101 protein-coding genes, 1 tRNA gene, 4 pseudogenes and 2 riboswitches (2 of these 108 cut by a window edge) are annotated in these 115,343 nt (G+C 39.2%); of the genes and pseudogenes, 35 read left to right on the forward strand and 71 right to left on the reverse strand.

The window, feature by feature from the left end; all coding sequences use genetic code 11:
- From SJY45_RS09105 to mraZ, 8 genes and pseudogenes are all read right to left on the reverse strand, one after another.
- Positions 1–298 carry the 5' end (the start) of an FtsW/RodA/SpoVE family cell cycle protein gene (locus tag SJY45_RS09105; RefSeq protein WP_400074206.1) on the reverse strand. Its footprint begins 902 nt before the window's first position, so the window shows 298 of its 1,200 coding nt (coding positions 1–298); the start codon lies at positions 296–298; its stop codon lies beyond the left edge, outside the window.
- Between the two features lie 12 nt (positions 299–310).
- Entirely contained in the window at positions 311–1,645 is a 1,335-nt protein-coding gene (gene murD / locus SJY45_RS09110) for a UDP-N-acetylmuramoyl-L-alanine--D-glutamate ligase (RefSeq protein WP_400074208.1), read from the reverse strand.
- A gap of 1 nt (position 1,646) precedes the next feature.
- Entirely contained in the window at positions 1,647–2,867 is a 1,221-nt protein-coding gene (mraY, locus tag SJY45_RS09115) for a phospho-N-acetylmuramoyl-pentapeptide-transferase (RefSeq protein WP_215441245.1), read from the reverse strand.
- 37 nt (positions 2,868–2,904) lie between these two features.
- On the reverse strand, positions 2,905–4,368 hold the full coding sequence (locus SJY45_RS09120; RefSeq protein WP_400074210.1) for a UDP-N-acetylmuramoyl-L-alanyl-D-glutamate--2,6-diaminopimelate ligase: 1,464 nt from the start codon (positions 4,366–4,368) through the stop codon (positions 2,905–2,907).
- Entirely contained in the window at positions 4,365–6,371 is a 2,007-nt protein-coding gene (locus SJY45_RS09125; RefSeq protein WP_400074212.1) for a penicillin-binding protein, read from the reverse strand. The genes SJY45_RS09120 and SJY45_RS09125 overlap by 4 nt, the downstream gene beginning before the upstream one ends.
- Positions 6,371–6,697, reverse strand: coding sequence for an FtsL-like putative cell division protein (locus SJY45_RS09130; RefSeq protein ID WP_215441242.1), 327 nt, complete (start codon positions 6,695–6,697; stop codon positions 6,371–6,373). Before SJY45_RS09130 ends, SJY45_RS09125 begins: the two co-directional genes overlap by 1 nt.
- A 17-nt stretch (positions 6,698–6,714) precedes the next feature.
- Complete coding sequence (rsmH, locus tag SJY45_RS09135) at positions 6,715–7,629, reverse strand: 16S rRNA (cytosine(1402)-N(4))-methyltransferase RsmH (RefSeq protein WP_400074213.1); 915 nt, start codon at positions 7,627–7,629, stop codon at positions 6,715–6,717.
- A pseudogene (mraZ, locus tag SJY45_RS09140) lies at positions 7,619–8,093 on the reverse strand (division/cell wall cluster transcriptional repressor MraZ). Before mraZ ends, rsmH begins: the two are co-directional and overlap by 11 nt.
- 255 nt (positions 8,094–8,348) lie before the next feature.
- On the opposite strand from mraZ, the gene SJY45_RS09145 reads away from it, so the two are divergent.
- Together SJY45_RS09145 and yihA are read left to right on the forward strand one after the other, a co-directional pair.
- Complete coding sequence (locus tag SJY45_RS09145) at positions 8,349–9,113, forward strand: alpha/beta fold hydrolase (protein WP_215441239.1); 765 nt, start codon at positions 8,349–8,351, stop codon at positions 9,111–9,113.
- Positions 9,114–9,146: 33 nt separating this feature from the next.
- Entirely contained in the window at positions 9,147–9,764 is a 618-nt protein-coding gene (gene yihA, locus SJY45_RS09150; RefSeq protein WP_215911810.1) for a ribosome biogenesis GTP-binding protein YihA/YsxC, read from the forward strand.
- Here yihA and SJY45_RS09155 read toward each other — a convergent pair.
- Positions 9,761–10,141, reverse strand: coding sequence for a GTPase (locus SJY45_RS09155; RefSeq protein WP_400074215.1), 381 nt, complete (start codon positions 10,139–10,141; stop codon positions 9,761–9,763). The two genes, yihA and SJY45_RS09155, sit on opposite strands and share 4 nt — an antisense overlap.
- 49 nt (positions 10,142–10,190) lie before the next feature.
- Here SJY45_RS09155 and bla point away from each other — a divergent pair, with 49 nt between their 5' ends.
- From bla to SJY45_RS09170, 3 genes are read left to right on the forward strand one after another with little or no spacing between them, the layout of a single operon-like run.
- Positions 10,191–10,931, forward strand: coding sequence for a subclass B1 metallo-beta-lactamase (gene bla / locus SJY45_RS09160; protein WP_400074327.1), 741 nt, complete (start codon positions 10,191–10,193; stop codon positions 10,929–10,931).
- Positions 10,932–10,956: 25 nt separating this feature from the next.
- Complete coding sequence (locus SJY45_RS09165) at positions 10,957–12,582, forward strand: alkaline phosphatase D family protein (protein WP_400074217.1); 1,626 nt, start codon at positions 10,957–10,959, stop codon at positions 12,580–12,582.
- A gap of 4 nt (positions 12,583–12,586) precedes the next feature.
- Entirely contained in the window at positions 12,587–13,300 is a 714-nt protein-coding gene (locus SJY45_RS09170) for a pirin family protein (RefSeq protein WP_400074219.1), read from the forward strand.
- 5 nt (positions 13,301–13,305) lie between these two features.
- Here SJY45_RS09170 and gldC read toward each other — a convergent pair whose 3' ends face one another.
- Together gldC and gldB are read right to left on the reverse strand one after the other, a co-directional pair.
- On the reverse strand, positions 13,306–13,641 hold the full coding sequence (gene gldC / locus SJY45_RS09175) for a gliding motility protein GldC (protein ID WP_215441230.1): 336 nt from the start codon (positions 13,639–13,641) through the stop codon (positions 13,306–13,308).
- Between the two features lies 1 nt (position 13,642).
- Positions 13,643–14,599 carry a gliding motility lipoprotein GldB gene (gene gldB, locus SJY45_RS09180; RefSeq protein ID WP_400074221.1) on the reverse strand — a complete coding sequence of 319 codons (957 nt, stop codon included), beginning with the start codon at positions 14,597–14,599 and terminating at the stop codon, positions 13,643–13,645.
- 98 nt (positions 14,600–14,697) lie between these two features.
- On the opposite strand from gldB, the gene nadE reads away from it, so the two are divergent.
- Positions 14,698–15,486 (forward strand): NAD(+) synthase, encoded by a 789-nt coding sequence (nadE, locus tag SJY45_RS09185; protein ID WP_400074223.1) that lies wholly within the window; start codon positions 14,698–14,700, stop codon positions 15,484–15,486.
- Positions 15,487–15,655: 169 nt separating this feature from the next.
- A complete protein-coding gene (locus SJY45_RS09190) occupies positions 15,656–16,285 on the forward strand; it encodes a response regulator transcription factor (protein ID WP_215441227.1) in 630 nt (209 codons plus the stop codon).
- 86 nt (positions 16,286–16,371) lie between these two features.
- Here the strand turns inward: SJY45_RS09190 and dnaG are convergent, their stop codons facing one another.
- Positions 16,372–18,351: a DNA primase gene (gene dnaG, locus SJY45_RS09195; protein WP_400074329.1), complete on the reverse strand. Its 1,980-nt coding sequence runs from the start codon at positions 18,349–18,351 to the stop codon at positions 16,372–16,374.
- A 67-nt stretch (positions 18,352–18,418) separates the two neighbouring features.
- Positions 18,419–19,690, reverse strand: a complete 1,272-nt coding sequence (locus SJY45_RS09200; RefSeq protein ID WP_400074226.1) for a PQQ-dependent sugar dehydrogenase — start codon at positions 19,688–19,690, stop codon at positions 18,419–18,421.
- 224 nt (positions 19,691–19,914) lie between these two features.
- Here SJY45_RS09200 and SJY45_RS09205 point away from each other — a divergent pair, with 224 nt between their 5' ends.
- Both SJY45_RS09205 and SJY45_RS09210 read left to right on the forward strand, forming a co-directional pair.
- Positions 19,915–20,340: a hypothetical protein gene (locus tag SJY45_RS09205; protein ID WP_289063357.1), complete on the forward strand. Its 426-nt coding sequence runs from the start codon at positions 19,915–19,917 to the stop codon at positions 20,338–20,340.
- Positions 20,341–20,396: 56 nt separating this feature from the next.
- Entirely contained in the window at positions 20,397–21,005 is a 609-nt protein-coding gene (locus SJY45_RS09210) for an SIMPL domain-containing protein (RefSeq protein WP_400074228.1), read from the forward strand.
- Between the two features lie 62 nt (positions 21,006–21,067).
- On the opposite strand, the gene SJY45_RS09215 is transcribed toward SJY45_RS09210, so the two are convergent.
- The 9 genes and pseudogenes from SJY45_RS09215 to rsgA all read right to left on the reverse strand — a co-directional run bounded on the left by SJY45_RS09215 (position 21,068) and on the right by rsgA (position 31,719).
- Positions 21,068–22,045 (reverse strand): polyprenyl synthetase family protein, encoded by a 978-nt coding sequence (locus SJY45_RS09215; protein ID WP_400074230.1) that lies wholly within the window; start codon positions 22,043–22,045, stop codon positions 21,068–21,070.
- A gap of 178 nt (positions 22,046–22,223) precedes the next feature.
- Positions 22,224–23,265, reverse strand: a pseudogene (rlmN, locus tag SJY45_RS09220) (23S rRNA (adenine(2503)-C(2))-methyltransferase RlmN).
- An 85-nt stretch (positions 23,266–23,350) separates the two neighbouring features.
- On the reverse strand, positions 23,351–24,400 hold the full coding sequence (queA, locus tag SJY45_RS09225) for a tRNA preQ1(34) S-adenosylmethionine ribosyltransferase-isomerase QueA (protein WP_215441218.1): 1,050 nt from the start codon (positions 24,398–24,400) through the stop codon (positions 23,351–23,353).
- Positions 24,401–24,571: 171 nt separating this feature from the next.
- Positions 24,572–25,802: pseudogene (locus tag SJY45_RS09230) on the reverse strand (3-phosphoshikimate 1-carboxyvinyltransferase).
- A 103-nt stretch (positions 25,803–25,905) separates the two neighbouring features.
- A complete protein-coding gene (locus SJY45_RS09235; RefSeq protein ID WP_215441214.1) occupies positions 25,906–26,232 on the reverse strand; it encodes a nucleotide pyrophosphohydrolase in 327 nt (108 codons plus the stop codon).
- Entirely contained in the window at positions 26,198–28,258 is a 2,061-nt protein-coding gene (locus SJY45_RS09240; RefSeq protein ID WP_215441212.1) for a DUF3857 domain-containing protein, read from the reverse strand. The genes SJY45_RS09235 and SJY45_RS09240 overlap by 35 nt, the downstream gene beginning before the upstream one ends.
- Positions 28,259–28,287: 29 nt before the next feature.
- Positions 28,288–30,198 carry a DUF3857 domain-containing protein gene (locus SJY45_RS09245; protein WP_400074233.1) on the reverse strand — a complete coding sequence of 637 codons (1,911 nt, stop codon included), beginning with the start codon at positions 30,196–30,198 and terminating at the stop codon, positions 28,288–28,290.
- A gap of 79 nt (positions 30,199–30,277) precedes the next feature.
- Positions 30,278–30,730, reverse strand: a complete 453-nt coding sequence (gene dtd / locus SJY45_RS09250) for a D-aminoacyl-tRNA deacylase (protein ID WP_400074235.1) — start codon at positions 30,728–30,730, stop codon at positions 30,278–30,280.
- Between the two features lie 35 nt (positions 30,731–30,765).
- Positions 30,766–31,719 carry a ribosome small subunit-dependent GTPase A gene (gene rsgA, locus SJY45_RS09255; protein WP_215441206.1) on the reverse strand — a complete coding sequence of 318 codons (954 nt, stop codon included), beginning with the start codon at positions 31,717–31,719 and terminating at the stop codon, positions 30,766–30,768.
- Between the two features lie 175 nt (positions 31,720–31,894).
- Here rsgA and SJY45_RS09260 point away from each other — a divergent pair, with 175 nt between their 5' ends.
- Positions 31,895–32,338: a hypothetical protein gene (locus SJY45_RS09260; RefSeq protein WP_400074332.1), complete on the forward strand. Its 444-nt coding sequence runs from the start codon at positions 31,895–31,897 to the stop codon at positions 32,336–32,338.
- 60 nt (positions 32,339–32,398) lie between these two features.
- Here the strand turns inward: SJY45_RS09260 and SJY45_RS09265 are convergent, their stop codons facing one another.
- Genes SJY45_RS09265 through SJY45_RS09280 form a run of 4 tightly spaced genes read right to left on the reverse strand, consistent with a single transcriptional unit; the run spans position 32,399 to position 36,334 of the window.
- Positions 32,399–33,481, reverse strand: coding sequence for a bifunctional 3-deoxy-7-phosphoheptulonate synthase/chorismate mutase type II (locus SJY45_RS09265; RefSeq protein ID WP_215441204.1), 1,083 nt, complete (start codon positions 33,479–33,481; stop codon positions 32,399–32,401).
- Positions 33,481–34,341 (reverse strand): prephenate dehydrogenase, encoded by an 861-nt coding sequence (locus SJY45_RS09270; RefSeq protein ID WP_289041608.1) that lies wholly within the window; start codon positions 34,339–34,341, stop codon positions 33,481–33,483. The genes SJY45_RS09265 and SJY45_RS09270 overlap by 1 nt, the downstream gene beginning before the upstream one ends.
- A 23-nt stretch (positions 34,342–34,364) precedes the next feature.
- Complete coding sequence (locus SJY45_RS09275) at positions 34,365–35,510, reverse strand: pyridoxal phosphate-dependent aminotransferase (protein ID WP_215911824.1); 1,146 nt, start codon at positions 35,508–35,510, stop codon at positions 34,365–34,367.
- Positions 35,507–36,334 (reverse strand): prephenate dehydratase, encoded by an 828-nt coding sequence (locus SJY45_RS09280; protein WP_215441198.1) that lies wholly within the window; start codon positions 36,332–36,334, stop codon positions 35,507–35,509. Before SJY45_RS09280 ends, SJY45_RS09275 begins: the two co-directional genes overlap by 4 nt.
- A gap of 432 nt (positions 36,335–36,766) precedes the next feature.
- Between SJY45_RS09280 and gldA the strand changes: the two genes are divergently transcribed.
- Positions 36,767–37,663, forward strand: a complete 897-nt coding sequence (gene gldA / locus SJY45_RS09285) for a gliding motility-associated ABC transporter ATP-binding subunit GldA (protein WP_400074237.1) — start codon at positions 36,767–36,769, stop codon at positions 37,661–37,663.
- Between the two features lie 59 nt (positions 37,664–37,722).
- On the opposite strand, the gene SJY45_RS09290 is transcribed toward gldA, so the two are convergent.
- From SJY45_RS09290 to SJY45_RS09365, 16 genes are all read right to left on the reverse strand, one after another.
- Positions 37,723–38,190, reverse strand: a complete 468-nt coding sequence (locus SJY45_RS09290) for a hypothetical protein (RefSeq protein WP_400074238.1) — start codon at positions 38,188–38,190, stop codon at positions 37,723–37,725.
- A 111-nt stretch (positions 38,191–38,301) separates the two neighbouring features.
- Entirely contained in the window at positions 38,302–39,573 is a 1,272-nt protein-coding gene (locus tag SJY45_RS09295; protein WP_400074240.1) for a serine hydrolase domain-containing protein, read from the reverse strand.
- Between the two features lie 86 nt (positions 39,574–39,659).
- On the reverse strand, positions 39,660–40,478 hold the full coding sequence (locus SJY45_RS09300) for a head GIN domain-containing protein (RefSeq protein WP_400074242.1): 819 nt from the start codon (positions 40,476–40,478) through the stop codon (positions 39,660–39,662).
- A 13-nt stretch (positions 40,479–40,491) separates the two neighbouring features.
- On the reverse strand, positions 40,492–41,556 hold the full coding sequence (locus SJY45_RS09305; protein ID WP_400074243.1) for an acyloxyacyl hydrolase: 1,065 nt from the start codon (positions 41,554–41,556) through the stop codon (positions 40,492–40,494).
- Positions 41,557–41,658: 102 nt separating this feature from the next.
- The gene (metF, locus tag SJY45_RS09310; protein ID WP_215441186.1) at positions 41,659–42,612 is read right to left on the reverse strand and encodes a methylenetetrahydrofolate reductase [NAD(P)H]; all 954 of its coding nucleotides are present in this window, start codon (positions 42,610–42,612) and stop codon (positions 41,659–41,661) included.
- A 142-nt stretch (positions 42,613–42,754) separates the two neighbouring features.
- Positions 42,755–43,006, reverse strand: a complete 252-nt coding sequence (locus tag SJY45_RS09315; protein ID WP_400074245.1) for a hypothetical protein — start codon at positions 43,004–43,006, stop codon at positions 42,755–42,757.
- A complete protein-coding gene (gene metH / locus SJY45_RS09320) occupies positions 42,999–45,734 on the reverse strand; it encodes a methionine synthase (protein WP_400074247.1) in 2,736 nt (911 codons plus the stop codon). The genes SJY45_RS09315 and metH overlap by 8 nt, the downstream gene beginning before the upstream one ends.
- A gap of 44 nt (positions 45,735–45,778) precedes the next feature.
- A complete protein-coding gene (locus SJY45_RS09325; RefSeq protein WP_215441182.1) occupies positions 45,779–46,777 on the reverse strand; it encodes a homocysteine S-methyltransferase family protein in 999 nt (332 codons plus the stop codon).
- 132 nt (positions 46,778–46,909) lie between these two features.
- A riboswitch (SAM riboswitch) is annotated at positions 46,910–47,017 on the reverse strand.
- A 155-nt stretch (positions 47,018–47,172) separates the two neighbouring features.
- A complete protein-coding gene (locus SJY45_RS09330) occupies positions 47,173–48,234 on the reverse strand; it encodes an NAD(P)/FAD-dependent oxidoreductase (protein WP_400074249.1) in 1,062 nt (353 codons plus the stop codon).
- Between the two features lie 5 nt (positions 48,235–48,239).
- The gene (cobA, locus tag SJY45_RS09335) at positions 48,240–49,034 is read right to left on the reverse strand and encodes a uroporphyrinogen-III C-methyltransferase (protein WP_400074251.1); all 795 of its coding nucleotides are present in this window, start codon (positions 49,032–49,034) and stop codon (positions 48,240–48,242) included.
- Positions 49,035–49,036: 2 nt separating this feature from the next.
- Positions 49,037–51,127, reverse strand: a complete 2,091-nt coding sequence (locus SJY45_RS09340; RefSeq protein WP_215911833.1) for a HEPN domain-containing protein — start codon at positions 51,125–51,127, stop codon at positions 49,037–49,039.
- A gap of 120 nt (positions 51,128–51,247) precedes the next feature.
- Entirely contained in the window at positions 51,248–52,495 is a 1,248-nt protein-coding gene (locus tag SJY45_RS09345) for a sulfate adenylyltransferase subunit 1 (RefSeq protein ID WP_155597687.1), read from the reverse strand.
- Positions 52,496–52,552: 57 nt separating this feature from the next.
- Entirely contained in the window at positions 52,553–53,455 is a 903-nt protein-coding gene (gene cysD / locus SJY45_RS09350) for a sulfate adenylyltransferase subunit CysD (RefSeq protein WP_400074253.1), read from the reverse strand.
- Positions 53,456–53,527: 72 nt separating this feature from the next.
- Complete coding sequence (locus SJY45_RS09355; RefSeq protein WP_400074255.1) at positions 53,528–54,151, reverse strand: phosphoadenosine phosphosulfate reductase family protein; 624 nt, start codon at positions 54,149–54,151, stop codon at positions 53,528–53,530.
- Between the two features lie 7 nt (positions 54,152–54,158).
- Entirely contained in the window at positions 54,159–54,422 is a 264-nt protein-coding gene (locus SJY45_RS09360; protein WP_400074257.1) for a DUF2061 domain-containing protein, read from the reverse strand.
- Between the two features lie 179 nt (positions 54,423–54,601).
- Positions 54,602–55,012: an Rrf2 family transcriptional regulator gene (locus SJY45_RS09365; protein WP_215441173.1), complete on the reverse strand. Its 411-nt coding sequence runs from the start codon at positions 55,010–55,012 to the stop codon at positions 54,602–54,604.
- Between the two features lie 279 nt (positions 55,013–55,291).
- On the opposite strand from SJY45_RS09365, the gene SJY45_RS09370 reads away from it, so the two are divergent.
- The 7 genes from SJY45_RS09370 to SJY45_RS09400 all read left to right on the forward strand — a co-directional run bounded on the left by SJY45_RS09370 (position 55,292) and on the right by SJY45_RS09400 (position 62,431).
- Positions 55,292–55,708, forward strand: a complete 417-nt coding sequence (locus SJY45_RS09370) for a hypothetical protein (RefSeq protein WP_400074259.1) — start codon at positions 55,292–55,294, stop codon at positions 55,706–55,708.
- A 190-nt stretch (positions 55,709–55,898) separates the two neighbouring features.
- On the forward strand, positions 55,899–56,555 hold the full coding sequence (locus tag SJY45_RS09375) for a hypothetical protein (RefSeq protein WP_400074261.1): 657 nt from the start codon (positions 55,899–55,901) through the stop codon (positions 56,553–56,555).
- A gap of 135 nt (positions 56,556–56,690) precedes the next feature.
- Positions 56,691–57,272 carry a Crp/Fnr family transcriptional regulator gene (locus SJY45_RS09380; RefSeq protein WP_400074263.1) on the forward strand — a complete coding sequence of 194 codons (582 nt, stop codon included), beginning with the start codon at positions 56,691–56,693 and terminating at the stop codon, positions 57,270–57,272.
- An 86-nt stretch (positions 57,273–57,358) separates the two neighbouring features.
- The gene (locus tag SJY45_RS09385) at positions 57,359–58,249 is read left to right on the forward strand and encodes an MBL fold metallo-hydrolase (protein WP_400074265.1); all 891 of its coding nucleotides are present in this window, start codon (positions 57,359–57,361) and stop codon (positions 58,247–58,249) included.
- 68 nt (positions 58,250–58,317) lie between these two features.
- Positions 58,318–58,710 carry a nuclear transport factor 2 family protein gene (locus SJY45_RS09390; RefSeq protein ID WP_400074267.1) on the forward strand — a complete coding sequence of 131 codons (393 nt, stop codon included), beginning with the start codon at positions 58,318–58,320 and terminating at the stop codon, positions 58,708–58,710.
- Positions 58,711–58,979: 269 nt separating this feature from the next.
- Positions 58,980–61,721: a T9SS type A sorting domain-containing protein gene (locus SJY45_RS09395; protein ID WP_400074269.1), complete on the forward strand. Its 2,742-nt coding sequence runs from the start codon at positions 58,980–58,982 to the stop codon at positions 61,719–61,721.
- On the forward strand, positions 61,718–62,431 hold the full coding sequence (locus tag SJY45_RS09400; RefSeq protein WP_400074271.1) for a fibronectin type III domain-containing protein: 714 nt from the start codon (positions 61,718–61,720) through the stop codon (positions 62,429–62,431). The genes SJY45_RS09395 and SJY45_RS09400 overlap by 4 nt, the downstream gene beginning before the upstream one ends.
- Positions 62,432–62,504: 73 nt before the next feature.
- Here SJY45_RS09400 and SJY45_RS09405 read toward each other — a convergent pair.
- The 6 genes and pseudogenes from SJY45_RS09405 to SJY45_RS09430 all read right to left on the reverse strand — a co-directional run bounded on the left by SJY45_RS09405 (position 62,505) and on the right by SJY45_RS09430 (position 73,905).
- Positions 62,505–63,675, reverse strand: a pseudogene (locus SJY45_RS09405) (trans-sulfuration enzyme family protein).
- 37 nt (positions 63,676–63,712) lie between these two features.
- Positions 63,713–67,099: a bifunctional aspartate kinase/homoserine dehydrogenase I gene (thrA, locus tag SJY45_RS09410; RefSeq protein WP_400074273.1), complete on the reverse strand. Its 3,387-nt coding sequence runs from the start codon at positions 67,097–67,099 to the stop codon at positions 63,713–63,715.
- 74 nt (positions 67,100–67,173) lie between these two features.
- Positions 67,174–68,448 (reverse strand): O-acetylhomoserine aminocarboxypropyltransferase/cysteine synthase family protein, encoded by a 1,275-nt coding sequence (locus SJY45_RS09415; protein ID WP_400074275.1) that lies wholly within the window; start codon positions 68,446–68,448, stop codon positions 67,174–67,176.
- Between the two features lie 125 nt (positions 68,449–68,573).
- Positions 68,574–68,685, reverse strand: a riboswitch (SAM riboswitch).
- 76 nt (positions 68,686–68,761) lie between these two features.
- Entirely contained in the window at positions 68,762–70,018 is a 1,257-nt protein-coding gene (gene metK, locus SJY45_RS09420; protein ID WP_215911844.1) for a methionine adenosyltransferase, read from the reverse strand.
- Between the two features lie 299 nt (positions 70,019–70,317).
- Positions 70,318–72,996, reverse strand: coding sequence for a carboxypeptidase regulatory-like domain-containing protein (locus SJY45_RS09425; protein ID WP_400070288.1), 2,679 nt, complete (start codon positions 72,994–72,996; stop codon positions 70,318–70,320).
- A 51-nt stretch (positions 72,997–73,047) separates the two neighbouring features.
- Positions 73,048–73,905 carry a GLPGLI family protein gene (locus tag SJY45_RS09430; protein ID WP_400070290.1) on the reverse strand — a complete coding sequence of 286 codons (858 nt, stop codon included), beginning with the start codon at positions 73,903–73,905 and terminating at the stop codon, positions 73,048–73,050.
- Between the two features lie 199 nt (positions 73,906–74,104).
- On the opposite strand from SJY45_RS09430, the gene SJY45_RS09435 reads away from it, so the two are divergent.
- Positions 74,105–74,719 carry a deoxynucleoside kinase gene (locus tag SJY45_RS09435; protein ID WP_215441155.1) on the forward strand — a complete coding sequence of 205 codons (615 nt, stop codon included), beginning with the start codon at positions 74,105–74,107 and terminating at the stop codon, positions 74,717–74,719.
- On the opposite strand, the gene SJY45_RS09440 is transcribed toward SJY45_RS09435, so the two are convergent.
- Positions 74,716–75,732: an App1 family protein gene (locus SJY45_RS09440; protein WP_400070292.1), complete on the reverse strand. Its 1,017-nt coding sequence runs from the start codon at positions 75,730–75,732 to the stop codon at positions 74,716–74,718. The two genes, SJY45_RS09435 and SJY45_RS09440, sit on opposite strands and share 4 nt — an antisense overlap.
- A gap of 189 nt (positions 75,733–75,921) precedes the next feature.
- On the opposite strand from SJY45_RS09440, the gene SJY45_RS09445 reads away from it, so the two are divergent.
- Positions 75,922–76,626, forward strand: coding sequence for an energy transducer TonB (locus SJY45_RS09445; RefSeq protein ID WP_400070294.1), 705 nt, complete (start codon positions 75,922–75,924; stop codon positions 76,624–76,626).
- A gap of 49 nt (positions 76,627–76,675) precedes the next feature.
- Here the strand turns inward: SJY45_RS09445 and SJY45_RS09450 are convergent, their stop codons facing one another.
- From SJY45_RS09450 to SJY45_RS09465, 4 genes are all read right to left on the reverse strand, one after another.
- On the reverse strand, positions 76,676–79,051 hold the full coding sequence (locus SJY45_RS09450; RefSeq protein ID WP_400070296.1) for a sodium-translocating pyrophosphatase: 2,376 nt from the start codon (positions 79,049–79,051) through the stop codon (positions 76,676–76,678).
- A gap of 108 nt (positions 79,052–79,159) precedes the next feature.
- On the reverse strand, positions 79,160–79,687 hold the full coding sequence (locus tag SJY45_RS09455; protein WP_215441147.1) for an inorganic diphosphatase: 528 nt from the start codon (positions 79,685–79,687) through the stop codon (positions 79,160–79,162).
- Between the two features lie 207 nt (positions 79,688–79,894).
- Positions 79,895–82,396 carry a DUF5686 family protein gene (locus SJY45_RS09460; protein ID WP_289041553.1) on the reverse strand — a complete coding sequence of 834 codons (2,502 nt, stop codon included), beginning with the start codon at positions 82,394–82,396 and terminating at the stop codon, positions 79,895–79,897.
- A gap of 220 nt (positions 82,397–82,616) precedes the next feature.
- A complete protein-coding gene (locus SJY45_RS09465; RefSeq protein WP_400070299.1) occupies positions 82,617–83,594 on the reverse strand; it encodes a pyruvate dehydrogenase complex E1 component subunit beta in 978 nt (325 codons plus the stop codon).
- A 174-nt stretch (positions 83,595–83,768) separates the two neighbouring features.
- On the opposite strand from SJY45_RS09465, the gene SJY45_RS09470 reads away from it, so the two are divergent.
- The 8 genes from SJY45_RS09470 to SJY45_RS09505 all read left to right on the forward strand — a co-directional run bounded on the left by SJY45_RS09470 (position 83,769) and on the right by SJY45_RS09505 (position 91,286).
- Positions 83,769–84,509: an electron transfer flavoprotein subunit beta/FixA family protein gene (locus SJY45_RS09470; protein WP_289041552.1), complete on the forward strand. Its 741-nt coding sequence runs from the start codon at positions 83,769–83,771 to the stop codon at positions 84,507–84,509.
- Positions 84,510–84,599: 90 nt separating this feature from the next.
- Positions 84,600–85,568 carry an electron transfer flavoprotein subunit alpha/FixB family protein gene (locus SJY45_RS09475; protein ID WP_400070302.1) on the forward strand — a complete coding sequence of 323 codons (969 nt, stop codon included), beginning with the start codon at positions 84,600–84,602 and terminating at the stop codon, positions 85,566–85,568.
- Positions 85,569–85,653: 85 nt separating this feature from the next.
- Positions 85,654–86,283: a bifunctional nuclease family protein gene (locus SJY45_RS09480; RefSeq protein ID WP_215441137.1), complete on the forward strand. Its 630-nt coding sequence runs from the start codon at positions 85,654–85,656 to the stop codon at positions 86,281–86,283.
- 18 nt (positions 86,284–86,301) lie between these two features.
- Positions 86,302–87,750 carry a NupC/NupG family nucleoside CNT transporter gene (locus SJY45_RS09485; protein WP_400070304.1) on the forward strand — a complete coding sequence of 483 codons (1,449 nt, stop codon included), beginning with the start codon at positions 86,302–86,304 and terminating at the stop codon, positions 87,748–87,750.
- A gap of 106 nt (positions 87,751–87,856) precedes the next feature.
- The gene (locus SJY45_RS09490) at positions 87,857–88,681 is read left to right on the forward strand and encodes a thymidylate synthase (RefSeq protein ID WP_400070306.1); all 825 of its coding nucleotides are present in this window, start codon (positions 87,857–87,859) and stop codon (positions 88,679–88,681) included.
- Between the two features lie 74 nt (positions 88,682–88,755).
- Positions 88,756–89,916, forward strand: a complete 1,161-nt coding sequence (egtB, locus tag SJY45_RS09495) for an ergothioneine biosynthesis protein EgtB (RefSeq protein ID WP_400074334.1) — start codon at positions 88,756–88,758, stop codon at positions 89,914–89,916.
- 51 nt (positions 89,917–89,967) lie between these two features.
- Entirely contained in the window at positions 89,968–90,939 is a 972-nt protein-coding gene (egtD, locus tag SJY45_RS09500; protein WP_400070308.1) for an L-histidine N(alpha)-methyltransferase, read from the forward strand.
- 65 nt (positions 90,940–91,004) lie between these two features.
- Entirely contained in the window at positions 91,005–91,286 is a 282-nt protein-coding gene (locus tag SJY45_RS09505) for a DUF427 domain-containing protein (protein ID WP_400070310.1), read from the forward strand.
- Between the two features lie 114 nt (positions 91,287–91,400).
- Here SJY45_RS09505 and SJY45_RS09510 read toward each other — a convergent pair whose 3' ends face one another.
- Both SJY45_RS09510 and SJY45_RS09515 read right to left on the reverse strand, forming a co-directional pair.
- Entirely contained in the window at positions 91,401–91,700 is a 300-nt protein-coding gene (locus SJY45_RS09510; protein WP_215441129.1) for an isoamylase early set domain-containing protein, read from the reverse strand.
- A 169-nt stretch (positions 91,701–91,869) separates the two neighbouring features.
- Positions 91,870–92,958, reverse strand: coding sequence for an aminotransferase class V-fold PLP-dependent enzyme (locus SJY45_RS09515; RefSeq protein WP_400070312.1), 1,089 nt, complete (start codon positions 92,956–92,958; stop codon positions 91,870–91,872).
- Positions 92,959–93,016: 58 nt separating this feature from the next.
- Between SJY45_RS09515 and SJY45_RS09520 the strand changes: the two genes are divergently transcribed.
- Positions 93,017–93,406: a 2TM domain-containing protein gene (locus SJY45_RS09520; protein ID WP_215441127.1), complete on the forward strand. Its 390-nt coding sequence runs from the start codon at positions 93,017–93,019 to the stop codon at positions 93,404–93,406.
- Positions 93,403–93,900 (forward strand): dihydrofolate reductase, encoded by a 498-nt coding sequence (locus SJY45_RS09525; protein ID WP_400070314.1) that lies wholly within the window; start codon positions 93,403–93,405, stop codon positions 93,898–93,900. Before SJY45_RS09520 ends, SJY45_RS09525 begins: the two co-directional genes overlap by 4 nt.
- On the opposite strand, the gene murI is transcribed toward SJY45_RS09525, so the two are convergent.
- Positions 93,889–94,677, reverse strand: a complete 789-nt coding sequence (gene murI, locus SJY45_RS09530; RefSeq protein WP_400070316.1) for a glutamate racemase — start codon at positions 94,675–94,677, stop codon at positions 93,889–93,891. The genes SJY45_RS09525 and murI overlap by 12 nt on opposite strands.
- 11 nt (positions 94,678–94,688) lie before the next feature.
- Complete coding sequence (gene pafA / locus SJY45_RS09535; RefSeq protein WP_400070318.1) at positions 94,689–96,350, reverse strand: alkaline phosphatase PafA; 1,662 nt, start codon at positions 96,348–96,350, stop codon at positions 94,689–94,691.
- 112 nt (positions 96,351–96,462) lie between these two features.
- On the opposite strand from pafA, the gene SJY45_RS09540 reads away from it, so the two are divergent.
- Positions 96,463–97,203, forward strand: coding sequence for an ABC transporter permease (locus tag SJY45_RS09540; RefSeq protein WP_215441120.1), 741 nt, complete (start codon positions 96,463–96,465; stop codon positions 97,201–97,203).
- Complete coding sequence (locus tag SJY45_RS09545; RefSeq protein WP_400070321.1) at positions 97,200–97,967, forward strand: ABC transporter ATP-binding protein; 768 nt, start codon at positions 97,200–97,202, stop codon at positions 97,965–97,967. The genes SJY45_RS09540 and SJY45_RS09545 overlap by 4 nt, the downstream gene beginning before the upstream one ends.
- Positions 97,968–97,977: 10 nt before the next feature.
- Here SJY45_RS09545 and SJY45_RS09550 read toward each other — a convergent pair whose 3' ends face one another.
- The 9 genes from SJY45_RS09550 to porV all read right to left on the reverse strand — a co-directional run bounded on the left by SJY45_RS09550 (position 97,978) and on the right by porV (position 107,688).
- The gene (locus SJY45_RS09550; protein ID WP_215441118.1) at positions 97,978–99,459 is read right to left on the reverse strand and encodes a DUF389 domain-containing protein; all 1,482 of its coding nucleotides are present in this window, start codon (positions 99,457–99,459) and stop codon (positions 97,978–97,980) included.
- Between the two features lie 9 nt (positions 99,460–99,468).
- Positions 99,469–100,551 (reverse strand): mannose-1-phosphate guanylyltransferase, encoded by a 1,083-nt coding sequence (locus SJY45_RS09555; RefSeq protein WP_400070323.1) that lies wholly within the window; start codon positions 100,549–100,551, stop codon positions 99,469–99,471.
- Positions 100,552–100,637: 86 nt separating this feature from the next.
- Entirely contained in the window at positions 100,638–101,240 is a 603-nt protein-coding gene (locus SJY45_RS09560) for a SprT-like domain-containing protein (RefSeq protein WP_215911893.1), read from the reverse strand.
- A 114-nt stretch (positions 101,241–101,354) separates the two neighbouring features.
- Positions 101,355–102,035, reverse strand: coding sequence for an SDR family NAD(P)-dependent oxidoreductase (locus tag SJY45_RS09565; RefSeq protein WP_400070324.1), 681 nt, complete (start codon positions 102,033–102,035; stop codon positions 101,355–101,357).
- Positions 102,035–103,084: a M28 family metallopeptidase gene (locus tag SJY45_RS09570; RefSeq protein WP_400070326.1), complete on the reverse strand. Its 1,050-nt coding sequence runs from the start codon at positions 103,082–103,084 to the stop codon at positions 102,035–102,037. The genes SJY45_RS09565 and SJY45_RS09570 overlap by 1 nt, the downstream gene beginning before the upstream one ends.
- A gap of 89 nt (positions 103,085–103,173) precedes the next feature.
- Positions 103,174–104,811: a pyruvate dehydrogenase complex dihydrolipoamide acetyltransferase gene (locus SJY45_RS09575; RefSeq protein WP_215441113.1), complete on the reverse strand. Its 1,638-nt coding sequence runs from the start codon at positions 104,809–104,811 to the stop codon at positions 103,174–103,176.
- Between the two features lie 10 nt (positions 104,812–104,821).
- Positions 104,822–105,817 (reverse strand): pyruvate dehydrogenase (acetyl-transferring) E1 component subunit alpha, encoded by a 996-nt coding sequence (gene pdhA / locus SJY45_RS09580; RefSeq protein ID WP_215911868.1) that lies wholly within the window; start codon positions 105,815–105,817, stop codon positions 104,822–104,824.
- 157 nt (positions 105,818–105,974) lie between these two features.
- Positions 105,975–106,457: a cytidine deaminase gene (gene cdd / locus SJY45_RS09585; RefSeq protein WP_215441110.1), complete on the reverse strand. Its 483-nt coding sequence runs from the start codon at positions 106,455–106,457 to the stop codon at positions 105,975–105,977.
- Positions 106,458–106,536: 79 nt separating this feature from the next.
- Positions 106,537–107,688: a type IX secretion system outer membrane channel protein PorV gene (gene porV, locus SJY45_RS09590; protein ID WP_400070329.1), complete on the reverse strand. Its 1,152-nt coding sequence runs from the start codon at positions 107,686–107,688 to the stop codon at positions 106,537–106,539.
- 466 nt (positions 107,689–108,154) lie between these two features.
- On the opposite strand from porV, the gene gldJ reads away from it, so the two are divergent.
- Together gldJ and murF are read left to right on the forward strand one after the other, a co-directional pair.
- Positions 108,155–109,822, forward strand: a complete 1,668-nt coding sequence (gene gldJ / locus SJY45_RS09595) for a gliding motility lipoprotein GldJ (protein ID WP_400070331.1) — start codon at positions 108,155–108,157, stop codon at positions 109,820–109,822.
- 68 nt (positions 109,823–109,890) lie between these two features.
- Complete coding sequence (gene murF / locus SJY45_RS09600) at positions 109,891–111,171, forward strand: UDP-N-acetylmuramoyl-tripeptide--D-alanyl-D-alanine ligase (RefSeq protein WP_400070333.1); 1,281 nt, start codon at positions 109,891–109,893, stop codon at positions 111,169–111,171.
- 60 nt (positions 111,172–111,231) lie between these two features.
- On the opposite strand, the gene SJY45_RS09605 is transcribed toward murF, so the two are convergent.
- From SJY45_RS09605 to SJY45_RS09625, 5 genes are all read right to left on the reverse strand, one after another.
- Positions 111,232–112,056, reverse strand: a complete 825-nt coding sequence (locus tag SJY45_RS09605) for a mechanosensitive ion channel family protein (RefSeq protein WP_215441106.1) — start codon at positions 112,054–112,056, stop codon at positions 111,232–111,234.
- 18 nt (positions 112,057–112,074) lie between these two features.
- Positions 112,075–112,266, reverse strand: a complete 192-nt coding sequence (locus SJY45_RS09610) for a hypothetical protein (RefSeq protein WP_215441105.1) — start codon at positions 112,264–112,266, stop codon at positions 112,075–112,077.
- Positions 112,266–112,811, reverse strand: coding sequence for an RNA polymerase sigma factor (locus tag SJY45_RS09615; RefSeq protein ID WP_215441333.1), 546 nt, complete (start codon positions 112,809–112,811; stop codon positions 112,266–112,268). Before SJY45_RS09615 ends, SJY45_RS09610 begins: the two co-directional genes overlap by 1 nt.
- A gap of 296 nt (positions 112,812–113,107) precedes the next feature.
- The gene (locus SJY45_RS09620; RefSeq protein WP_215441104.1) at positions 113,108–113,263 is read right to left on the reverse strand and encodes a hypothetical protein; all 156 of its coding nucleotides are present in this window, start codon (positions 113,261–113,263) and stop codon (positions 113,108–113,110) included.
- Between the two features lie 523 nt (positions 113,264–113,786).
- A tRNA-Val gene (locus SJY45_RS09625) sits at positions 113,787–113,861 on the reverse strand.
- Between the two features lie 412 nt (positions 113,862–114,273).
- Here SJY45_RS09625 and SJY45_RS09630 point away from each other — a divergent pair.
- On the forward strand, positions 114,274–115,343 hold the 5' portion of the coding sequence (locus SJY45_RS09630) for a c-type cytochrome domain-containing protein (RefSeq protein WP_400070336.1). 301 nt of this gene lie beyond the right edge of the window; 1,070 of the gene's 1,371 nt are visible here — the first part of the coding sequence; its start codon is at positions 114,274–114,276; its stop codon lies off the right edge, out of view.

Here is a 115,343-nt window from a genome sequence, read left to right on the forward strand (position 1 = left end):
CTATAGTAGTTCCTTGAGCCAAAGTAAACACCAACAAAACCAATACAATAGGCATGGCAATAAGAGAAAGTCCCTTAAAAAAATGCGAAGGAATACGATGTACCCCATATATAATACCAAAGCCCAATGACAACAACAATGCATGTTTTACCAAATACCCAAAAGTGGTTCCGTTCCCCACAACATACACCAGGTTACTACTGGCACTGTACACCGGTAAAAACGAAAACAAGCCCAAGAGGGCCGCAATGGCCCAAATAGCTTTATCTCCTTTGATATTTTTAAAAAATTCGTTCACTCTATATACTTTTTACAATGCTTTTACAGCTGCTTTAAACTGGTCGCCACGATCTTCATAGTTCTGAAACAAATCAAAACTGGCACATGCGGGAGACAACAACACCGTATCGCCACGTTCGGCAATCTTATAAGCTACTTTGACAGCTTCTTCCATTGCAAAGGTCTCGACCATCAAATCCACCACGTTACCAAAAGCATCTTTGATTTTTTCGTTGTCAAGTCCTAAACAAACTATGGCCTTAACTTTTTCACGCACTAACGGCATCAATTCTTTATAATCATTGCCTTTGTCCTGTCCTCCAACAATCCAAACAATAGGTGTTTTAACGCTATCCAATGCGTAAAATACAGAGTTTACGTTGGTTGCCTTAGAATCGTTTATATACTGTACGTGATGTATTTTCAATACGTTTTCAAGGCGATGTGGCGCTCCCTGAAAATTAGCGATACTCTCACGGATCGATGCTTTTCTTATCCCTACTAATTTTGCAGCAGTCATTGCCGCCATGCTGTTCTTTAAGTTGTGTTTTCCTTCTAGTGCTAATGTCTCTTTTGTCATTTCCAATGTCTCGTTAGTTGAGTTCAATATTATGTTGTTGTTCTTTAAGTAAGCTCCTTCTTCCAATTCTCGCATAATGGAAAAAGGGAGCAATTTTGATTTAATGGGGTGCTTTTCAAGCCACGCGACAATCACCGGATCATCTGCGTCATATATAAAAAAGTCGTCTTCGGTCTGGTTCTCCGCTATGCGGAATTTTGAAGCGACATAATTTTCAAATTTGTAATCATACCGGTCCAAATGGTCCGGAGTAATATTTGTTAGAATGGCGATATGCGGTTTAAAATCTACAATACCATCCAACTGAAAACTGCTGATTTCCAAAACATAGAAATCAAAATTGTTCTCCGCTACCATTTTGGCATAACTATCACCAATATTCCCCGCCATTCCTACATTTGCACCTCCTTCTTTTAAAAGGTGATTTGCCAACATAGTTGTGGTGGTCTTACCATTGCTTCCGGTAATTCCTATTAAAGTAGCATCTGTATATTTTGATGCAAACTCGATTTCCGAAATAACCGGAATACCCTTTTCCTGCAAGGCCTGAACCAATGGTACCGTATCAGGTATACCCGGACTCTTCATTATTAAATCCGCATTTAGGATTTTTGCCTCGGTGTGCTTTTCAGCTTCCCAATCAATATCAAAATGTTCAAGAACGTTTCTATATTTTTCTTTAATTTTTCCTCTGTCGGACACAAAAACCTCGTATCCCTTTTTCTTTCCCAAAATGGCCGTGCCTACTCCACTTTCGCCTCCACCTAAAATCACCAACCTTTTCATCTTATCTTACTTTCAAGGTAACGATGGTAATAATGGCCAATAGGATACCTACAATCCAAAAACGGGTTACAATCTTACTCTCATGATACCCTTTTACCTGATAATGATGATGAATGGGCGACATAAGAAAAACACGTTTTCCCTCTCCAAATTTCTTTTTGGTATACTTGAAGTAACCCACCTGTATCATAACCGATAAAGACTCGGCAAAGAAGATTCCGCATAAAATGGGAATCAATAATTCCTTTCTAATGATAATGGCGATTACCGCAATGATCCCTCCAATTGTTAAACTACCGGTATCTCCCATAAACACCTGTGCAGGAAAGGCATTGTACCAAAGAAACCCTACCAAAGCCCCTACAAAAGCAGTTATAAAAACTACCAATTCCCCTGAATTGGGTATAAACATGATATCTAAATAATTGGAAAATATGACGTTACCGGATACCCACGCAAATATGCCGAGCGTAAATACAATAATTGCCGATGTACCTGCTGCTAGCCCATCTATACCATCCGTAAGGTTAGCTCCATTGGAAACCGCAGTTACAATAAGTATTACGATAGGAATGAATATCAACCACGCATAATCCCTAGCACTTTCTCCGGCCCAACCAATAAAATCACTATAATCCAGTTCATTGTTCTTGAAAAAAGGAACCGTAGTGCGTACGGATTGAATTTCCTTCCCCATAACGTCACGCACCTGAAGCTCCTCCGTAATCATAGTGCTAGAGTCTTCTCTCATGGTTACTCCAGGGTGAAAATATAGGGTAGCTCCAACACCAAGTCCTAAAACTACCTGACCCAAAACCTTAAACCTGCCTTTAAGCCCTTCTTTGTCCTTTTTGAACACTTTAATGTAATCATCCGTAAAACCGATGAAACCCATCCAAAGTGTCGTGACAATCAACAAGATGATGTAAATATTATCCAACTTAGCGAACAGAAGAACCGGTATTAAAGTAGACATGATAATGATGAGTCCGCCCATGGTAGGGGTTCCCGCCTTTTGTTTCTGTCCTTCAAGACCAAGGTCTCTTACACTTTCGCCTATTTGTTTCTTTTGAAGAAAAAGAATAACACGCTTACCATATACCGTAGCGATTATCAATGAAAATAGAATAGCCATAGCTGCTCTAAAGGTGGTGAACTGAAACAAGCTCGCCCCCGGCAACTGGTATTGTTTTTCTAAATATTCGAATAGGTAGTATAGCATCTTTTAAGCTTCTAGTCTTTTTCTTATTTGGTCCTTGTTATTTATCCAAACTTTTGAGAACGTCTTTGACCATTTCAAAATCGTCAAAGTGAATACGCTTTCCGTTGGTTTCCTGATAGGTCTCATGACCTTTACCCGCAATGAGGATAATATCTTCGGCATTGGCCAATTGGCACGCCGTTTTTATAGCCTGTTCCCTATTTTCTATGGATAGGATTTTCTTTACGTTCTGTGGCTCCACTCCTTCTTCCATAGCTTCAATTATGGAGGACGGCGACTCACTTCTAGGATTATCCGAAGTAAAGATGGCCTTGTTGCTCATTGCCGAAGCAATATGACCCATTACCGGACGCTTAGATCTGTCTCTATCGCCACCACACCCCACAACGGTGATGACGTTTTCATTTCCAGTTCTCAAAGTGCTGATTGTTTCCAACACATTTTTTAGCGCATCCGGCGTATGGGCATAATCCACTATGGCAGTAATCTTTTTACTAGATATAAAATATTGAAAGCGGCCGTCTACATTGTCCAATTCACTCAGCAACCTTAAGGTTTCCAGAGTTTCCATACCCAACAAATCCGCGGTAGTGAAAATGGCCAACATATTATAGGCATTAAAATGACCTATTAACCTAGACCACAGTTCATGCTCGTTTATTTTTAACAGTGTACCGTTAAATTGACTCTCCAATACTTGCGCACGATAATCCGCATACGTTCTTAGCGCGTAGGTATATTTTTTTGCTTTCGTATTCTGAAGCATGACAGCCCCATTCTTATCGTCTATATTGGAAATGGCAAAAGCACTTTTTGGTAATTGATCAAACAGTATCTTTTTGGTATCCCTATACTCTGCAAATGTCTTATGGTAATCTAAATGGTCATGGGAAAGGTTCGTGAAAATAGCCCCTTCAAAGACCAACCCTTGTGTTCTTTTTTGGTGAATTCCGTGCGAACTGACTTCCATAAAACAAAACTCCACACCAGCCTCGTTCATAAGGTACAGGTGCTCATTGATTGTCAATGCATCCGGAGTGGTATGGCTTGTTGCATAAACCTCATCATCTACCATAATTTTGATAGTTGACAAAAGCCCCACTTTGTAGCCCGCTTTTTTAAACAATTGATACAGTAAGCTAGAAATAGTGGTCTTACCATTGGTACCCGTTACCCCTACTAATTTTAAATTCTTTGAAGGATTACCATAAAAATTAGAAGCCATCATTGCCAAGGCAGTATTGCCGTCCTTTACCTCTACATAGGTAACCCCATCTATAGTTTGCTGCGGTAGCGTCTCGCACACAATAGCTTTTGCACCAAGATCTATAGCCTTAGCTATATATAAATGACCATCTGTTACCGTGCCTTTTATAGCCACAAAAACATCATCCATCTTAACTTTTCTAGAGTCAAAACAGATAGCGTTCACCAAAACATCGGTAGAACCGATTACGTTGGTGAGGCTTGCGCCGAACAATATGTCTTTTAGCAACTTCACGATAATTCTAGTGTAATTTTTTTGATATCCTTAATATCCGCTCCTTGTGAAACGGACTGTCTTTTTACTTTGCCATTGCCCCTTACCTCTACTTCAATCCCTAAATTTTCAAGAATGGAAATAGCATCCATACCGCTCATACCCTTAACATTAGGCACTTGCTTATAGCTCTTTTGGGCCTCCGCATAATATTTCTGGTACGATTTATCCAATCGTTGGTCTTTCATCTTTTCCATATCTACCTCATCTACCAACGGCGATGTAGCGTACACCTTCTGAGCAACAGATTTAAATACCGGTCCGGAAACATCCGCCCCATAATACCCCACACTCTTGTCCGGTTCATGAATAACCACTATACAGGAGTATTTTGGGTTTTCCGCCGGAAAGTAACCTGCAAACGAGGATATGTATTTTAATTTGTCCGGATCCTTGGACACATAGTTTTTCTGTGCCGTTCCCGTTTTCCCTGCCATTGAAAAATTAGGTGAATACAGACCGTGACCCGTTCCATATTTTTTCTCCACTACATTCTTTAACAACTGCTGAACTTTAGCCGCCGTTTCTTTAGAACAAACCGAAGGATTAATCACCTCTTTATCAAATTTCTGAATGGTAAGATCCCACTCACGCACTTCTTTTATCAACCTAGGCTTTACCATTTCACCATCATTGGCGATAGCGTTATAAAATGTCAACACTTGTAAAGGCGTCATTGAAACCTCATACCCATGGGACATCCAAGCCAACGAAATACCGGACCAACCTTTATCCCCAGGAAATCTAATAACCGGCTCTCCTTCACCCTTTATAGGCAAATCAAGCTTTTTGTTGAGATTCATACTCATAAGACGATTGACGTATTTTTCCGGATCGTTCTTGTAATTGTTATGAATCATTTTTGCAAAAGCCGTGTTGGAAGAAACCTCAAAAGCATGGCCTGCAGAAATCTTACCGTAACCGCCCCACTTGGAATCCTTTACAATTCTATCATAGATTTTCCAGCGTCCTTTTTCCGTATCCATTACGGTATTGGTATCAATTACCTTATCTTCTAGCGCTGCCACAAGCGACATTAACTTAAAAGTAGATCCGGGCTCACTAGACTCCCCAATAGCATAATTTAAGCGCTCATAATACTTACCGGACTCCGTTCTACCCAAATTTGAGATAGCCTTCACCTCTCCGGTTTCCGTTTCCATTACAATAACACAACCATGGTCCGCTTTGTAATGCTCCAGCTGCCCCAGCAAAGCATGGTGGGCGATATCTTGAATATTAATATCGATGGTAGACACCAAATCATACCCATCTTTAGGCTCTACGATATTCTCCCACCCTATTGGCTTCCACTGGCCTTTGGCAATCTTTTGTTTTAGTCTTTTTCCTTCAACACCTCTCAAATATTCCCCATAGGCCCTTTCCAGCCCCACACCGGAATAGTACCCATCCTCATCTACATTCTCGTACCCAACGCTACGCTCGGCAATCTTACCTAACGGATGCTCCCTAACCGTTTTCTGCTCAATGATCAACCCTCCTTTGTACGGACCTTTATTGAACAAGGGAAAATCCTTAACCGTTATATATTCTGAATAATCCAGGTTTCTAGCGATAAGTGCATACCTATTTTTATTCACTTTAGCCTTGCGCAATAATTTTTGATAATGCGATGAAGGCTTACCCAGCATTTTTGAAAGCGAATTGGACAATGGCACAATATTCTTTCTAAAATCCTCATCGCTTACGGTAACCGCATCAAAACGAATAGTGTAACGCGATACTGAAGTAGCCAACAAACTACCATCATCCGAGTACAGGTTACCTCTATTAGGCGCAATAGTGAACATTTTCTCCGTACGCTCCATAGCCAAAGCCTTATACTTCTCTCCTTGCACGAACTGAATGTTCACCAATTTGAAAAGTACTGCTACAGCAAACAGGAACATGAACGCCGTTACAACGTACAACCGGGTCAATATGCTTTTTTCGGTTACAGCCACTATTCTTCCTCTTTGTTTGATATTACCCTAATCTGTTTGGGCGGCACCTGTGAAGGAAACAACCCTTTCTCCGCAACGATCTGCATTACGGTAGATTCCAACTTTAATTGCTGAACATCCGATCGCGCATCTACAAATTCATTACGAAGCTCTTTCACCTCTTCGTTCAAAGCGGCAATTTGATGTACTTTTTTATCCGCACTATGCGAGCTACCGATCATTACCGTAGCCAGAAAAGAAGTGAAAATGATGAACAACCAGTTCTTAGGCGCGTCATCACTCACCAAAAACCTACCTTTAAGTATGTTCAACAATCCTTTTTTCATGTTTTTCTTCTCTCTTTTCAATTTTTAAGATTCACTTTTTCTATGCGCTCCGCAATTCTCAATTTGGCACTTCGCGCACGATTATTCTGTGCTATTTCCTCTTTGGACGGAACAATTAACGGCCCCACTTTTTTAAATGGAACATCTATATTTCCATAAAAATCTTTTGGCGCCTCACCCTGAAACTGCCCTTCTCTAATGAACCGTTTTACCAAACGATCCTCCAATGAGTGATAGCTTATTATACTCAACCTACCTCCTACATCTAGCAACTCCGGAGTTTGCAACAAAAATTCCTCTATTACAGCAATCTCCTGGTTGACTTCAATACGAATGGCCTGATAAATTTGGGCCAATATTTTATGCTCTTTTGCATTGGGCAGAAATGAGCGCAACACCTCTTTCAACCTGTCTGTTGTCTTTATAGGCTCTTCTTCTCGCTTTGCCAAAATGGTCTTTGCCATGGCATTCGCATTTCTTAAATCGCCATACTGAAAAAGAACTTTTCTTAAATCGTCATAATCATACGTATTGACCACATCATAAGCGGACAAAAGATTCCTTTTGCTCATGCGCATATCCAAATCCGCTTCAAAACGGGTAGAAAATCCGCGTTCAGCTTTATCAAACTGATGTGATGAAACACCAAAATCGGCTAAAATTCCATCTACCTTTCTAATGCCATAGAACTTAAGAAACTGCCTTATGAACCTAAAGTTCTCATTGATCAATGTAAACCTTGGGTCCCCTAGCGTATTTGCAAGCGCATCTTCATCTTGATCAAAGGCAAACAACTTACCCTCGCTTCCCAATTGCTTCAATATGTGCTTGGAATGCCCTCCGCCACCAAAAGTGACATCAACATACACGCCGTCTTCCTTTATATTGAGACCGTTTACGGACTCTTCCAATAAAACAGGGTTATGATACATAGCTTTCGTCATCTCCGTCATCCCCCATCACCTCTTCTGCCAGTTCGGCAAAATCCTCTGCAGTTTCTTCCAATACTTTCTCATAACTATCCTTGTCCCAAATTTCAATAATGTTGATTGCCGAACTCAAAACCACCTCTTTAGAGATATTGGCAATCTCCACAAGGTTCTTAGGAATTAGCATTCTACCTGTAGCATCGATCTCTATGACCTTTACCCCAGCCGAAAAACGACGGATAAAATCGTTGTTCTTTTTCTTGAAACGGTTTTTCTTGTTCATCTTCTCCATAAGAAGATTCCACTCTTCCATAGGATATAATTCCAAACAAGGCTGAAAAACAGATCTTTTGATGACAAAACTTTGATTTAAAATAGGAGACATTCTGATTTTTTAGGGCAACTGGTATCATTACCCTACCTTTGGCATCGGCCTTACAATCGTATGTCCCAATGAAATTTATCACTTAAAAAAGCTGTTTTACAATACTATAACTCAAAACTACAAATTTTATTACCACATTTTACCACTAATTACCACTTTGTTAATAACTAGTGGCTTTTGGGCATAAATTATGGTCAATTTAGTGCCCTGAAAAAAGAGCGAATTTTAGTCGTAATCAAAAAATAATGGGCAATTCTCGCTTTATTGGCCTATACTTGTATAATAGTCATTGTAGGATTATGTCTATCTTTGACGAACAGACCAAGAAGTATCTTGAATGGAAGAAAATTTAATTAAGGAAGGAAAATTCCGGTATATAGAGATAGGCGAAGGTACACCTATCATTATTTTACACGGTCTTATGGGAGGGCTTAGCAACTTTCAAGGTGTTACTGAATACTTTCCGAAAAAGGGTTATAAAGTACTTATTCCAGAATTACCTATCTACGATATGCCCATGCTTAAGACGAACGTCAAGCAATTTGCTAAATTCCTAGCCAAATTCATTGAGTTCAAAGAGCTTAAAGATGTTATATTATTAGGAAACTCTCTAGGAGGGCACATAGGTCTACTCCACACCAAGCTGTACCCTAAACTGGTAAAAGCCCTCGTAATTACAGGCAGTTCCGGTTTATATGAAAGTGCTATGGGAGACGGCTATCCAAGACGTGGCGATTATGAATTTATAAAGAAAAAGGCCCAAGACGTTTTTTATGATCCCGCCATTGCCACCAAAGAAATTGTAGACGAGGTATTTGCAACTGTAAACGACCGAAAAAAAATTATAAAAACATTGGCTATTGCCAAAAGTGCCATACGCCATAACATGGCCAATGACCTCCCCAAAATGAATACACCAACCTGTATCATTTGGGGCGAGAACGATGGGGTAACCCCACCGGACGTGGCCGATCTTTTTCATGAATTGCTACCTGATTCCGACCTTTATTGGATCGAAAAGTGTGGTCATGCCCCAATGATGGAGCATCCTGATAAATTTAACGAAGTTCTGGACAACTGGTTGACCCAACGTAAATTTTAGCAACCACACTACCCAATTAAATAGTTTCCGAAGGTGAATATTAAAACGGCTAATTTTATAATCAGTAATACTGATGTGGCAAGATGCCCAAAAGAACCCCTACCCGAATATGCTTTTATAGGCCGATCTAATGTGGGGAAGTCTTCTTTGATAAATAGCCTTACCGAAAGAAAAAGTCTTGCAAAGACCTCTGGCCGCCCCGGAAAAACCCAATTGATCAATCATTTTAAAATCAACGAAAATTGGTTTCTTGTAGATTTGCCGGGTTATGGGTACGCCCGTGTTTCAAAAAAGAGCAAAAAGACATTTCAGAAATATATAACCGATTACTTTCTTAAACGAGAGCAACTGGTCTGTGCTTTTGTTTTAGTCGATATTCGTCATGAACCGCAAAAAATTGACATGGAATTCATGGAATGGCTTGGCGAAAACGGCATTCCGTTCTGTATTATATTCACCAAGGCCGATAAACTGAAGCCTAACGCCATTGAGAAAAATGTAAACAGTTACGTTACCGAATTACTGAACGGTGTTTGGGAAGAAGCCCCAAAGTACTTCATAACCTCATCTTCTAAAGGATATGGCCGTGATGATGTTCTGGACTTTATAGAAAACATAAACATAGATTTTTTCAAAGACAAAAAAATCTAGGCTTCCATCCTCTTTGTAATTAAATCTACGAGCGACTCCGCATTTTCAATCGTATTCATCTCTTCAGTACCCACAAATACTTCCAAATCATTGTTTGTCCGGGCCAGAATAATCGGAAACGTAAACTTGGTACCAAACTTAGAGGCATACTGTTTTTTGTATTCGTCCCTGTGCAGAAACTCCATTTCCATACTTGTAGACTCTCTAAAACCCTTCCAAACTTTGTTCTCCGTAAAAACTCCGAACGTTATGTCGCACAGGTTACAATCATACGTACTAGGGCTTAAGATTTTATGAGCACTATCCAATAGAGAGTTTTTTAAACCTGAATCTGCATTATATATAAAAACGAGTTTTTGAATATCTGAATCTTTCATTAGTGCAAGGTAAAACTATATATTTATGAAACTTAAAGAACAAAACCTCATGAACTACAAATCACCACTTATAATTTTGCTCTTTTCTGTTCTGCAACTAAGTTGTAAGTCCCAAAACGGAAATATAACTTACAGCAGCGAAACCCTAAAAATAATTCCTATTTCCCAAAATAGCTACATTCATGTTTCATATCTACAAACAGAAGATTATGGCAAAGTAGCTTGTAACGGATTAGTTTACATGAACGCCGGTGAGGCCGTAGTTTTTGACACACCAATAGACACGGAGACTTCTAACGAACTTATTAATTGGATCACAAAAACGAAGGAACATAAAATTAAAGCAGTGGTCGTAAATCATTTTCACGATGATTGTCTTGGGGGAGTTGACGCCTTTCATCAATTGGACATCCCATCCTATGCCAACAATAAAACCATTGAACTAGCAAAGAAAGAAGGAAATCCGCTGCCACAAATAGGTTTTGACCAAGTAAACGAAATCATCCTAGGAAATAAAAAAGTAATTAACCGGCATTTTGGGGAAGCCCACACCAGAGACAATATCGTTAGCTACATTCCAAGTGAACACCTCCTTTTTGGTGGATGCCCCGTTAAATCCTTGAACGCCACAAAAGGATATCTGGGCGATGCCAATACCGATGAATGGAGCGGCACTATCTCTAAAATCAAAACAGCATATCCAGACCTAAAAATAGTCATTCCAGGGCATGGAGACCATGGTGGCACGGAGCTGCTGGACTATACCATATCACTATTCAAAACCAAATAACAACCTTTACAGAACCTTAACGAATATGAAAAAGAGTCTTTTAATCCTGTTTTTAACCTGGTTCTTCACCAATCCTATAGCGGCACAAGAGCTAAAACCTCCTGTAATTGCACCTTTTGACAATGTAGACCAACTATCTACAAACGATTGGTGGAACCGCGATGAAAACCCCATAATCAATCTAAAGGTAAATCGCGATAGTGTAGTTGCTTTTGGCATCTATACCGTTTCCCAACAAACATTGAAACTTAGCGCACAGCTCTACCCTCTTTACCCCGACGAAACACGGGTGGTACGATTGGAAATTAAAGAGAATGGTTCTTGGAAAGAGCTTCAGAAACAAAACGTAAACGATTTAGGGTGGTCCGCTCTTTTTCGTATTGAGAACTGGGACGACACTAAAGACATAAAATATCGCATACGGCATGGTAACAAAGCCACTTATGAGGGATTGATTCGCAAAGACCCAAAAGAGAAAGACGAAATTGTTCTTGCTGCCCTTTCCTGCAACTCTAATCAAGACCGGGGCATGAGAGAAAACTATGTCCGTAACATTAATCATCAAAATCCGGATCTGATATTTTTTGCCGGAGACCAATCCTATGACCATACCGAACATACGGCGGCTTGGTTAAAATTCGGTTTTCAGTTCAAGGAAATTTTCCGCAACCGCCCCGCAATCAGTATTCCGGACGACCATGATATTGGCCAAGGAAATCTTTGGGGAGAAAACGGAAAAATATCACTCGTAAAAGGGTCTAATGATGGCGGCTACACCTACCACCATGAATATGTGAAAATGGTAGAGCGTTGCCAAACGGCACATTTACCAGACCCTTATGACCCTACTCCCATTCAACAAGGAATTGGTGTTTACTATACCAATTTACCTCTTGGCGGTATAGATTTTGCCATTCTAGAAGACCGAAAATTCAAGTCGGGACCTAATGGAAAAATACCCCAGCAAGGCCCACGACCGGACCATATTAGAAATCCCGACTATAACCCGGCATCTATAGATTTGCCCGAACTTAAATTGTTGGGCGACCGTCAGCTTACATTTTTGGACAACTGGGGAAAAACAAATACAGAGTCACTTAAAGTAGTTTTATCACAAACAGGTTTCTGCGGTGGCGCACATATTCACGGTTCTTTGGATAACAGGCTTCATGCCGATTTGGACAGTAACGGATGGCCGCAGACAGGGAGAAACAAAGCCCTACAACTTATAAAAAACGCCAATGCGGTTCACATTGCCGGAGACCAGCATTTGGCAACCGTAATCAAGCAAGGCATCCATGAATTTGGAGACGGGCCATGGTCCTTTATCGTTCCTGCTATCGTAAACGACTACTATAGTCGTTGGTGGTGGCCAGAAGATGAGAAAGCTGGAAAAAACCCTAATACCAATACATCACTTCCGTGGACGGGCGACTATCTAGACGGATTTAACAATAAAATTAGCATGATGGCCTATGTAAACCCGGAAAGCAATTCCAAAGGAGGTGGTTATGGCCTGGTTCGGTTTAACAAAAAAGATAAAACAACCACATTTGAATGCTGGCCCAGATATGTAGATGTAACGCAGCCAGATGCCCAACAGTTTGAAGGATGGCCCTTCACAATTCCTATGGAATACCCAAAAAATTAAAGACATGAAAAGTACACTTCACAAAGCCAATACCCGAGGCCATGCCAATCATGGCTGGCTCAATAGCTATCACACTTTTAGCTTTGCCAATTACCACAATCCAGACCGTATGAACTTTGGGGTCTTACGTGTCTTAAACGACGATGAAGTTGCTGCGGGAATGGGTTTTGGAACCCACGGCCATAGCAATATGGAAATCATCTCTATTCCACTTGAAGGCGACCTTGAGCACAAAGACGATATGGGAAATACCACCATTATTCGCCAAGGAGACATACAGGCTATGAGCGCAGGTTCCGGAATACAACATAGCGAAAAGAACAAAAGCCGAGAGAACAAGGTAAAGTTTCTACAAATCTGGATACTTCCAAATAAGGTTAATGTTACACCACGTTACGATCAGATAACCCTAGCTTCGGGCAGTTTAAGCAATCGCTTGCAGCAAATTGTATCTCCCAACCCCGATGATGACGGTATTTGGATTCATCAAAACGCTTGGTTTCATCTAGGAGAGTTTCACAAAGGAAAAACCCACACCTATACATTGAAAAACACGAACAACGGTGTTTATGTTTTTCTACTTGAAGGTAAATGTACCGCAAACGGTATCGCATTGGAAAAAAGAGATGGACTGGGAATTGAAGCCACCGAGACAATTGACTTTACCTATAGCGAAAATTCAAAAATCCTTTTAATGGAAGTTCCTATGGCCAATTAGAATTTTTATTTTTTCAACTCTAATTTTTCAGCAAAATATTCACAGAAATCCTTCATGGTAGCCGTCATTTTTTCATCTTGGGTAGCCTTCATGAAAGTATCGGACAATGAAACTAGGGTCTGGTGAAAGAATATTTTCATCTCGTCTACAGGCATATCTTTGGTCCAAAGGTCTATTTTGAGCGACTCTTGGTTTTTGCTGTCCCAAACGGACAATAGCATTGCCTTGGCCTTTTCATTGTTTATTCCACCGTCTTGAGCGGACCATGTAAGTTCTTCGGGTACGCGGTTTTCATCTAAACCTACCTTTAATGTTATTTCTGAAGTATGAAGATTTGCCATGTTATTTTTTAGGTTTGTAATTAGATTTTTTAAATATTTCATCTGCCGGTAAGCTCAACATCTGTTGTAACGTTACCTCATTCTTATCCATAAAGGCACGCACGATCTGCCAACCAATATAGCGACCAATACGCCCTGGAGACTCATTATCCAACTCCAACCCAAACTTGGAAAACGGAGCCGGGTCCAAAAAACGTCTCGCCAAGGTATTATCTGTACTGTATAGATATTCACTCTCAATAAAATTCCTCCAAATGGGTTGCTCATTGGCTTCCGACCAAGTCCACTGCTCTTCTGAGAAATTTATCTTTTGAGCGTCCGTGGCCAAAGGAAGCAACCTATCCTTTAAATAAAGTTCCTTGCCATAGTAGATAAGTTGCGCAAGAAAACTACGTTCCTGTGGCTTGGGCACCACCTTTTTTGCAAAAGCACTGGCAACGTCCACAGCTAAATACTTCCTATCCAAATCTGCGCTTATATACCTTTGGATATCCCGGTAAAACCTATGTTCTGGCCCCAAATAATTATCTAGACCAATGAGCAGCAAGGTGTCCGTTAAGATAATTCTGTTACTGTAATCCACATCCGAAGTTACGGTCACTACTTTAGGTGCCTCAAACTTTGGAAAATAGTATTTGATATGCTTAAAGAGGAGTTCTAAAGATTGTTCTTCTTCTGAAAAATCCGAAAATGTCTTTTGCACTTCGGACAACAGCTCCATCTGTATGGTATCTTTCATTTTGGCCACCCAGACACTATCCGGATATTGTGCGGGAAACAGATATGGGTATTGTTTTTTTAAAACGGGAAGATCTTCTGGTGTTGTTTCCGCAAACTGCGTATCAAACCTATTAACCTGCAAATCAACTTTTATTTTCTGTACATCTTCAGAGACCTTTAACCCCTCATTACACCCAAAAAAGGCGAATAAAATCATAAAAATGGCAAAAACTGGCATTTGTTTGCAAAGTAATTTCCGATACATTTCAATATTTAACCGCAAGACGTTATTTTTAAGCTCACAAAGTTAGTCGATCTAGACATAATGAACATCCTATGCAGACAGAAAAGGTAGTAGATTATATAGTAAACTGGTTAAAGGAATATGCGGTAAATGCAAACATGAAAGGTTTTGTTATTGGAATATCAGGCGGAATAGACTCTGCAGTGACCTCCACGCTCTGCGCCAAAACCGGTCTTGAACTCATGTGTTTGGAAATGCCTATACACCAAGCTGAAAACCAAGTAACCCGAGCATCACGCCATATAGACTGGCTGCAAGCTAATTTTAACAAGGTAAAAAGGCAACCGGTAAACCTCACCCCTGTATTTGACAGTCTTGTATCATCTCTTCCAAAAGTAGATAATGAAGAAGAACGTTTTATGTCTTTGGCCAATACAAGAGCCAGATTACGTATGACCACCCTTTACTACTTTGCGGCACTGGAAGGCTATTTGGTTGCAGGCACAGGAAACAAGGTAGAGGATTTTGGTGTAGGATTTTACACCAAATATGGTGATGGAGGTGTAGATTTGAGCCCTATTGCAGACCTTTTGAAGACTGAAGTATACGAAATAGCCAAACACCTGAATATCAATACAGATATCCAAAATGCAGCCCCAACAGATGGACTTTGGGGAGATGACAGAACCGATGAAGACCAGATAGGAGCAAGCTACCCTGAGCTAGAATGGGCTATGAAAATGCAAGATGAAGGAAAAAAAGTGAGCGATTTTACTGGCAGAGAGAAGGAAGTATTCTTAATATACACGAAATTTAATTCAGCTAACCAACACAAGATGAATCCGATACCCGTTTGCGAAATTCCTGACGCTCTATTTTAGCGATATATCCGTAAATAAGGTAATCTAATCGAATAAATTCATAAAAGAGGCTAATTTTATGAAAAAAACACCAATTTTGTTTAAGTAATTAGATTTTTAAACCTTACATTGCATGTCAGTATTTTAGACGGGCGGAAGAACGTTTATAATCTAGGTTAAAACTATCAACATGATTAAAGTATTAATTGCAGACAACCATCCCATTATTAGAATGGGTGTGACTAATGTTCTTGAATCTGCTAATGGATTTGAAATAGTGGGTGCGGTATCCACTACTTCTGAGCTCTTCGATAAGTTGGAGAAATCAAATCCTGATGTAGTAATGCTGGAGATGGACATTCCGGAAATTAACGGGATTGCCACGCTGCGAAAAATCAAAAAAGAACACCCGAGTGTAAAGGTATTAATGTATAGCGGTCAATCTGAAGACGTTTATGCACTAAGTACTATTCGCGCAGGTGCCTTTGGATATCTTTCAAAAGCCTCAGACATAGACTACATCATAACAGCAGTTAAAAAAGTAAGCGAAGGCAACATGTTCATTACAAATGAACTTGCACAACGTTTAGCATTTGATGAAGGTACCCAAAAACCCAGAAGGTTCTTTAGAAAACTTTCTACCCGTGAGGTTGAAGTACTTAAATTATTGGCTAGCGGCAAGCGTAACAAAGATGTAGCCATCGGTTTGAACTTAAACGAAAAAACAGTGAGTACCTACAAGGCTCGTTTAATGAAAAAGTTAAACGTAGACAACATGGTAGATCTTTTGCAACAAGCTAAAGCATTGGAACTTTATTAAGAAGTTAACATTCGTAACGTGTACAGACCCTGATGATTTCGTTAGGGTTTTTTTATGCCCTAAAATCAAACTTTCGCCACGTATTCTTAAGAGAATACTCTATTCAACTTTTTATTGAGCAATTTGTTCAGTTGAAGATAATTCATGATTTCTTCAAGCGTTTCCCTGTGATCTTGTTGACTTTCCTTAGTATGGTCTTGCAAGGCCGTCATACGTTTTTTTATTAAAAAACACCGCAAGGTCAGGATAGTCTCGCTTACTAATTGGGCCACGCCTACCTTCTTTTCCTTTGGATAAATATCTTTCCTTTCCCAACTGTGCAATGTATACTTTTCCTCTTCCATTAAAATAGAAGACACTTCAGAAACCAACTGTTGCTCTAGTCCGCTTAAAAATGTACTTATCGTAAAATCGGAATCTTGGTTCAAGGCCTCAATAAGTTTATAGTAAATCTGCCGGAATTGTTCATTTGCCAATTCAATCTCATCATCCTGTAGATCCAAGAAAATCTTTTCATACACCTTAGCTTCAACCGACTCAGGCTCCAGTATCAGGTCTCCAGATTCATTTTCTTTTAGCACTAAATCCTCAAACTCTTCTTTTTCATTCCCATACAGCAGCAACAGTTCAATAATTTTGCGTTCCAGTAAATACTGCACATCTACTTTCTCCTGTGGAGCCTCGTTCTTGACTACATCAAAAGCTTTTCGTTCCGGTTTTTGATTTTTAGAATCTGCTGAAGCTCCCTTTTTGCCCATTTGTGCCAACGTACTAAAGAGTACGCCCTCGGAAACCTTCATGATATTAGCACATTCTTGAATGTAAATTTCCCGCTTTATAGCGTCCGGTATTTTGGAAATACTCTGAATAATATCCCTGACCGTATCCGCCCGCTTTATAGGGTCATTGGCCGCTTCTTGAGCCAAAAGTCCCGCTTTAAATTGTATAAAATCCTGAGATTTTTCTTCTAAATACTGTTGAACATCCTCAAGGGCATTGTTTTTAGAAAAACTGTCCGGGTCTTCTCCTTCAGGAAACGTGCAGACCTTTACGTTCATGCCCTGCTCCAAAATTAAATCAATACCACGTAAAGAAGCCCTAAGGCCCGCTGCGTCACCATCAAAAAGTACCGTTATATTTTTTGTAAGCCTGTTGATTAGACGTATTTGCTCTGGAGTAAGTGCCGTTCCACTTGACGATACCACATTATGAATACCACGTTGGTAAAACTGGATAACATCCGTATAACCTTCAACCAAATAGCAATTGTCCTCTTTGGCAATAGCCTGTTTAGCATGATAAATACCATATAACACTTTGCTCTTATGATAAATATCGCTCTCTGGGGAGTTTAGATATTTTGCCGCCTTTTTATCATTACCTAAAATTCTACCTCCAAAACCTAAGACCCTACCGCTCATGGAATGTATAGGAAACATTACCCTTCCTTTAAAGCGATCAAAAGTTTTTGGGCTGTTAGGGTTTTGCGCATCCTGTTTTACAATGGTCAGTCCCGTTTGCTCCAAGTACTTTAATTTATACCCTTCATCAAATGCAGCTTTTGTAAAACCGTCCCATTGATCCAAACAATAGCCTAGATTGAATTTTTTTATAGTCTCCTCGGTAAATCCCCTTTCCTTAAAATAACTAAGACCAATGGCTTTACCTAATTCCGTATCCCACAACATATGAGAAAAATGCTTTTGCGCAAATTCCGAGACCAGGTACATGCTTTCGCGTTCATTGGCTTCTTGCTTTTGCTCATCCGTACGCTCTGTCTCTTCTACTTCAATATTGTATTTTTTGGCAAGGTATTTAATGGCCTCTGGATAGGTAAAATGTTCGTGTTCCATTAAAAACGCCACTACATTACCCCCTTTTCCACTACTAAAATCTTTCCATATCTGTTTTACCGGAGACACCATAAAACTTGGTGTTCGCTCATCTGAAAACGGACTAAGCCCCTTAAAGTTAGAGCCCGATTTTTTTAATTGTACAAAGTCTCCTATAACCTCTTCTAAACGGGCAGTTTCGTAAACTTTATCTATTGTGGTTTTTGAAATCAAATCAGTAGAAAAATAAAAATAGTGTCTAAAGATAGACACTATTTTTCATATAATATTTAGCATTAATCTAATTCGCTTTAACTCTCCATATGATTCCGCTATCGTCATCATTCACTAATAAAGAACCATCTGTTGCAACCGTTACACAAACAGGCCTTCCATGCACTTCTCCAGCCTCTTCATCAGCAATAAAACCAGTTAGAAAATCTTCCGGTTGTTGTGGCTTGCCTTCTTCGAAAGGCACAAACAAAACTTTGTACCCAGAAAAGATAGCTCTGTTCCAAGAGCCGTGCTGCCCTACAAAAGCACCATTTTTATACTTCTCCGGAAACTGATCAGCCGTGTAAAAAGTGAATCCTAGAGAAGCGGTGTGACTACCAACGGGAACATCCGGAATAATTGCCTTACCCACCATTTCTTCATGTGGATCATCTTGCCAACGTGGATCCTTGATCTGACCATAATAACTATATGGCCAACCATACCATCCTCCTTTTTGGACACTGGTCACATAATCCGGAACCAAATTATCCCCAATTTTATCCCTTTCATTTACTGCTGTCCATAGTTCACCGGTTACAGGGTTCCAATCCATACCTACCGGATTCCTTAATCCGCTAGCGTATGTAATTTCTCCAGAACCATCTAGATTCACCTCTAAGATAGTTGCACGGCGTTCTTCTTTTTCCATACCTTGTTCCCCTACATTACTTGCCGATCCAACAGAAATGTAAATCTTATTACCTTCTTTATTGGTTATGATGTTACGCGTCCAGTGGTTGTTATACCCACTGGCGGATAATTCTACGATTTTCTCTCCTTCACCTTCCAGTTTAGTCTGTCCCGCCTTATACGGATATCTGAAAAGTCCGCCTGTATTAGCTATATAGAAATAATCACCTATTACTAACATTCCAAAATTCTGATTCAATCCCTCTTTAAAAACATAGCGACCATCAACTACACCGTCTTGATCCTTATCTCTCAACAACGTAATCTGATTAGCGCTGTTCTTGGTATTGGATTCCGCAACGAATATATCGTTATTAGGTGCTATATACGTCCATCTGGGATGCTTTAAACTATCTGCAAATTTGGTGACGTAAAAACCTTCCGGTGCTTTTGGTTTGACATTTTCAGGCCAACCGATAACCTTGCTTTCCTTGGTGACCGATTCAGTTGAAAAGGGCGCTACCAACTCCAGCGGACCGATAGCTGTCTGCACCGTAGTGATTCCGCTTTCTGCCAAGTCCTTTTTTTCTTCCTTCGAAATTTTAGCTGTCTCTTTACAAGATAGGAACGTCCCACAACCTATTAGTAGTAAAAGTATTTTTCTCATATTGTAAGTTTTACCTGAAAATAAAATTTACAATTCAGAAAACTGAACACTATCAACCCTAGTAATTGCTCAATCGATAGCTATTGAATTTAAAGCTCCACATCTCGCTTATCCCTGTTTTCAGGGATGGTATTTTCACTACTACAAGTGAAACTTCGCAACTCATATAGCCGCAACTTTGTCCTATAGATTTTTAACCCTATTACAAACCTAAAAACAAAATTATGATCTGGGGAATTGCATTAGTATTATTAAGTATTGTAGCCGTACCATCTTTATTGCTATCAAAAAAACCGAATGCGGGAGAACTTTTAGAAAAAATTGAGCCTTACCAAGGATGGATCGGAATTATATTCTGTTTCTGGGGTGTTTGGGGCCTTATCACAGCCGTTCTTAATTTAGGGTGGTTAAGCACCTCCCCTATTTGGTGGGCCACGTTTTTAGCCGGCAATCTGGTATCTGCCGCTTTAGGCTTTATGTTGGGATCAGGCCTAATAAACAAATTGCTCTTGTCCAACAGCCAGGCCGCACGTGTACGAGCCGAAGAATTACGTGCCAAAATTGCCCCGAAACAAGGAAAATTGGGTATTCTGGGCATAGTTGTTGGCAGCTGGATGATCGTTGCTTCATTTTTATACTCGGCAGTATAAGTTTCCACCTATAAAAGTCGTTAATCACTTAACAGAAAAAATCTAAAAATAATATCATGAAAAAATTAATAACAGGTATTACACTACTAGCTTGTACAGTTATGACTTTCGCACAGAGCACTTTTCAAAACAACATTAATGTAAATGGCTCACATGAGTACAGTATAACACCTGAATACTCAAGTAAAATGATTGTTAGCCTTAACAACGTATACTATGATGCTCAGACCGTGAGTCTTGATGAAGTTAAGACCGGATATATGGAGAAACTTAAAAAGGCCAATATAGATACATCTCAGCTTGTAGAAGCTCCTCTTTATTATGCGCTTCTAGGATATGAGAAGGAAGGTACCGTATATGAATTTAAAACTAAATCTTTAGAGGAAATGCAGAAGTTCCTTAGTGTGAAAGCTATTGGTGTTACGCGTTCGGACACCAACTTAGAAGCCGAACTTAGTGAAGCTCAAATGGCCGAATATGCCAAATTAGCTTTTGATGACGCTAAGATCAAAGCCACTGCCATTGCTAAAAAAATTGGCAGGAAAATTGGAAAAGCTATTTACATTAACGACACGAACGTAAAAAAAATAGCCGAATCTATGTACTATGGAAATGCTGAGCAGAAAAGAAACTATTACTTATCCGTTTCCTTTGAGTTATTATAAAATAACTCGTTCTTAAAAACAGTCCTTCGTAAAGCAGTCAAGAAAGGCTCTTTTACGGAGGATTATTTTTTTCGGTCTACCACGTAGTTTACCATTAACTCAAGAGAATACCTATAGGCAGATTCCGGATATGTGGCCAGTATTTTTAGTGCCTCTTCTTTGAAATAAAGCATTTTTTGAACAGCGTAGTCCAAGCCTCCATTATTCCGAACAAAAGCAATTACCTCTTTTACGCGCTTTTTGTCCTTATTATGGTTTTTTACCGAATTAATAAGCCATTTTTTATCCGCTTTTGAGCAGGTATTTAGCGTATGAATCAGTGGCAAGGTCATTTTTTGTTCTTTAATGTCAATTCCGGTAGGCTTTCCTATTTTATCCTCTCCATAATCAAAAAGGTCATCTTTAATTTGAAAAGCCATGCCACACAGCTCCCCAAACCTTCTAAAAGTCTCCACACTTGGGGATTCCGGCTGAACAGAACATGCTCCCAAACTACAGCAGGCCGCTATTAAAGTTGCCGTTTTTTGCCTGATGATGTTATAATAGACGTCTTCTGTAATATCCAGTCTACGTGCCTTTTCAATTTGCAGCAATTCGCCTTCGCTCATCTCACGTACGGCAACGGATATGATTTTCAGAAGGTCAAAATCTTCGTTGTCAATTGATAATAACAGCCCCTTAGACAATAGATAATCACCAACTAGCACTGCAATCTTATTTTTCCATAGGGCATTTATGGAGAAAAAACCCCTACGCTTGTTACTTTCATCCACCACATCATCATGTACCAATGTAGCGGTATGAATTAACTCTATAACGGAAGCGCCACGGTAGGTCCGTTCGTTTACCTCTCCGTTGTTTAGCATTTTGGCCGTAAGAAATACGAACATAGGCCGCATTTGTTTTCCCTTACGATTTACGATGTAGTAAGTAATACGATTAAGTAACGCCACTTTTGAGGACATTGCCTCACGAAACTTTTCCTCGAAAAGTTCCATTTCGTGATTTACCGGCTCCTTTATCTGCGATACTATTTTCAAAAACCTGTGTTTTGTTCGCTACTTGCTTTAGCGTATAAATTTAGGAAAAAACAAGCGAGTACCCTGTATGCTTCAACCACTATTCGTAAAAAGTACAAAAGATAATTCTTTTAGGGAATTTTACGGAAGAAAACACCTATAACACAAGACCAATAAAAAAGCAAATATCTTGTGCGTCCTATTGTTTATTGGCCAACTGACCACATGCCGCATCAATATCCTTGCCCCTAGATCTTCTAACCGTAACCACAATGCCATTACGTTCCAAAGTTGCCACATACATTTCTATTGCGCTATTGGCCGCTTGTTGAAACTCACCATCATCTATGGGGTTATACTCTATAAGGTTAACTTTGGAAGGCGCAAATTTACAGAAGTTCACCAAAGCATCTACATCCTTCTGGGTATCGTTAATACCCTGCCAAACCACATACTCATAAGTAATTCTGCTCTTTGTTTTTGCATACCAATATTCCAACGCCTCCCTAAGGTCTTCTAAAGTAAAGGTTGCGTTAAAAGGCATTATTGACGTACGTATTTCATCTACTGCCGAATGCAGGGAAACGGCAAGTTTAAACTTTACCTCATCATCGGCCATTTTACGTATCATCTTGGGCACACCAGAATGTAGAAACCGTAATGCGCTTGGGAGACATACCCAAACCTTCCGGTGATGTAATCTTATCAATAGCTTTTAGCACATTGTTATAGTTCATAAGCGGCTCGCCCATGCCCATAAAAACAATATTGCTCAAAGGTTTATCAAAATACAACCGACTTTCATTATCTATAGCCACTACCTGATCATATATTTCATCAGGGTTTAGATTACGCATACGTTTTAAGCGAGAAGTAGCACAGAACCTACAATCCAAGCTACAACCCACCTGACTGGAAACACATGCCGTAGTTCGTGTTTTAGTTGGAATCAGAACCGATTCTACCACTAGATCATCATGCAAACGAACGGCATTTTTTATAGTGCCATCACTACTGCGCTGCATTTGATCTACCTTAATGTGATTGATCACAAAATTAGCCTCTAGCATATCTCTGGTTTCTTTTGAGATATTGGTCATTCCCTCAAAAGAATGTGCTGCCTTTTGCCATAGCCATTCATACACTTGGTTACCTCTAAAAGCCTTATCTCCATTAGTAACAAAGAAGTCTCGTAACTGCTCCTTGGTAAGTGCCCGTATGTCCTTTTTTTGTGTCTTCACGTTCTAAAAACTAAAAAGCCCTTCTATACTTTCAATAAAATATAAAGAAGGGCTTTAAATTTATGTTTTTACCTTTTGGGTAAAACTAGATTATTAGCATTGCATCACCATACGAATAGAACTTGTACTGCTCTAAAATGGCTTCTTTGTACGCTTTTTTCATTAAATCATGTCCAATAAAGGCAGATACCATCATCAACAACGTAGATTTTGGCAAGTGAAAATTCGTTACCATACAGTTAGCTATACTGAAATCGTACGGAGGGAAGATAAACTTGTTGGTCCATCCATCAAAAGTATTTAAAGTATGCTCGGAAGAAACAGCACTTTCAAGGCCACGCATTACCGTTGTACCAACAGCGCAAATACGTTTTTTGTTCTTCTTGGCATTGTTCACTACCTCAGTAGCCCTTTCGTCAATTACCAGCTCTTCACTATCCATTTTGTGTTTGGACAAATCCTCAACCTCAACCGGGTTAAAAGTTCCCAAACCTACGTGAAGGGTAACTTCGGCAAAGTCAACACCTTTAATTTCCAATCTCTTCAACAAGTGCTTTGAGAAATGAAGACCTGCAGTTGGCGCAGCCACAGCTCCTTCATGCTTGGCATAGATGGTCTGGTAACGCTCTTCATCTTCCGGCTCTACATCTCTTTTAATGTATTTAGGCAAAGGAGTTTGACCCAAATCACGAAGTTTTCTTCTAAAGTCTATATACGAACCATCGTAAAGAAAACGTAACGTTCTACCTCTTGAAGTAGTGTTATCAATAACTTCCGCTACTAATGTTTCATCTTCTCCAAAGTACAATTTGTTACCAATACGTATTTTACGTGCTGGATCAACCAAAACATCCCAAAGGCGTTGTTCTTCGTTTAGCTCACGTAATAAGAATACTTCAATTCTTGCACCTGTTTTTTCTTTGTTACCGTATAAACGGGCAGGAAAAACTTTAGTATTGTTCAAAACCATTACATCGCCTTCATCAAAATAATTGATAAGGTCTTTGAACATTTTATGTTCTATTTTTCCGGTCTCACGGTGAATGACCATTAATTTAGACTCATCCCTATTTTCAGCAGGATACTCGGCCAATAGATTATCTGGTAATTCAAAATTGAAGTGCGATAGTTTCATCTATGAAATTTTGTTAAAAGTTTTGCGGTTGCAAATATACGATGTGCAGATAGGGGTTGTCAAGTAAAACGCTGATTATATTGGTTCTTACCCATTTATCATCAGCCTTTAACATGGAAATTTACAGCACAAACAGCAAAACAAACTCGTAAAATATTGATTAATAGACTTCTAAATACCTTTAGACACAAAACCCAATTTCTCAAGGTCATTCCAAAAATCAGGGTAGGATTTAGAAACTACACCAGCATCGTTTATATACAAAGGTACTTTTAGTGCTAAAGGAGCAAATGCCATGGCCATTCTGTGATCATTATAGGTATCAATTGCAACCTCTGTATTGAATGCTTCGGACAAACCTAGAGTTAATTCTTTATCGGTAACCGCTATGTTCGCCCCTAATTTAGAAAGCTCCGTATGCAATGCTTCCAAACGATCGGTTTCTTTGATTTTAAGGGTATGTAGTCCTGTTAGACGACATTCCATTTTCAGACCAAAACAAGTAACGGCAATGGTCTGTGCTATATCTGGAGCATTACTCAAATCAAATTGAACTTTCTTCTCAGCAGGATTTTCAGCCTTACGTAGCACTACATTGTTTCCTTCAAAATGGGTTTCCACACCAAACTCAGTATACAATTCTTGAAGTACACTATCTCCCTGCAAGCTATTATTCTTATATGCCGATAAGGAAATTTCGCTTCCCACATCAGAAAGGGCAACAATACTGTAGTAGTAGGATGCAGAACTCCAGTCCGACTCCACGACCAAGTTTACATTCTCTACACTAGCCTTTGGCGCAACTTTTATGGTATTGCCCTCAAAAGAATTTCCTACCCCAATCTGTGACAACAGGGCCAATGTCATTTTTATATAAGGAACCGAAGTTATCTTTCCTACCAGTTCCAATTCCAAACCATTTTTTAGGCTTGGAGCTATCAATAACAAAGAAGAAATGTATTGACTACTAATATTTGCAGGAAGGCTCACTTTACTTTCAACTAGTTTTTTCCCTTTTATTTGTATTGGCGGATATCCTTCGTTTTTCACATATTTTATTTCCGCACCTAAACTCTGGAGCGCCTCCACCAAAACCTTTACCGGCCTTTCGGTCATACGTTGTGATCCCGTTAGGGTTACTTCTTTTCCTTCTTGAGAAGCAAAATACCCCGTTAAAAAGCGCATTGCCGTACCGGCATGGTGAATATCCACTACTCCATTCTCAATTTTAAGTCCTTTTTGCATCACCTCCGCATCATTCTGAATTGGAAAGGTTTTCAATACTAAGGTTCGGGTATAAAGCTTGTAGCAACAATGACCGATTAGACTCACTCTTTGAGCCCGTAATCTGGATGCTATTTTTTAATAAGGTATTGGACGGCGCGGATAGGTGTAGTTTCAAAAGTAATTCTCTTTATAAGGTTCTTAAACGGAACAGGTTTGTTTTTAAACCATTCCGCAGCCCCACCTGTTATGGAGCACAATTTAAGTTGCCAAAGATAATACTATTTGAGCTTTTCATTGTTGTGATGACGGTCATGATCTCGTTTTGTTTTTAAATCGAGTTTTTTGTCAAAAGCCGTCTGTAGATCTACACCGGTCTGGTTGGCCAAACAAAGGGTTACAAAAAGCACATCTGCCAGTTCTTCTCCCAGGTCTTTGTTCTTATCTGATTCTTTTTCACTTTGCTCACCGTACCTGCGGGCTATAATACGAGCTACTTCACCAACCTCTTCCGTAAGCTGTGCCATGTTAGTAAGCTCATTAAAATAACGCACCCCGTGCTCCTTAATCCATTTATCTACCCTTTCCTGTGCTTTCTGTAGTTCCATTGGAAGTAATTTTTGATAAAACTACTTTTTCTGTTTGTTTTTCAACTAAGTTTTTGAAGAATTCTTTTAAATAGGAATAGTGTTCCGCCCCTATTATCGGTTGGTTCAATTTTAAGTCGGCCACAAGCTGCAATTTCTGCCCGCTACCCATAATCTTGTACTGAAATGTACCTATACCATCAATGAGGCCAATGGCCATATCTTCAGGCTTGGAGATAACTTCATAATTCTCCGGAATAGAAATGCTCACCAAATATTTACTTCGCTTAGGAAATGTAAAATCTACGGGATATTTTCTCTCATCCAGTTTAAAAGGGTTCTCGGCCTCTACCAGATGAAACAAAGGTGAAAAATAAATTTTATCGCCAATTACATCTGCCTGCCTGTCCAGAACAAACTCATAGCTCTCTTGAACAGGCTTGTTTATATTCATTTTATTCTTGATTTCATAGTTTGAAATCTCCATACCACTGTTACGGTTCTCCAACTTTTCCAAATAATCTTCTTCATTACTATTTGCATATTTATTTCTGAACAAATAAGCATTGTAATAACGATTGGTCTGTCTTAATTTTCCACTAAGGCTTCCATTATCGTTGAGCTTAACGCTCATTTGTATATTATCTTCAGAAAGTTGTTTAGGAAAAAGATTTATGGAAACCGAAGACCCGTCTTTTTCTATTTTCTTACCAAACCAATTTAATGTCCTTGTTGGTAAAAGGTTTGGCCTAGTGTATTTGTTAGTAGCATCTAGCAACACCATTTCACCATCTATCTCTACCGAAGCAATTACATAATTAAAACCTTCCCTAGTTGGAAACATTGGCACACCATGACTCCTGGTACTTACTAACACTGGACTAGCATCTAGACCTGCCTCCTGAAGCATAGCCGTAAGTATAAGGTTGATATCCCCAACATTGCCCGTTCTCTCTTTATAAGCCGTTTTTACACCTTTGTCTACATGATAACCGTATATATTGTTCCAATTCATGTGGTTTTGAACGTGAAAAAATATACCGGCCAATAACTCAATCGGAGAGGAAGCTTTACTTTTTATAGCTTCAAGGTCGTCCTTAAAATACCTGTTGGCTTTTAATTGCACTCCAAACCCTTCGCTCTCGTATATTTTTTTGATTACAGCTTCCCATGTAGTTGCATAATTTTCCATCATCTGATGTGGAAACTGAATATACTGCAATTCATAATCTACAGAACTTCTGTAATTGTCCATATCGTTTACGAACGGCTCTTCTTTTAACGCTGGCACATTGGTCATAATGTAGTCAGTAGTATTAATCTTAAAATCAATATTTTGATTTGAATATTTTGTAGATGTCACATCAAACCCACCACCAGTAGTTCTATTTTTACTTGTTAAATTTATATTTCCTGATTTTGCCGTGTACTTGGGTGTTACGGTCAAATACCCTTTCATACTTGTCTTAAAATTGAAATACTCCGGAGTAGCAATGGTTATTTCTTGTTTTTTTATGGGAATATCATATTGCAATACTATTTCGTCTATAGAATAGTAAAAGGGGGAAATGATTTTATACTGAAATTCTATAACAGAACCTTCCTTTATATTCGGAAGAGTAAATTTTTCTTCATTCCTATACTTGTTCAATTCAGTAGTAAATACAGCAGATTTTTCCATTTTACTCTTTTCAATCTTACCGTTAACTAAACTGTAAGTACATGCCTTTAGCCCAGAAATAGACTCCACATTACTATCACTCTTATACAACATTTGTGAAATAGTAGCATAGTCAAATCCCGCTTTATTATATATTTTTATACGTTCAAAAACATCGGTAATAATAGTAAAACCAGCTCCCTGAGCATAATTGAACCTAACATTCTTACTTCTATATAAAACCGTAGCTGCTGCTGAGGAATCACTGGGGTTAAAGGTTTCTCTTAATTCTGCCTCGGAAACTTTTCCGAATTTATAACTCTGGGCATTTGCCGTAAATACTATGGTCAAAAGAACCATTAGCAAGGTTGTTCTAATTTGCATCATGTTATTGGTTTTATGTAAAAAGTGGCTGTTTATTTCTTTAGAAGTACAATCTGTGCATTGTCCGTGCTGGCAACTTCTTTTCTAAAGTCGCGATACGCATTATATTTTTCTTTGGGATAAAATCCCTTTTTCAGGAAAAAACTTCGTTTGTAGCTCACGGTATTCTCCGCTTCGTTATAATCAAAATCTACAGTGTATACGCCAAATTCATTGTCGATTTTCTTAGCGCTAGGCAGCGCCTCTACCATGTATCCTTCAGGAAGCGTGATAACCGAATTATCCTCATCTAGGTACCCACGTTGAATTTCAAATGGCAGCTTTCTATTGCGGTAACGGTCCGGGACAACATTACGGTTATTAAAGGCATTGGCCGTAAACAAAATTCTATTTCCACTTAAAGAAGCATAGTTAGATGCGCTCAAAGAAACATTTTCATTAAAGACAACTTCTTTTTTATTATTATCAAAGTTATAGTTGGCAACGGTTAGGTTGTTTATGGAACTCCATCTGCTTTTAATCTTTTTTACAATTTCTTCTTCGGTTTCTTCCTCTAACCTAAAATGACTATTGTATCTACTTCCTTTGGTCATGAGATTCGTTTCTCCAACAATGCTGCCATTAGGTTTTAGCTCATATGATGATGTAATAGATTGATAATTGTTCTCATTAAGGTAGGCTGTTGTAGTAACAATTTCACCACCTTCTGGTTTTACGATCATTACTTTTCTATCGTCCGTAAAACTGCCAACATAACCAAATGGAAGAATCTGGGATGTGCAGTCTACCCAATAGTACCTATCATTATACGGTATGGCAAGAATGACATGATTGCCCTGCGCCAAATCAGCAAAATCATCTTCAAAATCTACCTTATCACCTCCAGCTTGGACCACTGCATAATAAGAGGTAACCCCTACTTCTTTTAACAATGCTTTGGTATAGTTTGAAAGCCCCTTGCAATCTCCATACTTTACGCGGTCTACCTCAACAGCCGCTATAGGCTGAAGGCCCCCTATTCCTATTTGCACACTAATGTATCTGGTATTGTCCTGAACGTATTTATAGATGATTTTCGCCTTTTCCAAATCATCTTGAACGCCATCCACCAATGACTTGACCTTTGCAACAGTTTGCGGACTTAATTCATCTCTGCCGGACAACAATTTTTTATCTACCCAAGCACCTAGATCTTTCCAGCTATCTACAGAAGCATCAAATCCTTTATAATGAAAATTCTTTATCCGGGTCATTAACCTGGGACAGATTTTCTTAAAAGAGGGACTCATGCTTTCCCGTTTTATAGCTTTTATACTATTTGCAGTATAGGTAATTGAGTTGTTTGTTTCCTCTATATCAAAATCAATATTTACTAAGTTTTTCTCTATGATAGTTGGCTTCAAATTCGCATTTGCATAGGTTATGCTATAGCGACTTTTTTCTACACTTACCAAAAAGCCATTCAAGAAAAACCATGATGGAATCGTGCCCGTATCCGGTGTCTCGTATTCACTTTCAAAAACAAGGGTATACGGGTAATTAACAGGGGTATAATCATAATATAAATGGCGATAATCATTATATAAAGAAAACCCGTCAGCAGCGTTAACATCCTTAAAATCCTTCTTTTTAATTTTCTCTATCTCATTGCCCATGGCGTCATAGACACGAACCTGAATATCCTTTATTTTTTTATCACTGTCATACCCCATACCGGTTCTTGCATGGCGGTCTCCAAGACGATTTAACACAGTAATTACCTGCTTAGTTTTAACCGTCATCTTTTGCTGTGAAAGAAGCTCAATCTCAACTTGATCTAAACGGACTACTGCATTTGCATTCTCCGTAAGTTCTTTTTTTAATAAGAGGGCATTGTAATTTAATTCTTGAGCTGTAGAAATAATGCTCGTAAAAAATAAAAATGTTATTAGAGAAAGTCGCATTGCCTGTGATTGTCGTGAGAATTCAGAACAAAACACATATTTTTCTTACAAATTGAAGAAAAAATTCGATGAAGAGAACCTATTCCTTGCTCTTCGTATCTATGGCAATAGTAACCGGGCCATCGTTTAGCAAATCCACTTTCATATCGGCACCAAAAATACCGGTACCAACCTTTTTACCTAGATCCAGTTCAATTTGCGCAATGAACTTCTCATAAAGAGGAATGGCCACATCCGGTTTTGAAGCTCTTATATATGACGGCCTATTACCCTTTTTTGTAGCGGCATGCAAGGTAAACTGGCTGACAACAATAGCATCGCCATTTACTTCCTTTAGCGATTCGTTCATAACACCATTGGCATCATTAAAAATTCTAAGGTTGACAATTTTTCGGGACAGCCATTCAATATCCTCTTGTCCATCGGCATCTTCAATGCCCAACAAGATTAAAAGTCCATTCTGTATTTCTGAAATTTTTTTTCCCTCTACCGTTACACTGGCCCTAGAAACTCTCTGAATAATAGCTCGCATTGCTCTTAATATAATATTTGATATTCCTAATGACGCTATTTTTTTACGTCATGGATATCTACTCTGTAATTCTCTTCTTCTCCCGTTACCATTTGCACATAGCTACGATAACGGCTCCATGCTACCTCTTCTGCCTCTAGCGCCTCTTTTACGGCACATTTGGGTTCGTCTAGATGAAGACAATTGTTGAATTTACACTCCCCTTTCAATTCAAAGAATTCAGGAAAGTAATCCCCAATTTCCTCTTTTTCCATATCTACAATCCCAAAGCCCTTAATGCCCGGAGTATCTATGATGCGAGCACCAAAATCCAAATCAAACATTTCCGCAAAAGTAGTGGTATGTTGGCCCTGAAGATGCTGACCCGAGATTTCCGTAGTTTTTAAATCCAGCTTTGGCTCCAATGCGTTTACCAAGGTTGACTTGCCTGCACCGGAATGACCTGCGAACATGCTGGTCTTACCCACCATCATTTCTTTTACCTTATCCACATTTTTACCGGACTTTGCCGAAATTCCAATACACGTATACCCTACATTCCTATAAAGTTCCGCCAGGTATTTAATCTCTGCCAATTCTTCAATAGAATAACTATCTACCTTATTAAAAAGTAAAATAGCAGGAATATCATAGGCTTCTGCTGTTGCCAGAAAACGATCAATAAAAATGGTATAGGTAGTAGGATTGTTTAAGGTGACCAATAAGAAAACCTGATCTAAATTGGCCGCTATAATATGGGTTTGTTTTGAAAGGTTTACAGATTTCCGAATAATGTAATTCTTACGATCTTCAATACCGTGAATGGTACCTACGGTATCATCCCCTAGCTTTTCTATTTTGAACGCTACTTGGTCCCCAACCGCAATAGGGTTCGTACTTTTTATACCCTGAATTCTAAATTTACCTTTAATACGGCATTCGTAAAACTCACCTTCTGGTGTTTTTACGGTATACCAACTTCCGGTAGATTTATATACAGTTCCCTTCATTATTCTCAATTTCATTACAAAGAAACAACTTTACTTCATACTATCCGTGTAAAACAGGCTGTCTTAAAGGATATTGCCGCAAAAAATTACTTGACCCATTCCTAATTTACTTCTCTTTAATGCAACCTTTTATGAGTTCCTGTTGTCCTTATTAGCATAACTTAAAATTTATATGATGAAAAAAATAGTAGTAATAGCCCTTATTTTGATTGCCACAACTTTTAACGTAAACGCGCAGGAGATAAAAATAATTACCAGTGTTGAATCCATTGTTCCTAGTGGATTGGGCAGGTCGAGAATTATTGATGCGCAAGAGGATAAGGATTTTGAGGAATTTACTTCTGAGCAGACCGAAGATGACAATACCCGTAACAAATCTAAAAGAGGTAATATTAGAGTAAAGAATTTTGAAGAAACCAAGCTCCTTAACTTTTATAATATTGCCGGTATCCGTTTTCAGAATATAGCTGCCAACGATGCCGTTATCTCATCAAAACTTACGGATATGTTAAAAGAAGGCTGGGAACTTATTTTCGTGACCAGTGGTGTAGAGGCCGATGCCGGCGATAGCGATTCTCAAGGAATTTTCATTACACGATATGTTTTCAAAAGAGATTAAAAACAAAAAACGGCTTGTTTTTCAACAAGCCGTTTTTTTATACATGCAATATAATCTGCACTATCCGTTTACAATCTTCTCTTGATGATTGATAGACTCTTGGTGAATGGCCTTGAACATTTTAAGAACGAATTCTTCGCTTAAACCACGAGCTTCACCCTCTAAGATCATAGCTCCTAAGATTTGGTTCCAACGGTTAGACTGTAATACCGCTACGTTCTTCTCTTTCTTAAGTTCTCCAATACCATCAGAAACTTTCATACGCTTGCCCATAGTATCTATCAACTGATTGTCAAGAATATCTATCTGCGCTCTTAAGTTGCTTAATTTAGCATTGTATTCCGCTTCACTATCCGATTCTTTTCTGATTTTCAAATCTTTCATGATCTGTACCAATTTAGCTGGCGTTACTTGCTGTGCAGCATCACTCCATGCATTGTCTGGATCAAAATGTGTTTCAATCATTAAACCATCAAAATTTAGATCAAGTGCGGTTTGAGATACATCAAAAATCATATCTCGCTTACCTGTAATGTGAGATGGATCGCTGATCAATGGCAAATCTGGAAACTTGTTCTGGAACTCAATAGCCAATTGCCACTCAGGAATGTTTCTATATTTTGTTTTTTCATAGGTAGAGAAACCTCTATGGATAGCTCCCAATTTTCTGATTCCAGCGGTATGCAAACGCTCAATACCACCTAACCACAAGGCCAAATCCGGGTTTACCGGGTTTTTAACCAATACAATCTTATCCGTACCTTCCAAGGCATCTGCCAATTCTTGCATGATAAAAGGACTAACCGTTGAACGTGCTCCGATCCACAATAGATCTACATCATGTTCAAGTGCCAATTCTACGTGTGCACGATTGGCTACCTCTGTGGCTGTTTTCAATCCTGTTTCCGCCTTAACTTTTTGTAACCACTTTAAACCAAGTGCGCCAACACCTTCAAAGTTTCCTGGTCGTGTTCTTGGTTTCCAGATACCCGCGCGGTAGTAATTTACATCGGTATCTTTTAACTCGTGAGCAATACGCAACACTTGTTCTTCGGTTTCAGCACTACATGGCCCTGCTATTACTAGTGGATGGTCTAAACCCATATCATCCAACCATGTTCTCATTTCTTTTGAATTCTCCATTACTTCTTGTTTAGTGGTATTCCGTTTAAAATTTCCTTTATTTTATTAGTGTCGTTCATTTCGTTAAAAATTCCCGTGTAATCTCCTTTTTCCAGAAGTTGTTTAAACTCCTGAAGGTTCTGTATATATTCGGTCAAAGTTTCGACCACATTCTCTTTGTTCTGTTCAAAAATGGGCGTCCACATGGCCGGAGAACTCTTTGCCAGCCTTACGGTACTTTCAAAACCACTCCCCGCCATGTCAAAAATATCACGTTCATTTTTCTCTTTATCGATTACCGTCTTTCCCAACATAAAAGCGCTGATATGTGACAAATGCGACACGTAAGCAATGTGTTTGTCATGCGCCTCTGGATTCATATACCGAATCCGCATTCCTATTTGTTGAAAAAGTTCTAAAGCCCTTTCCTGAAGCTTAAATGCCGTTTTTTCAACTTCACAGATAATGTTGGTCTTTCCTGCATACAAATTTTCTATTGCTGCAGACGGGCCCGAAAACTCAGTACCTGCAATGGGGTGTGCCGCCAAATAGTTTCTTCGCTTTGGATGCGCATCCAATGTTTTACAAATTAAACTTTTGGTTGATCCGCCATCAAAAACCACACAATCATCATTAACTGCATCCAATATCTTTGGAAGCTCCGTAACCATTACTCCTACCGGAATAGTCACAATCACCATATCCGCAATTGCCAAGTCTGCATAACTAGAGGCTACATCTATAAAGCCCAAACTTAAGGCCTCGCTCAAATGCGATTCGTTGGTATCTATTCCGTAAATTTTACATTCTGGACGTAGACGTTTAATATCCTTTGCAAAGGAACCTCCTATTAACCCAACACCTACTATAAAAACATTCATTTTATAAACTCTAATTTGTCCGTTTAAAACCGACTAATTGCTTCTTTAATTTTATCTTCCGTAACACATAAAGAGAAACGTATATACCCTTCACCATTGCTTCCGAAAATAGTTCCAGGTGTTATAAAAAGATTTTTATCATACAACACCTCGTCTATAAATTCTTCTGCAGACTTGCTTCCTTCCGGTAATTTTGCCCAAAGGAACATGCCCACGGCCTTTGTATCATACGTGCAGTTCAACTTATCCGCTAATTGATACATTAATGCCCTTCTTGAAGTGTATACTTCATTCAATTTATCAAACCACTCTTGCCCACTTTTTAGGGCTTCAATGGCGCCTTTTTGAATTCCGTAGAACATACCGGAATCCATATTACTTTTCACTTTTAGTACCGCATTAATATGCTCTGCACTTCCCAAGACCATGCCTACGCGCCAACCGGCCATATTAAAAGTCTTGCTCAACGAATTCAGTTCCAAAGCAACATCCTTGGCTCCGTCTATAGCCAAAATACTAGAAGGCGAATCGTTAAGGACAAAGCTATACGGATTATCGTTTACCAAAAGAATATCATTCTTTTTGGCAAAAGCTACCAGCTTCTCAAACTGTGCCTTTGTGGCCGTTGCACCTGTTGGCATATGAGGATAACTCGTCCACATAATTTTTACCTTGCTCAAATCATGCTCCTGTAATTCCTCCAAATCAGGAAACCATCCGCCTTCGGCCGTTAGATTGTAATATTTTGCCTCTGCTCCTACCAATTTTGTAACCGATGTATAGGTTGGATACCCAGGGTTGGGAATCAATGCAATGTCACCTTCATTTAAAAAGGCCATACTTATGTGCATAATACCTTCTTTTGACCCCATTAAAGGCAAAATTTCAGTAGCTGCATCTGCTGTAACACCAAATTTTAAGCTATAAAAATCGGCTACTGCCTCACGCAATTCCGGCAAACCTTGGTAGCTCTGGTACTGATGCGCACCACCGTCCAAAACGGCCTCTTGAATGCTTTTTATTATAGCTTCCGAAGGTGCCAAATCCGGACTACCAATACCCATATTGATAATTGGTCTTCCTTCGGCCATCAAACCACGAACCTCCCTTAGCTTCTTTGAGAAGTAATATTCCTCAACTGTATGTAAACGATTGGCCGTACGTATCATATTCTCGCATTTTTATATTCACCCAACACCTTAAAGTCTTCCGACATGATGTTCAACAGTGATTTTGCCTTATCAAAATTGTTATAATCGTTAAAAGTTACATCCACAAAAAAGGCATATTTCCATGGTGTCTCTATTATGGGCAATGATTGTATTTTTGTTAGATTCAACCTGCAATCACTCATAACATTAAGCACAGCCGCAAGACTTCCGCGTTTGTGGTCCGTTACAAAACGTACCGAGGCCTTATTGATTTCGCCTTTTGGAAGCTCTTTATTTTTTGTCTTTACAATAATAAAACGGGTTGCATTGTTTTGTATAGTCTGTATGTTGTCTGCTACGATGTCCAAATCGTATAAACCGGCAGCTACCTCTGGAGCAATTGCCGCAATATGCTTTAACTGCTGGTCTTGAATACGCTTTGCCGTTTCCGCCGTATCTACATCTTCCACCATTTTTATATGCGGATGATCACCAAAAAATTCCTTGCATTGCAGTAAAGCCATGGGATGTGACCTTACCTCTTCTATATCCGAAATTTTTTGCCCTTTCAGCACCATCAAATTATGGCTGATGTTTAAATAATGCTCCCCAACAATATGCAGGTTTTTGTGGTACACAAGTGCATAATTGGGTATGATCGAACCCGCAATAGAGTTCTCAATTGCCATTACCCCAACATCGGCTTTTTTTTGCAGTAACTGATCTACCAAGAAATCAAATGACATACATTCTACCAAATCCACATTATCATCAAAATACTCCCGAGACACCTGATGGTGGTTGGATCCCTTGATTCCTTGAATAGCTACTTTTAGCTTCATAATTGACTTTTCTTCCTTGTGCTGACACACTTTATCCTGAAATTTCCAATAGGTATTGAACAAAAAAAGTCCCGTTTATAACGGGACTCTAATTTGTTTATATCATGCAATATCTTACAACAGTCCCATACCTCTCTTAAAAAAGAAGTAAAAATAAAAACCGTTAAAAAAGAATTGCTTTGTCATAACACACTTAAACTTGGGCTAAAGTAATAATTTTATTTAAAAATAAAACCGATAGCGCTCATTTTTTTCGATTTTATATTTATCTCGCAGTCAGACATTGATGTTTTTTTGAATTCTACAGTTTAGATATTGTTATAAAGAAAATACAATATTACTTTATTGCTTATTTTTGAAGTAACAATATCGTTTCACATAACAGCCTACGGTATTAAGCAACATTCTAATTATTACATACTACACCCCACCATGTCTATAAGCGTTAGTAATATCACCAAAAACTTTGGAAGTCAAAAAGCATTGAACAATGTTAGTTTTGAGTTGAAAAAAGGAGAGATAGTTGGTTTTTTAGGTCCTAACGGTGCCGGAAAATCAACCATGATGAAGATATTGACTACCTATTACACCTCCGATGAAGGTGAGGCAAAAGTTAATTCCTACGATATTAAAGACGATAAAAAAAGTGTTCAGCAAAGTATTGGTTACCTACCGGAACACAACCCTTTATATTTGGACATGTACGTTAAAGAATACCTTGCCTTTAATGCCGATGTGTACAAAACGGGCAAGTCTAGAATAGCCCAAGTCATAGAACAAACCGGACTTACACCGGAAGCCCACAAAAAAATAGGCCAACTTTCCAAAGGATACCGCCAACGTGTGGGACTGGCCGCTGCCCTCTTGCACGACCCCGAAGTACTTATTTTGGACGAGCCCACTACGGGACTTGACCCAAACCAATTACTGGAGATACGGAAACTCATTAAAGAAATTGGAAAAGAAAAAACCATATTGCTCTCTACCCATATCATGAAGGAGGTTGAGGCCGTCTGTGACCGAGTGCTCGTAATTAACAAAGGGGTTCTTGTAGCCGATAAAAAACTGAGCGAACTACGTGATGCAGAGGAACAAATTATTGAAGTAGAGTTTGATTATAGGGTTGAAGAGGCTTTCCTGAACAAATTACCCAATGTAACACACGTAAAGAATACAGGCGGTTTTGTTTATGAAATTACTTTTAATACCTCAAAAGATATGCGCCCGGCCGTTTTTGACTTTGCCCATGACAATGAACTTAAAACACTACAATTAAGCCGTAAAAACAAAAACCTGGAGAGTTTGTTTACTGAGCTCACTTCTTCCTGAAAACAAAAAAATCCGGAAATCAATAATTGACCTCCGGATTTTTTTTTGGTGAGACTTTTTTAAAATTTCAGAGCTAGCCCAACTCCGTTTTCATTAACAGCGGGCACCATCCTGAACGAAGTTCCATTACCTACACTTTCATTGTAGTTCAAAATTGCTTCCTTTTTGTTTTTCATGGAATGATGAAAGAAAATTGACCCTATTATTCCCGTTCCCGCAAAGGCTATTGCAGGCCCCGTAACAGGTTTATGGTCGTTCTCATTGACCAAAAACCAAATAGCAGTTCCAAAGTTAGCTGCTCCGGCAATCATTCCCCCTACCATTTGTTTTTTCGATTTTCCCCAGTTTAACTGAGCAACTTGACTCTCCGACATAATCTTATCAATCTCTTTCCAAGTCAGCTTGTTTTTATCTTGATAAAATTCTGGGCCCCACATGCCCGAAAAAGAAGTGATTTCCTGAGCGGTCATCGTCAGAGTTAAAAGGCCCAACCCAAAGGTTAAAACCATTAATTTTAAATTTTTCATAGCTTTTTTTTTATAAAGCTAGGGCATTAAAGTCTAGATAACAACAATCTAACACTCAGAAAACGGGATGTATTAATTTTTTATGCGTTTGAATTAAAATCGAAAAAAATACTATGAAACTACATTATTGGAAGTAATCAACTTATCTATAATCGCATCCAACTCAGGTTGAATTTTAGGGTCTGTACAATTGGTTAAGATGGAAAACACCATTTGCTCTTCCGGATACACAAAGAAGTTGGAATAACCGCCTACGCCATTGCCAACATGCCCATAAAAAGGTCTTCCTTTAGCATCTTCGCTTACTTGCCAACCCAGACCGTAATAGGTTGAACCATTGTTGACCGTTTGCACTGTAAGAAATTCGGCTTCAAGATTAGGAGTCAATACTTCTTCATCCAGATAGGCTTGACCAAACCTGGCAATATCCTCAGCAGTTGATAGAAAACCACCGCCAGCCAGTTTATAAAAGTTGTCTACCGGAATGGCCTCCCTAAATCCTAATCTGTTTTTGGAATAGAATTTTACCACATCGTTTGATCTTGACTGAGTTCGTGGGGATATTTCTTTGCCCTCTTCCAAATCTGACTGAGCAACAGGAATTGGTTCCTCGGGTTCTTCAAACCCAAACTGTATTTGACCTGACTCCTCTATAAGCTCCGGAGCAGGTTCATCTTTACCCGGCAGAGCTGTACCCAATTCAGTGTTGGATTCGTTTTTATTTAGCTGAGTCAAATCTAAATCAGGCCAAAACGTATGGTTCATTTCTAAGGGCTGCAATACTTTCTGTGCTACGTATTCCTCAAAAGGTATCCCACTGGCTTCCTGCATTGCCAAAGAAATCAACACCCAATCAAAACTGTTATAGAGGTAATCCGTTCCCGGTTCAAAAAGGAGTTCATCATCTTTAAAAATCTCAATACTTTCCTTAATGGAATAAGGTTGATTCAATCCATATTCAATACCGCGATATCCTCTAATACCGGCCGTATGACCAGCCAATTGCCTAATGGTAAAGTCATATTTTTTCTTTGGATAATAGGGCACATAAGTGTAAAAAGAAGCGTCTAAATCAATAGTTCCTTCTGCAACCAAATGAGCCAAAGCAGTTGCAGCAATAGGCTTGGAGACACTTGCTATCCGAAATACCGAAGACTGCGGATTTACTAGAGTTTCCTTTTCCATATCGGCAAAACCATATCCTTTTTGAAAAATACGCTCCCCATCTTTTAAGACGGTAATTGCCAGCCCAGGAACTTTATTTTCTTTGACCAAACTTTGGAGTAGCATATCGGCCGTAACCAGATTATTCAAAGATGGTGCATCTCCTAGAATACGCTTTTTGGCGAATACATTTTTAATATATTTTAGAATGGGATTCATATCAGAATGTTGGTCAGTGCAAAGTTACAGATTGCATCTGTGACCGTACCAATTTCACCAACAGAACTTTTAACTCAAATGCAGGATTACTCAAAAACCAATCGGCCTTTATACAACTCTTCCACATCAACCTCTGCGGGTTGATTAGCACTAAAGACATCGCCCACCCCACGGATTACTCCTTTGATGGACAATTGTGGGTTTACGAACATATCATTGGAGCCCCTGTGATTTATAGTTACGTTTTGCGCAACTAAGCCCGAAGCTTCAATACGGGAATCTCCGGCGGCAATGGTTAAGTTCAAATCGTTAGTAGAACCTTTCAATTTAAAGTAGGCAATACCGTTCACCACCACACTTAAGGTCTGCACATCCAATTCCAGGTCAAAATCTCCATCTGTGGTTTGAGCTTCCGGATCCGCAAAACTTTCGGACAAAAGAGTTAATCGCGGGTAGGCCAGTACACCATCACTAGAGACGGTCCAGCCCGTACTGCTTCGTATTTCGGTAATATTGGGTGCGGTTACATAAATTTTGGTAACCCCGTAATCCCTAAAATAATTACAATCATTGGTGTCTCGCAAAAGTAAACGCCCTTCTACGACTTCTGCGGTAACCTCATTTCTTAGCACACTACCGGTTTCAATTTCTACTTTATGGGTATTACCCTGCTTTAAAACCAAGGTTACATTTTCATATACCGTGATTTTAGTAAAATCGGACACCGTTACTTCTTCGCGAACGATATCACCTGTACTCTGAAAACAATCCGATGCATTTTCTCCATTGCACGACACCAATACTACCAAACAAAAAAGAATTCCAAAAAAATAAGACATCGGCAAAACCCCACTATTGTCTAAACATGTGATTTTGGTTCCCTTATTTTTTAATTCTTTTACCATACTCCGTGTTTCTTTATAAACGAACGCCAATACCAAACTCTACTGCTTCCGCCGCCGCACCGTGAGATTTAAGGCTTACGACTCCAAAAACCTTCTCGCCAAAATAGCGCTTTAAACTAAACCTATTATAGACCTTTCCCTCAAAATCAAAAGGATAATACACGTAGTAGCCTAACTGGGTTCCTATAGATAGTTTATTGATAAAGAGTTCATGCCCCACAAAAACACCTACCCGTTTAAAATCAGTATCTGCAGCAATATTGTTTTCAGGAAATGCTATGGATTGGTATCTTATCAGTTCTTTTAAAAAGTTACTAAAAAACACATCTGTCCCTAATTGTAGAGCACTTTTACGACCTAAACGCTTATCTGCATAACCGGAAAAAATATAAAACGGAAATTGGCCATGACCAATATTATCACTCTCGTTCACTCCCGTTCTAAATATTAAATTATACCGGATAGGCTCCGTAACTTTTTCCTTTTCACGACGGATATATTCGGTTTCCTCACCTTCTAGCGTATACGTCAACCCCACATTAAAGGCAAAGGTATTGGTAGAGGTATTAGGAGCCTTAACGTTGGCATTGGAATAATGCATGATAGAAAACCCCGCCTTAAAACCTAAACCTTTGTACAAGTTTTCCTTGTGATAATTAAGCATAAGATAGTTAGAACTCAGTATTCTGGTTCCATAGGCATTGTTCCTAAAATTGGTTTCCCGGTCATAAGGGTTGGTCATATAGGCCAAACCTTGAGCCACACGAAATTGAAGGTTACGTTTTAAGAAGTAAAAATTAAAATGGGCATATAGGCCATAAGCCTCTCCTAGTGTAGAACTGTTCGTATTTTGGTAGATAAAAGAACCTCCCAAATCCGGATAATTGTAGCCCTGCTGCCAATCTTCCAGGCCGTAAGTTTTTCGGTTATAAGCCAAAATAACTCCTGCAGGATGGTTCGTAATCAAATGCGAAATATCCGGATTGTGCAAAATAATGGAACCATAAAATTGGTTCGCATCAAATGTGTAGCTGTGTACTCTGCGGGTCTCTTGAGAAAAACAAGTCCCTACACACATTAGAAAAAATAAAAACACCCTTGGGTTCATGGAGCGCAAAACTAATACTATTCGTTATTTTAAACCCAAGGTTGGACTTATTTTCTTACAAAAATCAGTTCTCTAAAAAAGCTGCTCGGCAATGGCCTTAATATTATCGGACTTACCCATTGAGTAATAATGCAATACGGGAACCCCCGCCGCCTTTAACTCCTTAGATTGCTGAATGGCCCATTCCACACCTACCTTACGCACCTCTTTGTTGGACTTACAATCATCTACCGCATCAATTAAATCCTGTGGTAAATCTATCCTAAAAACCTGCGGTAACAATTGCAAATGTCTCTTTACGGCAATGGGCTTAATACCCGGAATAATAGGAATGTTTATACCCATTTTCTTGGCCTCATCAACAAACTCAAAATATTTCTGATTGTCAAAAAACATCTGGGTCACTACATAATCCGCTCCGGCATCAACTTTTTCCTTCAGTCTTTTTAAATCGGATTTTAAAGAAGGGGCTTCCAAGTGTTTTTCAGGATACCCTGCAACACCAATGCAGAAATCGGCACAATTATCCGTATCCACCGTATCATGCAAGTAGTTTCCACAATTTAACTCGTGCACTTGCTTTACCAAATCTACGGCATACGTATGCCCTCCCTTGGTTGGCTGAAAATACTTCTCATCCTTCATGGCATCGCCACGCAGCGCCATTATATTATCAATGCCCAAATAATGGCAATCTACCAACAGGTACTCCGTCTCTTCACGGGTAAAACCTCCACAAAGCACATGCGGCACCGTATCTACATCATACTTATGTTTAATGGATGCACAAATACCCACCGTACCTGGGCGCATACGCGTCAACTTTTTATCCAACAGCCCGTCACGATCAATATACACGTACTCCTCACGCGAAGTGGTCACATCAATAAACGGAGGTTTAAACTCCATTAAAGGGTCTATATTATCATAAAGTTCTTGAATCTGGTGCCCTTTTACCGGTGGTATAATTTCAAAGGAAAATAGAGTTTTACCCTTTGCATTTGTAATGTGGTCCGTTATTTTCATGTATGCTGCCCCTAAAAAGGGAATTTTAATGTTTATTCTATATTTTGGCGTTCGGGCGGGCTATTCGCTAAATTTTTTAAGACCTATCGGCCTTAAAAAGATACCGCTGCTATCCCTAACGCATTGGTTTTACTTTTAAAAATTACAACTCCGTAAGCATTTGCTTTACCTCCGCATAGCTTTCCAGATATTCCCAATAAATCCATCTGCCATCTAAGTAATCCGTAAGGATATACTTTTCACTAACGGATTTGATGCGGTCTACGGCAACAAGCTTTTTAGAAAAGCCATCTACCACAACCCTTTCCTCAATCTCCTTGTTATTTTGATCGTACCCATGGCTGATCATAAAACTGCCCAAACTTACCTCAACATATTTTTTCATATCAATCATCCGAAATATTAGGTGCCAGCCACTTTGTTGCTTTCTCCAACGGAAATCCCTTTCGCTCCGCAAAGTCTTCCACTTGGTCCTCTTTTATTTTACCCAATCCAAAATACCGGGCTTCTTCGTTAGCAAAATAATACCCGGAAACAGATGATGCCGGCCACATGGCTAAACTATCCGTAAGCTTAACACCAATACGTTCTTCCACCTTTAACATATCCCAAAGGGTAAGTTTTTCCAAGTGATCGGGACAGGCAGGGTAACCCGGTGCCGGCCTTATTCCCTTGTATTTCTCGTCTATCAACTCGTCATTCTCCAAGTGTTCGTTAGCGGCATAACCCCAATGATTTGTTCGTATCTCCAAATGCAGATACTCCGCAAAAGCTTCTGCAAGACGGTCGCTCAGGGCCTTTACCAAAATGGAATTATAATCATCTAAATTCTCGCGGTACTTATCCGCCAGTTCATCGGTTCCAAAACCTGTGGTCACACAAAAGCAACCTACATAATCCTGCTTACCCGTTTCCTTTGGCGCAATAAAATCTGCCAAAGCATAATCCGGAACACCTTCACGACGTTTTAGCTGTTGTCTCAGGGTCCTAAAAATATATTTTTCGGTGTTAGCACCATCCTCTACATCAACCTCAATATCATCATGGTTCCCTAGCGTATTGGCCGGAAAAAGTCCAAAAACACCTTTCCCTGTCAACTTTTTATTCTTTAGGATATCCTTCAACATTTTCTGGGCATCGGCAAAGAGTTCCGTAGCCTGTACACCTACCACCTCATCCGTTAAAATATCCGGATATTTGCCGTGTAGCTCCCAGCTTCTAAAGAATGGAGTCCAATCTATAAAAGGCACCAATTTCTCCAAGTCTACATCTTCAATGACCTGAATACCCAATTGATTTGGTTTAACAATAGTAGTAGCATCCCAATCAATCTTAAACCGGTTTTCCCGGGCGGCCCCTATTGTTTTATACTCTTTCTTCTTGGTACGGCTCAAGAATTTTTCCCTAAAGACGTCATAATCCTCTTTAATGGACTTCTTATAACTAGCCGATGTTTCCTTTTGCAACAGGTCGCCTACTACGGTAACCGCTCGCGAGGCATCGTTTACATGCACTACGGCCTCACTGTATTGTGGGTCTATTTTTACTGCAGTATGGGCTTTACTGGTAGTTGCACCTCCTATGAGCAAGGGCACTTTAAAATTCTTGCGCTCCATCTCTTTTGCCAAATGAACCATCTCGTCCAAAGACGGTGTAATAAGTCCGCTTAGACCAATAACATCTACGTTGTGCGCAATGGCCTCCCCTATAATTTTTTCTGGCGGAACCATAACCCCTAAGTCTACAATTTCATAATTGTTACAGGCCAGTACAACGCTTACGATATTTTTACCAATATCATGAACATCTCCTTTTACGGTAGCCATCAATATTTTACCATTACCCTTATCGTCACCAACTTGAGGATTCTTTAATTTTTCCTCTTCAATATAGGGTAACAAATAGGCTACGGCCTTCTTCATTACACGGGCAGATTTTACCACCTGTGGCAAGAACATTTTACCGCTTCCAAAAAGGTCGCCCACCACGTTCATTCCGATCATAAGATTGCCTTCAATTACCTCTATGGGCTTATCGGCGGCAAGACGTGCTTCTTCTACATCCTCAACTATATATTGATCAACACCTTTTACCAAGGCTCTTGTAATTCTATTCTGCAAAGGTTCTTCACGCCAAGACAGGTCTACCGTGCTCTCTTTAGCCTTACCTACTACAGATTCGGCAAAATCCAGAAGACGCTCTGTGGCATCGTCCCTACGGTTAAGTATAACATCCTCTACGTGCTCCAGTAAATCCTTGGGAATATCATCGTAAATTTCCAACATTGTAGGGTTTACGATTCCCATATTCATACCCGCTTTTATGGCGTGGTACAAGAATACCGAGTGCATGGCCTCACGCACGGGATTATTGCCCCGAAACGAAAAAGAAACATTACTTACCCCACCACTAACATTGGCGTACGGCAAGTTTTCACGAACCCATTTAGTAGCCCTAATAAAATCTATGGCATTAAGTTTATGCTCATCCATACCTGTGGCTACAGGAAATATATTTAAGTCAAAAATGATATCCTCTGGAGGAAAACCTACTTGGTCTACCAGAATATCATAGGACCGTTTGGAAATCTCAATACGCCTCTCATAATTATCCGCTTGGCCTACTTCATCAAAAGCCATAACGATTACGGCAGCCCCGTACCGTTTTACCAATTTGGCATGATTGATAAATTCTTTTTCGCCTTCTTTTAAGCTGATAGAATTCACCACACATTTACCCTGCACTACCTGAAGACCTGCCTCAATAATATCCCATTTAGAACTATCGATCATAATGGGTACTCTAGCAATATCCGGTTCAGCAATAACAAGGTTCAAGTACTTTACCATAGCTTCCTTACCATCGATCAAACCATCATCCATATTAATATCGATGATTTGGGCCCCACCTTCTACTTGATCCCGGGCCACATCCAAAGCCTCTTCAAACTTTCGCTCTTTAATTAGACGCAAAAATCGTTTGGACCCCGCCACATTGGTACGCTCGCCCACATTTACGAAATTACTTTCGGGGGTGATGACCAGTGGCTCCAAACCTGATAGTTTAAGGAATCTGGCCGGCTTTTGGTTATTGGTTGTTGGTATATTTGAGTCGTTACTCATAGTACTTGATGAACTTCTTTAATTTTTTCTTTGTCGTAGCCTAATTACACTGCCGCTACCGCACGTGGATCGTACTTCCTTACCAACTCTGCAATAGCCGCAATATGTTCCGGAGTAGTGCCACAGCATCCACCAACGATGTTTACCAGCCCTTTCTCTACATATTCCTTGATTTGTGCTGCCATCTGTTCCGGTGTTTCATCATATTCTCCAAAGGCATTGGGCAAACCTGCATTGGGATGCGCCGAAACGGCATGCTCCGTTTTATTGGACAATACTTCTAAGTGCGGCACCAATTGATCGGCACCTAAAGCACAATTAAAACCAACCGACAAGATAGGAATGTGTGAAACGGAAATTAAAAAAGCCTCTGCTGTCTGGCCCGAAAGCGTTCTGCCCGAAGCATCCGTAATTGTACCACTTACCATAATGGGCACCTCTATATTTCGTTCTTCCTTTACTTCTTCTATAGCGAACAAGGCCGCTTTTGCGTTCAACGTATCAAAAATGGTCTCTACCATTAGCATATCTACGCCCCCATCTAACAACGCCTCTACTTGCTGTTTGTAAGCTATACGTAATTCATCAAACGAAACCGCTCTATAACCCGGGTCATTAACATCCGGGGACATACTGGCCGTTTTGTTCGTTGGCCCCAAACTGCCTACTACAAACCTAGGCTTATTGGGTTCTTTGGCGGTAAACTCATCCGCCACTTGTTTGGCAATACGTGCAGATTCAAAATTAAGATCGTACACCAATTCTTCCATGTCATAATCAGCCATGGCAATTGTTGTACTGGAAAACGTATTGGTTTCTACAATGTCCGCACCGGCAGCAAAGTATTTTCTATGCACCTCCGCGATAGCTTCGGGCTGTGTTAGTGACAATAAATCATTATTGCCTTGAACAGGGGTTTTCCAATCCTTAAAACGCTCACCTCTAAAATCCTCTTCGGTGAATTTATAGCGTTGAAGCATAGTACCCATGGCACCGTCCAACACTAAAATGCGTTCTTTTAATATCTCTTGAATGTTTTTCATTTCTTTTCCTCCTCTAATTGAGTGTTCAACCGCAACCAAATTCAATTTATATTATATTGAAAATGTTACTCTAAAATCTTCCTACCAACAATTATCAAGCAAAAGAATAAGGACAATTGTAATTGCCTCTCTTTGTTATCTGTCCCAAAACATACCAGGATAGAATGTAGCACCTTCTTTATAAGAAAAGGGTTGCCAAGGTTTCACAGGGTCTATTCCCTCCACCTTTCTTGATAACAGTCCTATATTTTTAATGAACGATTTGCAAAGTAACACCACATCTCCTTCAAAACCAAAGAAACATGCCTGTTTTTGGCACTTTACATTAGATAAAAACCTTCCGTAAAATGAGATAACAGAAGGTTTTTATGAATTATATGCACACTACTAGCTAATTAAGAAATACTTTGAACGACCTCTTTTTTGGCCTCTTTCTTACTACCGTCAAAACCTTCTACCCCACCTACAGTGGTATACTTCATAACATATCTCTTACCAGGATTGATTAATTGGTAAGCATATTGACACATTACGGCGGCCTCATGGAAACCGGACAGAATCAGTTTTAGTTTTCCTTCGTAGGTATTTACATCTCCAATGGCAAAAACACCAGGTATATTGGTTTGGTAATCTTTGGCGTTGTTCACCTTAATGGCATTACGCTCAATTTCCAAGCCCCAATCACCTATTGGACCTAATTTTGGAGAAAGACCGAACAATGGAATAAAGTTATCTACCTCAACATAGGTTTCTCCCTTTTCGGCATCGTTATGCTTAATAACAACCGCTTCCAAATGGTCATCTCCGTACAATTTTTTCACTTCGGCTTCCGTGAATAATTTTATTTTTCCTGCTTTTGCCAATTCTGCCGCTTTCTCAACAGAATCCAAAGCTCCTCTAAATTCGTTTCTACGGTGTACCAAAGAAACTTCAGAAGCTACATCGGCCAAGAAAATAGCCCAATCCAAAGCAGAATCACCACCTCCGGCGATAACAACTTTTTTATCCCTATATACTTCAGGGTCTTTAATGATATAAGCCACACCTTTGTCCTCAAAATCGGCTATGTTCTCAATAGGCGGCTTTCTAGGCTCAAAAGAACCCAAACCACCTGCAATAACAACTACCGGGGCATGGTGCTTTGTACCTTTACTAGTGGTTACGATAAAAGAACCGTCTTCTTGCTTATCCAATGTTTCCGCTCTCTCACCTAAGGTATAACCCGCTTCAAAAGGTTTGATTTGCTCCATAAGATTGGTTACCAAATCTCCTGCAAGAATTTCCGGGAAAGCCGGAATATCATAAATTGGTTTCTTTGGATAAATTTCCGAACATTGGCCACCTGTCTGAGGTAAAGCGTCTATTAAGTGACATTTTAGCTTTAACAAGCCTGCTTCAAATACTGTAAAAAGACCTGTTGGGCCTGCGCCAATGATGAGAATATCTGTTTTTATCATAACTATTAACTTAACTGTAATTCTTGATTCTGGGCAATTGATAAAATGGTTGCCCTATGTTTTACTACTTCACCTATTATAATTATTGCCGGATTGGTCAACTGTTGCCGCTCCACTTCACCTTCAATGGATGCGATGGTACCAATTGCAATTTTTTCATCTTTTCGGGTCCCGTTCTGCACAATGGCAATTGGTGTTTCCGCTTTGCCCTCGGCTTTGAACAATTCCGCTATTTGAGGTAGTTTGCTCATCCCCATAAGAATAACCACCGTAGCGTTACTTTTAGCGGCCAAAGCAACATCACCCGAAAGTTTGTGCTCTTTGGTCGTTCCTGTAATTACCCAAAAACTTTCTGCAGCACCTCTTTTAGTAACCGGGATATTCTGGGATGCCGGAACCGATAAACATGAGGATATACCCGGCACCATAGCAACGTCTAGTCCATGGCTTGCGGCGTATTCCATTTCTTCGGCACCACGGCCAAATACAAATGGATCTCCACCTTTTAGACGCACTACATGAGCATTGGTTTTAGCCCTACTAACAATAAGCTCGTTTATTTGCTCTTGTTGGTATGCATAACACCCTTTTCTTTTGCCCACGAAAATGTGTTCGGCTTTGGGTGCATACTCCAGCAACTCAACGGACACCAACGCATCGTACAACACCACATTGGCACTTGCCAATGCCTTGATGGCTTTGAGCGTAATAAGCTCAACATCACCAGGGCCTGCACCAATTACCGTAAAGCGACCGCCTACATTGGATGAAGTGTTATTATTTTCGTTGGAATATTTCATGTTTAGGCTTCTGCCAATTCTTGTTGTCTAAATTTCTCAACTGCTTTTAAAAATGCTTTAGCATCTTCCAAATAGCTTTTTGCAAAAGCTTCAGTTGGCTCATTTTTATTCAATTGCAAAGCAAGTTCTTCAAAACCTTGTCCTAAATCTATTCTACCAGAGGCAACAAATTTGGCGTCAAAATCCTTAATGATGCTTGCATGTGTGTTTACTTTAGCCTTTTCTGAAGTTAACAGTGCTTTTGCAGAGTTCACCATAGAAGAATACGAGTGGTAAATACTAGCCGCCCATTTCTTTTCTTCAAATGCTTCTTGCGCATTCTGTATTTTTTCTTCACTTTCAAAAAGCAAAGTAGCGATAAGGTCAATTACCACACCGGCACACTCACCGATACCGATTGCTTTTTCATAACGTTCCGTATTACCCCAGTCAATAAAGTCTTCCGCCGTAAGATTTTCAACGTCCGATAATGGCGTTAGGAAATCATAGAAATACATCTGACCTTTTTCTTCGTAGTAATCCGCATACGACTTTCCGTTTCCGTTTTGGTCGTAGTCATCCAAAATCAATCGTAAAGCTTCAGGACCTCTTTTAGAAGGAATTTTCACCACCTTATCAGCAAATCTTCCGTTACCGTTTCCATCGTTACCACCACCTAACAAGACTTGAAGTGCAGGTGCTACCAACTTATCCTTGGTTCTTACACTCATACCCTGAAAACCAATATTGGCCATGTTGTGCTGTCCACAGGCGTTCATACACCCACTGATTTTGATAACCACATCTGGGTTGCTTGTATACTGTGGATATTCCACCTTCATGATTCTTTCCAATTCCTCAGCAATACCCGTACTACTGGCAATACCCAAGTTACAGGTATCCGTACCCGGACAGGCCGTAATATCTATAGCCTTGTTATAGCCCGCTTCTACAAAACCAAGTTTCTTCAATTCATTGTAGAAAAACGGCACCAAATCATTGGCAACGTAAGGAATCAATATGTTCTGACGCAAGCTTAATCTTAATTCACCGGCAGCATATTGCTCCACTAAATCTGCCAATAACCTTGCTTTATCCGTATAAAAATCACCTAAAAGCACTTTAATACCAATAGCCGAATACCCTTCCTGTTTCTGAGGGATAAGGTTTGTAGATTTCCAGATTTCAAAAGCTTCCGTATCTTCAATTTCCACTTGTGGCGCATCAACTTTAGCAACCTCAACTTTTGGATAAGCTTCGGCATCAATAGGATAGCTCTGTACCGGAATTGCTTTTTGCTCTTCGGCCAATAACTGCTTAAAACCATCAAGTCCTATGTCCTTCAACAAGAACTTCATTCTTGCCTTGGCCCTACTCTTTCTCTCACCGTAACGGTCAAAAACACGAACCACACCTTCCATTAAAGGAATGATCTGATCTGCCACAAGGAATTCAAAAAGTAGCTCGGCATGGCGTGGTTGTGACCCCAGACCACCGGCCAACATTACTTTAAAACCTCTTACCCCATCCTGAATTTTAGCAATAAAACCAAGATCGTGCATGTACGAAAGACCAGTATCCGCATCACTAGCAGAAAAGGAAACCTTGAACTTACGGCCCATTTCCTGACTGATCGGATTACGCAAGAAATACTCAAAAAGTGCATGAGCATATGGCGAAACATCAAACGGCTCATCTACATCTATACCGGCAGTTTCACTAGCCGTTACGTTACGTACAGTATTACCACAGGCTTCACGAATAGTAACATCATCCTTCTCCAACTCTGCCCAAAGTTCCGGCGTACGGTCAAGATCTACATAATGTATTTGAATATCCTGACGCGTAGTAATATGTAATCTACCTCTAGAATATTCATCAGAAACATCGCTTATACGCTTTAACTGCTTAGAAGTAACCTTACCGTATGGCAACTTGATACGAATCATCTGCACACCTGGCTGACGTTGACCGTAAACACCTCTGGCCAAACGCAAACTGCGGAACTTTTCCTCATCTAAATTACCTTCTTTGAACTGGCGTATTTTAGCCTCCAACGCCAAAATATCCTTCTCAACAACCGGGTTTTCTATCTCTGTTCTGAAACTTTGCATACTATATTTCTTCTAGCTTCTTACCGTTTATAGGTAGATTAATAATTGTATATTTTTCCTATAGGCTTTATAGGGATAATTAAACCAGTATCCTTGCCCTTTGGGTTAGAAACGGACTTCTTAGCTTATGAAGCCTGCCCCTACCGTACTATTGGTCTGCGTATCTATTAAGATAAACGAACCATTGGTACGGTGATCTTTAAATTTGTCGTAAAAAATTGGTTTATTTAACTTGAAAGTTACCTGAGCGATATCATTCATGCCCAAACCATCTACGTTGGTATCAATACCTGAATAATCAGGGTTGATTTTATGATGGATATTATCCACTTTGGCCAACACTTTATTTACACCGTGTTGTACCACATATTTTTTACCTGTAGTCAATTTATTGGAATCCATCCAAGAAATAGTAGCGGTAAACTGCTTATCTATTGTAGGAAGGTCCTCTGCGCGTACCAACATATCTCCTCTACTGATATTGATTTCATCCTCTAACGTAATCGTTACAGAAGATCTTCTTGAAGCCGTCTGGAATTTTTTATCGTAGAAGTAAATATCCTTAATCTTAGATCTGGTCTGTGATGGAAGTGCTACAACCTCATCACCCACACTTAATTCACCACCGTAAACTTTACCGGCAAAACCTCTAAAATCATGGTGCTCATCTGTCTTAGGACGGATTACATATTGAACCGGGAAACGAGGTGTACCCACGTTAAAAATATCCTTACGATCTAAAGCTTCAAAATGCTCCAATAAAGTAGGACCGGTATACCAAGGCGTCTTATCCGTTTTGTTCACTACGTTATCACCTTTAAGGGCACTAACGGGAATGAAAGTAATCTTTTGATCTTGGTAATCTCTCTTCGCCATCAATTCCTCAAAATCGGCTTTAATAGCATTATAAGTTTCCTCAGAATAATCTACCAAGTCCATTTTATTAATAGCTACCACCACATCTTTGATGCGCAATAGGTTATTGATAAAAAAGTGACGGTTGGTCTGCTCTATAACTCCTTTTCTCGCATCAATCAAAATAATCGCTGCTTGAGATGTAGAAGCTCCGGTAACCATGTTACGTGTGTATTCTACGTGACCGGGAGTATCGGCAATAATGTAACTTTTCTTTGCAGTTGAAAAATAGATATGTGCCACATCTATGGTAATACCTTGCTCACGCTCGGCCACTAGACCATCCGTTGCCAATGAGAAATCTAGGTAATCATACCCTTTGCTCTTACTGGTCTTTTCTATGGCTTCCAACTTATCGCTGGTCAATGATTTTGTATCGTACAGAATTCTACCGATCAAGGTACTTTTTCCGTCATCTACACTACCTGCTGTTGCTATCTTTAATACGTCCATCTTCTTTGGCTGTAATTTTTAATCAAATTTTTTAAACTAATTCCCTAAACGAGAATCCTAAAAGTATCCCTGTTGTTTTCTCTTCTCCATTGCCGCTTCAGACCTTTTATCATCTATACGGGCTCCTCTTTCAGAAATACTGGAATCGCAAATCTCTTCCACAACAGATTCAATATCGGTAGCATCGGAAAAAACGGCTGCGGTACAGCTCATATCCCCTACGGTACGGAAACGAACCATACGCTCTAAAACTTCTTCATCTTCTTCTTGGTACACATAATCCGAGTGTGACCAGATCAAACCGTCACGCAAGAACACCTTACGTTTGTGCGCAAAATAGATAGAAGGAATTTCAATTTCTTCATCTTTTATATATGACCAAACATCTAGCTCCGTCCAGTTTGAAATAGGGAACACACGTACGTTCTGCCCTAATTCTATCTGACCGTTCAACATATCAAAAAGCTCTGGGCGTTGGTTACGCTCATCCCACTGGCCAAAATCATCACGTACCGAAAAAATACGCTCCTTTGCCCTTGCCTTTTCCTCATCTCTACGAGCTCCACCTATACAGGCATCAAACTTAAATTCCTCAATAGCATCCAACAATGTAGTGGTCTGCAACGAGTTTCTACTTGAGTATCTACCGGACTCTTCTTTAACCTTACCTTGATCAATAGAATCCTGAACATTACGCACTATAAGCTCCAAACCTAACTCCTCTACCAATCTATCTCTAAACTCAATAGTCTCAGGAAAGTTATGACCTGTATCAATATGCATTAAAGGGAAAGGAATTTTTGCCGGCCAAAATGCTTTTTGTGCCAAACGCACCAAAGTAATGGAATCTTTTCCCCCGGAAAATAAAAGTACCGGTCTCTCAAATTGAGCAGCTACCTCTCTAAAGATGTAGATGGCCTCGTTTTCTAAGGCGTTGATGTGTGATGTATCTTGGCTCATAATTTTTGAATATATATTTTTCGCTACTGCTATGCTTCTATTATATTTTTTTCGCTAAATGCGGAATGTATTTTAAGTATGTAACCCACACTCACGGTTCTCAAGAACCTTTGTTGGATCAAAATATTTATACTCGTTAGGCAATTCTCTTTTTTCCAAATAAGCATCCAACTGCGCGTCGCTCCAATGGTAAAACGGACTCACTTTAAGAACACCGTCTTTGCTTACACTTAGAATATCCAATGAATCTCTTAACGCAGTCTGTCCTTTTCTAAGGTTTGTAAACCAAACATCCGGTTGATGCGCCTCCATTGCCCTTTTGAAAGGCTCTAATTTAACCTGCTCCGTAAAAACGGCGTGCTTTGGGTCATCTATTTGAGGTATACCCATTACACTATCACGGTGCGCACTAGTTTGCTTGGGTACGTATAAATCTATCTGCAGCCCCAATCTTTCTATTAACTCCTCGGCATGTTTATAGGTATTTGGCGTGTTGTAACCTGTATCGCACCAAATAACAGGAATATCATTTTTTACATCGGTAACCGCATGCAAAATAGCAACCTCATAAGGTCTAAAATTGGTAGTCACCACGGCATTCTTTGCATTTTCTATAGCCCAATCAATAATAACTGATGGGTCTGCCTCTTTAAAACGCTCGTTAAGCTTTTGGATTTCTTTTTCTGAAAAACTCATATCCTATTTATTTACCCCAATTAATTTTATTCCATAAACGCTCGTGAAAGAAGTATAAGAACATCTTGGTCACAAAATCTATGGATGCTATAGAAGCAGCAATGGCCACTTCACTAGTTAAAAAATAAGAAACCAGCAAGGTATCTAAAGTACCGATCACCCTCCAGCTTACCGCTTTTGCAATACTACGGATCGGCTTCTCGGATTTTTTATCTTCTGAATACTTCTTCTTGGAAGCTGCTTTATCTAAAATCAATTGATCTACAATCATTTTCGTGTTAATCTAATTACCCTATCAATCTAATAGAGTAAACAAATGTAGTATATTTTTATTGTGTTAGACGGCTAAAATCAGAAGAATTTACTTTTACCCTATAGATTTAGTAGATTTTTAATAAATCCTTGTAAATATTGAAGATTTTACACCGTATTTAGCTGATGATCGGAAAATCAGGCTATTAAATCGGCTAAAGTATGGTTGCGGTACACCTCAAGATTGGCATCGCGTACCATAAGCATAAGTTTGTTTACGGAGCAAGTGGCCTCATCTGGGCAGTCCGCACATTTTTCATAAAAGTTAAGACTCACACAGGGCACCATGGCTATTGGGCCTTCAAGAATGCGCATGACATCTGTCATTAAAACCTCTTTTGGGTCTTTAATTAAGTAATAGCCACCGCCCTTACCTTTCTTGGAGCCCAAAAATCCGCTCTTACGAAGAGAAAGCAAGATACTCTCTAAAAACTTCTGAGAGATATTCTCCGCTTTGGCAATTTCAGAAATCTGAACTGGCTGCATATCTTCTTGCGAAGCCAAGTACGCCAATGCTTTTAAACCGTATTTTGTCTTTTTTGAGAGCATGGGGTAAATATAGCAAAATTTGGAACGGGAATGTAGTCCCAAAAGGTGTACCATTAAAATCTAAATTACGCTCCACAACTCCAACTTTCTTACTCATCCCGCCTACTAAACCAATAAAAAAGAGCCCCAAGCCACAACAGAACATGAATATGCCATCTGTACCTTGGTATATAGAAAAAAGTATTAGACTCTCCTTTATTTGGCCAATTTGAACATTGTAAGATTTTACTTATTTTAGTTTCTAGTCTCACAAAAAATTAACTAGAACCAAACTAGAAAATGAAAATACGGTACAAAAAGAAACGGTTAAGAATAAACCTTTTGATTGTTATTGCTTGGGGAATTCCAGTTGTTTTGACCGCCTTTTTTATTAGCCAAAGACGATGGACGGATTATGTCAACATTGTATTGTTCTTTTTTTACACCATCAATTTTATTTATGAATACAAAAACCAATACCTGACTATCGCCGATGATACTATTACCGAAAATCTTTTATTTCAGACTAAAAAGACGAATTTGAATGAAATTATCCAAGTGAAAAACTTTGCTGGGGATTATATTCTAAAAACAAGTCAGAAAGAACTGATTATAAACACGCAGATAATAGATCCAGATTCATTGATAGATTTAAATGCTGTCTTGGAGCAATTAGAATTACCGGCAGATAGCACACCCTTTGCGAAAGCAGTTTAAAGTTTATTGTCTTTCAAAGCACCTTAGACAGAGTATAAGCTGAAAATTGATTAATTATTTCATTTTATATCCAAAAATGACATTACTAAACATTTTTCAATTCAACCCCTAATAACTACAGTTCAGAAACATCCTCTTTTAAAAACCATGGTTTTGTCCGAGTTTTACTCTAGCAACCAACACAAACACCATGGAACAAACTATCACTTTCTTTATTTACCTGCACGCTTTCTTAGGCGGAGTGGGATTGATTACCGGCATAGGTAGCATCATTGTAAAAAAAGGCAGCTCCTTGCATAAAAAATTTGGCAAGTTATTTTCTATAGGTATGGTTGGTAGCTCAGTAATTTCTATGCCAATAGCCATGATGCCCAATCATGAAAATCTATTCTTGCTACTTATAGGCTTGTTCACCGTATATCTTGTTTTAATCGGTAATCGTGCGTTGGCTTTCAAAATAAAAACTGAAGCGGATGTAGTAGACAAAGTAATTTCAGGGAGTATGCTTTTCTTTTCGATACTAATGCTGGGCATTGGTTTGAATACCCTTTTGAATACGAATACTATGGGTATATTATATGTTTTCTTTGGAGGGTTTGGGCTTCTCCTAACTTTTAAAGATTTTCAGTTTTACAAAAACCCTCAGAAGACCAAAAATAGGTGGTTAATCTCGCACATCGGTAAGATGATTGGTGCTTTGATCGCATCAATTACCGCATTTATAATTGCTGGTCTCAGCATAGGAAATCTCATTGCATGGACGCTTCCCACCGTTCTTGGAACTATCTACATTATTTATTGGAAGAGAAAGGTCAACCCCAAAACCGTGGCTACAAAAAGACTATAACCCCCAATATAAAGAAGGCGCTACCCTTTCTTTGTGGGTTTCATTTCTAAAAATGCAGTTTTATCTTTATGTTTATCCTTGATAGGACTTTTCTCCTCAAAAAGTATAGGAATCCACATTCAGTTAGCGCTAAAAATGTCTATAAAACTCCTAAAAGATAATATTCTAAAAAATGTCAAATTGGACAACGAAGAGCTTCAAACCTTTTGTGATGCTTTTCACCCTAAAATTATTGCCAAAAAACAATACCTATTAAACCAAGGTGACGTCTGCAAATTTGAAGGTTTTGTAACTAAAGGCTGTTTTAGGGTATTTACTTTAGATGAGGATGGTAAAGAACATGTGCTTTATTTTGCTACTAAGGACTGGTGGATAACCGATATAGATAGTTTTACAAACCAAAACCCTTCGTTCTTGACCATACAGGCTTTAGAAGACAGTGAGGTACTACTCATAGATCACGCTGATAAGGAACATCTATATGAACAAATACCACAGGTAGAGAAACTATTCCGGGTTATGACCCAGAAAACATTAGTATCGCTACAAAGAAGAATGATTGCCAATCTTAGCCAGACTGCGGACAACCGTTATCTAGGTTTTATTGAAAAATACCCGGAAATTGCCCAAAAGCTCACCAATCTGCAATTAGCTTCCTACTTAGGTATATCCCATGAATTTTTAAGCAAGATTAGAAGCAAGACCGCTTCAAAATAATCCTAGTGTTTCATTTATTGAACTAGTTCAATGTTTTGGATGGCATTGGCACGCACCTTTGTACCATCAAATTAAAACAAGTAAAAATGAAATCAATTTTTTCAACACTAGTATTAACAACTATTATCTTATTTAATATGGAAGTACAAGCCCAGAACACAAGAACAATTAAAACCAACGATTTTGACCTACAGGTTTATAATGCATCAGAAAATAGCTTTGGTGTAGCATCGGTTTTGGTGTCAGGAAAACAGGATGCCATTTTAATTGATGCCCAGTTTACTTTGGCAGATGCCGAAACTGTAGCGCAAGAGATAAAAGAATCAGGCAAAAACTTGAAAACTATTTATGTATCTCATGGTGATACTGACTTCTATTTTGGATTACAAGTATTTAAAAAATATTTCCCAGAGGTTACCGTATTTGCAACTCCCGCAACCGTAGAGCACATTAAAGCTACCGCCCAAAAGAAACTAGATGTTTGGGGTGCTAAATTAGGAAACGCTATTACCACTAATGCTGTCCTTCCTCAGGTTCTTAAAGAAGATGCATTAGAACTAGAAGGTGAAAAATTAGAAATTATTGGTTTAGACGAATTCCCAAAACGAACTTTTGTTTACATCCCTTCTAGCGAAGCGGTTATTGGTGGCATCAATATTTTCTCCAATACTTTTCATGTATGGATGGCAGACGCCCAAACTGAAGAAGCGAGAAAAGATTGGATTTCCATACTAAACAAAATTGAAAGTCTAAACCCTAAAGTAGTTATACCTGCCCACGGAAATAAGGATACGCAACTTAACTTAACCTCTGTGGCTCACACTAAAAACTACATTACGTTCTATGAAGAAGCTTTAAAAACCAATACCACTTCAGAGGACTTAATCAGCACGATGAAAAAGGAATACCCAAATGCTACTTTTGAAACCGCACTTCAAATTGGAGCAAAAGTGAATACAGGCGAAATGAAATGGTAAAATCAATAGGAATAGGCTACTTGGCAATACTTATGGTATTGTCAAGTTGCTCTTTTAATAAAAATGAAATGACAAATTTAGAAATCGTAAAAAGCACCTACGAAGGCAAATCTTCCGAAGAAAACGGAAAGAATTTAGCCAAGCATGTTGCAAAAAATATTCAATGGACAGAAGCCAAGGGCTTTCCATATGCAGGTACCTATACAGGACTAGAAGAGATTACGAAAAGTGTATTTTCCAGATTAGGATCTGAATGGATTCACTACCAGTTTACCCCAAAACAATATGTAGCTGATGGGGATACCGTCATTGCTATTGGTAATTACACCGGAGTTTATAAAAAAACAGGCAAAGGATTTGAAGCACGAGTAGCACACTTATGGACTTTAAACGATAGCAAAATAATCCAGTTTGAACAGATTGTGGACAGTAAAACGGTTACCGATGCCATGACTAAATAAAAATCGCGGTTGAGTTAAGGCAAAAAAGCTTCCCAGTCGGGAAGCTTTTTTAGTTTTAATCAGTTTAGCCTAGGTTCAGACTTTAAGATCGCAACTATACCTTCTTAAAATAAGAGTATTGGCAACTGATCAAAAACTTGACAAATAGTTTACTATCTCCAAAAAAACTCATTTGTTATACCCATTTAATCATTTGCTATTTGAAGCAGACCACTATTCTATTAGATTTGGTGAGACACCCATTGTTTAACCTGCTCAAATCCAAACAAATGTCAACTAAACAACGTTCCCTTTTTTTAATTGTATTCCTTGTAAGTATAACCACTTTTTCAAGAGACATCTATGTTTCCAAAAATGGAGACGACTCAAATCCTGGCACTCAGGAAAACCCGTATTTGACCATTTCTAAAGCGGCAAGTGAGGCTGTGGCGGGAGATATTGTATACATTAGGGAGGGCACCTACCAAGAGACCTTGACTCCAGCTAATTCCGGGAGTCCAGGCCAACCTATTGTTTTTCAATCCTTCCCCGGAGAAAAAGTAATCATTACGGCCATGGATGCATTATCTGGCTGGAATCAAGATAGTGGCTCCATTTACAAGACCATCATCTCATTCACTTCTTTAGGGCAAGAGAACTTTGTAATGAACGATGCCACCGCACTGGACTTGGCCCGATGGCCCAACAAAACAGAGTCCGACCCTTTTGCCCTGGGGAGCATCCGGAATACGGGCGGAAGCAGCGGCGATGTAATTAACGGAGCTTATTTAGCAGAAGCTTCCATTCCGGGAATTGACTGGACCGGAGGTGCACTTTGGTTCTATGGCGATAAGCCCGGTAGCGGATGGTTGGCATGGAAAAGAATGATTACAGGCAGTTCTTCCGGCCGGGTAAATTTTGACCATACCACCACTACCAATGAAACTTGGGTAAGAACTTTTCATGCCCCAGCAGATTTAGGCGATTTTTATCTAGAGGGCGTAAAAGGTGCCTTAGACTATGAAAACGAGTGGTATTTTGATGAAAGCACAAGCACCCTGTACGTTCAGCTTCCCAAAGGTCAAGCTCCTATTGATGGCAAGGTAAAGATGAGACGCCGTTTAGAAACCATTAACCTTAAGGACAAAAAATACATAGAAATAAAGAACTTGGCCGTTTTTGGGGGGAGTATTAATATGGAAGACAGCTCTACTTGGTGGGCATCCAATGCCAATAGCAAAACTACCAATAACCTACTCTATGGAGTAACCTCCTTTTTTGGCAATCATACTCAAGGAATCACCAACAGCTCACGCACCAACAATGCCAATATTCATGTACAAGGTTCAAACAATAGGGTTGAAAAATGTGAGATTGCATTTAATGCCGGAGCCGGATTGGTCGTTAGGGGCAACAACCAACAAATTTTAGACAATTATATTCACGACTGCAATTTTCTTGGTTCGTACGATGGTCCTTTGGTCATTAGGGGCATCCAAAACAGTTTGGTAAAAAATAATACCGTTTTTAGAGGAGGAAGAGATGCGGTACAGTACAATGGTTCCAACAATGAATTTGCCTATAATGATATCTCCCGAAGCAACCTGATTGCGGATGATTGCGCCCTTTTCTATACCGTTGGAGCACAGTACACCACGGAAATACACCATAACTGGTTTCACGATACGGCTTCCAGTGGAAAGAAATACAAAGCTGCCGGGATTTATTTGGATAACGATGCCGCAGGTTTTGTAGTTCACCATAATGTGGTCTGGAATACCGAATGGACCAACGTACAAATCAATTGGAACGGAACGGACATTGATATTTTCAACAATACGCTTTGGAACGGTTCAGAAGTGATGGGTGCATGGCACAAGGATGGAACTGCCTTCTCTAACGTTCGGGTATGGAACAATCTTGGAAGCAATTCTAATTGGGAGCCACAATCGGACAAACAAAATAATCTGGTCGTTCCAGCCGATGCATTCATGAACGTCGCCAATGGTGATTTCACTTTAAACGACGGTACTTCGGCCATTGACCAAGGAAAGGATATTCCAGGAATAACTGATGGATTTTCGGGCGATCAGCCTGATGTTGGCGCGTATGAAAAAGGAGGTGAACAATGGGTAGCGGGCATTACTTGGCAACCTTTGTATGGAGCCGCAGGCTTAGGTTGTTACGGATTACCTGGTGAAGACTGCATTGCAGTTGACCCTAATGACAAAGACAATGACGGTGTAAACAATGCCGATGATGAATGTCCGGAAACACCGTTAGGAACCAGCGTAGACACCAAGGGATGTGCTGTTTTTAGCTTAGCTGCCGATAATTTCAAGATAAAGGGAACTGGTGAATCTTGCAGCAATAGTGACGATGGAACTATTTCTATAAGCTCCACAGCTACCTCATATCAATTTAAAGGAAAAATAAAGGAGACCGGAACAGAAAAGAATTTTACTTCTGATGCCTTGTTCAGCAACTTAAGCGCGGGAACTTACACGCTATGTATTACCACTACCGCCGATGCCAATTATGAACAATGTTTTGCTATAGCCATAGACGAACCGGAAGATTTGTCCGTATCCTCAAAGATAGACAACAGTACAAACCAGCTTACCCTAAGCTTGAAAGGCAGTGACAATTATAACATTGAACTAAACGGGGTCGTCACCCATACTACTCAAGATAAAATTACGCTAGACCTTTCCAAGGGTCAAAACAAACTTTCCGTTCAGGCGGATAAGTTTTGTCAAGGTGAATATACTGAGGTTATTAGTGTTTTTGATGGTGTCACCGTCTTTCCCAATCAAGTAAAAGATGAGCTAACGGTTGCTTTTTCCCATGCGCTGGATTCTTTAGTTACCCTTGAATTGATTTCGGCTACGGGAAAAGTTGTACTGACCAAGACCGAATCCGCAGGTAACCAAACTGCCACTGTTGACACATCCAATCTAAGTTCGGGTATTTATTTCCTTAACATCACTGCAAAAAATATCAATTCCCAAGCTAAAATCGTTAAACAATGATATCCAATACACACCTCCGATTCACCCTTTTTCTTGTTCTTAGCGTCTTTTGTAGTTGTAGCAGTAGTGATGACGAGAACAAAAACAACATGGCCCCCACAGAGAGCCTACCGCCCGAAGCCACTGTGCTGGTTTTTCCCGAGAAAGACGAAGAGTGCAACCAAGGTGATATCATCTCTACCGCCCAAAGCAAAGTAACCTTTAAATGGAATACTTCTTCACATACGGACAGTTACACCTTGACATTAAAAAATCTGGAGACCAATGAAACGACCGAAAATGATGCAACCACCAATTCACTTGCTTTGACTATTTCTAGAAACACCCCCTACTCTTGGAACATTATCTCAAAATCAAACGAAACAACTGATACGGCAACCAGCGAAACTTGGAAGTTTTACAATGCCGGAGAAGGTAATGAAAACTATGCCCCTTTTCCCGCTGAAGTTCTTACACCTACCATGGGCGCCAATGTAGACCAACCTCTTACCCTAAGCTGGAAGGGAAGTGATGTTGACAATGATATTGCTTCCTATGAAGTGTATTTAGACACTACCAATCCACCGGTTACCTTGCACGCCAATACAACAGATTCAAAAATAGACGATGTTGCTCTTAGCCCTGCTACTGCTTACTATTGGAGAGTGGTCACTACCGACGAAAACGGTTCCAGTTCACAATCGCCAGTCTTTGAGTTCAAGACCAAATAGAACTAATGCTAATGCATAAAAAAAACCAAAGTAGAACACTTTGGTTTTTTTGTGCATTCTTATATTATCCGTTTTACCCTAACGCCTGAGAAATATCGGCAATGATATCATCTATGTGCTCCAGCCCTACGGAAACGCGTACCATTCCGTCCGTAACGCCCGTTTCCGCACGTTCTTCTACCGATAGCTTACTATGAGTGGTTGATGCCGGATGCGTAACAATACTACGTGCATCGCCCAAATTAGCGGAAAGGGATAACATCTGAATAGAATCGAAAAACTTCTGCCCAGCTTCTACGCCACCTTTTACCTCAAAGGCAACCACACAGCCACCTGCTTTCATTTGTTTTTTAGCAATTTCATGCTTGGGATGCGATTTTAAAAACGGATACCTTACCCAATTCACTTTTTCATGTCCTTCTAAGAACTCCGCCAATTTTAACGCATTCTCGCAATGGCGGTCCACACGAACTGCCAAGGTTTCCAAACTTTTGGAAAGTACCCACGCATTAAATGGCGATAATGCAGGACCGGTTATTCTAGAGAAACGATATACCTTATCTATCAATTCATTTGAACCTACCGTAATACCCGCAAGAACACGCCCTTGCCCGTCCATTAATTTGGTTCCCGAGTGGATGACCAAATCGGCGCCAAACTTAATGGGTTGTTGTAGATAAGGCGATGCAAAGCAGTTATCGATTACAAGAATCAACTTATGTTTTTTGGCAATCTTTCCCAATACTTCCAAGTCCAAAACATCTACACCCGGATTCGTAGGTGTTTCCGCATAAATAATTTTAGTTTTTGGAGTGATTAAAGCCTCAACAGAATCTAAATCATCTATCTTAAAATACGTATGATCAATATTCCATTTTGGAAAGAAATTGGTAAACAGCGAATGAGTCGAACCAAAAATGCTACGAGCAGAAAGCACATGGTCTCCACTATCCAAAAGTGCGGCCAAGGTAGAAAATACGGCGGCCATACCCGATGCAAAGGCAAAACCGTTTTCGGCACCTTCCATTTGGCACACCTTATCTATGAATTCAGAATGAATTGGGATTGGAATAGCGCGAGTAAATATTCCGCTCTTTCTCCTCCGCAAACGACGCACGCATATCTTCTGCATCTTCAAACACAAAACTAGAGGTCATGTACATAGGTACGGAGTGCTCTAAGTTTTTAGTACGTTCCAACTGCGTTCGGATGGCGTTTGTCTCAAATTTCTTTTCCATGTTCATATAAATTGATGAAAGCTAACTTTCCCTTTTACTTTATTTATCCTTTTTCGGCTATACGGAGAATATCCCCGAAAACCCCTCTTGCCGTAACCGCTGCTCCGGCACCGGCTCCTTGAATCACCAATGGGTTCTCCCCATAGGATTCCGTATATATTTCTATTATTGAATCAGAACCTTTTACCTGCCCCAAAGCACTTTCCTTAGGTACGGATACTAGTTTTACATCTAGAATTCCCTTTTCTTCCTGAAGGTTTCCGTGTAAATCGCCCACATACCGTAAGACATGACCCGGCTTTTGGTTCTTTTTGATTTCGTTGAATTTGGCATCTACCACATCTAGGTTATCCAGAAAATGGTTTACGTCTCCGTCCCTTAATTCTTCCGGAATTAAATTTTCGATATTGATATCCGAAAACTCATTGCTCAAATCCAATTCCCTGGCTAGAATCAATAATTTTCTACCAACGTCATTCCCCGAAAGGTCTTCACGCGGGTCCGGCTCCGTAAAACCACTTTTCATTGCCGCCTTTAATATGTTGGAAAACGGTTCTTCGCTCTCAGAAAAAGTATTGAAAATATAGCTTAACGAACCTGAGAACACCCCTTTTATACCCGTAATGTTTTCACCGGACAAGTGCAACAAACGAATGGTATCTATTAGAGGAAGACCAGCGCCCACATTGGTTTCGTACAAATATTGCTTCTGATGTTTATCCAATTCTTCACGCAGCAACTGGTAATAATCAAAACCAAGTGTATTCGCTATTTTATTGGAGGAAACAATATCAAATCCGTTTTCTACAAACTCAAAGTAATGGGCCACAAACTCACTATTTGCCGTGTTATCTACTACAATAAGGTTTTCCAAATGATTTTCCTTGGCGTAGGTGATAACATCCTCCACCTTGTAAGCAATACCCTTGTCTTCTATGGCAGCCTTCCAATTTTTTGGAATTCCTTTTTTATTTAATAGTATCTTTCTTGAGTTGGCTACGGCAAAAACCTTTAGATCAATTCCTTTTCGTTTTTGAATGGTCTTTGTAGATTTTAGAATCTGGTCGATTAGCGTTCCACCAACATTTCCATGACCGAAAACTGCAAGATTTACTTTTCGGCTTATGCCAAAAATCTGTCCGTGCATTACGTTCAATGCCTTGTTCAAATCAGATTTTCTGAGTACCAGACTCACATTCTTACCAGATACGGTATTATTGAAAAGCAAAGGTGCAATCTGATTTTTTATCAAAGCATTATAAGGTCTATGAAAGGTACTTAAATCCTGACCCACGATAGAGATCACGGAAACCTCGTCCAAGACCGTAATCATATTAATATCCTTGGACTCATAATCACTCTCAAACTCTCTGTCCAACGCTCTTTTAGCATCTAAAGCACGGTCAGCATTTACTACCAAGCCAATACCCCGTTCAGATGACCCTTGAGAAATAATACTTACACTAATATTGCTTTTCTGAAGTGCACTAAAAATACGGGCATCTACCCCTACCTTTCCTAAAAGTCCTCTTCCCTCTACATTGATCATGGATACATTCTCAATAACGGATAGGGATTTTATACCTCCTTCTTTGGTTTTGGCACTGATCAACGTACCTTCATTATCATTATTGAACGTATTTAAAATACGAAGCGGAATGTTCTTTTCTATTAAAGGAATGATGGTCTTAGCATGTAAAATAGTAGCCCCAAAGTTGGCCAATTCGTTTGCCTCACCATAAGAAAGATGGGAAATACGCTTAGCATCCGAAACCAAATCAGGATTTGCAGTATAAATACCATCTACGTGCGTAAAATTCTGAAGCTCCTCCGCATTCAAGAAATTGGCAAACAAGGCCGCGGAATAGTTACTACCGTTCCTTCCCAAAGTAGTGGTTTCCCCATTTTCATTGGACGCGATAAAACCTGTAATAATGGGCACAGCATCTGCATCTAGTTTTGCAAAACTGCGAATAACATTTTCCTTAGACAACGCCTCGTTTACTGAAGCATCACCAAAATTAGAATCGGTTTTAATCAATTCCCTAGAGTCCAGCATTACAGCATTCAACCCTTTTCCTATAAGTAATTTAGTTACCAATTTGGCAGAGATCAATTCTCCAAAAGCAAGTAATTGGTCTTTAATTTTCAAGCTGTAATCACCTAAAAGTGAAACGCCCTCTAGCAATTTAGCTAAATCCTTGAACTCCGCCGAAAGGTTCACATTCTTGAAGGTATGCTTTTGGTATTTTTCAAAAGCCTCAAAATCTTTATAGTAATTTTCTCCCTTTGCCGCCTTTTCCAAAATGGCTTCCAATTGATCGGTTGCCTTTGCACGGGCAGAAAGAACTACGGCAATATTTTCGCCTTCATTTACTTTGTTGCAAACAATATCCAAAACACGCTCCAACCCTTCTCCGTTGGAAAGAGATTTTCCTCCAAACTTTAAAACCTTTGCGTTCTTTGACTTTCCGTTTCTACTGAAAACGGGTTCCAATAACCGCTCCATCTGATCAAACTCTATCAAAAAGGCATCATGACCGTGAAGCGAATGCACTTCGCCATAGGTTACATTTCCATTGGCCTGTGCCAAACGTTTAAAAGTTTCCTTGTTCTCTTTTGCAGTAAAGAACAGATCAGAATCTACCCCAATAATATGAATATTGGCGTCACTATTTTGCAGATCTATAAAATTCTGCTCCCCATTTCTCATGACATCAATAGTCTTGAGCAATTGGTTCATTAATTTATAGGCCGAAAGCTGAAAACGTTCCTGTAATTTTTCACCATGGTGCATTAACCAACTCTCTACGTTAAAAACCTGAAGTTCCTCATTGGTACTTCTTTTAAAACGGTCCTTGAAAGATTCCGGCGTACGGTAACACAACATGGCATGCATGCGTGCATCGTGAACCGGTTGCTTACTATTCACCAAAAACTGCTCCTGAATTTGGCAATTACCAATCAACCAATCCGTAGATTTCCAGTCTGATGCCACAGGAATAAGATGATCCATAATCTTTGGGTTTATGGCTGCCATTTCCCAAGCAATACCACCTCCTAAAGACCCGCCCAAAAGAGCGAACAATTTCTTGATTTCAAGCTTTTGAAGTCCTAACAGAAAAATCCTTGCGATGTCTCCTGCCACGAAATCCTTGTAATTATCGATCACAAATTTATCATATCCGTTGCCGGGAATATTGAACGATAGGATTGTATATTTTTTGGTATCGATACACTTGCCCTCTCCAATAAGTGCGGACCACCAGCCCTCATCTCCCGTAACATTACTGTTACCGGTTAAGGCATGGTTTACCTGAACTATGGGCGCCGTGTGCAATTCTTGACCGAACAATTGATAAGACAGCTCAATATCTTGAGTTACCCCACTGATCGTGGTATAGTTTGCTAATTTCAAATGATGAAGCATACGATATATGTTAGACCTGACCTCTACTTAAACAGGTCAGGCCTTATTAATTTCTAACAGAAAATTTATATTGATTAAAGTGCTGCGAATGCGTTTTCCAAATCGGCCTTTAAGTCCTCAATATCTTCCAAACCAACGGACAAACGAATTAAATCCTGACCTACACCTGCGCCTGCCAATTGCTCCTCATTTAACTGTTGGTGCGTGGTACTGGCCGGGTGAATGATCAATGATTTAGTATCGCCAATATTGGCCAACAAAGAGAAAACTTTTGTAGCATCCGTAACTTTTTTAGCAGCCTCAAAACCACCTTTAATTCCAAATGTTACCAATCCGCTTTGACCTTTTGGCAAATATTCTTGAGCAAGATCGTAGTATTTACTACTCTTAAGACCTGGATAGTTTACCCATGCCACTTCTTCTCTTCCTTCTAACCAAGTAGCCAATTCAAGTGCATTTGCACTGTGTTGTTTTATACGTACATTCAAAGTTTCCAAACCTTGTATAATCTGGAAAGCATTAAACGGACTCAAAGCTCCACCAAAATCACGCAATCCTTCTAAAATCAATTTAAAAGTAAAGGCCGCGGCACCTAAAGCTTCGCTATACACTAAACCGTGGTATCCAGCAGAAGGTTCTGTAAATTCCGGGAATTTCCCGTTGGTCCAATCAAAAGTTCCGGCATCAATAATAGCGCCACCCAAAGAAGTACCTTGACCGCCAATATATTTAGTAAGTGAGTGAATTACCAAGTTAGCACCGTGCTCAATAGGGTTTAAAAGTGCAGGTGAAGCCACTGTGTTATCAACAATAAAAGGAACCTGAGCAGCTTTGGCCTGTTTTGAAATGGCTTTCAAATCAAGCACATCTAATTTAGGGTTACCCAGAGATTCTACAAAAACAGCCCTGGTGTTATCCTGAACTGCTTTACCAAAATTTTCCGGATCGGAAGCATCAACAAAAGTAGTGGTGATTCCCAACCTTGGCAAGGTAACATTCAACAAGTTAAAGGTACCGCCATACAAACTACTGGAAGCTACAATATGGTCTCCCGCTTTCAATAACGTTAATAAACCCGTTGAAATAGCTGAAGTTCCCGAAGCGAAAACTACCGCTCCTACTCCGCCTTCAACAGCTGCTAAACGCTCTTGAAGAATTTGATTGGTAGGGTTGTTCAATCGTGTATAGATAAAACCAAGTTCTGCCAATGAAAATAAATTGGCGGCATGGTCCGTATCGTTAAACACATACGAGGATGTTTGATAAATAGGCACGGCACGTGTACCACCTGTTTGTGCGGGGTCATGTCCGGCATGTAATGCGTTGGTTGAGAATTTTTGATCACTCATAATCTTTGATTTTTAATTGTTATTTAAAATAATTAAAAGCCCTATACCTTGAACCGAAAATCCGATGCTAGGTAGAATATCAAAAAAGTTATAAGAAAGTAAAAGATTAGTATGAGTAATCTGATTTGTTATCTGTCTCATTTTTATAGAGATAGAATGTAGCACCTTCTCTGCACAGGTGGCAAAGGGTTGCTAAGGTTTCAAAGGGTCTATTCCCTCCACCTTTCTTGATAACTATTCAATACGTGTTTGAACTTTTGGAACTACAAATATATAGTTGGTGAATTTAAATTCACCAACATTTTTGAAAAATTTACAAATTAAACGCTTTTTTCACCTCACCTACCATATCCAACTTCTCCCAAGTGAACAATTCCACTTCTTTTTCGATACGACCGTTATATGGCGATTCAAAAACTTTCTTGATCATTCTTGGTTCTTTACCCATATGGCCATATGCCGCAGATTCCAAATAAATAGGATTTCGCAACTTTAGTCGCTCTTCAATAGCAAACGGACGCATATCAAAAAGGGCTTTGGTCTTTTGGGCAATTTCACCATCCGTAAGGTCTACATTAGACGTTCCGTAGGTATCTACATAAATAGAGGTAGGCTCAACCACGCCAATGGCGTAACTTACCTGTACCAACATCTCGTCCGCAACACCTGCCGCTACTAAATTCTTAGCAATGTGGCGCGCTGCATAGGCCGCACTTCTATCTACTTTACTCGGGTCTTTTCCACTAAAAGCCCCACCACCGTGAGCACCTTTACCTCCGTAAGTATCTACTATAATTTTTCTTCCTGTAAGTCCGGTATCCCCATGAGGACCACCGATTACAAATTTCCCAGTTGGATTGATGTGGTATTTTATTTTATCATCAAATAAATCCTGAATAGCTTTTGGCAATTGCTCTACCACTCTTGGGATTAAAATCTCTACAAGGTCTTCTTTGATTTTTGCCAACATTACCTCATCATCATTATGAAAAGCATCGTGTTGTGTAGATATAACAATAGTATCTATACGTTGCGGCACATTATCATCTGAATACTCAATAGTAACTTGCGATTTGGCATCGGGACGTAAATAATCTATGATTCTACCTTCCCTACGCAACTCCGCCAAATTCTGAAGAATTTTATGCGAAATATCCAAAGCCAACGGCATGTAGTTTTCCGTTTCCTTGGTAGCATAACCGAACATCATACCTTGATCACCAGCTCCTTGTTGCTCTTTCTCGCCACGATCTACACCTTGACTAATATCTTGCGATTGCTCATGAATTAACGAAATAACTCCACAAGAATCTCCACTAAACTGATATTCGCCCTTAGTATAACCAATAGCATTAATTACATCTCTAGCAATGGTCTGAACATCTAGATAAGTATCACTCTTAACCTCACCGGCCAAAACAACCTGACCCGTAGTTACCAAGGTTTCACAAGCAACTTTACTTTCTGGATCAAAAGCCAAAAAGTGGTCCAGCAAGGCATCGCTTATTTGATCGGCAACTTTATCAGGGTGTCCTTCACTAACAGATTCGGAGGTAAACAAATATGGCATAACAAACTTTTATTTTTTCTAAAAAGGATTTGAAAGAATGCCGGAAGAAGTATGATGTGAAAATTTTCAACATCAACTGCTTTAGCATTTTTTTGTTCTACAATCCCGCTTGGCAAAAACCAATCTTAAATTGGCAATTCAAACAGGTTTAAAACAGAGGTTGCAATCAGTCAAATCCCTCCTCTTTAATTTAATTAGGACGCAAAAGTATAAAAAATGTTCAGATCAAAATATTAATATCGTGTTATTTATTATTTCCTTTTGTAAATACCATGCTCTTTGCACGGTTTTATCAACCCTTACAAATCATATTTTAACGATAATAGCAGGTAGCGTGGCTGCACATAGTAAACCTGCGTAGTAAAGAATAAATCATTGGTACTGTCACGGTTAAGCGTAGTGGTATTCAATAAATTGGTGCCTTTAATTCCATATTCCCATCGGCTACCCTGCTTCTGATACGTTAGGGTAGATTCCAAGAAACTATATGTATTGTCAATAGTATTGTCCTTATCCGTGTAATTATAAAAATCATAATCCACATTAAAAATAAAGTTTTTAAGAAAAGAGGCATCAAAACGGGCATACGGTCTACTGGTATAAAATGTAGTTTCTAAATTTCCGTTTTCGTAATTGTTTATCGTATACCTGTATCCCAACTCTAAATTGGGTGCATTCTTAAAATTAGTACTAAGCGCACCCGTATAGTTTTGCGTAAACGAATTAGACATGCGTTGCTGACCGTCTATTAAATTATTGGTAGTAGACCAACCCACATTACCCCTTACGGAAGCTTTTACCTTTCCAAAAGTACGCTCATAATTTCCGCTGGCGGATAAAGATTCATCTTCAAAATTAGAGTTGATAGTACTACTTACCCTATTTATTCCAATGATATCCGCACTACTTTTTAATGCATCTATTCTTTTGGTATAGGCCACATTCGCAAAAATATTGGTAAGATTGAACATATTGAAACTAAAGAAGTTCAGCGAAAGATTGTGGTTGAGGGCACTTTCTAAATCCCTATTACCATTATAGAGCGAATTGTAGTTATTGAGCACGTACCCTTGAGCAAAGTTACTCACATCCGTAAAGGAACGGGTTACCCTATAGTTGAACCGCAAATTCTCCGATTTCTTCAACTGAGCGTTGATATACACATCTGGCAATAAAGCGGTGAGGTTATCCTCTACCACCGTGCCCAATTGTTCATTGGTAACATTAAACTGATGTAGAGTAAGCCCCGGGTTAAAAGTGAAAATTCCAGAAATAACCTTATAATGTAGCCCTAAGTACAAGTCCGAAACATTAAAGCTAACCTCATTGCCAAAGTCGCTCCCATCCATATCCAACGTTTCCTCATTATCCAAAATCTGAAAAATTCCCGAATTAAAATTCTGGTGGCTTTGGGTGGTTCCCAAGGTTAAATTAAGGTTGCTCTTTGTTCCAAGTACACGGTAATAGTCTACCTTGGCATCCACTTTATTGGTGACCACATTTTTGGTCTGGTTTATATTGTATACATCCTGAGTTTCATCAACGGGAAAAATATCAACGAAAGCAAATTCATTACGGATTGCCTCATAGAACGGGTCTTCATCTTGATACATATGCTGCGCCTCTACAGCAAAGATGTTCTTCTCGTTAAGTGTATAGTAGAGGTTGAGGTTTTGATTGACCGCCAAAGGCTTTTGTTTTTTCACCTCGGATATTTCATCCGTTATATTGGATATAGAAAGTACGTCTACCTCTTCATTATCATCGGACTGTTTCAATAGCGCATCATAATCTAACTGAAAGTTGGCATTGGGCTTATACCTGGCACTAAATTTTGCCAATCCAAGGTGTACTGTCTGATCTGTATTAGTGGTTGCATTTTCCACATCATTACTAGCAATATAAGCGGTATTTCGCTCAGATTTCATTAAGGTTCCCGTATAGGAGTAAATTCCAAAGCCACTTAAATCTAAACTTTCGGTTGGTGCATAACTGAAGTTTGCCGCAGCAAATTTTGTATCTATGTCGTTGGCCCTATTGTTTTGAGCGGTAGAAAGACCAAGGCCATCTACCCCTGTTGCAATTGAACTTCCGCCCCTAGAATTTATATTTCTGAAGCCACCGGTAAAATTTCTATAATCATTCCGAGTAAAGGGAACCTCTCCCAAATTGTTGAGGTCCGTAATTATATTAATGCTGTATTTTGGACTATAATAAAACAATTTAGGATGTGCCAAATACCTGTCGTCAGGACCGTAACCCGCTGTTAACTCTCCAAACCAAAAGTTCTTTTTCCCTTCTTTTAATTTTATGTTCAAAGCCACATTATCATCATCATTGGTAAGCCCTTTCATTTGGGAAACCTCATTAAAGTTCCGTAGTACTTCAACTTTACTTAATGCGTTGGCCGGAATATTTTCAACGGCAAGTTTAGAATCGCCATCAAAAAAATCCTTACCCTCTACCATAACCTTGCTTACGGTCTTTCCTTCTACTTCTATCTGCCCGTCATCATTGATTTCAATGCCCGGAAGGTTTTCAAGAACATCCTTTAGTTTTTTTTCAGTACCCGAAACAAAAGCATCCGTATCATAAACAATGGTGTCCCCTTTTACGGATACCGGCATTTCATATGTAACCTCCACCTCATCTAACTGGGCCGCCTGCTCCTGCATAACAATATCCTTAACGGCATCATTGGTGGTAGCGGTAAAGGTGAATGATTCCGTTTTAAATCCCAGGTAACTGACTTTTACGGTATATTCATGGCCCGTTTTCAGCTTTAATTTATATAGCCCTGCATGATTGGTAATAACATAAGATTCCAAGCCCTTGGTTTCGGAATTTATGGCGATAACATTGGCCATATCAACACCAGTCCCCAAACTGTCCTTAACCGTACCCGTCAATGAAATTTCCTGGGAAAAGCCAATAGCGACCACCATAAGAAACATAATAAGCAACCATGCATTTCTCATTATTCTAGTATTAGAAGTGAAAACGTATTTAATTTAAAATAGATAGGAATGTTATTGCGGACGCCCATTTCCACGCCCACGTCCACCACGGTTTCTGAAGTTTTCTCGCATCTCTTTCATTTTCTCCTGCGAGATTTTATCATACTCTGTCTGCGTTACTTTTTTCCCTTTACTTGGCGCCTTTATTTCTACCTTTTCTTTTGGATTCAAGGTAATCTCGGAACAGATTATAGTTGTTATATCATCGCTTACGGCAAGGATAAGCCCCGGCAGCCCCCAGTATTCAGAAGGACCTTGGTTAACGGGTATTTCTGGTGTATACCACGCTACTATCTCCACTTCTTTTATTTCAAATTCTTCTTCTCTTTTTGCCTCTTCTTTTTTATCATCATCATTTCGTCTACTAAAAATAGCCCGCATATTAGGGCGTTTTATAGTCTTTGTAGCCGTTGCCTTAAAAGCAGTGTAATTCCCTATTTGCCTAGTTTCACTACCAAGCACCCAATCCGGTTTTTCCAATTCATCATCTATCAAGAATATCTTACCCAAAAGCTCATTCTTGATTAAGTATTTCCCTTCTTTAATATTCTTGTACAAATCGCCTCCTGATGTAGAAAAAGCCCCAAACCGAGGTCCTCTGCCCCCATCCCTACCTCCCGGTTGCTCTAACTGTTCTTCCTCTTTATAGATAGATTCCGTTTGGTTAAAATTAAGAACGAATGTTTTTTCATTGGCCCTTTTTATACGCTCCATCATCTCCTTCTTACGGTCCTCAGGTATTTGCCTGTTACCAAAATCCATATTCACCTGCGTCTTACTGAAATAAGTTGCCTTTCCTTGAAAATCTTGGGCATACAAGCTGCCACACAACAAAACAAATACCAACCCTATAAACCGTCTACTTTTCATACTACCAGATAATTAATATGGCCTTAAGACTGTTATAATGCCAATTGGTTTAATTGAACAACCAAAAGAAAATCAAGAAACTTGGCATTTTTTTTCATATTGTGAATAAATTATGTTTTTACTTCCTATAGTTATCTCGTATCTTGTACCTTCTAATTACCTTGCATAAAAACACACAACCATTAATCTATAAAGCTCTATGCACATAGCAGTTGCCGGAAACATCGGTGCAGGAAAAACAACCTTAACCAGGTTATTAGCAAAACATTACAACTGGGAAGCCAACTTTGAAGATGTAGTAGACAACCCTTATTTAGATGATTTCTACAATCAGATGGAGCGCTGGAGCTTCAACCTTCAGATTTACTTTTTAAACCATAGGTTCCGTCAAATCCTACAAATTAGGGAGAGCGGCAAGGAAATTATTCAGGATAGGACCATTTATGAAGATGCATATATTTTTGCCCCCAACCTTCATGCCATGGGCCTGTTGACCAATAGGGATTTTGAAAACTACAAGAGCCTTTTTGAACTGATGGAGAGTTTGGTTCAACCGCCGGATTTACTTATCTATTTAAGAAGTTCCATTCCCAACCTGGTAAAACAAATCCATAAACGTGGGCGCGAATACGAGAACAGTATTTCCATAGATTACTTAAGCCGACTTAACGAACGCTACGAAGCTTGGATTCATGGGTACACCAAGGGCAATCTCCTTATTATTGATGTAGACGATTTGGATTTTGTAGATCAACCTGAAGATTTGGGAACTATCATCAATAAAATAGACGCAGAAATCAACGGATTATTTTAGGGAGTATTAGCAATAAAACCATTTGCTTTTGCATGTTCTATAGCTTGTTCACTAGTTTCCACTAATAGCACAGGAGTTGTTTTATATGCGCTAAAGAGACTTCTAACCCGTTCCATTCTTCGTTTATGGGCTACACTTCTTATGTAAATGGCACTTATCTGATTTGGATATAGCTCCGCTATTTCCTTATAGATATCTGCATCATGCTCCCCACTATCCCCGATTAAAATAAATTTTAAATTGGGATATGTTTTTAAAATATTGAGTATCTCCTTTTGCTTTTGAGGTTTTTCGTCCGGTCTTTTGCGCAGCCCAAGGCTTGGGAAATTTCGCAACAATATGGGACCTTTGGGAAAGTCGTTTTCTTGTAGAAAAAGTTCTAAATACCTGTACATGTTCCATGGGCTATGGCTCACATAAAAAATAGGGTTCGCCTCCTTTCCGGATTGCCCCCTGTGCAGTAAATTGTAGAATTCCGCAGTACCTTTTAAGGGTTTCCGGTTACTGACCCTTTTAAAAATGGTGTTTACGATTACCTTCCACTTTAACGAAGAGACCACGCCCGTATGCAAGATTGTATCATCTATATCGCTTATGACCCCAAACTGTGCAGTAGCGGAAGGTATTAACAATTCTCCGGGAAACTTATTCTGATGCAGAACTTCCCTACGGAGAGAGGCATCCGAGTATGAAATCTCATAATTTAACCAACCTTCCCCATTGGTAAGCTCCTCTAGATTATTTTGCGGTTCATCAAAAGTATAATACCCTCTACCATCTGTTTTTCCGGTAAGGGTTCTCCCATCAGGAAGTTTTATCCTAACGCAGGTATTGCGTATTTCATCGGTTTCAAAACGCTTGTAACTGTTCCAGATTAAATTGAAGAAACCCTTTTTTGACAAATCTATTTCCTCGTCTTCCAAAGCCCTGCCACGCGCGTAAAAGTGCGAATTGGTCCCATAGCCCTGAAAAGCCATAATCTGCAACTTGTCTTTCTTTCCGAATAAACCCATGACATCAAATATACTTAAATATAGTGCTCAGACCGACTACAATAAAAATCTATGACTAATCAAAAGTAGCGTTCACGCACCCAAAGGTACGTTTCCCTCAGTACCGGTTTCAAACTAAAAGAGTTGGCTTTAAGTTTAATCATGTTTAACCCTGTCGATTTTTCAAAATCGACTCTAAACCCAGAAAAGATGAAACCAAAGAAAAACCCACAAAAAGACCTAAACAGAAACCGTCCTATCTATTTTCTATTTGGGCTATTGTTTGTTCTTATGTTAACCCTTGCGGCCTTTGAATGGAAGACCTATGACAAAACTTATGATTATGTCGTCTCCATGAACATAGAGGACCAACTAACCGAAGAACTCCCCATTTTAGTGGAGTTCAAAACCCCTCCTCCCCCAAAACAAATTACGGCACCTCCTATAATTGAAATAATTGACGATGAGGAAGAAGCCGTTGAAGATGTATTTGAATCTACCGAGACCAATCAAAACGAAGAGATTTTAGAAGTGTCCGATATCGAAGTTTTGGAAACCGATGAACCTGAAGAAATGTCTTTTATGGTCATTGAAGATGTTCCTGTTTTTCCCGGTTGTGAAACCCAAAAAGACAAACGTGATTGTTTCCAGAAAATGATAAACAGACATATTGCTAAAAATTTCAGATACCCTGAATCTGCCCAAGAAATGGGAATTCAAGGCCGAGTGAACATTATGTTCGTGATTCAAAAAGATGGAAGCATAGGCAATGTACAATTACGAGGTCCGGACAAAAGCTTAGAAAAAGAAGCAAAAAGAATTATTGATAAGCTACCCCAAATGAAACCTGGCAAACAAAGAGGAACCCCGGTACGGGTGCCTTTTAGTATTCCCATTACATTCAAACTTCACTAATCAAAAAAGGGGCTTAATAGCCCCCTTTTTATTTCAATCTATATTTAAATTATTTTCGAATATCCACCTTTTCAATGGTGATTTCAGCATCCGTTCCTTTATTGGATTCAACGTCTTTTTCAAAAGCCATTAATTGGCTTTTTACAGTTGATTCCGTACCCTTAAAAACTTTTTCTTGAACAAACTTTTCTCCGTTTACAACTGTAGTATATGCAATTGTTGCCTCAGCCATATTCGTATCAATAGCATTCATCTCAATTTTGATTTCCTTCGTGTTTTCAACATCGGCCATACCCGTTGCGTTCATGGCGATACTTGGCGCAATCACCAACGCCACAACGGACATTAATTTCAAAAGAATATTTAAAGAAGGTCCAGATGTATCTTTAAACGGATCACCAACAGTATCTCCTACAACTGCAGCCTTATGTGCATCCGTACCTTTGCGGCCATCGGATTCAATCATCTTCTTAGCGTTATCCCATGCACCACCGGCATTGGACTGGAAAATTGCCATTAGCACCCCGCAGGTTGTTACACCCGCCAAAAGACCGCCCAACATTTCCGCTCCACCAATGAAGCCAACTGCCACCGGAACAGCAATAGCCAACAATCCGGGCAGTACCATTTCTTTAATAGATGCCTTTGTGGAAATATCAACACATTTATCATACTCTGCATATCCATCTGCTGCATCAAAAATAGCCCTTTGTTCCGAAGTAGCTTTTGACATATCAGAATCTACTTCACGCATGACCTGCAAGGCCGCTTTTAACTGGGGAATATCCCTGAATTGACGTCTTACCTCCTCTATCATTGCCATGGCCGCACGACCAACAGCATTCATAGACAAGGCCGAAAACACAAACGGAAGCATTCCACCCACCAAAAGACCTGCCATAATTTTAGGTTGGGACACATCAATTGAAGTTACGTTCGCCACTTTCATAAAAGCCGAAAACAAAGCCAAAGCCGTTAAAGCAGCAGAAGCGATAGCAAAACCTTTTCCTATGGCCGCAGTAGTGTTACCAACGGCATCTAATTTATCGGTACGCTCCCTAACTTCAGAAGGCAACTCCGCCATCTCCGCAATACCACCTGCATTATCGGAAATAGGTCCGTATGCATCAACAGCCAACTGAATTCCAGTGTTTGCCAACATCCCAACAGCGGCAATAGCTATACCATATAAACCTGCAAAATGATGGGAAACTAAAATAGCGGCCGCAATCAATAAAATAGGAATCATTGTAGACATCATTCCCACTCCCAAACCAGCAATAATGTTCGTTGCAGCACCTGTTTCGGATTGCTCAACAATAGAAGAAACCGGCTTAGTACCGGTTCCCGTATAATATTCCGTAATCTTTCCTACACCTAGACCGGCAACCAAACCGGCAATGGTAGCAATGAAAATTCCCATTGCCCCCATTGGCAGACCTTCAATAGTCTCAGGAATTAAAGCGTTTATAATAAAATAAGAAGCAACCACCATTAGACCGGCAGAACCGAACTCTCCAATATTTAAAGCAGTCTGTGGATTTCCACCATCCTTTACCTTAACAAAAAAGGTTCCTATAATAGACATGACAATACCAACAGCGGCAAGCACTAACGGTAAGTAGACCGCTCCCATACCTCCAAATTCCGGAGTTATGATAAAAGCACCCAAAACCATGGTTCCAATAATAGACCCTACATAAGACTCGAACAAATCCGCTCCCATACCTGCAACATCCCCAACGTTATCCCCAACATTATCTGCAATCGTAGCCGGATTTAAAGGATGATCCTCTGGAATACCCGCCTCTACCTTACCTACCAAATCTGCCCCTACATCTGCGGCTTTTGTATATATACCACCGCCCACACGAGCAAAAAGTGCAATAGAAGATGCTCCTAAAGAAAATCCTGAAAGTACATTTAGGACCAAACCTAAATTATCCGCACCAGGCCAAACACCTTGGTACACCATAAAAAGACCACTAAGCCCCAAAACACCAAGTCCAACAACACCAAGCCCCATAACGGCACCACCCGCAAAAGCAACTTCCAAGGCCTTACCTAAAGAGGTACGCGCAGCCTGTGTAGTTCGTACATTAGCTTTAGTAGCTACTTTCATGCCAATAAAACCGGCCAGTGCAGAACATATAGCACCTACAATAAAAGATAAGGCAACCATTCCGTGCGAGCCTACCTCGTTACTACCTTTAAAATAAAGCAGCACCGCCACAGCTAACACAAAGATTGCAAGGATTTTATACTCTGCTTTTAAAAAGGACATTGCACCATCTGCAATATTCTTAGCAATACGAGCCATTTTGGCATCACCCTCGTCTTGTTTACTCACCCATACGTTTTTGGCAAAGACGAATACTAAAGCCAATATTCCAAATACTGGCAGAAATTTCACTACTAATTCCATTCGAGTTGTTGTTTAAGATTTCTAATGCCAACTAAAGTAATGAAATTGATCATATAAAAAAAAGCCTTTTTTATTGCTAAAAAAGGCTTTTTAAGGAGTGAATTTTATTTATATCGTAAAAGTGCGCTTCTTTTTTAAATCGCTCTCATCATATCGTTGTACACATTCTTTGTAAATTTTAACGGCCTCTTCGGCATCGCCCCATCCACCGGTGTCAACTTTTTTCTTTTCCAAATCCTTGTACACTTTAAAGAAATGCTCAATTTCTTTTAAACGGTGTGGATTTAGGTCACTTATATCATGGTTATTGCTCCAAATAGGATCCGAAACAGGTACACAGATAATTTTTTCATCCGGCCCTTTTTCATCGGTCATATGAAACACACCAATTGGCCTTACTTCCATAACGACCATAGGATATGTTGGTTCTGCACCCATTACCAAAACATCTAGCGGATCTTTATCCAATGCTAAAGTCTCTGGAATGAAACCATAATCTCCAGGGTACATCATTGATGAAAAAAGCATACGGTCAAAACGTATCTTATGTAGTGCAAAATCGTATTCATATTTATTCCTACTTCCTTTTGGAATCTCAATTAAAACGTCAAAAGTTATGTCAGCTTTTTTTCCCATTTTTTAGGTTTATTTTACAGCTGCGAAGGTACAAAAATGCATACGTGTCTACCCGCAAATATTGAAAAAACATCGGCTTTTTTGACAATTATTAGAATTTGGAAATTCTTACAAGCTCCATGGCCTGAATAAGAAACAACAAATGCATAATTATAAATAATTCGTAATGAACGAACTACATAAATACGACTAGACTAGAAACTTCAATTAAAAATCAAAACCAAATGTTCCCGTAATACTAAAAGGACGTGCATCAGGTGCATCCAAATAGTTACCTCTAAAGTTAAAATCTATTCTAAGAATTTTAAATATGTTACCAATACCAAAAGAATATTCGTAATAAATTTTATCGGATGGTGCCTGCAATGGGGTATTTATGGTTGCCGGCGTACTTAGAGCTATATTTTCATCTGACAAATCTCCCCAAACTCCTCTAAGGCCAATAATCTCCCTTAAATTCAGCTTTCGCAACAACGGAATACGAGAAAAAATTCGCCCGTTAAAATTATGTTGCAGGTGCAATGCCACATAAGTATCCGTAACAAATTCATAGAAATCCAAATTTGGAAAGGTGCCGTAATTTGAAAAGAATGTCTGGTTTCCAGGAACCACATTCAACAACCCAAGTGGTACCGTATTAAAGGTCTTACCCATCTCCAAGGTAGAAAAAAGTCTACCAAAACCACCTATTTGCCATGGCTGACTGTATGAAAATTGAAGCTTGCTATAACTAAAATCGCTATCAAAAACTACATCTACACCTTTGGTATAACTTAATAAGAGCGTACTGTAATCATCATTCATACCCTTACGCTCCACACCATAGCCAATAGTTCTCTTGCCAGGCGTATAAATCATGATTGCATTAAAATCAAACTGATTTATCTCAGATGAAATTCCCGTTGGGGAATCGGGGTCCACATAATCCAAACTAAAATCATCCGGTAAAGCAGAGCTTAATTTTCTAAACGTTCCGCCAACCCCAAACCTTACATTGGTAATAGGCTCAATCTCTACACTGAATTTACTGAGATTAATGTTCGTTAACCTGTTATTGGCACCAACGGTAACCAACGAAGACGAGGCAATGCTACGGCCAAGAACATCATTTGTAGCCGTTAGGCTTACCCCCAGCTGCTCAATATCGCGCCGGTTGCCCCCAGAAACAATAAGCCTGCTCTTTTGGTCAAGCAATATTTTTCCTGACACTCCATGTTTAAACTTTCTATCTGTAAAACCATACGCGGTATATCCTTCAACACGCCAAAGGTCATTTTCACCAAAATAGGAACGTGCCCCAATACGTACACGTGGGCCTTCTGCTTGATTGTAACCAAAAACATCATATACCGAACCGATGTCCATATTCCACTTATCAATCTCTACATACCCACTACCTAAAATACTTACTAGATTGTAGTACGACTTAAATTTAGGAACCGTCTTTAAGGTATCCAATAGCTGGTAAATTCCTTTTTCGTCCTTGTTTAAACTCTCCAACCTATTATTCTGCCAAAACGTACTGTCCCGGTTTAAGACCACAGGGTCATACGGGTTACTCTCTGTCTTATAAAATTCTTTGGGTTTCTTTTGATCAAAGGCATAATTATCAAATACGGTAGTACGCTTTCCGTACATACCTCTGGACTCTTCCTTTTTCTGAAAACTAAAATCGCTCATCATATAATCGCGCTTCAGTAGAAATACGGAGTCATTGACCACCTCAAAATCCTGTTCAATATAAATTTCCTTTACCCAGTTGATATTGGCACTTTTGGTAACTTCTAAATTGATGTTCTTTACGGCATAGGTAGTATCATTTACCCAAAAGTCTCCCTTAAACGTAAGTTCGTTCTTTCGTCTTGGATAATAGACAATATTATAGCACCATTTATTTTCTATGAAAGCACTATCCCTAAGTGCATAATTATAAACATCCACACCCGTTCTTGACAGTGGGCTGGTAAAACTTTTATCAAAGAACTTTAAATAATTATCATAAATATCATATTCTTGATAGAGGTCTGCCACAAAGGCGATTATAGCCTGATTGTTGTCAAAACCTGAGTTTTTGTTACCCAATATATCTTCCTTTTCCTCATCTAAGCGATTGTCTCCATAAACTTTGGAGAAGGTTTCGTTCAAAAAGATAGGCAGGTAAGTCTTACCGGTAATACGCGAAGTGTCCAAATCCTTAAAAACAAATTCTAGCCCCTTGAATATTTTTTTCTTCATCAAGGCGCTGTCTATCGTATTCAGGTCAAATTCTACCTTTTCATATTTCTCAAAGGCATATTGATCAAACTTACGCAGGCCGTTCTCTCTTTTTTTAGCCCATATTTTTTTCAGTATTTCTACCGCAGGATTGTTTTTCTTAGGTTGTTTTCCTCCAACAAGCACAACTTCATCTAATTGTTGGGAGGCCTCTTTCATGACAACCTTCATTTTATAGGTTACTTTAGACTCTAGCGGAATCTCTACATTCTCATAACCAATAAAGGAGACTACAAGCGTGGTATGGTCCCCATCCGACTCCATATAGAAATTACCATTATCATCCGTAATGGTACCCTCATATGAACCCTTAAAAAGAATATTAGCGAAAGCTACCGGCTGGTTATCTTCGTCTACAACTGTACCGCCTACTTTTGTTTGTGCACCGACAACCAAAGAAAAAAGCAGTAAAACAAATAAAAGGAGGTTCTTCATCTAAGAAATTTTCTCTGTACTCTATAAACAAATAATGTACCAGAACAGATTATAGTACAATTGTTGATTAGTTTTTTTTTGCATTCAAAATAAAGTCCGCTACTGTTTTCAAGCTAAAAACCTAAATCCAAGCCAAAAAACACTAAACTGAAATCCTAAAAAAAATGCTTCACCGACACTAAGTCGGTGAAGCAAAAGTACCTTTACAAATTAGTTATATCTATTTGTATAACACTTTCTTAACAGCCTTAACCACATCTTCATGGTTTGGCAACCATTCTTCCAACAATACTGGAGAATATGGCGCCGGTGTATCGGCAGTGTTTATTTTCTCTATAGGTGCATCCAAATAATCAAAAGCATTGGACTGCACGTGAAAGGTCAATTCCGTTGCCACATTGCCAAACGGCCATGCCTCCTCAAGAATAACCAAACGATTTGTTTTCTTTACAGACTTTAGTACAGCTTCGTAATCCAATGGTTTAACGGTACGTAAATCAATGATTTCACAGCTAATACCTTCTTTTTGAAGTTCGTCCGCAGCTTTATCGGCCTCTTTAATTATTTTACCAAAGGATACAATAGTAACATCGCTACCCTCTCTTCGGATATCGGCAACACCTAAAGGAATTGTGTATTCCCCCTCAGGAACCTCACCCTTATCTCCGTACATCTGCTCAGACTCCATAAAAATAACAGGATCATTATCGCGAATAGCCGATTTCAACAACCCTTTTGCATCTGCAGGATTGGAAGGCACTATAACCTTTAACCCAGGACAGTTAGCATACCAGCTTTCAAAAGCCTGGGAATGTGTTGCGGCCAATTGACCTGCAGAACCCGTAGGACCTCTAAAAACTATTGGACAAGGAAATTGCCCACCAGACATCTGACGGATTTTAGCCGCATTATTGATGATCTGATCGATACCCACCAAAGCAAAGTTAAACGTCATGAACTCTATTATAGGACGGCAACCAGTCATTGTAGACCCTACACCTATACCAGCAAAACCTAGTTCGGCAATTGGCGTATCTATAACTCGTTTGGCACCAAACTCGTCTAGCATTCCTTTAGAAGCTTTGTAAGCACCGTTATATTCGGCAACCTCTTCTCCCATCAGATAAACTGACTCGTCTTTTCTCATTTCTTCCGACATCGCCTCGACAATGGCTTCCCTAAATTGTAATGTCTTCATATTATATGGAGTATCTTTTTATTATGATCGTTAAAAACGCAAGCAAAAATAGGAAAATATATATCAATTAAAGGGCTCTCAGAATCAAAAAAAGTTATAAAAAATACTATGCATGCATAGTATTTTCGAAAAAGTTTCCATATCTTCGTCTAGATTATAAATAGCTTTATAGACATGAAAATATTAGTTTGCATAAGTAATGTTCCTGACACGACCTCAAAAATAAACTTTACGGACGGTGATACAAAATTTGACACCAATGGCGTACAGTTTGTCATAAACCCTAATGATGAGTTTGGTTTAACCCGTGCCATGTGGTTCAAGGAAAAGCAAGGAGCTACCGTACACATTGCTACAGTAGGCGAAGCCAGCGTAGAACCAACTATGCGTAAGGCACTTGCCATTGGCGCTGATGAAGCCATTAGGGTTAACGCCGCTCCGGTAGACGGATTTTTCGTTGCCGAACAACTGGCCAACATTGTTAAGGACGGAGCCTACGACCTTGTTATAGCAGGCAGGGAAAGTATTGATTACAACGGAGGAATGGTTCCCGGAATTCTGGCCACTCTTTTGGGAATGAATTTTATAAACACCTGTATAAGTCTTGAAATAGAAGGCGATACGGCAACGGCTATACGAGAAATAGACGGCGGAAAAGAAACCGTACAGGCTTCCCTACCTCTAGTTATTGGTGGGCAAAAAGGCCTTGTACAGGAAAGTGATCTAAAAATACCTAACATGAGAGGTATTATGATGGCTCGAAAAAAGACACTTACCGTAGTGGAGCCTATTGATGCTACCGTTGCGACCAAAGATGCGAAATTTGACAAGCCTACCGCAAAAGGAAGTGTAAAATTGGTGAATTCCGCAGATGAGTTGGTAGATTTATTGCACAACGAAGCTAAGGTAATTTAATTACGCTAGATAGGTTCTCAACCACGGGCCACATGCTCACAAAACCCTATTCAGCTTAACTTTATCTCTAAAAATTAAACAATACACCACATGTCAGTATTAGTATATACAGAATCCGAAAACGGAAAATTCAAAAAAAGTGCCTTTGAAGTGGCATCATATGCCAAAGCTGTGGCAGACCAGTTAGGCTCATCAGTTACTGCAATTGCATTTAACGCTAGTGATAACGAAGCCTTGGGAACTTATGGTGTTTCCAAAGTATTGAACATAGCCAATGACAAACTTTCCACTTTCAGTGCCGCCGCATACGCTAATAGTATTATGCAGGCCGCCAATAGTGAAGGTGCACAGGTAGTTATCGTAAGCTCCAGCACCAACAGCAAATTCTTGGCGCCAATCCTAGCTGCGAAATTAAAAGCAGGATACGTACCCAATGTTGTTGCCGCGCCGGAAAGCACATCTCCATTTAGCGTAAAGCGTACCGCATTTAGTAATAAAGGCTTTGCTCATACAGAAATTACTACGGACAGCAAGATCATTGGTGTTTCCAATAACGCATTTGGCATAAAAGAGAATCCCACAACTGCAGCAGTTGAAACTTTTAATGCAGATTTAAGCGATGCTGATTTCTCCGTTAAGTCCGTTGAAATAGACAAGGTTGCTGGCCAGGTAACCATTGCGGACGCAGAGATTGTGGTTTCCGGAGGACGAGGTCTTAAAGGTCCTGAAAACTGGGGAATGATCGAAGATCTTGCCCAAGTTCTTGGTGCCGCTACGGCTTGCTCAAAACCTGTTTCCGATATGGGATGGAGACCCCACGGAGAGCACGTTGGCCAAACCGGAAAGCCGGTTGCATCCAACTTATACATAGCTATTGGTATTTCAGGAGCTATACAACATTTGGCAGGAGTAAGTGCCTCAAAAACCAAAGTGGTCATTAACTCAGACCCCGAAGCACCATTTTTCAAAGCTGCCGACTACGGAATTGTGGGCGACGCCTTTGAAGTGGTACCAAAGCTCATCGAAAAATTAAAGGAATTTAAAGCGCAAAACGCTTAATTTTTGTTAATTTGCGCTCATTAAAGGGCTGTTTAAATGCATGGTACGCCCGTATTTAAACAGTCTTTTGTATTTTAAAGATTCTATGAGCTTAGTAAGGTTAAAAATAAAAGGTATTTCCTATAGCCAAACACAAAACGGGGCATATGCCCTTATTTTGAACGAAGTGGAAGGCGATCGTAAATTACCCATCGTTATCGGTGCTTTTGAAGCACAGTCCATTGCCATTGCACTTGAAAAGGAAATAAAACCGCCTAGACCTTTAACCCACGATTTGTTCAAAAACTTTTCAGATCGTTTTGACATTGTTATCAAACAGGTTATTATCCACAAATTGGTAGACGGTGTTTTTTACTCCAGTATCATATGCGAGCGCGATAAAATTGAGGAGATTATAGATGCCAGAACCAGTGATGCCATTGCATTGGCACTCCGGTTTAACGCCCCTATTTTTACCTACAAGACTATTTTGGACAAAGCAGGAATCTTTTTAAAGTTCTCGTCAAAAGACAAGGAAAAAGAAGAAACCGATGACAGCATTGTAGTTGACGAAATCTTACAAGAGGGCGAAACTGTAGAAATCGAATCCGGTGCAACAGATGGTTATACGGAACTTTCTGTTGATGAGCTCCACAAAGAGCTTGATCAAGCCGTAGCCAATGAAGATTATGAAAAAGCGGCCAAATTACGGGACGAGATTTCAAAAAGAAACTGATAAACAAGCAAGTACCCTATGAAAATCAACCCTTGGATTGTTCTGCTTGCCCTTTTCATCTTTTTCCCATCCATAGCACAAGATAGTATTACCGTACACAATGTTGAAACAACGGTAATCAATGATGTAATTTCAGAAACCACCAACAAAATAAAACCTAACGAAGGCTTTACTCTAAGTAGTTTAGGCCGTGGTGTATTGGGAATGGTGGTGCTTTTACTTATTTCATTTTTATTTAGTTCTAACCGAAAGGCCATCAATTGGAAAACGGTTGGCATTGGCCTTACCCTACAACTATTCATTGCTGTTGGTGTACTAAAGGTGCCTTTCATCCAAAAGGGATTTGAATCCGTTGGTGAAGTTTTTATCAGTATTTTAGGGTTCACCCGTGCGGGAAGTAAATTTCTTTTTGAAGGTTTAGTGGTTGACACTAATACATTCGGCTACATTTTTGCATTTCAAGTATTGCCTACCATTATCTTCTTTTCAGCACTTACCTCTTTATTATTCTATTTAGGAGTAATCCAGAAAGTGGTTAGGGCATTGGCCTGGATGCTTTCTAAAACATTGGGTATATCCGGAGCCGAAAGTCTTTCTGTTGCAGGAAATATTTTTTTAGGTCAGACCGAAGCACCTTTATTGATAAAGGCGTATTTGGAAAAAATGAACCGTTCGGAAATACTATTGGTAATGATTGGCGGTATGGCTACCGTTGCCGGAGCTGTTTTAGCTGCTTATATAGGTTTTTTAGGTGGTGAGGATAAATTGCTGCAGTTGGTTTTTGCGAAGCACTTATTGGCTGCATCAGTTATGGCCGCACCAGGGGCAATCGTAATCTCAAAAATATTATATCCGCAAACGGAAGTCGTTAATACGGATATTGAAGTTTCTACGGAAAAAATCGGTTCAAATATGTTAGACGCCATAGCTAACGGAACAACTGAAGGGCTAAAATTAGCGGTTAATGTTGGTGCCATGCTTTTGGTTTTTGTTGCTATGATTGCCATGATCAATGGTATTTTAGGATATGCTGGAGACCTGACCCATTTGAATGATTGGATCGTTGAGAATACTGCTTATAAAAAATTCTCTTTAGAAGCTATTCTCGGAACCATCTTTGCGCCTCTTATGTGGCTAATAGGCGTTGCAAAAGAAGACGTTATGTTCATGGGGCAATTATTGGGTATAAAGCTAGCCGCAAGCGAGTTTATTGGCTACAAACAATTGGCGGAACTTAAGGATTTAAGCAGAGGAGCCAACCTTACTTACAACAAATCTGTTATTATGGCCACTTATATGCTCTGCGGATTTGCAAACTTTGCATCTATAGGTATACAGATTGGCGGCATCGGCTCTTTAGCTCCCGGTCAACGCAAGACACTTTCCGAATTTGGTCTTAAGGCCGTTCTTGGTGGTTCAATTGCATCTTTACTCTCCGCTACTATTGCGGGTATGATTTTGGGGTAACCGAGAGTTAGAATATTCAGCAAAAATATCTCGGTTAATAAATTACTGATAACTCAAAATAGCAATTCCTTTTCCTTTTCCTTTTACCCATTATCTTTACGCTACTATGAAACAATACCACGATTTACTAAAGCACGTACTCGAAAACGGTAACCAAAAAGGAGACCGTACAGGAACTGGAACATTGAGCGTTTTTGGATATCAAATGCGTTTTGACCTTTGCAAAGGTTTTCCCATGGTAACGACCAAAAAGCTACACCTGAAGTCTATTGTTTATGAGTTGCTTTGGTTCTTGAAAGGAGATACAAATATTAAATACCTTCAAGAAAACGGCGTGCGTATCTGGAATGAATGGGCAGACGAGAATGGTGATTTAGGCCCTGTTTATGGTCATCAATGGCGTAATTGGAACAATGATGAGATTGATCAAATTAAAGATGTTATTCAATCTTTAAAAAACAATCCTAATAGCAGACGTATGTTGGTTTCCGCATGGAACCCAAGTGTACTTCCGGACACTTCAAAATCGTTCTCTGAAAATATAGCCAACGGCAAAGCGGCACTTCCTCCCTGTCATGCCTTTTTTCAGTTTTATGTTGCTGATGGCAAGCTTTCATGTCAACTTTACCAACGTAGTGCAGACATCTTTCTAGGCGTACCGTTTAACATTGCATCTTACGCACTATTTACAATGATGATGGCACAAGTGTGTGGCTATGAGGCAGGTGAATTTATTCACACTTTTGGCGATGCCCACATCTACAACAACCATATGGAACAGGTAGAATTGCAATTGAGTCGCGAACCTAGGCCACTACCAAAAATGGTTATCAACCCGGAAATAAAAGACATTTTCGACTTTAAGTTTGAAGATTTCAGCCTGGAGGATTACAACCCTCACCCACATATTAAGGGTGCTGTTGCCGTTTAGCGTTCACCAAAAATATTATTGAGCTCATGGCGTACATTCTATAATCCTTATATTTATAGAATATGAAAATTGCTATGACCTCAACCGATTCCCTCGTTGATTTTTTTTTAGAGACGCGCCTGCACACAGAAAACATTTGCAAGCCTCTAGAAATTGAAGACTACGTGGTTCAACCCATTGTAGATGTTTCCCCTCCTAAATGGCACCTTGGACACACGACTTGGTTTTTTGAAGAGTTTATTTTAAAACCTCATTTTAAGGGCTATACCGTTTTTGATGAGGATTTTTCCTTTGTATTCAATAGTTACTATGAAACCGTAGGCAAACGTGTAGTGCGTTCCGATCGGGGTAATCTATCGCGCCCCTCTGTAGACAGTGTCTATGCTTATCGCACGTACGTAACGGAAGGAATAAAAAACCTATTTAGCACATCACAAAGTCAAGAATTAGATGACCTGCTGGAAATAGGTATACATCATGAAAAGCAGCATCAAGAGTTGTTATTAACGGATATTAAGTTTATTCTGGGCAACAACCCGCTATTGCCCGTTTATTCAAATAACTTTAAAGAGCATCCACATGAAAATGAACCACAAGAGTGGATTTCTATGGATGAAGGTATTTACGAAATAGGCCATAACTCTAGCACTTTTTGCTATGACAATGAATTGGGAAGGCATAAAGTATACCTACACCCCTTTCAGGTATCAAAAAATCTTATTACCAATCAAGAATATATGGCATTCATTGAAGCCGGAGGTTATAAGAAATTTGACCTTTGGCATGCGGAAGGTTGGGATTGGATAAACCAAAACAACATTTCCGCACCTTTATACTGGCACAATATTGACGAACTTTGGCATAATTATACGCTAAACGGGCTTCAGGAAATTACACCCAATGCCCCCGTTACCCACATTTCATATTTTGAGGCATTCGCCTTTGCACAATGGAAAGGCTGCCGTCTTGCTACAGAATTTGAATGGGAAGCGGCCCAATCACTCTTTAATTGGGGAAAGCGATGGGAATGGACGGAAAGCGCTTATCTCCCCTACCCCAATTATAAAAAAGCTGATGGCGCCCTAGGTGAATACAACGGTAAATTTATGGTGAATCAGAAAGTACTGCGTGGTGGTTCCGTTGCCACACCCGCACATCATACCAGACCCACATACCGTAACTTCTTTCAGACCCAACTAAGATGGCAATATACCGGTTTAAGGCTGGCCAAATAATTTTTTAGACAACACACGTATAGTATTTAGAACTTTTCCGACCTAAGAGGCATGCATAAACCAACCCAAATACTTTTTGAGACCCAATTTGAAGAAGATGTCCATTCCGGGCTAACGGATTTCCCCAAACATTTATCGTCCAAATATTTCTATGACGAGAAGGGAGACAAACTTTTTCAGGATATCATGAATATGCCAGAGTATTACCTTACTCAGAAAGAGTTTGATATTCTTGCGAATCACACCCAAGAAATAGCCGAGCTTTTTGCTTCGGGAATCCCTAAATTCAAACTTATAGAGTTGGGTGCCGGAGATGGCAAAAAGACTAAAATCCTATTAAAACACCTTTCAGAAAACAACTACGATTTCAAATACCAACCTATTGACATCAGTCAAAACGTACTTAATGGTTTGGAACAATCCCTTAAAAAAGAGCTCCGAAATGTGGTTGTAGAACCCCAACAAGGCACCTATTTTGAGGCATTGAAAAAAATAAACTCCAAAAACGGTACTAAGAAAATAATTCTCTTCTTAGGTTCTAACATTGGAAACCTCTTGCACGAGCAAGCTATAGACTTTCTAAAAAGTGTTCAAGAGCTTATGCAAAAGGATGATTTGTTCTTTATTGGGTTTGACATGAAGAAAAACCCACAGACCATTCTAGATGCTTACAATGATCAAGCCGGAATAACTGCAGCATTCAATAAAAACGTATTGGCCAGAATCAATACAGAACTTGGCGGCAATTTTGATTTGGACAAGTTTCTACACTGGGAAGTATATGACCCGGAAACCGGAACGGCAAAGAGTTACTTGGTAGCCAAAGAAGCCCAATCTGTAAGTATTGAAAAGTTAGACGTACTAATTGATTTTGAACAGTGGGAAACAATACATACCGAGATTTCCCAAAAGTATGACGATAAGGTGGTTGCTTGGCTAGCCGAAAAAGCGGGTCTAAAAATAGAAACAGAGTTTTGTGATGCTGAAAACCATTACAAAAATTTCGTGCTAAGAAAAAAGTAAGCTCAACACCTTCTAACTTTAATTATTTATCTGCCGTTTAAAGGAATGGCATAAATGCATTTGATATGAAAGCAATTTGGAACAATACCGTAATAGCGGAAAGTGATGAAACAGTTGTTGTAGAAAACAACCATTATTTTCCTGCGGAAAGTATTAAAAAAGAATACTTCAAAACAAGTGAAACACATACTACTTGCCCATGGAAAGGTCAGGCACATTACTATACCCTAATGGTTGATGGCAAGGAAAATCCTTATGCAGCATGGTACTACCCAGAAGTTAGCCCATTGGCCAAAGGTATCAAAGGCCGAGTTGCTTTCTGGAAGGGAGTTACCGTTGAAGCATAGAGACAAATAGATAATTAGCACACCGCTTCTACAGAAGCTTGTGCAATTACTTCAAAGTAAAAAAAGCCGGGACATAAACATGTTCCGGCTTTCTATATATTTCTAACGAATGAATTATAAATCCAGAACGGCGTTTTCACCACCTGCATAATCATTCCACTGGTAACGATCAGCTTCCGCTTCGTTTACATAGTTACCGTCTATGATATATTTAAACTCAAAAGAAGTCTCTTTAGGAAGTTCTAAAGTACCTTTGAAATTTCCGTTTTTCAACTTCTTCAATGAACTTGCTTTGTTTGCTTTCCAGTTATTGAAATCACCAACAACAGCCACTTTTGATGCTTCCTCTGCAGGAACCGTAAAAGTAACTTTACAAACGGGTTTTGTTTTTAGATACTGTTTTGAAATTGCCATTATGTATTATTTTAAATTGATTTTTTAGTTTCTAAATCAAGAGCAAAACTAACATATTAAAATGCTCATATACAATGATTAACGCATTTTTATCATTTTCGCAATATTTACATAACAAATAGTAATTGGATGCAAAATATTGTCATCCTTTTCTCTACATTGTAATCGTCTATATAGCTGTTTTTAAGATTTTTACAACTTCATTGATATCTTCTTCACTATTGTAAAAATGAAAACTAAGCCTAATACCGTCTCCGCGTTGCGAACAGATGACACCTTTGTCCGTTAATATTTGAAAAAGAGCATCATTTCCTTCTATATTAAATATAGTACTATGATTGTCTCTACCTAGTATTGACTTAGGCAACAATCCTAGTTCGCCAAATTCATTTTTTGCTTTTTTAGAAAGCAATTTTAACTGATTTTCTATAGCATCCTTACCCAAGGCACTCAAATACTCTAAGGAAAACTTTAAACTCCCAAAGTTTAACGTATCTAAATGTCCCGGCTCAAATCTATTGGCAAATGGTATGCTATCCCTTGCACCTAGATCATGCCCCGAAGCATTGTAACCTATTGTTCGTACAGCAAACGTTTCTTCCATTCCATCCTTGAACAGCATAAAACCGTTTCCATAACCGGACAACAACCATTTATATGCACTTGCTCCTAGAACATCCAATGGCGAACTATCAAAATCAAAGTTTGACGTGCCACAGAACTGCGTGCCATCAGCAATTATTTTCAATTTAGGAAATTTCTGCTTAATTTTTGTAAGAAAATCTAAATTTATATGAATTCCGTTGGTCCATTGCACTAAGCTTAAAGCCAATACGGTAATTTTATCCTTCTCGATCAGATTCAAAATAGTGGCTTCCAAATCTTCGTTCAAAGGAACATAGGATACATCAAAACCACGGTATTCAAAAGGCCAATTTACCGATGGATAATCATCTTTAACCAATAATATCTTATGGCTTCTGTCCAGTCCTTCCAAAAGCATATTCAACCCTAGCGTAAAATTTTGGACCAATGCTGTATTCTCCTTTTTAGCTCCAAAAAAATTGGCTACCGTTTCGCGCGTTTCAGAAATTAACTTAGCGGCTACCTCATTTCTAAAATTGCTTCCGCCTATTAAATAATCCAGATCATGTTCCTGGCGCCACTCCATTAAATCATCATTAAGTAATCCTGAAGAAGCGGTGTTAGCATAGATATACTGACTTAAAACGGGAAAGTGTTTTCTGGTATTTTTCATCTTGTATTCGCTGTGTCGGCAATTGCCTTATCTTTGTAATCTAAAGATAACTATTCGTATGTTCTCTAAAAATAAAAACCGCTCCGAAGTAGATCTTGAGCAACACGAAATGCTTGAGAACGCTCAGACCCGCATAAAACAAAAGAAACGACTCTACGTTCATTTTGTCATTTTTCTAATTGGCAGTGTATTTTTAATTCTAATAAATAAGATTTTAAAATACGGCGAGACCTATGACTGGTTTATTTGGGGCATTACCTTTTGGGCCTTTTTATTTGTCATACATGCTTTTAATGTTTTTATTACCCAAAAATTTATGGGCAAGGATTGGGAACGTACCCAACGTGAAAAACTAGTAGCCAAACAAAAAAAGCGTATTGCCGAAATACAAAAGGAAATAGAGACCGATTTTCCGCTATCCAAAATCAACAAAAAAATTGAACCATGAAAACTGTAGCAATGATAGCGGCGGCGGCCGAGGACAATGCTCTAGGAAAAGACAATGACCTCCTATGGCATTTACCGGACGACTTTAAGAGGTTTAAAAAACTAACTTCCGGGCACAGCATTATTATGGGAAGAAAAACGTACGAGAGCTTTCCCAAGCCCCTTCCCAACCGTAAGCATATCATCATAACCAGGGATAAAAACTATACCGTAAACTATGATACTTGTGTTGTTGTGTACTCTTTAACCGAAGCATTGCAACTTGTAAAGGACGAGCCCTTATCATTTATAATTGGAGGAGGGGAAATCTACAAGCTTGGAATGGAACAAGCTAACAAAATTGAACTTACCCGCGTACATGGCACTTTTGAAGATGCCGACACTTTTTTTCCGGAAATTGATGAGTCCGTTTGGGAACTTGCAACCGAGCAATACCATTCGGCAGATGAGAAACACAAATACGCATTTACGTATCTTACCTACTTAAAAATCTAATTTTTCAACTAAAAAATCTGCCGTAACATCCTCCACAAAACGCTTTAGAACGTCAGGAGCTACGTTAGTATAAAGTCTATGTCTTGCCGGCTCATTTGATGCATTGAGCGCATCGTTCTTTTGGAGCACGGCCCGTACCTGTCTTGCTACTGCTTCTCCGGAATCAATAATCTTTACATGGGCGGGCAATAGAGTTTTTAGAACAGGGATTAGGTATGGGTAATGGGTACAGCCCAAAACCAGATGGTCCATGCCTTGTTCAAGCATAGGGCCCACATATTTATTTAAAAGTTCCTTGGTTTCCTTAGCTGCTACTTTGCCGCTTTCTATTAACGGCACCAAACCGGTTCCTTCTTGTTCAATAATCTTAATTCCGGCAGCATGGCTAATAGATGTGCTATGAAAAAGACTACTGGATAGCGTTCCTTTTGTAGCCAACACACCCACAGTCTTAGATTCTGATTGTAAGGCCGCAGGCTTTATTGCCGGCTCTATACCTATAAAAGGAACTTTGTAATGCGCCCTTAAATACGAAATGGCATTGGTAGTGGCCGTATTACAGGCAACCACAATAATCTTACAGTCTTTCTCTAAAAGAAACTCTGTATTCTTTATACTTAGCTGAAGAATCTCTTCCTGTGATTTCTCACCGTAAGGTGCATTTTTACTATCTGCCAAATACAGGGTATTCTCATTAGGTAGGAGTTTCTGAATTTCTTTCCAAATGGAAGTTCCTCCAACCCCTGAATCAAAAACACCAATTGGCCTATTGTTCATATGCTTTCTAATTATTCCAACACTTCTACTATTGGGCTTCCTGTAGCTCCGTTAGGAAACGCTATCCCTAATAAACTAGCTACTGTTGGAGCAATATCATCTATTTCGGTTCGCTCTACCGTACTCCCATGTTTAATTCCCGCACCATAAAAAAGTAAGGGCACATGCGTATCATAAATTTGCGGCGAACCATGGGTAGAACCTGTTTTTGGGTAAGAAATTGTACCCGGAGACAATACGACCAAAACATCACCAGAACGTTTTTGGTTATACCCATTTTGAAGAATATAAGGTATACCATGAGTGTAATCATTCTGCCACATTTGGTAGGCCGTATAGGTACGATCAATCCCTTTATAATTCAACAATTCTTTTGCTATATTTTCCTGAACTTCCTGTACGCTCAAATCCAGATTCTTAATAATACTATGGTCTAAAAAGTATTGGTTGTTAGAAAAGTCCTTTACAATATCAGTTGTTCCATAATTGAACTCCAAAAATTGATTGAAATTTGTTTTTATCTCGTCCCAAACAACATAATCTGCCGGTATTCTCTGATCCTTTAAATATGCCGGAACTTCAATTGCGGCATGATCTGCGGTTAGAAATACGGTATATTCTCCTTTTCCCACTTTGCGATCTAATTCTTTAAAAAGACGCTCTAAATCTTGATCAAGTCTTACATACGTATCCTGTATTTCTTTTGAGTTGACACCAAACTTATGACCTACATAATCCGTACTTGAAAAACTAACGGCCAGGAAATCTGTAACATCATCTTTCCCCAGCTGCTCTTCCTCAAGGGCGGCTACGGCAAAATCAGTAGTTATACTATTACCAAAAGGTGTTGCCTTAAGCAGCTCATACTTACCATTCTCATCCCATAGTGCAGGTAAGTCATGAGTGAAAACCGAGGTCTTCTCCCCTTTAAACAATCCTTCGTAAGCATTATAGTCCGTACCGCTTTCAACATACTCCGAAATTTTCTTTAACGTTTTCCATGGCTTCTTGTAAGCATCTACGGATTTATCAGCATTAAACTTCTCCACCCAAACAGGTAGTTTGTCCATATAAAAAGAACTTGTAATCCAAGCGCCATCGCTAAACCAATATGCCGCATTAGCCGTATGCCCACCTGGAAGAACAGCACCTCTATCTTTTAAAGCAATGGCTATAGTCTTACCTCGCATTTGCGTATGCAAGCGAAGTTCATCTGTAATTGTGGTAACGGTCATTCTATGGGGAGACATTTTTCCGGCATCAGAAGTAGTACCAACTGAATTATAGGCCGGATCACCCGCACAATATACATCGGTATCCGATTCTTTATCGTACCAGTTATTGCCAATTATGCCATGCATAGCCGGTGTTGTACCTGTATATACAGAAGTATGCCCAGGTCCGGTACTCGTGGGGGCATAGTTATAATGATTGTTCTTACAATTGAAACCTTCATTTACCAAGCGTTTAAATCCATCATCACCATAATGGTCCCAAAAACGGGTAATATAATCGTAGCGCATTTGATCCACAATAATACCCACCACAAGCTTTGGGTCGGTTTTCAATTGAGCATCAGTTTGTTCTTTTGATTTTTTTTGACCGAATGACGTAAGCGGTAAAAAAGTAATGGTACAAATGGTAAAAAATAAGACGGTAAAATTCTTGGACATAGTTGTTTTATTGAGATAGCAAAAGTAAATAAATTCCCCTTTTAAAGTTTAAATGGAGGTTAAATGAAATCGTTTATTGTTATTTTTGTTAGGATATACCTATTTTCATCACATGAACTACCTAAGATCGATTGGCAGATATGCCATTATGATAAAAGAGGTCTTTAAGAAACCTACAAAATGGCGCATTATGAAGTCGCTCATTTTGAAAGAAGTAGACGAATTGATCTTCGGTTCTTTGGGTATCTTAATTTTCATTTCTTTTTTCATGGGAGCTGTTGTTGCCATACAAACGGCATTGAACATTACCAGTGAACTTATACCAAAAAACCTGGTAGGCTTTGCAACTAGGCAATCTATTATTCTTGAGTTTGCCCCTACTTTTTGCTCAATTATCATGGCAGGAAAAGTAGGGTCCTATATCACATCTAGCATTGGTACTATGCGAGTAACAGAGCAAATAGATGCGCTAGAGGTCATGGGAGTCAACGCGCTTAACTATCTGGTTTTTCCAAAAATTATAGCACTTTGCCTTTACCCGTTCATTATCTCAATTGCTATGTATGTTGGGATTTTTGGAGGTTGGATGGCCGCCGTATTTGGAGGATTTAGCACCAGTGCAGATTTTATAGAAGGTGTTCAATTAGATTTTATTCCTTTTCACGTAACCTATGCCTTTCTCAAAACATTGGTATTTGCTTTTGTTTTAGCTACGGTACCTTCCTATCATGGTTTTTACATGACCGGTGGAGCTTTAGAAGTAGGAAAGGCCAGTACCACCTCGTTTGTTTGGACGAGTGTGGTAATAATCATTGCTAACTATATACTCACCCAACTCTTATTAGGCCAATGATAGAAGTAAACGACATACACAAATCTTTTGATGGCACCCATATTCTTAAAGGGGTGACCACTAGTTTTCAAAAAGGAAAGACCAATTTAATAATTGGACAAAGTGGCTCCGGTAAGACCGTTTTCTTAAAGTGCTTGTTAGGACTTTTTACTCCGGAGGAAGGCACAATTAGTTATAACGGTCAAATTTATACGGAACTTACCGATGCACAAAAGAGAGACCTACGCCAAGAAATGGGCATGGTATTCCAAGGAAGCGCCCTGTTTGATTCTATGACCGTAGAAGGCAATGTGAAATTTCCGTTGGAAATGTTTACAAAACAGTCCAAATCCGAAATGCAGGACAGAGCGGATTTTGTACTAAAGAGAGTTAACCTAGTAGATGCGCATCATAAATATCCTTCCGAAATTTCTGGGGGAATGCAGAAAAGGGTAGCTATTGCCCGCGCTATTGTTATGAACCCTAAATATCTTTTCTGCGACGAACCCAATTCTGGACTTGATCCAAAAACCGCTATTGTCATAGACAACTTGATCAAGGAAATTACGGAGGAGTATGACATTACCACTATTATCAATACCCACGATATGAACTCGGTAATGGAAATAGGAGAAAAAATTCTTTTTCTTAAAGATGGCTTAAAGGCTTGGGAAGGCACCAACAAGGAAATATTTAAAACCGATAACGAAACGGTTACCGATTTTGTGTATTCTTCCGACCTCTTTAAGAAAGTGCGCCAGATGTATATAGAAGAGCGTAACTAAATCTACAATCCTATTTAGCAGTTCCTCGCAGCTGTATGGTGGTATCCTTCAATCGTACTTTTAACCACTCATGAACCCTTTTGTTCTCCGAAGCAATTTTAGTATTGCTCAGCCCTTCTTTCCATTTTACTTCAAAGATTGATAGGGTATCCGTTTTACTAAAATCCGTAATAACGGCATTATCATACTGCAAAGAAACCAAATTCTCATAGTTGGCTTTTGCCTCGGCACTTATATCTTGAAAAGGAATTTGTTTTCTACTAGATGCATCCTTTTGCAAACGAGTGACCTCGGCCTCTAAAAACGCAATTTTCTCCGCTTTACTAGACAATTGGTTTTTCTGGGACTCATAGAGTTCGTTAATATATTTCAACTGATCTACCTGATCATTTTGAGACCCTTGAATAATATGAAGCTCAGTATTCGTAAGCCGCTTATAATCCTCATCTTCTTTTAGCATGGTGTTCCATGAGGAAATAATATTGGCCGGAATAACCTCGTTGCCCATACAAACGATCTCAATTACCGGCTGTTCACCTTCATTATATTCAATACTGGTAAAATTATCCAGATACCTTCCTCCACTTGTAAATTGGTATTTTCCAATGGTCTCACTAACAAATTCATTGGCCTGCTTTTTAAACATGGACTCCTGAAACACCTTATAGAACGTCCATCCCGCAGGTATCATAACCAATAAAGCCACAATAGAAGCTATACGCGCTATACGCCTTCTTTTGGCGGAGTTTACATAACGCACCATAGGAAACTTTAAAAGTTTTATGGTCAAGAAAGTCGCCAAGGCTATGAAAATGGTATTTATGATAAATAAATACATGGCCCCAAAAGCGTAACCGGGATTACCTATGGCCAGACCAAAGCCTACCGTACACAAAGGCGGCATTAAAGCCGTAGCAATGGCAACACCAAAAATAACGCTGGCAATAGTTCCTTTTTTAGCCCTTGCAATTACCAATGCCAAACCACCAAAAAAGGCTATAAGAACATCCCTAATATCCGGAGCCGTACGTGCCAACAACTCAGAAGACTCATCTTGAATTGGAAAGAATTCAAAAAACAGATAAGCCGTTAACACACTAAGAACCACCATTACGGCAAAGTTCTTTAATGATCGCCTTAGTGTGTCAATATCATTAATGGCCAAAGACATACCCAGACCCAAAATAGGCCCCATAAGCGGTGATATTAACATGGCACCAATAACTACTGCTGTAGAGTTTGCATTAAGACCAATAGAAGCGATAAAGATAGAACAGATCAAAATCCATGAAGTATGCCCTTTAAAGGGTATATCTGCAATAATAGCTTCCTTCGTAGCTTCTTGATCCGTATTTTCACGAATATCCAATAATTCACGCATAAACCTCCGCAGGCTTTCCCACAGACCTTTTGCATCTTTCCTTACGGCCTCTTCGCTCTCCTTTGGAGCCTCAGTTGGCGTGATATTATCTTGATTCAATTTATCGCTCATGTATTAGAATTAGGCATATTCGTCGCCATATTTATCCTTAACGGCACCCAACACCTTTTTAATATCCTGTTCTTTAGTTTTCGGGTATATTAAAAGTACTTCTTTTTTGTCTACGATGATATAGTCGTTAAGACCATCTACCACAACAATTTTATCTTTTGGGGATCTGATCATATTGCCGGATGCATCAGTAGTTACCACCTTGCTGTTTACAATGGCGTTATTATCATCATCCTTGTCCAATTTATCATATAGAGAGCCCCAAGTACCCAAATCGTTCCAGTCAAAAGTAGCCGGTAGTACAAATATGGATTTTGAATTTTCCAAAATGGCGTAATCTATAGAGATGTTTTCTGCTTTTGGATAGTTCTCTTTTATAAACTCTTTTTCTTCGCCAGTATTGTAACAAGACATCCCGGATTCAAAAAGTGAATACTGTTCAGGTTGATAGTTTTTGAACGCATTTACAATGGTCTTCACGCTCCACATAAAAATTCCCGCATTCCAAAGAAAATTTCCTTGGGCCAAAAATTCCTTTGCCGTTTCGTAATCAGGTTTTTCACGGAACTGATTTACCTTCTTTAAGCCTTCCGGACTTTCCTTTTCAAATTCTATATAACCAAAGCCTGTATTAGGAAACGATGGTTTAATACCTAAAGTACAAAGTACGTCTTCCTTCTCACATTTATCAAAACAGGTGGTTACATCTTTGGCAAAGGCATCTTCATCTTCAATCCAATGATCACTGGGCGCTACGATCATTACACCGTTCTCGTTCATTTTTTGAATCTTTAATGCCGCGTACAGAATACAAGGAGCTGTATTTCTCATAGCAGGTTCAAGCACTACTTGATCCGGTTTAACCAAAGGTAGCTGCTCCAAAACCAGATCATTATAGCGCTCATTGGTCAGGATAAGAATATTTTCGGTAGGAACAAACTTGTTCAGACGCTTAAAAGTTTTTTGAATTAAGGTGTCTCCCGTACCCAACATGTCATGAAATTGCTTTGGGTAAGAAGATGTACTGATTGGCCAAAACCTTGAACCGACACCACCGGCCATTAGAACTGCGTAATAATTGTTGTTTTTCATTTCTTGATTGCTATGAAAGCGGAAGTAACAAAATCTTTCGCTTATTTATAAATAGTTAGTTATTTTTCACGTAATTTCTTACAATTTTAATCAAAAACCAATTCCACTTCTGCATTAGGTTGAAAAAGATACATTCGCCCTGTAGCCACCTCTATACATTCATATCGCTTAACGCGTCTATTCCCTTTTTTGTACAATTTACCATTATGTATGCGAAAAATACTACCTAAGGGCACCTCAAAAACGTAGGTCCTATCCGTTTTTTGCTCGTCAAAATGTTTTAATGCTATGGACAGCCTTGCGTCCGTACTACTACTTGCCTTTGGATTTTTAAAATGATTTGCTAGAAGAGGTAGTAATTGGGTAGGAAAAATTTCGGGCCTTATAAACGGTAACATTAAATATTGAAAAATGCGTTTCCACTCCGTACCATGTGGTTTTATAGTCCTGCCGTATTTTTCAAAAGCCACTAAGTGGGCAATTTCATGTATAAGCGTAATCAAAAATCGATATTTATTGAGATTGGCATTTACTGTTATCTGATGCTTTCCATTGGGCATCCGCCGGTAATCCCCATGGCGGGTAACCCGTTCGTTAACAATCTTTAAGTGAACGCCTGTCTTCTGAATCAACTCCAAACAGGATTCTATAGCCCTTTCGGGAAGATATTTTTGTAGCACATTATCCACTGCGGACAAAAATAAGTTAACTCAACCAATAAATGAAGTTATCCATTATTAAGCCTATGTCAAAAAATAACACCTATACACAAGAACGACCCTATATAAGGAAAAACCAAAAGTTTAGGGCGTACTATTACTGACCTGAAGTAGTTTTCCGTTATACAGCTGATGTCCTTCTAAAGCAAAGTTCTTGATGTATTTGGCCATTTGCAAAGCTGTTGTAGGCGCTTCATACCCTGGAAAAGCCTCTTGTAGCATTTCAGTCTGGACTGCGCCCAACGCCAACACATTAAAGGAAGGACCGGTTTCCTTAAATTCTTCGGCCCACAATTCGGTTAGAGTAATTACCGCCCCCTTACTGGAACTATATGCAGATAAGCCCGGAAACTTAACACTGCCCTGCACACCTCCCATAGAACTAATGGTAAGCACATGGCCGTCTTTAGGCATTCTTGGTAGAATCTTCCTTGTCATTTCCGCTACTCCAAATACATTTACTTTGTAAACAGCCTCAAACTCCTCGGCTTCGGTTTCAAGAAAAGGTTTGCTCAACAGCTTTCCTGCATTATTTATAAGTACATCTACCGTTTCAAAGTTTTCAGCTAAAGAATCCTCCATCTTTTTAAAATCGGATGGATTACCCAAATCAAAGGAGAAACTAAAAATTTTTTCATGAGCCAAATCGGAAATTGGCTTATCATTTCGGGATAATGCCAAAACTTTGTGCCCCTCATCAGCAAACAATTTGGCCAGTTCAAAACCTATACCCCTACTAGACCCCGTTATTACGATATTTGCCATTAGTTGTACTTAATTTCTTTTGTTGGTGCGTTAACGATACCCTCTACAACCGGAATACTCTTATTTATTAAGTTAGCCATGTGACTGAAGTCCATTTCAGAAAGTTCATCTCCCACTTTGTGGTAATGGTTAAAGTTCGTAAAATCAAACGTACTGAAAGTCTGTGATGGCACCCCAAAGGCTTCATGAAACGGATAATTATCCGATCGCTTAAAAAGGTTGAATTCCTTTGCTTTAGGAAGAAAGCCTGCGTAGGTCTGTTCTGCGTAACTATTAGCTACATTGGCCATATTGGATTCTTCATACCCCGTTAAGTAAGCCAAGTAATCCTTACCTACCAAGGGCACACCAACCATTTCATAATTGAGCATTACATATAGGTTCAAATTCTCTTCCTTTAGCTTTTGCGCCAAGTGTTTTGACCCTAACAATCCCTTTTCTTCAGCACTGAAAAGAGCAAAAATTATGCTTCGTTTATTTGTTCTTGATTTCCCAAAATAACGGGCAAGCTCCATCACGGTTGTAGTTCCCGTTGCGTTATCATTTGCACCGTTGGCTATGGCATCTCCATTCTCCTCTGCTATAAGTCCTATGTGATCGTAATGAGCACCAATTATTACAAACTCATTTTTTAGTTTAGGATCACTGCCTTCAACCACACCAACAACATTAAAAGCGGGCGCATCATAATTAGAAAGGTCATCTCTATACGTTTCAAAATAAGGTTTGACGTTATTTTTTGAGAAGCTGCCTTCAATGAACTCAGCGGCTTTTTCAATTCCTTCACTTCCAGTATCCCTACCTTGTAGCTCGTCCGAAGCCAGAAAATTCATGATTGAAGCCACTTTTTCCGCGTTTGAAAATTGATTTTGCCCCGCACCTACAATACTTCCTATACCATTTAAATCGTCGGCCTTTTTAGGCACCTCCATTAAGCTGCGATCAAACTGCACCGCTTCTTCACTTTCTAATGTTACGGATTCATCAATCTTTTGAGAACCGCACGACAAAGCCAATATACTGGCAACAAACAGAAAACTCTTTTTCATAGGTGTTATTTTTAATGGTACAATTTAGAAATAAAAAAAGGCATCTGGAAATAACCAAGATGCCTTTATTATAATAGTTAGCGATCTGTTTAAGCCAGCATGGTTACCGGATTTTCCAAATACGCACGTAGTGTTAATAAAAATTGAGCGCCAGTAGCCCCATCAACCGTTCTATGGTCACACGCCAAAGTTACCTTCATTGTATTACCAACTACAATCTGACCATCTTTAACCACTGGTTTTTGAACAATGGCTCCAACAGATAAAATTGCGGAGTTAGGTTGATTAATGATTGAAGTAAACTCGGTAATACCGAACATACCCAAGTTAGAAACTGTAAACGTACTACCATCCATCTCGGCTGGAGTCAGTTTTTTGTTTCTCGCACGACCGGCCAAATCCTTAACGGCAGCACCGATTTGAGTTAAACTCAATTGCTCAGTAAATTTCAACACAGGAACAACAAGACCTTCATCTACAGCTACGGCAACACCAACATGTACATGATGGTTGTAACGTGTAGTATCTCCGTTCCAAGTAGTATTTACCTGCGGATGCTTCTTCAGGGCCATGGCACATGCTTTAACTACCATATCGTTAAAAGAAACCTTTGTATCAGGCAAATCATTTATCTGTTTTCTAGAAGCCATGGCATTGCTCATGTCTACTTCTATAGTCAAGTAATAGTGAGGTGCGGTAAATTTAGATTCGGACAAACGCTTTGCGATGGTTTTTCGCATTTGCGAATTTTTGACCTCCTCAGAACCTTCTTCACCTACTGGCAGGATTACAGGAGCACTTGCAGGCGCCGCCGCTTGCGAACTAGCCGCTTTTTGCGGAGCTTGTGAAGCTGCAGCAGGAGTATACCCTTCTACATCTTTCTTCACAATTCGTCCGTTATCTCCAGAACCTTTGACATTTGCTAAATCAATACCCTTTTCCTTTGCTATTTTCTTGGCCAAAGGCGATACAAATATACGTTGGCCGTCATTTACAGCCTTTGGAGTTGAAGTATCTTTATAAGCTTCCTTTTTTGGCTCTTCTTTTTTAGTTTCAGAAGAAGCACTTTCTTTCTTACCCGAAGACGGCTTGGCATTAAGCACGGCATCAACATCTGTACCTGCAGGTCCTATAACCGCCAACACTGCATCAACCGGAGAAGATTCACCCTCTTGAATACCGATATATAATAAGGTACCCGAGTAGAAGGATTCAAATTCCATTGTAGCTTTATCCGTTTCGATTTCAGCTAAAATATCTCCTTCTTCTACCGTATCACCCACTTTTTTCAACCAAGCAGCAACAGTACCCTCTTCCATCGTATCACTAAGGCGAGGCATCTTTACCACTTCTACGCCCTCTGGAACATCTGCAGAAGCAACTTCCTCAGAACCTTCAGAACTTGAAGCTGCAGGTTCATTGGCTTCTTCCGCCTCTTCTTCGCCAGAAGTATCCGCACTACCGTTTAACAATGATGAGATATCTTCTCCCTCTTCACCTATAATGGCCAAAAGAGAATCTACCGGTGCACCATCTCCTTCTGCAATACCAATATGCAATAAAGTACCTTCATAAAAGGACTCAAATTCCATTGTGGCTTTGTCAGTTTCTATTTCTGCAAGTATATCGCCTTCCTCAACTTTGTCACCAACGTTTTTCAACCATTTGGCTACGGTACCTTCTTCCATGGTATCGCTCAAGCGGGGCATGTTTATTACTTCTGCCATTTACCTAAAATTATTTATGTTGTACAAATGGAAAATCTTCTTGCTCATAGACCATATCGTACAATTGCTGTACTGGCGGATAATCTGATTCGTCTGCGAATTTTTCGCATTCCAACACCAAATCCTTAACTTTTTTGTCTATTGCCTTAATGTCTTCTTCGGATGCGTAATCGTTCTCTTTAATAATATCAAGAACTTGGGTAATAGGGTCTATTTTCTGATATTCCTTTACTTCCTCCTTTGTTCTATAATGCTGTGCATCCGACATAGAATGACCTCTATATCTATATGTTTTCATTTCAAGGAAAGTTGGTCCACCTCCAGAGCGTGCTCTTTCTACGGCTTTACTTACCTCTTGAGCAACCGTTACCGGATCCATACCGTCTACGGGACCACAAGGCATCTCGTAACCCAAACCTAGTTTCCAAATTTCAGTAGAATATGATGTTCTCTCTACAGAAGTACCCATAGCATAACCATTGTTTTCACAAATAAATACTACCGGAAGTTGCCAAAGCATTGCCAAGTTCAACGCTTCATGAAAGGAGCCTTGACGTACGGCACCATCACCCATATAACATAAGGTAACGTTATCCCTACCGGCGTACTTATCACCAAAAGCCATACCTGCACCTAATGGAATTTGTCCTCCCACGATACCATGACCACCATGAAAACGGTGTTCTTTTGAGAATATATGCATTGAACCTCCCATACCTTTGGAAGTACCAGTAACCTTACCATACAATTCTGCCATTACTTGTTTAGGATCAACACCCATACCAATTGGCTGAACGTGATTCCTGTAGGCCGTGATCATACGGTCTTTGGTTAAGTCCATTGCATGCAATGAGCCAGCCAAAACAGCTTCTTGACCATTATACAAGTGTAAAAAACCTCTAACTTTTTGTTGAATGTAGACCTGTGCCAGCTTGTCCTCGAACTTGCGCCAGAACAACATATCTTCATACCATTTCAGATATACTTCTTTGGTAATTTTTTTCATTGATGCTAATAATTTGGATTCGTGGTTACAACACCCTGGCCGTTCCTTTTTTATTCACGGAACCAACCAGAAGGGCAAAAATACATATTAAATCAATAGTTGAAAAAAATTGAAGTAAAAGGTTTGTTAGAATTTATCCTTAGGTTGTTCAGAACTGTTACAAAAACGAACTATCAAAGCCCAATGGCAGAATATCCGCCATGGAATTACATTTAAAAATTTTGCCTTTTTCCCCCATCATCAAAAGTGCTATGGGCGTTTTTTGCTTTACTTCATACTCCGAGATAGCTTGCCTACAGTTTCCACAAGGTGCCGCAGGATTGGTTAACTCATAATTGACAGAGGTAGCGGTTATGGCTATAGCAGTAATGCCCACACCCGGATATTTTGCTCCAGCGTAGAAAATTGCCACACGCTCAGCACAAAGCCCGGACGGATAAGAAGCGTTTTCTTGATTGTTACCAATAACCACTTCGCCATTTTCCAATAGCACCGCAGCACCAACCTGAAAGCTCGAGTAAGGTGCATAGGCATTTTTTCTTGCTCCAATCGCATCTATCATAAGTTTACCATCCTCTTCCGAAAGCTCCTGAATTGAATCAAAAATGGTCAATTCAAAAGATATATTCTGTTTTTGCATACTTGTTTAATATAATAAGGGCCTAAAATAAGAAAACCTACCGTATGGCAGGTTTTCTTATTATATATTTATACGAGTCTTAATCGTTATAGAACTCATCTCCTAAATTAAAGGTTAAAGAGAAACGAAGTGAATTCTCTACAGGGTTAGTGATTTTAGATGTAGAAAATAGATACGATAAGTCTATTTGAGCGGAATTAAATTTAAAACCTGCACCCAGCGTAAAATATTTTCTAAAACCTTTTACATCACTCTCATTGAAATAACCTGTACGGAACATAAAAGCATCTTGGTATGTATATTCTGCACCTAAAGCCCATGTCATTTCTTTTAGCTCCTCACTAAAACCATCAGGGGCATCTCCAAAAGATTTAAACACACCACTTAAAAATCCAATATTTTGGTACTCGTCGTTATCCGCGGCATCCATATCTCCATCATTATCATAATCCTGAGGTGTTGGCACTAACAACTTATTGAATTCGGTAGTAAGGCCAATTACATTGTCTTGATCAAGAATAAAATCAAAACCAAAACCAAACTTTAAATTTGTTGGGATGAAGTTATCTTGCCCATTTTCATCATAAGCAATTTTACCTCCTAAGTTTGAAATATTAAAGCCACCTCTCCAGCGGCCGTCAAACCTGTTATAGGCAATTTCCCTAGAACGGTAAAAACCTGCTACATCAACCGCAAAAGTACTTCCCGGCTTAGAATCTACATTATTATCATTTTGGAATTTGAGGTTAGACCTAATATATCTACCCCCTACAGCCATTGAAAAAGTTGGGCTCAATTTTAAAGAATAAGACCCATCAAAAGACAGTTCGTTTGGCTTAACAACCGTTCCTACATCATCAAAAGTTTGCCTAAGCTCAATATCTCCCAAGGTAAAATAGCGAAGACTAACGGCAAAAGCGCTCTGATCATTAATTTTATTGAAATAACTTGCGTTCAAAAGACCAATACCGGAGATGGCATTGCTAAGATAAGGCGTATACCCCATACCAATACCCATTTTACGCTCCGCAAATGCAAACTTTGCAGGGTTCCATTGCTGAGAATATGCGTCGGTTGAAGTGGCCACACCCAAATCACCCATACCTGCCGCTCTGGCATCTGCTGTTATGTTCAAAAAGGGAACTGCAGTGGTAATTACACGATCACCTGCTTCTTGGGCCGATACTTTGCATGCAAACACAAGCAAAATAAGTATTGAAATTTTTTTCATTTTTAATATAGCTAAATTTAGTCGGTCAAATATTACAATATAGTGCTACAAACCAAAAATATATTAGTTGTATTACATGTAAACGGCCTTTTAAGGAATATCTTGCATAGAAAACACAAAATTTTCAAATTTCCGTTTCAAATCAAAAACAGGGCATAAAGTACGCACATCTTTTGTAATTTCGCATTCGCTTAGAAATATTATGACCTTCATACTGTTTTTTGGGCAAAAGAAATGCATCTAGCCATACTATAAAGTTATTTGCACCGTTATGATTTTTGAGGCGGCATCGGTTAATTGCAAACGCGATGTCTCCTTGGCAGACAAAATAATTTTTCACAAATAAAATATTCTGTGCAAATCATCGTTTTATATGCCGAAAGTGACACTAAAAATTAATCAAAATAAAATAACCAACTGCGCTACCATTTTAAGCAGTGGTACTATTTGAACTCAAGTCCTAATTATGAAAAAACAGTTTATCAAAGTTGTACTTTCTTGTGCAGTACTAGCGGGAGGTTTTACGGTTACCAGCTGTAAAAATTCCGGTTCTTCCAAAGACGTGTCAAGAGCCACAGGCTGGAAAATAAACGCCAAAGAAGGTGGTTTTCAATACAATACGGATTTTAAAGAACAAGAAACGGCACCAGGCCTTGTGTTTGTTGAAGGTGGTACTTTCACCAAGGGTAAAGTACAGGATGACGTTATGCACGATTGGAACAACACGCCTACATCGCAACACGTACAGTCTTTTTATATGGACGAGACAGAGGTAACCAATGTCATGTACTTGGAGTATCTTGATTATCTTAAAAGTGTTTATCCTCCAGAAAATCCACAATACGCAAACATCTATAAAGGTGCTTTGCCAGATACTTTGGTTTGGAGAAATAGATTAGGCTTTAACGAAACTATGACCAACAACTATTTAAGACATCCGGCTTACGCTGAATATCCTGTAGTTGGTGTAAACTGGGTTCAAGCAACACAGTTTGCCGAGTGGCGTACAGATCGTGTTAACGAAGTAATGTTGGAAAGAGAAGGTTACTTGGCAAAAGATGCCAAATACCAAGCGGCCCAAGGCGAAGTAGCAGGTACTTTTAGTACAGAAGCTTATTTGAACAGACCAGAATCTGTTTACAACGGGCAAATAGACTCTTTACAAGGAAAAGCTAAAAAGGACAGTGTAAATACATTTGCCAAAAGAAGTAGCGGTGTAATTATGCCAGAATATAGACTACCAACGGAAACCGAATGGGAATACGCTGCACAAGCCAACCAAGGTAACCGTGAGTACAATAACTATAGAGGTAGAAAAAAATATCCTTGGGAAGGGGATTATACCAGAAACGGACAACGTGTAGGTAGAGGTGACCAGTTAGCCAACTTTAAGCAAGGTAAAGGTGATTACGGCGGAATTGCCGGATGGTCCGATGATGGTGCCGATATTACTGCTCAAGTAATGTCTTACAAGCCTAACGACCTTGGTCTTTATGACATGGCGGGTAACGTTGCCGAATGGGTTGCTGATGTTTACAGACCTATTGTAGATGATGAAGTAAGTGACTTTAACTACTACCGTGGTAACATTTACATGAAAACCGCAATAGGAGAAGATGGTAAAGTAAACATTCTTAGAGACTCTGTAATGTACGATACCATGCCAAACGGAAAAATAGTTGCCGTTAACCTTCCTGGTGAAATTAAAATGGTACCTGTTGATGAAGAAGAAACTTATTTAAGAACTAACTTCTCTTCAAGTGACAACAGAGGATACCGTGATGGTGATCCAGGTTCTTCTAGATTCTTTGATCAATTTAGTGATGAGGAAGATCAGAATGACAGAAAGAAAATGTACAACTCTCCTAAGCATAGTGTTGAGCGTGACTCAACCGGGAAATTGGTTCGCCAGTATGATAAGTCTAACAACAGATCAACATTGATCAATGACGAAGTTAGAGTTTACAAAGGTGGTTCTTGGAGAGATCGTGCCTACTGGTTAGATCCTGCACAAAGAAGATACATGCCTCAATATATGGCTACGGATTACGTAGGTTTCAGATGTGCTATGTCTAGGGTTGGATCTAAATCCAAAACTAAGAACAAAACACCAAGAGGTAAAAAAGTAAGATAAGCTCCTTAAAATATTTTTCTAAAAAGTCTCGGTATAATATGCCGGGACTTTTTTTATACTTTTACTTTATGAAAACAGCTCAATTGCACGACATCTTTTTGGAGTTTCCCGAAATCTGTACGGATACCAGAAAACTAAAGGAAAACTGTATTTTCTTCGCTTTAAAAGGAGACAACTTTAATGGAAATGAATACGCCGCCAAGGCATTGGAGAACGGAGCTGCCTATGCCGTGGTTGATGAGGAAGACCATGCACAATCAGACCAAAGGTTTATCCTAGTTGATAATGTTTTGGAAGCCCTTCAAAAATTAGCTTCTTTCCACAGAAATCACTCCAACGCTAAGGTTATTGCGTTAACGGGAAGTAACGGCAAAACCACCACCAAAGAGTTGATTAATGCCGTGCTATCAAAAAAGTACCGCACTATTGCAACCAAGGGCAACCTCAACAACCATATTGGAGTACCCCTTACCCTACTCTCAATAAAACCAGAAACTGAAATTGCCATTATAGAAATGGGAGCAAACCACCAAAAAGAAATTGAATTCCTGTGCAGTTTGGCACTGCCGGATTTTGGATATATCACCAATTTTGGAAAAGCCCATATTGAAGGTTTTGGAAGCGAAGAAGGTGTTATAAAAGGTAAAAGCGAATTATATGATTATCTCACACAAAACGATAAGCATATATTCATGAACGGTGATGACCCGGTTCAGTTTCAAGAACTAGGGAGCTACATAAAGAAGTACGGCTTTAGCACTAGTCAAAAAGAATTTTACAAAATAGAATTCTTAGGAGCAAATCCATTTGTGACAGCATCATTTGAAGACCTAAAAGTTGAATCACAGTTAATAGGCAGTTACAACTTCACCAATTGTGCAGCGGCCATACTTATAGGAAAATACTTTAACGTTCCCCTTAGTAAAATTGCAGAAGCCATAAAAGGCTACTCCCCTAACAACAATCGCTCTCAAATCATTAACCATAACGGCCACCAAATTATCCTTGATGCCTACAATGCTAACCCTACAAGCATGAAAGCTGCCTTGGAAAATTTCTCTCAGATGGAAGGAGGCTACAAAATTGCTTTTTTAGGCGATATGTTCGAGCTTGGGGAAATTGCATCTGTTGAGCACCAAAATATAGCAGATTTAGCAAAAGAATTAAATTTTGGCGAGGTTATACTCGTTGGTGAAAACTTTCACAAGACCAACACATCTTTTAAGAAATATAGCACTTTTGCCAAACTTAAGGACTATTTAAAGGACCAACAACCTAATCCCAAAAGCCTTATCCTTATAAAAGGGTCACGAGGCATGGCCTTGGAACGCATTCTAGATTCCATTTAAACCAAAAAAGGCAGCACCCCTAAAGTACTGCCTTTACCATCTATTACTACTTGTTGGCTTCTATTCCAACTTAACCCTATTTTCTACAATCTCTTTTATAGGTACAATTAGCTTTCCTTCTTTTGTATTTAAGGTTACACTAATATTATCTATCGCTTCAATTGTGCCCTCTATATCCGCAAACTTCACCTTATCTCCTGCGGCATAATTTTTTCGTGCATAAAAAGTCTTCAACAGGCTTTCAACCACATTTCTAGACCCAAGACCTAGTCCTAACGCAAAAGCTAAAAGAAACGCACCCAATATAAGCGTGAAATTACTTGTAAACATGGAAGTATCAATCCCCGCTTGATTTAAAGCCGTTATGGTAACAAAAATCACCATGATATAGAAAACTATACTACTAACAAGCTTTCCGCCTCCAAAGCCCATAGAATCAAAAACGCTTTTCAGTGCGGATTTTATCAACTTGGCCGCATATAGTCCAATCATAAAAATGACCATTGCACTAAGTAATATTGGAAGATAACGGAGCAGGTTGGCTATCTCTTGCGAGATGATGGTAAGCTCTACTATATCTGCCGCAACTATAATAAATACCAACAATAGTATATACTTCACAAACTGAAGCAATACTTTCTCTATATCTATTTTAACGTTACTGTCTCCAAATAACCTTGCTTCATTAATTTTATCCGAGACTTTACTCAACTGCGCTATCTTGAACACCTTTTTAAGAACAAAACGCACTACTTTACTAATGCCCCACCCCAACATCAGAATAACGATAGCTCCCAAAATATTGGGTAACGCAGATGCTATATCACTTACGATAGTACTTAAGGTATTGAAAGTCAAATCTTTCCACTCTGAAACTTTATCCATTTTCTTAAATGTTATGCGTTAAATAATATCGGGCTTGGTTTTAAATATATCTTCAATTGCAGACTTATAATTACATGTAAACAAGTTTGCCATGTCCATAACAAGTTTGGCAGAAGCTATATCATCCATAACCTTCTTTTTCAAATGAGGAGGAACCTCGTGCAACGAGTCTTCCATTTCCTTAAATGGATTTTTCTTTTCCATAGACATTATGGTATTTTGTTATAAGCTTCCACAATACGAGACTTTGCTCGTTTGAGTCGCATTTTCACGGCACTTTCCCCTATATCTAATATTGAGGTCAGTTCTTTTATCGATATATCGTCTTGGTACTTTAAAAGCAATATTTTTTTGTCCTCTGGGTCTACTAAATTTAAGGCCTTTTTAAGTTTTTCCGACCGCATATTGGCTATTTCCGCATCATCATCTACCACCGTTATGGGTTTAGTTGTTTGCGAAATAGAATCAGATTTATCACTCATTAACCTCTGCTTGTTCCTTTTCACATAGTTCACACAAAAATTATAGGTGAACGCATATACCCAAGTAGAGAATTTTGACTTTCCCTTAAAACTGGAAAGCTTCACAAAAAGCATCAGGAAAACATCCTGCGTAAGGTCTTGGGCCTCTGCTTGCGAATTAGAAAAGCTGTAACATTTATTATATACTCTTTGTGCATACCTATCGTAGAGTACAGCAAAAAGCAAAGCATCATTATGCCTCGCTATCTTGCGCACAAGCTCTTCATCCGACATCAATTGCGGTACTACTTCTGTTTCCAATATTTGGTTCTGGTTGCTAGTTACTAATTGCGACACAAAAAATGTCTAAAAGTCACCGTAATATATTTTAACAGACTCATTAACGACACGCAAAGGTATAAATATAGCGCCAGTAATCACCTTCAAAACAGAAAAGTAATCAATAAAAAAAGCTCAACATCTGCTTTTTAAACAAAGCAAGAATGAGCTTTTCCATCTTAATAATAAAGAACATTTTCCAACCCTAAAACCTATGTCTTGGTTTTAATAGTTGACCGAAAAGGTGTCAATTATTCTTTTTTCTCTTTATCCTTGAGCGCCTCAGGTTTCTGTTCTTTGGCACTGGAATTTGTAGAAAACAAAATGTTGGGAAGCATAACTACCATACCCAACAGGAATATGGCAATGCTTATACTGAAGAATACAAATACAAGATCATTCATCATATAGTAATGTTAGTTAGTGTATTCTTTTAGACACGGCAATTAACAAAAAGTCACTTTTTACCAAAAATTCTATTTTGAAACCAACATTACAGCTTTATCTACCCCTAAACACAAATATCTTAGATCATATAATTTTCGTTTTTACTTTGATTCTACTCAGGTTTTTCTTTCATCTTTTTTTTCCATTTTGTTTTACCTCTTAAATCTAAATAGCCCCTACCTTTTCTAGTATGCTCTTTAGAAGATAAGGCCGATGGTATCACAAATACCACAATCACCAAAAAAATGATTAAACTAACTGCCAAAAGAAGAACAAACGGATTAAACACACTTAGTAATTAACAGGTTATACACTTAGTAGGAAACCACTTAACGAAAAAAGTCACATAAAAAAGTATAAATATTTACCTATTCCTCAAAAAAGAAAGAATTGTCCCTGATGTAATTATTGAATTTTAAAAAAACACCTGATCTACATTGTTAAAATGTGAAAATTGCAAGCAGGGAAGAAGAGAGAAATATGTGGGTCATACTGGATTCGAACCAGTGACCTCTGCCCTGTCAAGGCAGCGCTCTAAACCAACTGAGCTAATGACCCATAAATAGTGGGCCAAAGGTAAAATTAATTTCGGATTAAGAAAACATAAATTAATTGTCTTTAGTAAGACAAAACTTCCATCGCGCATTCAATACAAAGAGTCAACAACTTACACCTAACAACACTAAAGTTTACGCTAAATTATTATCCATTAACCAACCTAACACAAGTTTACGCACTTTACAAAGTCTACAAATACTCAACATTGCATAGATTGACCATTTATTGCACTAATCCTATCATTTAAAATATGTATTTTGCGTCAATCACAATAAATTTACAATAGCTCAAAGATTGATTCATTATTATACAGTATGCGCAACACATACACTGAGTTGATATTAAACATGAGTATTTTTTTTAATTATAAATTTATTGTTCAACTCAAACCAACAATTTAGAACCAAGAGTCATGATAGCATTAGAATTCTCAACTTTTTTAGGTCGCTTTCACCCACTATTTGTACATCTTCCTATTGGGTTTCTTTTTTTAGCCATTGTTTTAGAATGGTACGAAAGCTTCAAAAAAACCGAAGTCAAAAGCAAACTAATTCCATTTGCATGGTTATTAGGTGCACTTAGTGCCGCAGGTGCCGCAATTTCCGGATGGTTCCTAGGAGAAACCGGCCTATACGAAGAAGAACACCTATTCGCCCATAGATGGCTGGGCATTGCCTTGGTAATAGTGGCCTTTATTGGATGGTACCTAAAAAGCAAACCAAAAGCTTTCCCCATTAAATTACAACACGGTTTTAACATCCTACTTTTGGCCATGCTTTTTATAGAAGGTCATAAAGGGGGAAATTTAACCCATGGCGAAACTTACTTGACCGAGTACGCTCCTGCCCCTATCCAAAAACTATTGGGCGCAAAAGATACAAAGGACTCCGGTCCTTCATTTATGACTCCAGATTCAGTTCAAGTTTATGCCGATTTGGTTGCTCCAATTTTTGAAGCAAAATGTGTAGGGTGCCATAATGATGAAATAAAGCGAGGCGGACTGAACATGAGCCACCCAGATTCATTACGCATGGGCGGAGAGAGCGAAAATGTTATTGCCGCCGGAAATACCCAAGACAGCGAACTTTTTAGAAGAATTACGCTTCCACCAAAAAATGTAAAGTTCATGCCACCTACAAATAATGCCCTCACCTATGATGAAATCAAAACTGTAGAATGGTGGATTGAACAAGGAGCTCCTTTTGAAGGCACGTTAACTAGCCTGAACGTAACCGAAAACATCAAACCAGTTCTACTAAGACGCTATGGCATTGATACCAACCCAAAACCATGGTATGAGACGGTACAGCTTCAAAAACTGGACAGCATTCAATTATCAAATCTGGTACAACAAGGTTTTGAAGTTAAAATCTTAGGTCCTGATAATTCCTTATTAGACGTTAAATATTCAGGTTCGGACCTTACTCAAGAAAAACTTGCAGAACTCCATAAGGCAAAAGACTATGTGACTTGGTTAAACCT

Source organism: Zobellia russellii (assembly GCF_044597075.1).
GTDB classification, from domain to species: Bacteria; Bacteroidota; Bacteroidia; order Flavobacteriales; family Flavobacteriaceae; genus Zobellia; species Zobellia russellii.

What these genes read in the sequence shown, in the direction of transcription:
- murD (WP_400074208.1), bottom strand. Translation starts at nt 1,645, where the DNA reads ATGAAAAGGTTGGTGATTTTAGGTGGAGGCGAAAGTGGAGTAGGCACG.
- mraY (WP_215441245.1), bottom strand. Translation starts at nt 2,867, where the DNA reads ATGCTATACTACCTATTCGAATATTTAGAAAAACAATACCAGTTGCCG.
- SJY45_RS09130 (WP_215441242.1), bottom strand. Translation starts at nt 6,697, where the DNA reads ATGAAAAAAGGATTGTTGAACATACTTAAAGGTAGGTTTTTGGTGAGT.
- rsmH (WP_400074213.1), bottom strand. Translation starts at nt 7,629, where the DNA reads ATGTATCATAACCCTGTTTTATTGGAAGAGTCCGTAAACGGTCTCAAT.
- SJY45_RS09145 (WP_215441239.1), top strand. Translation starts at nt 8,349, where the DNA reads ATGGAAGAAAATTTAATTAAGGAAGGAAAATTCCGGTATATAGAGATA.
- SJY45_RS09155 (WP_400074215.1), bottom strand. Translation starts at nt 10,141, where the DNA reads ATGAAAGATTCAGATATTCAAAAACTCGTTTTTATATATAATGCAGAT.
- bla (WP_400074327.1), top strand. Translation starts at nt 10,191, where the DNA reads ATGAACTACAAATCACCACTTATAATTTTGCTCTTTTCTGTTCTGCAA.
- SJY45_RS09165 (WP_400074217.1), top strand. Translation starts at nt 10,957, where the DNA reads ATGAAAAAGAGTCTTTTAATCCTGTTTTTAACCTGGTTCTTCACCAAT.
- SJY45_RS09170 (WP_400074219.1), top strand. Translation starts at nt 12,587, where the DNA reads ATGAAAAGTACACTTCACAAAGCCAATACCCGAGGCCATGCCAATCAT.
- gldC (WP_215441230.1), bottom strand. Translation starts at nt 13,641, where the DNA reads ATGGCAAATCTTCATACTTCAGAAATAACATTAAAGGTAGGTTTAGAT.
- gldB (WP_400074221.1), bottom strand. Translation starts at nt 14,599, where the DNA reads ATGCCAGTTTTTGCCATTTTTATGATTTTATTCGCCTTTTTTGGGTGT.
- nadE (WP_400074223.1), top strand. Translation starts at nt 14,698, where the DNA reads ATGCAGACAGAAAAGGTAGTAGATTATATAGTAAACTGGTTAAAGGAA.
- SJY45_RS09190 (WP_215441227.1), top strand. Translation starts at nt 15,656, where the DNA reads ATGATTAAAGTATTAATTGCAGACAACCATCCCATTATTAGAATGGGT.
- SJY45_RS09200 (WP_400074226.1), bottom strand. Translation starts at nt 19,690, where the DNA reads ATGAGAAAAATACTTTTACTACTAATAGGTTGTGGGACGTTCCTATCT.
- SJY45_RS09205 (WP_289063357.1), top strand. Translation starts at nt 19,915, where the DNA reads ATGATCTGGGGAATTGCATTAGTATTATTAAGTATTGTAGCCGTACCA.
- SJY45_RS09210 (WP_400074228.1), top strand. Translation starts at nt 20,397, where the DNA reads ATGAAAAAATTAATAACAGGTATTACACTACTAGCTTGTACAGTTATG.
- queA (WP_215441218.1), bottom strand. Translation starts at nt 24,400, where the DNA reads ATGAAACTATCGCACTTCAATTTTGAATTACCAGATAATCTATTGGCC.
- SJY45_RS09235 (WP_215441214.1), bottom strand. Translation starts at nt 26,232, where the DNA reads ATGGAACTACAGAAAGCACAGGAAAGGGTAGATAAATGGATTAAGGAG.
- SJY45_RS09240 (WP_215441212.1), bottom strand. Translation starts at nt 28,258, where the DNA reads ATGATGCAAATTAGAACAACCTTGCTAATGGTTCTTTTGACCATAGTA.
- SJY45_RS09245 (WP_400074233.1), bottom strand. Translation starts at nt 30,198, where the DNA reads ATGCGACTTTCTCTAATAACATTTTTATTTTTTACGAGCATTATTTCT.
- dtd (WP_400074235.1), bottom strand. Translation starts at nt 30,730, where the DNA reads ATGCGAGCTATTATTCAGAGAGTTTCTAGGGCCAGTGTAACGGTAGAG.
- rsgA (WP_215441206.1), bottom strand. Translation starts at nt 31,719, where the DNA reads ATGAAGGGAACTGTATATAAATCTACCGGAAGTTGGTATACCGTAAAA.
- SJY45_RS09260 (WP_400074332.1), top strand. Translation starts at nt 31,895, where the DNA reads ATGAAAAAAATAGTAGTAATAGCCCTTATTTTGATTGCCACAACTTTT.
- SJY45_RS09265 (WP_215441204.1), bottom strand. Translation starts at nt 33,481, where the DNA reads ATGGAGAATTCAAAAGAAATGAGAACATGGTTGGATGATATGGGTTTA.
- SJY45_RS09270 (WP_289041608.1), bottom strand. Translation starts at nt 34,341, where the DNA reads ATGAATGTTTTTATAGTAGGTGTTGGGTTAATAGGAGGTTCCTTTGCA.
- SJY45_RS09275 (WP_215911824.1), bottom strand. Translation starts at nt 35,510, where the DNA reads ATGATACGTACGGCCAATCGTTTACATACAGTTGAGGAATATTACTTC.
- SJY45_RS09280 (WP_215441198.1), bottom strand. Translation starts at nt 36,334, where the DNA reads ATGAAGCTAAAAGTAGCTATTCAAGGAATCAAGGGATCCAACCACCAT.
- gldA (WP_400074237.1), top strand. Translation starts at nt 36,767, where the DNA reads ATGTCTATAAGCGTTAGTAATATCACCAAAAACTTTGGAAGTCAAAAA.
- SJY45_RS09290 (WP_400074238.1), bottom strand. Translation starts at nt 38,190, where the DNA reads ATGAAAAATTTAAAATTAATGGTTTTAACCTTTGGGTTGGGCCTTTTA.
- SJY45_RS09295 (WP_400074240.1), bottom strand. Translation starts at nt 39,573, where the DNA reads ATGAATCCCATTCTAAAATATATTAAAAATGTATTCGCCAAAAAGCGT.
- SJY45_RS09300 (WP_400074242.1), bottom strand. Translation starts at nt 40,478, where the DNA reads ATGGTAAAAGAATTAAAAAATAAGGGAACCAAAATCACATGTTTAGAC.
- SJY45_RS09305 (WP_400074243.1), bottom strand. Translation starts at nt 41,556, where the DNA reads ATGTGTGTAGGGACTTGTTTTTCTCAAGAGACCCGCAGAGTACACAGC.
- metF (WP_215441186.1), bottom strand. Translation starts at nt 42,612, where the DNA reads ATGAAAATAACGGACCACATTACAAATGCAAAGGGTAAAACTCTATTT.
- SJY45_RS09315 (WP_400074245.1), bottom strand. Translation starts at nt 43,006, where the DNA reads ATGATTGATATGAAAAAATATGTTGAGGTAAGTTTGGGCAGTTTTATG.
- metH (WP_400074247.1), bottom strand. Translation starts at nt 45,734, where the DNA reads ATGAGTAACGACTCAAATATACCAACAACCAATAACCAAAAGCCGGCC.
- SJY45_RS09325 (WP_215441182.1), bottom strand. Translation starts at nt 46,777, where the DNA reads ATGAAAAACATTCAAGAGATATTAAAAGAACGCATTTTAGTGTTGGAC.
- SJY45_RS09330 (WP_400074249.1), bottom strand. Translation starts at nt 48,234, where the DNA reads ATGATAAAAACAGATATTCTCATCATTGGCGCAGGCCCAACAGGTCTT.
- cobA (WP_400074251.1), bottom strand. Translation starts at nt 49,034, where the DNA reads ATGAAATATTCCAACGAAAATAATAACACTTCATCCAATGTAGGCGGT.
- SJY45_RS09340 (WP_215911833.1), bottom strand. Translation starts at nt 51,127, where the DNA reads ATGCAAAGTTTCAGAACAGAGATAGAAAACCCGGTTGTTGAGAAGGAT.
- SJY45_RS09345 (WP_155597687.1), bottom strand. Translation starts at nt 52,495, where the DNA reads ATGGACGTATTAAAGATAGCAACAGCAGGTAGTGTAGATGACGGAAAA.
- cysD (WP_400074253.1), bottom strand. Translation starts at nt 53,455, where the DNA reads ATGAGCCAAGATACATCACACATCAACGCCTTAGAAAACGAGGCCATC.
- SJY45_RS09355 (WP_400074255.1), bottom strand. Translation starts at nt 54,151, where the DNA reads ATGAGTTTTTCAGAAAAAGAAATCCAAAAGCTTAACGAGCGTTTTAAA.
- SJY45_RS09360 (WP_400074257.1), bottom strand. Translation starts at nt 54,422, where the DNA reads ATGATTGTAGATCAATTGATTTTAGATAAAGCAGCTTCCAAGAAGAAG.
- SJY45_RS09365 (WP_215441173.1), bottom strand. Translation starts at nt 55,012, where the DNA reads ATGCTCTCAAAAAAGACAAAATACGGTTTAAAAGCATTGGCGTACTTG.
- SJY45_RS09370 (WP_400074259.1), top strand. Translation starts at nt 55,292, where the DNA reads ATGAAAATACGGTACAAAAAGAAACGGTTAAGAATAAACCTTTTGATT.
- SJY45_RS09375 (WP_400074261.1), top strand. Translation starts at nt 55,899, where the DNA reads ATGGAACAAACTATCACTTTCTTTATTTACCTGCACGCTTTCTTAGGC.
- SJY45_RS09380 (WP_400074263.1), top strand. Translation starts at nt 56,691, where the DNA reads ATGTCTATAAAACTCCTAAAAGATAATATTCTAAAAAATGTCAAATTG.
- SJY45_RS09385 (WP_400074265.1), top strand. Translation starts at nt 57,359, where the DNA reads ATGAAATCAATTTTTTCAACACTAGTATTAACAACTATTATCTTATTT.
- SJY45_RS09390 (WP_400074267.1), top strand. Translation starts at nt 58,318, where the DNA reads ATGACAAATTTAGAAATCGTAAAAAGCACCTACGAAGGCAAATCTTCC.
- SJY45_RS09395 (WP_400074269.1), top strand. Translation starts at nt 58,980, where the DNA reads ATGTCAACTAAACAACGTTCCCTTTTTTTAATTGTATTCCTTGTAAGT.
- SJY45_RS09400 (WP_400074271.1), top strand. Translation starts at nt 61,718, where the DNA reads ATGATATCCAATACACACCTCCGATTCACCCTTTTTCTTGTTCTTAGC.
- thrA (WP_400074273.1), bottom strand. Translation starts at nt 67,099, where the DNA reads ATGCTTCATCATTTGAAATTAGCAAACTATACCACGATCAGTGGGGTA.
- SJY45_RS09415 (WP_400074275.1), bottom strand. Translation starts at nt 68,448, where the DNA reads ATGAGTGATCAAAAATTCTCAACCAACGCATTACATGCCGGACATGAC.
- metK (WP_215911844.1), bottom strand. Translation starts at nt 70,018, where the DNA reads ATGCCATATTTGTTTACCTCCGAATCTGTTAGTGAAGGACACCCTGAT.
- SJY45_RS09425 (WP_400070288.1), bottom strand. Translation starts at nt 72,996, where the DNA reads ATGAGAAATGCATGGTTGCTTATTATGTTTCTTATGGTGGTCGCTATT.
- SJY45_RS09430 (WP_400070290.1), bottom strand. Translation starts at nt 73,905, where the DNA reads ATGAAAAGTAGACGGTTTATAGGGTTGGTATTTGTTTTGTTGTGTGGC.
- SJY45_RS09435 (WP_215441155.1), top strand. Translation starts at nt 74,105, where the DNA reads ATGCACATAGCAGTTGCCGGAAACATCGGTGCAGGAAAAACAACCTTA.
- SJY45_RS09440 (WP_400070292.1), bottom strand. Translation starts at nt 75,732, where the DNA reads ATGGGTTTATTCGGAAAGAAAGACAAGTTGCAGATTATGGCTTTTCAG.
- SJY45_RS09445 (WP_400070294.1), top strand. Translation starts at nt 75,922, where the DNA reads ATGAAACCAAAGAAAAACCCACAAAAAGACCTAAACAGAAACCGTCCT.
- SJY45_RS09450 (WP_400070296.1), bottom strand. Translation starts at nt 79,051, where the DNA reads ATGGAATTAGTAGTGAAATTTCTGCCAGTATTTGGAATATTGGCTTTA.
- SJY45_RS09455 (WP_215441147.1), bottom strand. Translation starts at nt 79,687, where the DNA reads ATGGGAAAAAAAGCTGACATAACTTTTGACGTTTTAATTGAGATTCCA.
- SJY45_RS09460 (WP_289041553.1), bottom strand. Translation starts at nt 82,396, where the DNA reads ATGAAGAACCTCCTTTTATTTGTTTTACTGCTTTTTTCTTTGGTTGTC.
- SJY45_RS09465 (WP_400070299.1), bottom strand. Translation starts at nt 83,594, where the DNA reads ATGAAGACATTACAATTTAGGGAAGCCATTGTCGAGGCGATGTCGGAA.
- SJY45_RS09470 (WP_289041552.1), top strand. Translation starts at nt 83,769, where the DNA reads ATGAAAATATTAGTTTGCATAAGTAATGTTCCTGACACGACCTCAAAA.
- SJY45_RS09475 (WP_400070302.1), top strand. Translation starts at nt 84,600, where the DNA reads ATGTCAGTATTAGTATATACAGAATCCGAAAACGGAAAATTCAAAAAA.
- SJY45_RS09480 (WP_215441137.1), top strand. Translation starts at nt 85,654, where the DNA reads ATGAGCTTAGTAAGGTTAAAAATAAAAGGTATTTCCTATAGCCAAACA.
- SJY45_RS09485 (WP_400070304.1), top strand. Translation starts at nt 86,302, where the DNA reads ATGAAAATCAACCCTTGGATTGTTCTGCTTGCCCTTTTCATCTTTTTC.
- SJY45_RS09490 (WP_400070306.1), top strand. Translation starts at nt 87,857, where the DNA reads ATGAAACAATACCACGATTTACTAAAGCACGTACTCGAAAACGGTAAC.
- egtB (WP_400074334.1), top strand. Translation starts at nt 88,756, where the DNA reads ATGACCTCAACCGATTCCCTCGTTGATTTTTTTTTAGAGACGCGCCTG.
- egtD (WP_400070308.1), top strand. Translation starts at nt 89,968, where the DNA reads ATGCATAAACCAACCCAAATACTTTTTGAGACCCAATTTGAAGAAGAT.
- SJY45_RS09505 (WP_400070310.1), top strand. Translation starts at nt 91,005, where the DNA reads ATGAAAGCAATTTGGAACAATACCGTAATAGCGGAAAGTGATGAAACA.
- SJY45_RS09510 (WP_215441129.1), bottom strand. Translation starts at nt 91,700, where the DNA reads ATGGCAATTTCAAAACAGTATCTAAAAACAAAACCCGTTTGTAAAGTT.
- SJY45_RS09515 (WP_400070312.1), bottom strand. Translation starts at nt 92,958, where the DNA reads ATGAAAAATACCAGAAAACACTTTCCCGTTTTAAGTCAGTATATCTAT.
- SJY45_RS09520 (WP_215441127.1), top strand. Translation starts at nt 93,017, where the DNA reads ATGTTCTCTAAAAATAAAAACCGCTCCGAAGTAGATCTTGAGCAACAC.
- SJY45_RS09525 (WP_400070314.1), top strand. Translation starts at nt 93,403, where the DNA reads ATGAAAACTGTAGCAATGATAGCGGCGGCGGCCGAGGACAATGCTCTA.
- murI (WP_400070316.1), bottom strand. Translation starts at nt 94,677, where the DNA reads ATGAACAATAGGCCAATTGGTGTTTTTGATTCAGGGGTTGGAGGAACT.
- pafA (WP_400070318.1), bottom strand. Translation starts at nt 96,350, where the DNA reads ATGTCCAAGAATTTTACCGTCTTATTTTTTACCATTTGTACCATTACT.
- SJY45_RS09540 (WP_215441120.1), top strand. Translation starts at nt 96,463, where the DNA reads ATGAACTACCTAAGATCGATTGGCAGATATGCCATTATGATAAAAGAG.
- SJY45_RS09545 (WP_400070321.1), top strand. Translation starts at nt 97,200, where the DNA reads ATGATAGAAGTAAACGACATACACAAATCTTTTGATGGCACCCATATT.
- SJY45_RS09550 (WP_215441118.1), bottom strand. Translation starts at nt 99,459, where the DNA reads ATGAGCGATAAATTGAATCAAGATAATATCACGCCAACTGAGGCTCCA.
- SJY45_RS09555 (WP_400070323.1), bottom strand. Translation starts at nt 100,551, where the DNA reads ATGAAAAACAACAATTATTACGCAGTTCTAATGGCCGGTGGTGTCGGT.
- SJY45_RS09565 (WP_400070324.1), bottom strand. Translation starts at nt 102,035, where the DNA reads ATGGCAAATATCGTAATAACGGGGTCTAGTAGGGGTATAGGTTTTGAA.
- SJY45_RS09570 (WP_400070326.1), bottom strand. Translation starts at nt 103,084, where the DNA reads ATGAAAAAGAGTTTTCTGTTTGTTGCCAGTATATTGGCTTTGTCGTGC.
- SJY45_RS09575 (WP_215441113.1), bottom strand. Translation starts at nt 104,811, where the DNA reads ATGGCAGAAGTAATAAACATGCCCCGCTTGAGCGATACCATGGAAGAA.
- pdhA (WP_215911868.1), bottom strand. Translation starts at nt 105,817, where the DNA reads ATGAAAAAAATTACCAAAGAAGTATATCTGAAATGGTATGAAGATATG.
- cdd (WP_215441110.1), bottom strand. Translation starts at nt 106,457, where the DNA reads ATGCAAAAACAGAATATATCTTTTGAATTGACCATTTTTGATTCAATT.
- porV (WP_400070329.1), bottom strand. Translation starts at nt 107,688, where the DNA reads ATGAAAAAAATTTCAATACTTATTTTGCTTGTGTTTGCATGCAAAGTA.
- gldJ (WP_400070331.1), top strand. Translation starts at nt 108,155, where the DNA reads ATGAAAAAACAGTTTATCAAAGTTGTACTTTCTTGTGCAGTACTAGCG.
- murF (WP_400070333.1), top strand. Translation starts at nt 109,891, where the DNA reads ATGAAAACAGCTCAATTGCACGACATCTTTTTGGAGTTTCCCGAAATC.
- SJY45_RS09605 (WP_215441106.1), bottom strand. Translation starts at nt 112,056, where the DNA reads ATGGATAAAGTTTCAGAGTGGAAAGATTTGACTTTCAATACCTTAAGT.
- SJY45_RS09610 (WP_215441105.1), bottom strand. Translation starts at nt 112,266, where the DNA reads ATGTCTATGGAAAAGAAAAATCCATTTAAGGAAATGGAAGACTCGTTG.
- SJY45_RS09615 (WP_215441333.1), bottom strand. Translation starts at nt 112,811, where the DNA reads ATGTCGGATGAAGAGCTTGTGCGCAAGATAGCGAGGCATAATGATGCT.
- SJY45_RS09620 (WP_215441104.1), bottom strand. Translation starts at nt 113,263, where the DNA reads ATGATGAATGATCTTGTATTTGTATTCTTCAGTATAAGCATTGCCATA.